The organism is Micromonospora sp. NPDC049107, from assembly GCF_040648595.1.
In the GTDB taxonomy this organism is placed as follows: domain Bacteria; phylum Actinomycetota; class Actinomycetes; order Mycobacteriales; family Micromonosporaceae; genus Micromonospora.
In genome coordinates this window covers 400,322-514,882 of record NZ_JBEZEC010000001.1, presented here as the reverse complement: position 1 = coordinate 514,882, position 114,561 = coordinate 400,322, and the positions used below count along the sequence as shown (strand labels likewise).

General features: G+C 71.6%; 103 protein-coding genes and 2 pseudogenes (2 of these 105 only partly in view). 38 read left to right on the top strand and 67 right to left on the bottom strand.

Annotated features, from left to right (window positions below; all coding sequences use genetic code 11):
* Together AB0B55_RS02155 and AB0B55_RS02150 are read left to right on the top strand one after the other, a co-directional pair.
* Window positions 1–695: the 3' portion of a methyltransferase domain-containing protein gene (locus AB0B55_RS02155; protein ID WP_357117764.1), read on the top strand. The gene continues 67 nt to the left of window position 1, outside the view; 695 of the gene's 762 nt are visible here — the last part of the coding sequence; its start codon lies off the left edge, out of view; its stop codon occupies window positions 693–695.
* A gap of 162 nt (window positions 696–857) precedes the next feature.
* Window positions 858–2,252 carry an FAD-dependent oxidoreductase gene (locus AB0B55_RS02150; protein ID WP_357169578.1) on the top strand — a complete coding sequence of 465 codons (1,395 nt, stop codon included), beginning with the start codon at window positions 858–860 and terminating at the stop codon, window positions 2,250–2,252.
* 7 nt (window positions 2,253–2,259) lie between these two features.
* On the opposite strand, the gene AB0B55_RS02145 is transcribed toward AB0B55_RS02150, so the two are convergent.
* The 3 genes from AB0B55_RS02145 to AB0B55_RS02135 form a co-directional block, all read right to left on the bottom strand.
* A complete protein-coding gene (locus tag AB0B55_RS02145; protein WP_357117756.1) occupies window positions 2,260–3,027 on the bottom strand; it encodes a nucleotidyltransferase domain-containing protein in 768 nt (255 codons plus the stop codon).
* Between the two features lie 339 nt (window positions 3,028–3,366).
* Window positions 3,367–4,722 carry a hypothetical protein gene (locus AB0B55_RS02140; RefSeq protein ID WP_357117753.1) on the bottom strand — a complete coding sequence of 452 codons (1,356 nt, stop codon included), beginning with the start codon at window positions 4,720–4,722 and terminating at the stop codon, window positions 3,367–3,369.
* A 6-nt stretch (window positions 4,723–4,728) separates the two neighbouring features.
* Complete coding sequence (locus AB0B55_RS02135; RefSeq protein WP_357117750.1) at window positions 4,729–5,223, bottom strand: hypothetical protein; 495 nt, start codon at window positions 5,221–5,223, stop codon at window positions 4,729–4,731.
* Between the two features lie 103 nt (window positions 5,224–5,326).
* Here AB0B55_RS02135 and AB0B55_RS02130 point away from each other — a divergent pair, with 103 nt between their 5' ends.
* Window positions 5,327–6,163, top strand: coding sequence for a copper resistance protein CopC (locus AB0B55_RS02130; RefSeq protein WP_357169575.1), 837 nt, complete (start codon window positions 5,327–5,329; stop codon window positions 6,161–6,163).
* 51 nt (window positions 6,164–6,214) lie between these two features.
* On the opposite strand, the gene AB0B55_RS02125 is transcribed toward AB0B55_RS02130, so the two are convergent.
* Both AB0B55_RS02125 and AB0B55_RS02120 read right to left on the bottom strand, forming a co-directional pair.
* The gene (locus tag AB0B55_RS02125) at window positions 6,215–7,177 is read right to left on the bottom strand and encodes a hypothetical protein (protein ID WP_357119380.1); all 963 of its coding nucleotides are present in this window, start codon (window positions 7,175–7,177) and stop codon (window positions 6,215–6,217) included.
* 161 nt (window positions 7,178–7,338) lie between these two features.
* Window positions 7,339–7,725 carry a DUF2267 domain-containing protein gene (locus AB0B55_RS02120; RefSeq protein WP_357117743.1) on the bottom strand — a complete coding sequence of 129 codons (387 nt, stop codon included), beginning with the start codon at window positions 7,723–7,725 and terminating at the stop codon, window positions 7,339–7,341.
* Between the two features lie 185 nt (window positions 7,726–7,910).
* Between AB0B55_RS02120 and AB0B55_RS02115 the strand changes: the two genes are divergently transcribed.
* From AB0B55_RS02115 to AB0B55_RS02105, 3 genes are all read left to right on the top strand, one after another.
* On the top strand, window positions 7,911–8,243 hold the full coding sequence (locus AB0B55_RS02115; protein ID WP_357117740.1) for a nuclear transport factor 2 family protein: 333 nt from the start codon (window positions 7,911–7,913) through the stop codon (window positions 8,241–8,243).
* Between the two features lie 186 nt (window positions 8,244–8,429).
* A complete protein-coding gene (locus AB0B55_RS02110; protein WP_357117736.1) occupies window positions 8,430–8,762 on the top strand; it encodes an STAS domain-containing protein in 333 nt (110 codons plus the stop codon).
* Window positions 8,762–9,187 carry an ATP-binding protein gene (locus AB0B55_RS02105; RefSeq protein WP_357117733.1) on the top strand — a complete coding sequence of 142 codons (426 nt, stop codon included), beginning with the start codon at window positions 8,762–8,764 and terminating at the stop codon, window positions 9,185–9,187. Before AB0B55_RS02110 ends, AB0B55_RS02105 begins: the two co-directional genes overlap by 1 nt.
* A gap of 12 nt (window positions 9,188–9,199) precedes the next feature.
* Here AB0B55_RS02105 and AB0B55_RS02100 read toward each other — a convergent pair whose 3' ends face one another.
* Both AB0B55_RS02100 and AB0B55_RS02095 read right to left on the bottom strand, forming a co-directional pair.
* Complete coding sequence (locus tag AB0B55_RS02100) at window positions 9,200–10,744, bottom strand: SpoIIE family protein phosphatase (RefSeq protein ID WP_357169572.1); 1,545 nt, start codon at window positions 10,742–10,744, stop codon at window positions 9,200–9,202.
* 32 nt (window positions 10,745–10,776) lie between these two features.
* On the bottom strand, window positions 10,777–11,523 hold the full coding sequence (locus AB0B55_RS02095) for an alpha/beta hydrolase (protein ID WP_357169569.1): 747 nt from the start codon (window positions 11,521–11,523) through the stop codon (window positions 10,777–10,779).
* Window positions 11,524–11,704: 181 nt separating this feature from the next.
* Here AB0B55_RS02095 and AB0B55_RS02090 point away from each other — a divergent pair, with 181 nt between their 5' ends.
* Window positions 11,705–12,082, top strand: coding sequence for a nuclear transport factor 2 family protein (locus AB0B55_RS02090; RefSeq protein ID WP_357117724.1), 378 nt, complete (start codon window positions 11,705–11,707; stop codon window positions 12,080–12,082).
* Window positions 12,083–12,089: 7 nt separating this feature from the next.
* Here AB0B55_RS02090 and AB0B55_RS02085 read toward each other — a convergent pair whose 3' ends face one another.
* From AB0B55_RS02085 to AB0B55_RS02055, 7 genes are all read right to left on the bottom strand, one after another.
* Window positions 12,090–12,560, bottom strand: coding sequence for a molybdenum cofactor biosysynthesis protein (locus tag AB0B55_RS02085; protein ID WP_357169566.1), 471 nt, complete (start codon window positions 12,558–12,560; stop codon window positions 12,090–12,092).
* A gap of 57 nt (window positions 12,561–12,617) precedes the next feature.
* Complete coding sequence (urtE, locus tag AB0B55_RS02080) at window positions 12,618–13,310, bottom strand: urea ABC transporter ATP-binding subunit UrtE (protein WP_357117718.1); 693 nt, start codon at window positions 13,308–13,310, stop codon at window positions 12,618–12,620.
* A complete protein-coding gene (gene urtD / locus AB0B55_RS02075) occupies window positions 13,310–14,086 on the bottom strand; it encodes an urea ABC transporter ATP-binding protein UrtD (RefSeq protein ID WP_357169563.1) in 777 nt (258 codons plus the stop codon). The genes urtE and urtD overlap by 1 nt, the downstream gene beginning before the upstream one ends.
* A complete protein-coding gene (gene urtC, locus AB0B55_RS02070; RefSeq protein WP_357117712.1) occupies window positions 14,083–15,270 on the bottom strand; it encodes an urea ABC transporter permease subunit UrtC in 1,188 nt (395 codons plus the stop codon). The genes urtD and urtC overlap by 4 nt, the downstream gene beginning before the upstream one ends.
* Window positions 15,267–16,154, bottom strand: a complete 888-nt coding sequence (gene urtB, locus AB0B55_RS02065) for an urea ABC transporter permease subunit UrtB (RefSeq protein ID WP_357117709.1) — start codon at window positions 16,152–16,154, stop codon at window positions 15,267–15,269. Before urtB ends, urtC begins: the two co-directional genes overlap by 4 nt.
* Window positions 16,155–16,230: 76 nt before the next feature.
* A complete protein-coding gene (urtA, locus tag AB0B55_RS02060) occupies window positions 16,231–17,475 on the bottom strand; it encodes an urea ABC transporter substrate-binding protein (RefSeq protein ID WP_357117706.1) in 1,245 nt (414 codons plus the stop codon).
* 407 nt (window positions 17,476–17,882) lie between these two features.
* On the bottom strand, window positions 17,883–18,965 hold the full coding sequence (locus AB0B55_RS02055; RefSeq protein ID WP_357169560.1) for a substrate-binding domain-containing protein: 1,083 nt from the start codon (window positions 18,963–18,965) through the stop codon (window positions 17,883–17,885).
* Window positions 18,966–19,062: 97 nt separating this feature from the next.
* Here AB0B55_RS02055 and AB0B55_RS02050 point away from each other — a divergent pair, with 97 nt between their 5' ends.
* Window positions 19,063–19,527 carry a MarR family transcriptional regulator gene (locus AB0B55_RS02050; RefSeq protein ID WP_357117702.1) on the top strand — a complete coding sequence of 155 codons (465 nt, stop codon included), beginning with the start codon at window positions 19,063–19,065 and terminating at the stop codon, window positions 19,525–19,527.
* An 8-nt stretch (window positions 19,528–19,535) separates the two neighbouring features.
* On the opposite strand, the gene AB0B55_RS02045 is transcribed toward AB0B55_RS02050, so the two are convergent.
* The 8 genes from AB0B55_RS02045 to AB0B55_RS02010 form a co-directional block, all read right to left on the bottom strand.
* The gene (locus AB0B55_RS02045) at window positions 19,536–19,910 is read right to left on the bottom strand and encodes a cupin domain-containing protein (protein WP_357117699.1); all 375 of its coding nucleotides are present in this window, start codon (window positions 19,908–19,910) and stop codon (window positions 19,536–19,538) included.
* A 180-nt stretch (window positions 19,911–20,090) separates the two neighbouring features.
* Complete coding sequence (locus AB0B55_RS02040) at window positions 20,091–20,831, bottom strand: urease accessory protein UreD (protein ID WP_357169557.1); 741 nt, start codon at window positions 20,829–20,831, stop codon at window positions 20,091–20,093.
* Entirely contained in the window at window positions 20,831–21,589 is a 759-nt protein-coding gene (gene ureG / locus AB0B55_RS02035; RefSeq protein WP_357117692.1) for an urease accessory protein UreG, read from the bottom strand. Before ureG ends, AB0B55_RS02040 begins: the two co-directional genes overlap by 1 nt.
* Complete coding sequence (locus AB0B55_RS02030) at window positions 21,579–22,400, bottom strand: urease accessory UreF family protein (RefSeq protein ID WP_357169554.1); 822 nt, start codon at window positions 22,398–22,400, stop codon at window positions 21,579–21,581. The genes ureG and AB0B55_RS02030 overlap by 11 nt, the downstream gene beginning before the upstream one ends.
* A complete protein-coding gene (locus AB0B55_RS02025) occupies window positions 22,400–24,103 on the bottom strand; it encodes an urease subunit alpha (RefSeq protein WP_357117686.1) in 1,704 nt (567 codons plus the stop codon). The genes AB0B55_RS02030 and AB0B55_RS02025 overlap by 1 nt, the downstream gene beginning before the upstream one ends.
* The gene (locus tag AB0B55_RS02020) at window positions 24,100–24,450 is read right to left on the bottom strand and encodes an urease subunit beta (protein ID WP_357117677.1); all 351 of its coding nucleotides are present in this window, start codon (window positions 24,448–24,450) and stop codon (window positions 24,100–24,102) included. Before AB0B55_RS02020 ends, AB0B55_RS02025 begins: the two co-directional genes overlap by 4 nt.
* The gene (locus AB0B55_RS02015) at window positions 24,447–24,749 is read right to left on the bottom strand and encodes an urease subunit gamma (RefSeq protein WP_222957358.1); all 303 of its coding nucleotides are present in this window, start codon (window positions 24,747–24,749) and stop codon (window positions 24,447–24,449) included. The genes AB0B55_RS02020 and AB0B55_RS02015 overlap by 4 nt, the downstream gene beginning before the upstream one ends.
* 92 nt (window positions 24,750–24,841) lie before the next feature.
* Complete coding sequence (locus AB0B55_RS02010) at window positions 24,842–24,979, bottom strand: hypothetical protein (RefSeq protein WP_357117672.1); 138 nt, start codon at window positions 24,977–24,979, stop codon at window positions 24,842–24,844.
* Between the two features lie 162 nt (window positions 24,980–25,141).
* Here AB0B55_RS02010 and AB0B55_RS02005 point away from each other — a divergent pair, with 162 nt between their 5' ends.
* From AB0B55_RS02005 to AB0B55_RS01995, 3 genes are all read left to right on the top strand, one after another.
* Window positions 25,142–25,963 carry a hypothetical protein gene (locus AB0B55_RS02005; RefSeq protein WP_357117669.1) on the top strand — a complete coding sequence of 274 codons (822 nt, stop codon included), beginning with the start codon at window positions 25,142–25,144 and terminating at the stop codon, window positions 25,961–25,963.
* Between the two features lie 129 nt (window positions 25,964–26,092).
* Window positions 26,093–27,370 (top strand): barstar family protein, encoded by a 1,278-nt coding sequence (locus tag AB0B55_RS02000; RefSeq protein WP_357117666.1) that lies wholly within the window; start codon window positions 26,093–26,095, stop codon window positions 27,368–27,370.
* A 121-nt stretch (window positions 27,371–27,491) separates the two neighbouring features.
* The gene (locus AB0B55_RS01995) at window positions 27,492–27,869 is read left to right on the top strand and encodes a hypothetical protein (protein ID WP_357117664.1); all 378 of its coding nucleotides are present in this window, start codon (window positions 27,492–27,494) and stop codon (window positions 27,867–27,869) included.
* 17 nt (window positions 27,870–27,886) lie between these two features.
* On the opposite strand, the gene AB0B55_RS01990 is transcribed toward AB0B55_RS01995, so the two are convergent.
* Entirely contained in the window at window positions 27,887–28,534 is a 648-nt protein-coding gene (locus AB0B55_RS01990; protein WP_357117661.1) for a hypothetical protein, read from the bottom strand.
* Between the two features lie 74 nt (window positions 28,535–28,608).
* The gene (locus tag AB0B55_RS01985) at window positions 28,609–29,799 is read right to left on the bottom strand and encodes an LLM class flavin-dependent oxidoreductase (RefSeq protein ID WP_357117658.1); all 1,191 of its coding nucleotides are present in this window, start codon (window positions 29,797–29,799) and stop codon (window positions 28,609–28,611) included.
* Between the two features lie 147 nt (window positions 29,800–29,946).
* On the opposite strand from AB0B55_RS01985, the gene AB0B55_RS01980 reads away from it, so the two are divergent.
* From AB0B55_RS01980 to AB0B55_RS01960, 5 genes are read left to right on the top strand one after another with little or no spacing between them, the layout of a single operon-like run.
* Window positions 29,947–30,912, top strand: a complete 966-nt coding sequence (locus AB0B55_RS01980) for an aliphatic sulfonate ABC transporter substrate-binding protein (protein ID WP_357169551.1) — start codon at window positions 29,947–29,949, stop codon at window positions 30,910–30,912.
* Window positions 30,909–31,739: an ABC transporter permease gene (locus AB0B55_RS01975; RefSeq protein ID WP_357117652.1), complete on the top strand. Its 831-nt coding sequence runs from the start codon at window positions 30,909–30,911 to the stop codon at window positions 31,737–31,739. Before AB0B55_RS01980 ends, AB0B55_RS01975 begins: the two co-directional genes overlap by 4 nt.
* Window positions 31,712–32,443, top strand: coding sequence for an ABC transporter ATP-binding protein (locus AB0B55_RS01970; protein ID WP_357117649.1), 732 nt, complete (start codon window positions 31,712–31,714; stop codon window positions 32,441–32,443). The genes AB0B55_RS01975 and AB0B55_RS01970 overlap by 28 nt, the downstream gene beginning before the upstream one ends.
* A 29-nt stretch (window positions 32,444–32,472) precedes the next feature.
* Window positions 32,473–33,879 carry a selenium-binding family protein gene (locus AB0B55_RS01965; RefSeq protein ID WP_357169548.1) on the top strand — a complete coding sequence of 469 codons (1,407 nt, stop codon included), beginning with the start codon at window positions 32,473–32,475 and terminating at the stop codon, window positions 33,877–33,879.
* Entirely contained in the window at window positions 33,876–34,505 is a 630-nt protein-coding gene (locus AB0B55_RS01960; protein WP_357117643.1) for a hypothetical protein, read from the top strand. Before AB0B55_RS01965 ends, AB0B55_RS01960 begins: the two co-directional genes overlap by 4 nt.
* Window positions 34,506–34,597: 92 nt before the next feature.
* On the opposite strand, the gene AB0B55_RS01955 is transcribed toward AB0B55_RS01960, so the two are convergent.
* Window positions 34,598–35,449, bottom strand: a complete 852-nt coding sequence (locus tag AB0B55_RS01955) for an alpha/beta hydrolase (protein WP_357117639.1) — start codon at window positions 35,447–35,449, stop codon at window positions 34,598–34,600.
* A 168-nt stretch (window positions 35,450–35,617) separates the two neighbouring features.
* Between AB0B55_RS01955 and AB0B55_RS01950 the strand changes: the two genes are divergently transcribed.
* Window positions 35,618–36,484, top strand: a complete 867-nt coding sequence (locus AB0B55_RS01950; RefSeq protein WP_357169545.1) for a metallophosphoesterase — start codon at window positions 35,618–35,620, stop codon at window positions 36,482–36,484.
* A gap of 147 nt (window positions 36,485–36,631) precedes the next feature.
* On the opposite strand, the gene AB0B55_RS01945 is transcribed toward AB0B55_RS01950, so the two are convergent.
* Complete coding sequence (locus tag AB0B55_RS01945; RefSeq protein WP_357169542.1) at window positions 36,632–37,090, bottom strand: MarR family transcriptional regulator; 459 nt, start codon at window positions 37,088–37,090, stop codon at window positions 36,632–36,634.
* 93 nt (window positions 37,091–37,183) lie between these two features.
* Between AB0B55_RS01945 and AB0B55_RS01940 the strand changes: the two genes are divergently transcribed.
* Complete coding sequence (locus AB0B55_RS01940) at window positions 37,184–37,570, top strand: MerR family transcriptional regulator (protein WP_357169539.1); 387 nt, start codon at window positions 37,184–37,186, stop codon at window positions 37,568–37,570.
* A 118-nt stretch (window positions 37,571–37,688) separates the two neighbouring features.
* Window positions 37,689–37,862 (top strand): annotated as a pseudogene (locus AB0B55_RS01935) (metallophosphoesterase); the annotation flags it as partial.
* A gap of 239 nt (window positions 37,863–38,101) precedes the next feature.
* Here AB0B55_RS01935 and AB0B55_RS01930 read toward each other — a convergent pair.
* From AB0B55_RS01930 to AB0B55_RS01915, 4 genes are all read right to left on the bottom strand, one after another.
* Complete coding sequence (locus AB0B55_RS01930) at window positions 38,102–39,313, bottom strand: DUF262 domain-containing protein (protein ID WP_357169536.1); 1,212 nt, start codon at window positions 39,311–39,313, stop codon at window positions 38,102–38,104.
* 92 nt (window positions 39,314–39,405) lie between these two features.
* Window positions 39,406–40,050 (bottom strand): hypothetical protein, encoded by a 645-nt coding sequence (locus tag AB0B55_RS01925; protein WP_357117625.1) that lies wholly within the window; start codon window positions 40,048–40,050, stop codon window positions 39,406–39,408.
* On the bottom strand, window positions 40,047–41,246 hold the full coding sequence (locus AB0B55_RS01920) for an AAA family ATPase (RefSeq protein ID WP_357117621.1): 1,200 nt from the start codon (window positions 41,244–41,246) through the stop codon (window positions 40,047–40,049). The genes AB0B55_RS01925 and AB0B55_RS01920 overlap by 4 nt, the downstream gene beginning before the upstream one ends.
* Before the next feature lie 9 nt (window positions 41,247–41,255).
* Complete coding sequence (locus AB0B55_RS01915) at window positions 41,256–41,861, bottom strand: hypothetical protein (protein ID WP_357117618.1); 606 nt, start codon at window positions 41,859–41,861, stop codon at window positions 41,256–41,258.
* A 674-nt stretch (window positions 41,862–42,535) separates the two neighbouring features.
* Between AB0B55_RS01915 and AB0B55_RS01910 the strand changes: the two genes are divergently transcribed.
* Window positions 42,536–43,684: a hypothetical protein gene (locus AB0B55_RS01910; protein ID WP_357169533.1), complete on the top strand. Its 1,149-nt coding sequence runs from the start codon at window positions 42,536–42,538 to the stop codon at window positions 43,682–43,684.
* A 221-nt stretch (window positions 43,685–43,905) separates the two neighbouring features.
* The gene (locus tag AB0B55_RS01905; RefSeq protein WP_357169530.1) at window positions 43,906–44,748 is read left to right on the top strand and encodes a hypothetical protein; all 843 of its coding nucleotides are present in this window, start codon (window positions 43,906–43,908) and stop codon (window positions 44,746–44,748) included.
* Window positions 44,749–44,937: 189 nt separating this feature from the next.
* Here AB0B55_RS01905 and AB0B55_RS01900 read toward each other — a convergent pair whose 3' ends face one another.
* The 6 genes from AB0B55_RS01900 to AB0B55_RS01875 form a co-directional block, all read right to left on the bottom strand.
* On the bottom strand, window positions 44,938–46,224 hold the full coding sequence (locus AB0B55_RS01900; RefSeq protein WP_357169527.1) for a helix-turn-helix domain-containing protein: 1,287 nt from the start codon (window positions 46,222–46,224) through the stop codon (window positions 44,938–44,940).
* A complete protein-coding gene (locus AB0B55_RS01895) occupies window positions 46,211–46,390 on the bottom strand; it encodes a hypothetical protein (protein ID WP_357169524.1) in 180 nt (59 codons plus the stop codon). The genes AB0B55_RS01900 and AB0B55_RS01895 overlap by 14 nt, the downstream gene beginning before the upstream one ends.
* A gap of 149 nt (window positions 46,391–46,539) precedes the next feature.
* Window positions 46,540–47,859: a helix-turn-helix transcriptional regulator gene (locus AB0B55_RS01890; protein WP_357169521.1), complete on the bottom strand. Its 1,320-nt coding sequence runs from the start codon at window positions 47,857–47,859 to the stop codon at window positions 46,540–46,542.
* A 156-nt stretch (window positions 47,860–48,015) separates the two neighbouring features.
* Entirely contained in the window at window positions 48,016–48,570 is a 555-nt protein-coding gene (locus tag AB0B55_RS01885; RefSeq protein ID WP_357117600.1) for an HDIG domain-containing metalloprotein, read from the bottom strand.
* Between the two features lie 1,477 nt (window positions 48,571–50,047).
* Complete coding sequence (locus AB0B55_RS01880) at window positions 50,048–52,426, bottom strand: discoidin domain-containing protein (protein ID WP_357169518.1); 2,379 nt, start codon at window positions 52,424–52,426, stop codon at window positions 50,048–50,050.
* Window positions 52,427–52,577: 151 nt separating this feature from the next.
* The gene (locus AB0B55_RS01875; protein WP_357169515.1) at window positions 52,578–53,165 is read right to left on the bottom strand and encodes a TetR/AcrR family transcriptional regulator; all 588 of its coding nucleotides are present in this window, start codon (window positions 53,163–53,165) and stop codon (window positions 52,578–52,580) included.
* Window positions 53,166–53,282: 117 nt separating this feature from the next.
* Between AB0B55_RS01875 and AB0B55_RS01870 the strand changes: the two genes are divergently transcribed.
* Window positions 53,283–54,482 (top strand): FAD-dependent monooxygenase, encoded by a 1,200-nt coding sequence (locus AB0B55_RS01870; RefSeq protein WP_357169512.1) that lies wholly within the window; start codon window positions 53,283–53,285, stop codon window positions 54,480–54,482.
* Window positions 54,483–54,554: 72 nt separating this feature from the next.
* On the opposite strand, the gene AB0B55_RS01865 is transcribed toward AB0B55_RS01870, so the two are convergent.
* From AB0B55_RS01865 to AB0B55_RS01855, 3 genes are all read right to left on the bottom strand, one after another.
* On the bottom strand, window positions 54,555–56,408 hold the full coding sequence (locus AB0B55_RS01865) for an adenylyl cyclase (RefSeq protein ID WP_357169509.1): 1,854 nt from the start codon (window positions 56,406–56,408) through the stop codon (window positions 54,555–54,557).
* 232 nt (window positions 56,409–56,640) lie between these two features.
* Entirely contained in the window at window positions 56,641–57,315 is a 675-nt protein-coding gene (locus tag AB0B55_RS01860) for a maleylpyruvate isomerase N-terminal domain-containing protein (RefSeq protein WP_357169506.1), read from the bottom strand.
* Entirely contained in the window at window positions 57,308–57,904 is a 597-nt protein-coding gene (locus AB0B55_RS01855) for a DJ-1/PfpI family protein (RefSeq protein ID WP_357169503.1), read from the bottom strand. Before AB0B55_RS01855 ends, AB0B55_RS01860 begins: the two co-directional genes overlap by 8 nt.
* Before the next feature lie 53 nt (window positions 57,905–57,957).
* On the opposite strand from AB0B55_RS01855, the gene AB0B55_RS01850 reads away from it, so the two are divergent.
* Window positions 57,958–58,899 (top strand): helix-turn-helix domain-containing protein, encoded by a 942-nt coding sequence (locus AB0B55_RS01850; RefSeq protein WP_357169500.1) that lies wholly within the window; start codon window positions 57,958–57,960, stop codon window positions 58,897–58,899.
* A gap of 140 nt (window positions 58,900–59,039) precedes the next feature.
* Here the strand turns inward: AB0B55_RS01850 and AB0B55_RS01845 are convergent, their stop codons facing one another.
* Window positions 59,040–59,807, bottom strand: a complete 768-nt coding sequence (locus AB0B55_RS01845; protein ID WP_357169497.1) for an alpha/beta fold hydrolase — start codon at window positions 59,805–59,807, stop codon at window positions 59,040–59,042.
* A gap of 110 nt (window positions 59,808–59,917) precedes the next feature.
* Here AB0B55_RS01845 and AB0B55_RS01840 point away from each other — a divergent pair, with 110 nt between their 5' ends.
* On the top strand, window positions 59,918–62,959 hold the full coding sequence (locus AB0B55_RS01840; RefSeq protein WP_357169494.1) for a BTAD domain-containing putative transcriptional regulator: 3,042 nt from the start codon (window positions 59,918–59,920) through the stop codon (window positions 62,957–62,959).
* Window positions 62,960–62,968: 9 nt separating this feature from the next.
* Here AB0B55_RS01840 and AB0B55_RS01835 read toward each other — a convergent pair whose 3' ends face one another.
* The 10 genes and pseudogenes from AB0B55_RS01835 to AB0B55_RS01790 all read right to left on the bottom strand — a co-directional run.
* A complete protein-coding gene (locus AB0B55_RS01835; RefSeq protein ID WP_357169491.1) occupies window positions 62,969–63,523 on the bottom strand; it encodes a dihydrofolate reductase family protein in 555 nt (184 codons plus the stop codon).
* 73 nt (window positions 63,524–63,596) lie between these two features.
* Window positions 63,597–64,163 (bottom strand): hypothetical protein, encoded by a 567-nt coding sequence (locus tag AB0B55_RS01830; RefSeq protein ID WP_357169488.1) that lies wholly within the window; start codon window positions 64,161–64,163, stop codon window positions 63,597–63,599.
* 17 nt (window positions 64,164–64,180) lie between these two features.
* On the bottom strand, window positions 64,181–66,016 hold the full coding sequence (locus AB0B55_RS01825; protein ID WP_357169485.1) for a prolyl oligopeptidase family serine peptidase: 1,836 nt from the start codon (window positions 66,014–66,016) through the stop codon (window positions 64,181–64,183).
* Window positions 66,017–67,795 carry an N-acetylglutaminylglutamine amidotransferase gene (locus tag AB0B55_RS01820; protein WP_357169482.1) on the bottom strand — a complete coding sequence of 593 codons (1,779 nt, stop codon included), beginning with the start codon at window positions 67,793–67,795 and terminating at the stop codon, window positions 66,017–66,019.
* Between the two features lie 98 nt (window positions 67,796–67,893).
* Entirely contained in the window at window positions 67,894–70,560 is a 2,667-nt protein-coding gene (locus AB0B55_RS01815) for a carboxylate--amine ligase/circularly permuted type 2 ATP-grasp protein (protein ID WP_357170550.1), read from the bottom strand.
* A gap of 276 nt (window positions 70,561–70,836) precedes the next feature.
* Complete coding sequence (locus AB0B55_RS01810) at window positions 70,837–72,237, bottom strand: cellulase family glycosylhydrolase (RefSeq protein ID WP_357169479.1); 1,401 nt, start codon at window positions 72,235–72,237, stop codon at window positions 70,837–70,839.
* 101 nt (window positions 72,238–72,338) lie between these two features.
* On the bottom strand, window positions 72,339–73,106 hold the full coding sequence (locus AB0B55_RS01805; RefSeq protein WP_357169476.1) for a hypothetical protein: 768 nt from the start codon (window positions 73,104–73,106) through the stop codon (window positions 72,339–72,341).
* A complete protein-coding gene (locus AB0B55_RS01800; RefSeq protein ID WP_357169473.1) occupies window positions 73,103–73,996 on the bottom strand; it encodes a dihydrofolate reductase family protein in 894 nt (297 codons plus the stop codon). Before AB0B55_RS01800 ends, AB0B55_RS01805 begins: the two co-directional genes overlap by 4 nt.
* A gap of 172 nt (window positions 73,997–74,168) precedes the next feature.
* Window positions 74,169–74,330 (bottom strand): hypothetical protein, encoded by a 162-nt coding sequence (locus AB0B55_RS01795; protein ID WP_357117547.1) that lies wholly within the window; start codon window positions 74,328–74,330, stop codon window positions 74,169–74,171.
* A gap of 85 nt (window positions 74,331–74,415) precedes the next feature.
* Window positions 74,416–74,514: pseudogene (locus AB0B55_RS01790) on the bottom strand (GNAT family N-acetyltransferase); the annotation flags it as partial.
* Between the two features lie 136 nt (window positions 74,515–74,650).
* Between AB0B55_RS01790 and AB0B55_RS01785 the strand changes: the two are divergent.
* Window positions 74,651–75,628 carry an aldo/keto reductase gene (locus AB0B55_RS01785; protein ID WP_357117544.1) on the top strand — a complete coding sequence of 326 codons (978 nt, stop codon included), beginning with the start codon at window positions 74,651–74,653 and terminating at the stop codon, window positions 75,626–75,628.
* A gap of 22 nt (window positions 75,629–75,650) precedes the next feature.
* Here AB0B55_RS01785 and AB0B55_RS01780 read toward each other — a convergent pair whose 3' ends face one another.
* A complete protein-coding gene (locus AB0B55_RS01780) occupies window positions 75,651–76,394 on the bottom strand; it encodes a DUF2071 domain-containing protein (protein ID WP_357169470.1) in 744 nt (247 codons plus the stop codon).
* A gap of 177 nt (window positions 76,395–76,571) precedes the next feature.
* On the opposite strand from AB0B55_RS01780, the gene AB0B55_RS01775 reads away from it, so the two are divergent.
* From AB0B55_RS01775 to AB0B55_RS01765, 3 genes are all read left to right on the top strand, one after another.
* On the top strand, window positions 76,572–77,495 hold the full coding sequence (locus tag AB0B55_RS01775) for a sigma-70 family RNA polymerase sigma factor (protein ID WP_357169467.1): 924 nt from the start codon (window positions 76,572–76,574) through the stop codon (window positions 77,493–77,495).
* A gap of 114 nt (window positions 77,496–77,609) precedes the next feature.
* A complete protein-coding gene (locus AB0B55_RS01770) occupies window positions 77,610–78,494 on the top strand; it encodes an alpha/beta hydrolase (protein ID WP_357117535.1) in 885 nt (294 codons plus the stop codon).
* Between the two features lie 112 nt (window positions 78,495–78,606).
* Window positions 78,607–79,059, top strand: coding sequence for a DUF5709 domain-containing protein (locus tag AB0B55_RS01765; RefSeq protein WP_355049857.1), 453 nt, complete (start codon window positions 78,607–78,609; stop codon window positions 79,057–79,059).
* A 62-nt stretch (window positions 79,060–79,121) separates the two neighbouring features.
* On the opposite strand, the gene AB0B55_RS01760 is transcribed toward AB0B55_RS01765, so the two are convergent.
* Window positions 79,122–80,720, bottom strand: a complete 1,599-nt coding sequence (locus AB0B55_RS01760; protein WP_357117531.1) for a DHA2 family efflux MFS transporter permease subunit — start codon at window positions 80,718–80,720, stop codon at window positions 79,122–79,124.
* A gap of 314 nt (window positions 80,721–81,034) precedes the next feature.
* Here AB0B55_RS01760 and AB0B55_RS01755 point away from each other — a divergent pair, with 314 nt between their 5' ends.
* A complete protein-coding gene (locus AB0B55_RS01755) occupies window positions 81,035–81,868 on the top strand; it encodes a helix-turn-helix transcriptional regulator (protein WP_357169464.1) in 834 nt (277 codons plus the stop codon).
* 114 nt (window positions 81,869–81,982) lie between these two features.
* Window positions 81,983–83,587: a ricin-type beta-trefoil lectin domain protein gene (locus tag AB0B55_RS01750; protein WP_357169461.1), complete on the top strand. Its 1,605-nt coding sequence runs from the start codon at window positions 81,983–81,985 to the stop codon at window positions 83,585–83,587.
* Window positions 83,588–83,635: 48 nt separating this feature from the next.
* Here AB0B55_RS01750 and AB0B55_RS01745 read toward each other — a convergent pair whose 3' ends face one another.
* Window positions 83,636–86,167, bottom strand: a complete 2,532-nt coding sequence (locus AB0B55_RS01745) for an FtsX-like permease family protein (RefSeq protein WP_357169458.1) — start codon at window positions 86,165–86,167, stop codon at window positions 83,636–83,638.
* Complete coding sequence (locus tag AB0B55_RS01740; protein WP_357169455.1) at window positions 86,164–86,922, bottom strand: ABC transporter ATP-binding protein; 759 nt, start codon at window positions 86,920–86,922, stop codon at window positions 86,164–86,166. The genes AB0B55_RS01745 and AB0B55_RS01740 overlap by 4 nt, the downstream gene beginning before the upstream one ends.
* A gap of 148 nt (window positions 86,923–87,070) precedes the next feature.
* On the opposite strand from AB0B55_RS01740, the gene AB0B55_RS01735 reads away from it, so the two are divergent.
* The 4 genes from AB0B55_RS01735 (at window position 87,071) to sthA (ending at window position 91,477) form a co-directional block, all read left to right on the top strand.
* A complete protein-coding gene (locus AB0B55_RS01735) occupies window positions 87,071–88,273 on the top strand; it encodes a histidine kinase (RefSeq protein ID WP_357117515.1) in 1,203 nt (400 codons plus the stop codon).
* Window positions 88,270–88,908 (top strand): response regulator transcription factor, encoded by a 639-nt coding sequence (locus AB0B55_RS01730; protein ID WP_357169451.1) that lies wholly within the window; start codon window positions 88,270–88,272, stop codon window positions 88,906–88,908. Before AB0B55_RS01735 ends, AB0B55_RS01730 begins: the two co-directional genes overlap by 4 nt.
* 89 nt (window positions 88,909–88,997) lie before the next feature.
* A complete protein-coding gene (locus AB0B55_RS01725; RefSeq protein WP_357117508.1) occupies window positions 88,998–90,020 on the top strand; it encodes a fibronectin type III domain-containing protein in 1,023 nt (340 codons plus the stop codon).
* A 53-nt stretch (window positions 90,021–90,073) separates the two neighbouring features.
* On the top strand, window positions 90,074–91,477 hold the full coding sequence (sthA, locus tag AB0B55_RS01720) for a Si-specific NAD(P)(+) transhydrogenase (protein ID WP_357117505.1): 1,404 nt from the start codon (window positions 90,074–90,076) through the stop codon (window positions 91,475–91,477).
* A 161-nt stretch (window positions 91,478–91,638) separates the two neighbouring features.
* Here the strand turns inward: sthA and AB0B55_RS01715 are convergent, their stop codons facing one another.
* Both AB0B55_RS01715 and AB0B55_RS01710 read right to left on the bottom strand, forming a co-directional pair.
* Entirely contained in the window at window positions 91,639–93,018 is a 1,380-nt protein-coding gene (locus AB0B55_RS01715; RefSeq protein WP_357170547.1) for an endo-1,4-beta-xylanase, read from the bottom strand.
* A 103-nt stretch (window positions 93,019–93,121) separates the two neighbouring features.
* Window positions 93,122–94,492, bottom strand: coding sequence for a PHB depolymerase family esterase (locus AB0B55_RS01710; protein WP_357169448.1), 1,371 nt, complete (start codon window positions 94,490–94,492; stop codon window positions 93,122–93,124).
* 308 nt (window positions 94,493–94,800) lie between these two features.
* Here AB0B55_RS01710 and manD point away from each other — a divergent pair, with 308 nt between their 5' ends.
* Window positions 94,801–96,009 carry a D-mannonate dehydratase ManD gene (manD, locus tag AB0B55_RS01705; protein ID WP_357134640.1) on the top strand — a complete coding sequence of 403 codons (1,209 nt, stop codon included), beginning with the start codon at window positions 94,801–94,803 and terminating at the stop codon, window positions 96,007–96,009.
* A gap of 46 nt (window positions 96,010–96,055) precedes the next feature.
* On the opposite strand, the gene AB0B55_RS01700 is transcribed toward manD, so the two are convergent.
* The 6 genes from AB0B55_RS01700 to AB0B55_RS01675 all read right to left on the bottom strand — a co-directional run bounded on the left by AB0B55_RS01700 (window position 96,056) and on the right by AB0B55_RS01675 (window position 105,003).
* The gene (locus AB0B55_RS01700) at window positions 96,056–98,176 is read right to left on the bottom strand and encodes an alpha-glucuronidase (protein ID WP_357169445.1); all 2,121 of its coding nucleotides are present in this window, start codon (window positions 98,174–98,176) and stop codon (window positions 96,056–96,058) included.
* Window positions 98,177–98,219: 43 nt separating this feature from the next.
* Window positions 98,220–98,909, bottom strand: a complete 690-nt coding sequence (locus tag AB0B55_RS01695) for a hypothetical protein (protein WP_357169443.1) — start codon at window positions 98,907–98,909, stop codon at window positions 98,220–98,222.
* Window positions 98,910–98,999: 90 nt separating this feature from the next.
* Window positions 99,000–100,640: an extracellular solute-binding protein gene (locus AB0B55_RS01690; protein ID WP_357134645.1), complete on the bottom strand. Its 1,641-nt coding sequence runs from the start codon at window positions 100,638–100,640 to the stop codon at window positions 99,000–99,002.
* Between the two features lie 44 nt (window positions 100,641–100,684).
* Complete coding sequence (locus AB0B55_RS01685) at window positions 100,685–101,623, bottom strand: carbohydrate ABC transporter permease (protein ID WP_357134647.1); 939 nt, start codon at window positions 101,621–101,623, stop codon at window positions 100,685–100,687.
* Window positions 101,620–102,612: an ABC transporter permease subunit gene (locus AB0B55_RS01680; RefSeq protein ID WP_357134649.1), complete on the bottom strand. Its 993-nt coding sequence runs from the start codon at window positions 102,610–102,612 to the stop codon at window positions 101,620–101,622. Before AB0B55_RS01680 ends, AB0B55_RS01685 begins: the two co-directional genes overlap by 4 nt.
* A gap of 9 nt (window positions 102,613–102,621) precedes the next feature.
* Entirely contained in the window at window positions 102,622–105,003 is a 2,382-nt protein-coding gene (locus AB0B55_RS01675) for a glycoside hydrolase family 3 N-terminal domain-containing protein (protein ID WP_357169440.1), read from the bottom strand.
* A 248-nt stretch (window positions 105,004–105,251) separates the two neighbouring features.
* Here AB0B55_RS01675 and AB0B55_RS01670 point away from each other — a divergent pair, with 248 nt between their 5' ends.
* The 3 genes from AB0B55_RS01670 (at window position 105,252) to AB0B55_RS01660 (ending at window position 108,624) form a co-directional block, all read left to right on the top strand.
* On the top strand, window positions 105,252–106,292 hold the full coding sequence (locus tag AB0B55_RS01670) for a LacI family DNA-binding transcriptional regulator (RefSeq protein ID WP_357169436.1): 1,041 nt from the start codon (window positions 105,252–105,254) through the stop codon (window positions 106,290–106,292).
* 14 nt (window positions 106,293–106,306) lie between these two features.
* Window positions 106,307–107,296 (top strand): acetylxylan esterase, encoded by a 990-nt coding sequence (locus AB0B55_RS01665; RefSeq protein ID WP_357134654.1) that lies wholly within the window; start codon window positions 106,307–106,309, stop codon window positions 107,294–107,296.
* A 245-nt stretch (window positions 107,297–107,541) separates the two neighbouring features.
* The gene (locus tag AB0B55_RS01660; RefSeq protein ID WP_357134684.1) at window positions 107,542–108,624 is read left to right on the top strand and encodes a cellulose binding domain-containing protein; all 1,083 of its coding nucleotides are present in this window, start codon (window positions 107,542–107,544) and stop codon (window positions 108,622–108,624) included.
* Between the two features lie 235 nt (window positions 108,625–108,859).
* On the opposite strand, the gene AB0B55_RS01655 is transcribed toward AB0B55_RS01660, so the two are convergent.
* The 5 genes from AB0B55_RS01655 to AB0B55_RS01635 form a co-directional block, all read right to left on the bottom strand.
* Window positions 108,860–109,426 (bottom strand): hypothetical protein, encoded by a 567-nt coding sequence (locus AB0B55_RS01655; RefSeq protein WP_357169433.1) that lies wholly within the window; start codon window positions 109,424–109,426, stop codon window positions 108,860–108,862.
* 612 nt (window positions 109,427–110,038) lie between these two features.
* A complete protein-coding gene (locus tag AB0B55_RS01650) occupies window positions 110,039–110,503 on the bottom strand; it encodes a MaoC family dehydratase (RefSeq protein ID WP_357134656.1) in 465 nt (154 codons plus the stop codon).
* Window positions 110,504–110,592: 89 nt separating this feature from the next.
* Window positions 110,593–113,361 carry an AAA family ATPase gene (locus tag AB0B55_RS01645; protein WP_357169430.1) on the bottom strand — a complete coding sequence of 923 codons (2,769 nt, stop codon included), beginning with the start codon at window positions 113,359–113,361 and terminating at the stop codon, window positions 110,593–110,595.
* 69 nt (window positions 113,362–113,430) lie between these two features.
* Entirely contained in the window at window positions 113,431–114,042 is a 612-nt protein-coding gene (locus AB0B55_RS01640) for a TetR/AcrR family transcriptional regulator (protein WP_357134659.1), read from the bottom strand.
* Between the two features lie 250 nt (window positions 114,043–114,292).
* On the bottom strand, window positions 114,293–114,561 hold the 3' end of the coding sequence (locus tag AB0B55_RS01635; RefSeq protein WP_357134660.1) for an ABC transporter substrate-binding protein. The gene runs 1,018 nt beyond the window's last position; the window shows 269 of its 1,287 coding nt (coding positions 1,019–1,287); its start codon lies beyond the right edge, outside the window; its stop codon occupies window positions 114,293–114,295.

Sequence of the window (114,561 nt, the reverse complement as noted above, 5' to 3'; positions counted from 1 at the left end):
GCGACTACAAGAGGCGTGCCGTCGACGCTCTCGACCTGCGGCCGGGGCACTGCGTGGTGGACGTCGGCTGCGGGCCAGGCACCGACCTGGGGCGGTTGGCCGATGCGGTCCGGGCCGACGGCCTGGTGGTCGGCGTCGACCGTGACCCGAGGATGCTCGCGGAGGCGGGTCGGCGGCTGGCCGACCGGCCGCGGATCGACCTGCGCGTGGGCGACGCCCACGCGCTTCCGTTGGACGACATCAGCATGGACAGGGCCCGGATCGATCGCGTCCTGATGCACGTGGAGGATCCCGCGGCGGCGTTGGCCGAGGTCCGCCGGGTGCTGCGCCCGGCGGGTGTGCTCGTGGTGACCGAGCCGGACTGGGACACCCTGGCCGTCGCCGACGAGGACGTGGCCACGAGCCGCCGCTTCGCCCGGTTCGTGGCGGGGCGGGTGCGGAATCCGACCGTCGGTCGGGAGCTGGTCCGGTTGTCGGCGCGAGTTGGCCTGCGGGTGCGATCGGTCGAGGCGATCGCCGTCGTCTTCGAGGACTTCGGCACGGCCGATCAGATCCTGGGGCTGCGGCGCAACTCCGCCCGTGCGGTGGCGGCTGGCGAGATGGTCGACCGGGAGGTCCGGCCGTGGCTTCGCCGTCTTGCCGCCGGTCCGCTGCTGGCGAGCTTCACCCTCTACCTGGTCACGGCCGAGGCCTGACGACCAACGGCCACCCCTCGCCGCCCTGGTACGCCACCTGCATTCGCCGGGAACCGCCCCGGACGTCCCGTCGGAGCTGGCAGGCTGGGCTGGCCGACACGCACCGACGACCGCCGGCCCGGGTGGCGACGACGAGCACCCCGTGGCCGCGAAGGAGCGCCCGTGACCGACCAACCGGAGGACTTCGACCTGCTCGTCGTGGGCGGCGGCAAGGCCGGCAAGACGCTGAGCATGGACGTGGCCCGCTCCGGACGCCGGGTGGCGATGGTGGAGCGCGGCATGATCGGCGGGAGCTGCATCAACGTCGCGTGCATCCCCACCAAGGCGCTGGTGACGAGCGCGCGGGCGGCCCACCAGCTACGGCACGCCGCCGCGCTCGGCCTCGCCGTCGAGGGTGGGCGGGTCAACATCGACCTGCTGCGGGCGCACAAGCAGGACGTCGTCGAGGGGATGGTCGCCGCCAACCGGCAGCAGTTCCTCGACTCGGGTCTGCACCTGGTGATCGGTGCGGCCCGGTTCGTCGCCGATCGGACCGTTCGGGTGCAGCTGGCCGACGGGGGTGAACGACTGCTGCGGGGCGCCGACGTGGTCATCAACACGGGCACCCGCCCGCATCTGCCGTCCGTGCCCGGGATGGCCGAGGCCGGAGTGCTGACCAGCAACGACCTTCTCCGGCTGGATCGGCTGCCGGCACGGCTGGTGGTGCTCGGCGGCGGGACCGTCGGGGTCGAGTTCGCGCAGATGTTCGCCTCGTTCGGCAGCGCGGTGACGGTGATCGAGGGCGGCCCGCAACTACTCAGCCGCGAGGACCCCGATGTCGCCGACGCGCTGATGCGGGTCTTCCTCGCGGACGACATCGACGTCCGCGTCGGCGTGGCCGTCGCCCGGGTCGACCGCGACCCCGACGGGACGCTCCGGGTCACCCTCGACGACGGCAGCGTGGTGACCGGTGACGAGGTGCTGGTGGCGGCCGGCCGGGCGCCGGTCACCGACGGGCTGGGGCTGGACGCGGCCGGTGTCCGGCTCGATGAGCGTGGCTTCGTGCTGGTCGACGAGTATCTGCGCACCAGCGCCGAGCGGACGTGGGCGGCCGGGGACGTCGCGGGCAGCCCGCAGTTCACGCACGTGTCGCTCGACGACTACCGGATCATCCGGGCGAACCTGGCCGGCGAGCGGCGCAGTACGTCCGGGCGGCTCGTTCCGTACACCGTCTTCACCACCCCGGAGCTGGCGCGGGTCGGTCTCAGCGAGAGCGACGCGCGCCTTGCCGGATACGACGTCGAGGTGGCCCACCTGCCGGTCGCCGCGATCCCCCGCGCCCGCACTCTGCGCGAGACCCGGGGCATGTGGAAGGCGGTGATCGACACCCGCACCGACCTGATCCTGGGCGCGGCGCTGCTCGGCCCGGAGTCGGGTGAGGTGATCACCTCGGTGCAGTTGGCCATGCTCGCGCGGATGCCATGGGCCGCGCTGCGGGACGCGATCATCACGCATCCGACCATGGCCGAGGGCCTCAACCTGCTCTTCGCGTCATTGCAGAGCCGACCGGTGCGCTGAGCACAGGTCAGCCGGCGATCTCGGCGCGTACCCGTTGCTGGAAGGCGCGGGCCTCGGCGCCGGTGGGCGGTGGACCGCCGTGCCGGGCGGCGATCGCCCGACGGATGACCTCCGCGGGATAGCCGGTGTCGACGAGCCGCCGACCGGCGTCCACCTTGGACAGCCACACGCCGTCGCGGTGCCGCACCAGCGAGCGGCAGGCGCCGAGCACGGCGTCCTCGGTGCCGGGCGCGGGCCGGTCGTCCGGCGGCGTTGGCAGGGCCAGCCACCAGGTCAGCGCCTCGATCAACAGGCGACGCAGGTCGGCCGGGGCGAGGTCGGCGAAGACCTCGGCCGCCGGCGGACCGAGCAACGCCAGTCCGCTCTGGCGCAGGATGCTGCGGTCCAGCCCGTACCAGAAGCGGCCGTCGGCGCTCGGCCGATCGGCCGGGTCGAGGGTGCGGCGGAACGGCATGGCGCGTCCAGTGTTCAGCTCGACCTCGAAGCCGGGTTCGGGGCTGCCGGCCGCCGCCACCGCCCGCCGGTAAACGACCAGTTCCAGCCCGCGCGCCGGACAGGGCAGGGACTCGTGACGAAGCCGCGCCACCAGCGTCCGCTTGACGGTGTCGGTGAGCGGGCCGGCGCAGACCAGCGCCACGTCCACGTCGCTGCGGCCGGGCTCGTACGCGCCGAGCCCCACCGAACCGGCCGCGTACGCGCCGACGAGATCGTCGCCGAGGACCTCCCGGGCGGTGGCCACGAGATCGTCGAGGTAGCGCGTCAGAGCGGAGTCCACGCGCCCATCCTCGTCTGCGGGCGCGGACGCGCCCAGGCCGGGTGGTCAAGGTCCTCCGTCGAGCCGAGGCGGAGTCCAGGCGGTGGGCCGGCGGTGGGCCGCGCCCCTGCGGGTCGACGGCGGACGGCGCCGACGGCGCGGCCGACGGCCGACGGCGGACACCACATTGAGCGTGATGCCTGTGAGTCATCAAGATGACTCACCGGCATCACGCTCATTGGAGCGGGTGGCTCCGATCCGGCCGGACCACGGGCCCGCGAGCGACGCGCCACCAGCGGCCGAAGCGGCCGGTCGCCGTCCGGACCCTCGGCAGGCCGGCCAGGGGCTTTGACCCTCGGCCTAACCGGCGTAGAGCAGCAGCAGGCCGGCGACGGTGTAGGCGACCATCAGCGCGAGCAGCGGAAGCTGACCGGCGACCGCCCGCGCCCGGGGGAACAGGTACAGGGCGCGGTCGTGGGCGAGCAGCGTGCCGAGCAGGTGCCCGACGACGATGACGGTGATCTGAAGATTGGCCACCCCGGACGGGGTCACCAACGCAGTGTGCGGTTCCCAGCCGGCGGTGCCGAAGACGTCCGCGCCGGTGTGGCGGGGGTCGGAGAGCAGGGCGAGGGTGCGCTGACCCTCCAGGATCAACAGCGAGTAGTAGTGCGCCACCACGTAACCCACCGCGATGGGGACGATCGAGTGCGCGATCTCGCCCGGTACGCGCCGCGCCCCGACCGCGCCGGCGTCCGCCGGCTCGGTGCGGCCGACGCGGGCCGCGACGCCCGTGGCGGCGAGGTACGCCACGGCGACCGCCCCGATCACCAGGACCAGTCCCGCGCTGCCGGTGACCACCGGAGGCAGCCCGTTCTCCTGGGCGAAGCGCAGCCAGACCGGCGCGTTGGAGAGGCTGTCGAACATCGTCGAGCCGAGCAGCACGATCACCACGGCGACCAGCCCGGGGCGGGGCCGCAGCCCGGCGATCCCGTCGAGCGGGTTGCGCCACACCAGCACACCGTCGGCGGCCCGGCCGATCGGAGCGAGCTGGCCGACGAGCGCGCTGTAGACCTCGAACGGGTCGGCCCGGTCGAACCACGCCGCGCCGAACACCACGGCGCCGGCCAGCATCACCACGGCGTACCCGGCCAGCCACGCGGTGATGACCGGCAGCGTGGCCCGGTCCGGCGCGACCAGTTCGAGCCAGACGAACCCGAAGAGGGTGAGCGCGGCGGGCCAGAGGCCCAGACCGGCCGGCAGTTCACGGACGCCGCGCGCCGGGTCGCGCCGGGCCGCCAGCGCGCCGAGCAGATGCACGGTACGCAGCGGGTTAACCGCCCGCCACACCGGACCGAACAGCAGCGAGACGGGCACCAGACCGACCCAGAGGAGCACGTAGAGCACTCCGGCCGTCGGGTTCTCCGGGGTGTCCGGCCCGGCGAGCAGGCCGACACCGAACCAGCCGGCGCCGAGCAGGCCCAGTACGCGCAGCGCCCACCGGAACGTGGGGGCGTCGACGAGGCGGGCCAGCCGGTCCGGCACCGGCCGACCACCTGAGGCATCACGGTCCAGGCGTGGCTCCCGCCAGAGCACGCCCAGCGCGACGAACGTGACGACCAGGGTCAGAGCGGCGGCAACGACGAGCTCGGGCAGCGTGATCGGGAGGTCCTGACGGCCGCCGACGCCGTGCGCCAGCAGCGTGGGTGCGGCGGACATCGGAGATCAGCGGACGACGAGCTGGAACAGCACCAGCTCGGTCTCGTGCGTCTCGACCTCGAACAACCCGGTCTTGTCGGCCCGGAACTCCACCGAGCCCGGTGTGCCGGCCGGGAGGCGGGCGCCCAGGTCGTAGCCGTGCACGTGCAGCTCGTCGGCGACGTCCGAGGTGACCGTGATCCGGACCGACTGGCCCTTGTTCACGGTCACCCGGCCCGTCGGCGGGGTGATCCGTCGCTTGGCGATGGTCACGGTGATCTCCCGGTCGACGGCGGCGGGGGTACTGGCCGCGGGGGTGGGAGTGGGGCTGCCCGCCATGGTCGGCGCGACGGAGGGGGTCGGCGCGACGGCGGTTGTCGGGGCCGTCGAGGGGGCGGCCACGGACGGGTCGCCGTTCTGGCCACAGCCCGCGGCGAGCACGGCGGTGAGCAGACCGGTGACCAGCAGGGCGGCGGGGCGGGCGGTGAGGCGGGCGGTGGGGCGCGAACCGGGGACGGACACGGGTGAACTCCGAACGACGCGAGGGGGACGGGGTGTCGAGGTGATCGTCGGAGGGTGAACTCTACGTCTTGTTCGGCGGCGGGGAAATGACCATGATGAACGAATGCGATCGAGGCTGGTCACTGTCGGTAATGTCGTACGTCGCGCCGTGGCGGTGCTGGCCGTGCTCGTGGTCGCGTCGCTGGCGCTGCCCGCCGCCCCGGCGTCCGCGCACGGCCAGTTGGCGACCTCCACTCCGCTGACCGGCACCGTGGTGCGCCAGCCCCTCGAGAGGGTGGAGCTGTACTTCACGGAGAAGCCGGCCGCCAACGCGCACTTCACCCTCACCGGCCCGAACGGGTCACGGGTGGACAGCGGCTGGTCGTACGGCGAGCCGAAGCGGTTGGACAAGCCGGTCCAGGAGTACTTCATGGTCAACGGCACCTTCGAGCCCCGGCTGTACCACACCGGCTTTCCCGCGATGGTGACCGTCGCGCACTGGCCGGCGAAGGGCCGCTACACCGCCAGTTACCTCACGGTCGCGTCCGACGGTGAGGCCGTGAAGGGCACCGTCACCTTCGACTACCAGGGGCCGAGCACGGCGGCCCCGGCCGGTTGGGCGGCGCCGACGAACGGCCCCGATCCCGCCCTGTTGGCCCAGGCCGAGGGCACCGCGTCGGCGTCCGCCGTGCCGGCCGCGACCCTCGACCCGGCCGTGACGCCCGCCGCCGCGCCGCCGTCGTCCTCGAAGGAGCGCGGGCTCCCGTCCTGGGTGATCCCCGTCGTCATCGTCGCCGTGGTGGGCACGCTCATCGTCGTGGCGGCCCGCCGTCGCCCGGCGGCACGGCCGACCGGCGGAGCGGCCCGCCCGCGCGGCGGCGCCGCACGTCCACACGGCGGCGGCGCCCCGCGGCAACGCGGCGGAGCCAACCGCCGGCCGGCTCGTCGCGGCCGCCGCTGACGCCCGGGTAGTCAGGCCACGCCCACACGTCCACAGCGCGAAGATCTCCGCTCAGCGGAACAGCACCGGCCGGTTCCCCCGGGCGCCGACGAGCTGGCCCCGGATGTTGATGTCCTCGATCCAGTCGGTCTCCCCCACGCCCCGGGTGGTCAGGTCGGTCATCAACCCGTTGCGCCAGAGGAACGGGTGCCACGCGGCGGTGGTGGTGGCGCTCTGGCCCACCACCTCACCGCGGTCGTTTATCGCGGTGGCGCGGCTCCAGTCGCCACCGAGCGTGCCGAGGTCGGTGAGTGTCCCGTTCTGCCAGCGGAACGCCCGCCCGTTCGCCGCCCCCACCACCTGACCCCGGTTGTTGACCCCGAGCGCCTCGCTGCCGATCTGGGTGAAGACGCCGTCGCGCAGCCGGCCACCGACGCAGGTGCACGGGTAGTCCTGCGGCGGCACGTTGAACCCGCCCACCACGTCGCCCGCGTTGTTGAAGTCGGCGGTGAACTCGTAGAAGTACTCCCGACCCAGGTCGGTGAAGACGCCGTCGCGCCACAGGAAACGGTGCGGCATGTCGCCGGCCGGTTCGCTGGTGCCGAGCACCTGCCGCCGGTCGTTGACGCCGATCGCCACGCTGTTCTCCCCGCCCAGGGTGCCCAGGTCACGGAGGTGGCCGTCGCGCCAGAGCACCGCGCGGGTCAGGTAGTCCGAGCCGAACGAGGTGATCGCCACGTCACCGAACTCGTTGACGTCCACGGCGCTGGAATCGGTGTCACCGGGCAGCACGCCCAGGTCGGTGATGACGCCGTGTCGCCACAGCACGGCGTGCCGGGCGCCGCCGGCGACGGTGCTCCAGCCGACGATGTCGCCGCGATCGTTCATCGCCGTCGCAGCGCCGTCACCCCCGCTCAGGGTGCCGAGGTCGACGACCCGATAGCTGTGCGGGGACGCCACGGCGGGAGCGGGAGCGAGGGTGATCAGCGCGACGACTGTCGTCACTGCGGTCAGCAGGGGACGCGGGGACACCATGGACGCCAAGGGGACGCTCCTCGGATCGGAGCGGCGACGACCCGGCGGACGGGCGCGGGGACAACCGCCACTGCGCGTTCGATCGGTTACGCACAGTAGATCCGGTGTCGTGGCGACACGCCAGGGACCGAACGGTCACCGACGCATCAGGCGCGCGTCGGTCAGGGGCCGTGCGGCAGCGGCTGCGCCAGTGCCCGCAGTTCCGCCGGGAGCTGGGACAGGGCATCGGAGAACTCCCGGTGCCCGACCACCCGGTGCATCGTCTCGAAGACCGCCCGTACGCCCCGCTCGGCCCCGGCCCGGTCCGTGCCGGCGCGATCGGCGACGCGGCGCAGGAACTCGTCGTACCCGAATGTCTCGGGCGGTTCGGCGGCCTTGACCAGCAGCGGACTCAGCTCGTCGGCCACGTGCGGGGCGAGCGCGGTGGCCTCGCCCCCGCTGAGACGCTCGGTGAGCGTGCGCAGCACGGCCTCGGTCAGCGGGCGTGCCTCGGCCGGCGGAATACCCGCCCGTGCCGCCACCTTGTCGACGAACGCCAGTTCGGCCATGGACCCGCCCCTTCCGTCGCCGGAACGCGTGGCTACCCGGGCCGGACGGCGACAAACCCCGGGAGGCGCTGGCCCGGCGGTTCTGCCGGTTGCGCCGCGCCCCACCCGCCGTGTCTCGTACCGTGAGGTCGGACCGGGACCACGGCGGCCGCCCCGACGGGCGGCCCGGGCCGCAGGAGGAGCAGATGGCGGTCGACCTGCCCGACGTGATCGACAGGTACTTCCGGGCCGTCGGCGACGGGGACGTGGACGCCTTCGTCGCCTGCTTCGCGGACACGGCGAGCGTGGCCGACGAGGACCGGCTGTACGACGGCCGTCCGTCCATCCGCTCCTGGCGGGAGCGCTCGATGGCGCAGTACTCGTACACCGCCGAACCGGTGCGGGTCACGCCCCAGGCGGGCGACTCCTACCTGGTTCTCACACGGCTGTCGGGCGACTTCCCGGGCAGCCCGGTCGAGCTGCGGTACCGGTTCACCCTGCGCGACGACCTGATCGGCGCACTGGACATCCGCCCGTAGCGGGACGCGCGGTGACGCGAGCTGAGCGGGTCCGTCGCGGACGACTCGGGGTCCTGACCCGTCCGCCGTCGCACAGTGGCCGCACCTTCTTGATCAACCGCCGAACGGAGGACACGGCCGACCGGCCATCGGATGACATGATGTCCCGACAACGGCCGACGCGACGAGAAAGGGTGCTGCTGTCCGATGGCGCACTTCGAGGCCCGCACGTCCACGGCAGCCGGGCGAATCGTGGTCACGCTGACCGGTGAGTGCGACCTGGCGGCCCAGCCCGAGCTGACGACCGTGCTGTCCGCGGCGGTACGCGCCGCCGCGGTGGTGGTGGTCGACGTCGGCGGGCTGCGGTTCCTCGACTCCACCGGCCTGCACGGCCTGGTGACCGCCCACCAGGCGGCGCGCGCCGACGGCCGGCACCTGTACGCGGTCAACGCCTCCGGTCCGGTCGCGGCGGTCCTCGACATCACCGGCGTGGGCAACCTGCTGCGTCCGCCCGCCGACGACCCGCGGCTGGCGGGCTGATGGCGGCCGACCGACCCAACGCGCACGCGGTGGCCGAGGAGCCGCCGTCGGCCCCGCGCACCGACACGATGGCGTACGAGGTGGCGGCCGACCTGCGGGCGCTGCGCACGTTCGTCTGCCAGGGCGCCACGGCGCGGGGCCTGTCGGCCGAGCGGGTGGAGTTGCTGGCGCTCGCGGTCAGCGAGCTGGCGACCAACACGTTGCAGCACACCACCGGTGGCGGCCGGGTCCGGCTCTGGGCCGAGGGCGACCAGGTGTTCTGCGACGTCGTCGACCAGGGCCCGGCGCGGACGCTCGGCCGGGAGATGCCCGCCGCCAACGCGGTACGCGGTCGCGGGCTGGCCATCGTCGAGCGGATCTGCGACGAGGTACGGGTGTTCACCGCCGGTGCGGGCACCGTGGTCCGGATCCGGCTGTCGCGGTGAGCCGGGCGCGGATCAGGGCAGCACGCGGACGGCCAGGGTGCACGTGTCGTCGTCCGGGCTGGGGTGGTGCAGCAGATTCCGCAGCCGGGCGAGGGTCTGCTCCCCCGGCGTCGCGCTGAGCGCGGACAGGGTGGCGCTCACCTGCCGCAACCGGTCCTGCCCGGGCTCCCGGCGCTCGACCAGGCCGTCGGTGTAGAACAGCACGAGGTCGTCGGGGCGCAGTCGCGCGGTGAGCACCGGGTACGTCGAGTCGACCATGGCGCCCAGCAGCAGACCCGGCGGGCTTTCGAGCGGGTCGGTCCGACCGGCTCGGGACAGCAGCGGCGCCATGTGCCCGGCCCGGCCCCAGCAGAGCGCCCGGGTGGCCGGGTCGTACACGGCGACCACCGCGGTGGCGGTGATCGAGAGCTGACCGCAGAGCCGGTTGAGGTGCCCGAGCAGCACCGACGGGTCCCCGATGCCGATCGACAGCCAGGAAACCAGGGCGAAGCGCAGGTGCGCCATTCCGCTCGCCGCGTCCAGGCCGTGACCGGCGACGTCGCCGACGGCGAGCACGACCGTGCCGTCCGGCTGGGCCTGCGCGTGGTACCAGTCACCGCCGACCTGCGCGGTGCTCTCGGCCGGCAGGTAGTTGACCACCGCCTCGATGCCGGGCAGGGCGAACGTCTCGCGGGGCACCGGCTGGATGAGGTTCTGCAACTGCCCGGCGAGCCGGTGCTCGGCCAGCGCGGTCAGCTCCCGCGTCCGCAACTGGTCGTTGAGCCGTTCGATGGCGGTACGCGAGTTCACCCGGGCGGTCACGTCCTGCACCACGGCGTGAATCTTCAGCGGTACGCCGTCCGCGTCCCGGGACACGTCGGAGAGGATCCGCAGGTGCCGCACCCCGCCGGTCGTCTGGAACCGGACCGTCACGTCGGAGGACTCCCCGCCGTCCAACGTCTGCCACGCCGCCTCGCGCAGCAGGTAGTCGTCGGGTAACAGGGCGGCTGCCTGCTCGGCGCGCGACAGCGGCCCGAGCGCGGGATCCCGGTCGAAGACGCGGTACATGCCGGGTGACCATTGACTGATCCCGCTGGCCAGGTCGTACTCGGCCCAGCCGAGGCTGCCCAGCAGCTCGGTGCGGTCCAGGCGACGACGGTCCTCGTCGAGCCGCTGCCAGGACACCAGCAGGCCGCCGAGGACCCGGTGCACCTCGACGTCGAACAGCGAGTCGGCGACGACCCCGGTACGACTCTGGACGTACCGGAAGTCGGCCAGGCGGCCCGACGGCCCGGTGCTGAACACCCGTTCGTAGAGCTGCCAGAGCGGCCCGCCGACCATGGTGGGGTACAACTCGCTGAGGCAGGCGCCGACGCGGTCGACGCCCCGACCGTAGATGTCCTGGCTCTGCCCACTGGTGGCCGCGATCCGCCAGTCGGCGACGGCTCGGTGGGCGTCGGGCACCGGCACCAGCCAGGTGCACCCGGCCGGGACCACCGCGAGGATCTCCCGGACGACCGTCTCGACCGGTCGCGTCGCTCCGGTGGCGTGCGCGCCCGGACCGTCCTGGTCCGCCATGGCACGAAGCCTAGTACGCACCGCCGTCCGAGCTAGCCCATGGTGGCGCGGGCGGCGGTGTCGATGAAGTCGGCGACCGGGCCTGGTTGCGAGACCGCCACGGCGTGCGACCCGTCGACCTCGACCACGGTGGACCCGGCCCGCTGGGCCAGGAAGCGTTGCAGGTCCGGCGGGATGCCCTGGTCCTGCGTGCTGATCAGGGTCCACGACGGGATGGTCTTCCAGGCCGCCTTTTTCACGGACCCGGTCTGGGCCATCGCGGAGGCCGGCCGCTGGGTGACCGCCATCAGCTCGGCGAGCTCGGGGTCGACGTCGGCGGCGAACACCTCCGGGAACACGTCCTGCTTGATGTACTGGTCCATGGCCGTCCCACCGTCGGGCAGGGGGTAGGGCACCATCTCGATGGACGTGACGAGCTGACTGCCGGGGTACTTCATGACCAGGTCGACCACGCTCTCGCCGACGTCCGGGCTGATGCTGGCGACGTACACCAGGGCTTTCACGTTGGCCGCGCCGTCCGCGGCCTCGGTGATCACCAGTCCGCCGTACGAGTGCGCGACCATCACGACCGGACCGTCGACGTTGTCCACGACGGAGCGGGCGTACGCCGCGTCCCCCTGCACATCGCGCAGCGGGTTGGCGACGGCGATGGCCGGATAGCCCCGGCGCTTGAGGTTGGCGATCACCCCGTTCCAGCTCGACGAGTCGGCGAAGGCCCCGTGCACGAGCACGATGGTGGGCAGCCCCGCCTGCTGGCCGGACGTGTCAGAGGCAGTCATGCGGCATCACCTTCCGTGGCATAAAGCCAGTATTCGGGATGAATCAGGCTGCTGTCGGCGATTCCCCGACACGGGCGGGCGCGCCGCCGCGCCGATGCCCCACGTCCCGACGGGTCGGCCTGCCACAATGCGGTCAGTCCGGACGGTGACGCCGGGAGTGGGAGACCGGGAGGACGGCGCCATGCCGGACAGCGCACGCGAGGCGGAGCTACTCGACGCTGAACGCACCCTGCAGGCCGCGCAGCGGGCCGGTGACGCCGCCGCCCTCGACCAGTTGCTGGTCGACCAACTGATCGCGATCGGCCCCGACGGCCGGAAGCACACCAAGGCCGAAGATCTCGCCGCGTACCGGGACCGGACCTCGGTCGTCGAGGAGCTGACCGAGGAGGAGTTGGACCTGCTCGTCGTCGGGTCGACCGGGGTGACGTTCTGCCTGGCCCGGGTCGCCGGGATGTTCGACGGCGCGCCGTTCAGCGCGCGCCTGCGCTACACCCGCACCTGGGTGCACGACGACCCGCACGGATGGCGGGTGCTCGCCGCGCACATCAGCCAGGTCTGAGCGTCGGTCAGCTCACGGTGGCGGTGACCGGGCCGATCCGCAGCACGCCGTCGTGCAGGGGGGTGCAGCGGACGCCGCCCGTGGTGCGCAGCGCCTTCCAGGTGCCCGGGCCGACCGTGACGTCCATCCAGGCGCAGGGGCGCGCGGCCCGGTTCACCCGCAGGCCGACCGGGCCGTCGCCGGAGTCGAGGACCAGCACCCGGCCGATCAGCTCGTCCACGGCGAGGCCGGCGGTGAGGATGTTGCGGCGGACCTGCGCCAGCCCGATGCCGGCCGGCAGCGACTCCTGGGCGATCACCGTGACGCTGGCGTCGCGGTGTGCCGCTTTGCCGAAGTAGCGGTCGCCGACGATGCCGAGGCCGGCCCGGATCTGGACGGCGTCGACCAGCTCGCCGGGGGGCGCGGGTGCCGGACCGTCGCTGGGCCGGCCCAGGAAGCGGTGCACGGGCGAGGCCAGTAACTCGACGATCTGCGCCATGGCAGGGATTCTACGAACCGGAGGGTGCCGCCGGGGCACGCTCCGGCCCGAGCCGGCTCAGACCGCCAGGGCCGCGCGTACCTCCCGCTCCGCCGTGACTCCCCCGTCGCCGTGCGAGGTGACCCGGCCGGATTCGAGGACGTGGTAGCGGTTCGCCACCCGCAGCGCGAAGCCGAGGTGCTGCTCGACGAGCAGCACACTGAAGCCGGTCTGCCGGGTCAGCTCGACGATCCGCTCCTGGATCTCGGCGACCACCGACGGCTGGATGCCCTCGGTCGGCTCGTCGAGCATGAGCAGCCGCGGCCGGGTGATCAACGCGCGGGCGATGGCGAGCTGCTGACGCTGTCCGCCGGAGAGCAGCCCCGCCCGCCGCCGCAGCAACGGGCGCAGCGCCGGGAAGAGGTCCAGCACCTCCGCCGTGGCCACCGCGCCGTCGCGCCGGCCGTCGGCGACCAGGCGCAGGTTCTCCGCCGCCGTGAGGTGCGGGAAGCACTGCTGGCCCTGCGGCACGTACGCCATCCCGCGCGCCACCCGCTCGTGCGGCGCGAGCCGGGTGACGTCCTCGCCGTCCAGCTCGACCACCCCGGCGGTCGGGCGCAGCAGGCCCGCCGCGACCCGCAGCAGGGTGCTCTTGCCGGCGCCGTTGTGCCCGAGCACCGCGGCCACCCCGTCCGGCGGGACGGCGAGGTCCACCCCGTGCAGCACCCGGGAACGTCCGTAACCGGCGTGCACCCCACGCAGGGTCAGCATCATGCCTCCGAAGGACTGGGGACCGACCCGGCGTCGACCGAGTGGCCAAGGTAGACCTCCTGCACGCGCGGGTCCGCCTGGACCTGCGCCACCGTGCCCTCACTGAGCACCTTGCCCGCGTGCAGCACGGTCACGCTGCGCGCGAAGCGCCGCAGGAAGTCCATGTCGTGCTCGATCACCACGACCGTGCGGTCGCGGCTCACCGTCTCCAACAGGGCGCCGGTGGCGTCGCGCTCCTCGTGGCTCATCCCGGCGACCGGCTCGTCGAGCAGCAGCAGCCGGGCGTCCTGCACCAGCAGCATGCCGATCTCCAACCACTGCTTCTGGCCGTGCGCGAGCGTGCCGGCGAGCTGGTCGGCCCGGCCGGTCAGCCCGATGGTGTCCAGCGCGGCGGCCACCTCGTCGGGGATGCCCCGCCGTCGCCGGGCCAGGGTGGCCCAGCTCCGGCGCGCGCCGGCCGCGATGTCGAGGTTCTGCGCGACCGACAGCTCCTCGAAGATCGTCGACGTCTGGAACGTCCGTCCGACACCGAGGCGGCTGATCCGGTGCACGGGCCGACCCAGCAGCTCCTGATCCCCGAAGCACACCGATCCGGTGGCCCGCACCAGGCCGGTGATCGCGTCCACGAGGGTGGTCTTGCCCGCGCCGTTCGGCCCGATCAGGAACCGGATGTCCCCGGCGGGCACCTCCAGCGAGACGCCGTCGACCGCGGTGAAACCGTCGAAGCTGACCCGCACGTCACGGACGGACAACCCGTCCAGTCGGTCGTCGCTCATGCCACTTCCACCTCCGCCCGGTCGGCGCGTCGCCGGGCCAGCGGGAACCACCCGCGCCGGCTCGACGCGGGGTCCGCGTCGCGGCGACGGGCCAGCGCCCACAGCGACGCCAGGCCGCCGGGAAGGAACGCCACCACCACCACGAAGAGCAGACCCTGAAGGTACGTCCAGGTGCCCGGGAACCGTTCGGAGAGGGCGGTACGCGCCCAGGCCACCGCGACCGCGCCGAGCACCGGCCCGAGCAGCGTGGCGCGACCGCCCACCGCGACCCCGATGACGAACTCGATCGACGGGACGATGCCGATCAGGGCGGGCGAGATGATGCCCACCGCCGGCACGAACAGCGCGCCGGCGAGGCCTGCCATGCCGGCCGCCACCACGTAGGCGACGAGTTTGACCGACGCCGGGTCGTAGCCGAGGAAGCGGACCCGCTCCTCGCCGTCGCGCACCGCCACCAGCAGTTCGCCGTAGCGGCTGTGCATGAGCTGGCGGGCCAGGGCGAGCAGCGCCAACAGAATGCCGGCGATGATGAAGTAGACCATCCGCTGGTTGACCGGGTCGTCGAGGTCGTAACCGAAGAAGCCCTGGATGTCGGTGAGCCCGTTGGTGCCGCCCGTGGTCCCCTGCTGACCGATCAGCAGGATCACCATGGCGGCGGCGAGGGCCTGGCTGAGGATGGCGAAGTACGCGCCCCGCACGCGGCGACGGAACACCAGCGAGCCGAGCCCGAAGGCGACGGCCATCGGCAGCAGCACCGTGGCGGGCAACGCGAACCAGGGGCTGGCGAACGGCCGCCACCACACGGGCAGTTCGTCGAGCTGCCCGTACAGCTGCATGAAGTCGGGCATCCCACCGGGACCCGCGTCGGCGAGCTTGAGGTGCATGGCCATCGCGTAGCCGCCGAGGCCGAAGAAGACGCCCTGGCCGAGGGTGAGCATGCCGCCCCGACCCCAGGCGATGCCGATGCCGACGGCCACCATGGCGACGCAGAGGTACTTGGCGAGCAGGGCCAGCCGGAAGTCCGACAGCGCCAGCGGCGCGACGGCGAACAGCAGCGCCGCGCCGAACGCGAACCCGGCCAGCGTGCGCAGCCGCGAGCGGCCACCGGGCCGTCTCGGTGGCACGGCGTCGGCCGGGGCCGGTGTGCCGACGGTGCTCGGCGGCGCGGGTGTCACGGCGGTCATGCGAGGCTCCTGGTCCGCAGGGTGAACAGGCCCTGTGGCCGCCACTGGAGGAACGCGACGATCGCCACGAAGACGATCACCTTGGCGACGCTGAGGGTGGTGAGGTACTCCCCGGTGGCCTGGAGCACGCCGAGGGCGAAGGCGACGATCACGCTGCCCTTGAGCTGGCCGATCCCGCCGACCACGACGACCAGGAAGGCGTCGATGATCAGGTTGGTGCCCATGGTCGGGCCGATCGGGCCGAGGAGGGTGAGCGCCACCCCGGCGAGCCCGGCCAGGCCGGAGCCGACGAAGAACGTCGTCCGGTCGACCCGGGCGGTGGGGATACCGGACACCGCGGCGAGGTCGCGGTTCTGCACCACCGCGCGGATCCGACGCCCCAACGGGGTGAGCCGCAGCGCCAGGGTGAGCGCGGCGACGGCGGCCAGCGCCAGGGCCAGGATGAACAGCCGGTTGTTGGCGACGGTCAGCCCGCCGGGCAACGCCACGTTGCCGGTGAGCAGGTCCGGCGCGCGGGTCTGCACGTTCGGGCTGCCGAAGACGTCCCGCGCGAGTTGCTGCAGCATCAGGGACACGCCCCAGGTGACCAGCAGGGTGTCCAGCGGGCGGGCGTAGAGCCGACGGATCAGCAGGATCTCCAGCAGCACACCCATCGTGCCGGCGACCACGAACGCCACCGGCAACGCCACCAGCAGGGAGACACCGGCCCCGCTGATGCTCTGTTGCAACACGTACGTGGTGTAGGCGCCGGCCATGATGAACTCGCCGTGGGCCATGTTGATCACGTTCATCTGGCCGAAGGTCAGCGCCAGCCCGAGCGCGATGAGCAGCAGCACCGCGCCGATGCTGATGCCGGTGAAGAGTTGACCGAAGAGGACTGTCACGGTGGGTACTCCGTACTGCTGGTCGGGGGGCCCGGGCGGGGGCGCGTCGTCGCGCCACCCGCCCGGGCCGGCGTCGTCAGCTCAGGCCGCTCGCCCACGGGTAGGTCTTGAGGTACGGGTCCGGCGCGACCGGCTTGCCGGAGTTCCACACCTCGGTGATCAGGCCGTCCGCGCCGATCTTGCCGATGCGGGCGGTCTTGGCGATGTGCTGGGTCTTGCCGTCGACGGTGACCAGGCCCTCCGGCGCGTCGAAGGTGATCCCGTCGGACGCGCCGCGGACCTTCTCGACGTCGAACGCGCCGGCCTTCTCGACCATCGCCTTCCACAGGTAGACGCTGACGTAGGCGGCTTCCATCGGGTCGCTCGTCGGCTTGTCCGCGCCGTACTTCGCCTTGTACGCGGCCACGAACTTGCTGTTCGCCGCGCCGGGCGTGGTCTGGTAGTAGTTCCAGGCGGTCAGCTGACCCTCCAGGTACTGGGTGCCGATGCCCTTGACCTCCTCCTCGGCGATGGACACCGACACCACCGGCATGGCGGCGGCGGTCAGCCCGGCCGACTTGTACTCCTTGAAGAAGGCCACGTTGCTGTCACCGTTGAGGGTGTTGAAGACCGCCTTCGCGCCGGACGACTTGACCTTGTTGACGATCGTGCCGAATTCGGTGGACCCGAGCGGCGCGTAATCCTCGCCGACCACGGTCATCCCGTTCGCCGCCGCGTACGCCTTGATGATTTTGTTGGCCGTTCGCGGGAACACGTAGTCGCTGCCGACCAAGTAGACCGACTTCGTTCCCTGGGACTTGAGGTAGTCGAGCCCGGGGACGATCTGCTGGTTGGTCGTCGCGCCCGTGTAGAAGATGTAGGGCGACTGTTCCAGGCCCTCGTACTGCACCGGATAGAACAGCAGCGCCTTGTTCTTCTCGAACACCGGCTTGACCGCCTTGCGGCTGGCCGACGTCCAGCAGCCGAAGACGGCGGCGACCCGGTCCTCGGAGATGAGCTTCTCGGCCTTCTCGGCGAAGGTGGGCCAGTCCGACGCGCCGTCCTCGCCGACCGGCTGGATCTTCTTGCCGAGTACCCCACCGGCCGCGTTGATCTCCTCGACGGCGAGCATGATCGAGTCGCGGACGGTGACCTCGCTGATCGCCATGGTGCCGGAGAGCGAGTTGAGCAGGCCCACCTTGACGGTGTCGCCGGAGACGTCGGCGGTGACGCCGGCCGTGCCGCCCTCGTCATTGGTCTTGCTGCCGCACGCGGTCATGGCGGCCGCGGCGACGAGGGTCATGGCACCCGCCAGGATGCGGCGGCCCCAAAGAAGTGACATCTAATCTCCCTGCGGTGCACTCAAGTGGCGAAAGGACGGTCGGTGCGGTCCGGTGGAGCTGAACTTGGCGATGCCGAGGTCGACGGGTGGACGTCGCCGGTGGTCATCGCATCGGGTACGGGCACGCAAAGCGTCGACCGGCATGATTGCGTGAGTGTTTCCCAGTCCTTAATTGACTGTTTCCCCGGCACCTGGAGAGGGCGCACGCCACAATGGCCGACATCGCCTTCACACGACGATGCCGGCACTGATTAATTCGGCTGAGGAAAGGGCCACCACAATGGTCGGCGGACAGATTTCCGCCGACGGTGGACACAATCGCGGTATCCGGCCCCGAGCCAGATACTTCACGCAGGAAGTATCTTAGGGTCGGGCCGGGTGGACCTGTCAAGGGTCCGGACGGTCGGTCAGAGCTGGGCGAGCACGGTGAAGTCGAGACCGTCGGCCTCGGCGAGGTAGATCCGCTGGCGCACGTGCCGCCGACGCAGCCGCAGCCGACCACGCGGCCCGTGGTACGCCACCGAGTCGGCAGCCGTCTCGATCGCCCGTACGTCGAGGGTGCGGGCCTGCGCGATCAGGGCGGCGAGCAGCATCACACCCTCGTAGCAGGACTCCCCCAGACTGCCCAGCGGCGGCGCCTCCACCCCGAACCGGCGGGCGAACTCGCCGTGGAAGTCCAGGTTCTCCTGCGTCACGAGACCGGCGAAGAAGCCCGCCGTGCTGTAGAGCCGCCGCGTCGCGCCCACGCCACTGGCCAGCAGCATGTTCTCGTCCATCAACGTGCTCAGGCGCAGGCAACGCTGGTCCATCCCGGCCCGCCCGAACGCCCGGTTGAACCGCACCGCGTCCGCGCCGACGAGCAGCATCACCACCGCGTCGGCCTCGCTGCGCTCGATCTGGCGCAGCACCTCGTCGAAGTCGTGCGTCTCCAACGGCAGGAACGCCTGCCCCACCACCCGACCGCCGCCGCGCACCGCGTACCGCTGGGCCGCCCGCGCGGTACGCCGGGGCCACACGTAGTCGTTGCCGACCACGAACCAACGGCGCACACCCTGCTCGCCCGCGAGCAGCCGCATGGCGGGCCACAACTGGGCGTCCGGCGTCTCGCTGGTCAGATAGACCCCCTCGGTACGCTCACCGCCCTCGTACAGCGCGGTGTAGACGTACGGCACGCGGTGGGCGACCCGGGGCGCGAGCGCCTGCCGTACCGAGGAGATGTGCCAACCGGTCACGCCCTGCACGGCCCCCACCGACACCAGCGCCTCGACCTCGGCGGCCACCTCGGCGGGCGGGGCGCCACCGTCGACCGGCACCAGCCGTACCTCCCGGCCCAGCACCCCGCCGCAGGCGTTGATCTCCTCGACCGCGAGCTGGGCGCAGAGTTCGCAGGTCGGGCCGAACATTCCCGCCGGCCCGCGCATCGGGTACACCAGCGCGATGCTGACCACGGCCCGATCGACGGTGAGCCACGGCGGTGCCGGCGCGGACATGAGCACATGATTGCCCGGCCCAGGTCGGAAGACCAGAGTTCACCACGGACCGGGACGACTCGCTACCATGACAGGGCCCACCGGCCCAGGGAGTTCCATGTCAGACGTGCCCGGGGCGCCAGCCGACCTGCTGCGCTCGCTCACCCGCGCCGAACGGCTGCTCTCCCGCCGGTTGGCCGCCGTCCTGGCCGACGACGAGCTGACCACCGAGGCGTGGCGGGTGCTCTGCCTGCTCGCCGACGGTCAGGGCCACCCGATGAGCGAGGTGTCCGCCGAAGCCTCGCTGCCGCCGGGCACGCTCACCAAGCTTGTCGACCAACTCGTCGACCGTAACCTCGTGTTCCGGCGGATCGACGTGCTGGACCGCCGACGGATCCGGGCCTACCTGACTGCCCGCGGCCGCCGCGAGCACGCCCGCCTCGACGAGCGGGTCCGGGCCAGCCTCGCCGAGGTGGGCGTACCGGCCGACAGCGCCCTGCTCGACGACCTCGCCGAGCTGATCGCCCGCCTCGACCCGGCCGGTCGCCGCGACCACGCCGAGGCGGCCGGGCCGCGCCGCTGACGTCGGGCTCACTCCACCTTGGTGAGCAGCGGCTTGCCCTTCTCGACGACGTACGTGGCCAACTCGACGGCCACCCCGTCGCCGACGTTGCGGGCCTGGTGGTGGACCCCGTACGGCACGGTCAGGGCGTCACCGACGTTGCACACCACCGGCGGCTGACCGTCGAGGGTGTACTCCAGCGACCCCTGGAGCACACAGATGATCTCCTCGCCGGGGTGGAAGTGCTTGAACGGCGGCGAGTCCGGCGTGAACTCCACCCGGCTCTGCACGACCTCCCGGCCCTCGATGCTGAGATCGTGCCGCTGAAGGTCGACGCGCCACAGCCCGGGAGCGCCCTCCACGGCTGTCGGACTGATGCCCTCGGGTCGAGCATTTCCACTCATCACGGCCTCCTGTGAGCCCTCCGGCGACCGACGATCGCACCTTCGGAGACTAGGAGCATTCCGATCCGGCGGGGCCGAGATGCCGCATAACGGCGTCGGGGTTCAGGCCATGACCAGAGGGTTCAAGGAAGGGCCCCCTCCTAACGCCTGGTGTATAAGAAGGGGCCCTTCCTAACGGGATCAGCCCTGGACGCTCGCGCCCACCCCCGCGTCGAGGTGGGCGCGCAGGGTGTGTGCGTCGGGCGCGGTGGCGCTCCACAGCGTCGCCGGACCACCGGCCAGGGGCAGCCGCGCGAGCGTGCCCTCGACCATCGCGGGCTCGGCGGGGCGCGACGGGTCCACCACCAGCAGCGACCCGGTGGCCGACGCGCCGCCGAGCACCGCCGGGCCGGCCCAGCCGGGCGCACCCGGCCCCACCGCCAGCGACTGGCGCAGCAGCGGCCGGCCGTCGTAGTCGACCCGGGTGTGCACGACGGCGGCGCCCGGCGTCTCGCCGTACCGGCCGCAGATCACCTCGTCCCGCCAGGTCAGCCGCGCGTCTGCGGCCAGCTCGATGCGGGACTCGGCGAGGTGCGCGCAGCCGGCCGCCGCGACCAGTTGCTCGGGCAGCCAGTGCAGTGCGCCGCCGTCGTGCACCACGGCGCGTACCGCCATCCGCGACACGGCGCCGGGCCGGCCGGGCAGGGCCACCGAGGCGGCGACGCTGTGCACCCGCACCGCCGCGCCCGGCCCCACGTCGATCTCCAGCCGCAGGTCGTCGCCGGCGAGCGGGCCGGCCGCCCCGCCCACCACGTACACGGTCACGACGCGACCGTCCCCGGGCGTCTGGCGCAGCAGCAGCGGCGTCTCGCCGCGCAGCTCCGTCAGGGTCGTGCCGCCCCGGCCGTCGGCGCGGGCCACCACCCGGGCGAACGCGCGCATCAGACCGGGCCGGCCTGCGCGGCGATCGGGTGCAGGGCCGCGTGGTGGGCCAGCTCGTGGCGGATCCAGTCGGCGACCCGACCGGCCGTCGGGTCCCCGACGATCGACAGGAACACGGTCGGCAGGTCGCCGCGCCGGGCCCGCGCGTCCCGGTCCATGACGGCCAGGTCCGCGCCGACCATGGGCGCCAGGTCGGTCTTGTTGATCACGAGCAGGTCGGCGGAGGTGACCCCGGGGCCGCCCTTGCGGGGCACCTTGTCCCCGCCGGCCACGTCGACCACGAAGATCTGCCGGTCCACCAGGCCCCGGCTGAACGTGGCGGTCAGGTTGTCCCCGCCGCTCTCGACCAGCACCAGGTCCAACGGGCCAACCGCCTCGGCCAGCTCGTCCACGGCGTCGAGGTTGGCCCCGATGTCGTCGCGGATGGCGGTGTGCGGGCAGCACCCGGTCTCCACCGCGCGGATCCTGCTCGGGTCCAGCACGCCGGCCCGCTTGAGGAAGTCCGCGTCCTCGGTCGTGTAGATGTCGTTGGTGACCACACCGAGGCGCAGCTCGTCGGCGAACGCCCGGCACAGCGCCGCCACCAGGGCGGTCTTGCCGGACCCGACCGGCCCGCCGATGCCGACGCGCAGCGCCCGGCCGGCCCGCGCGAGCGGCGGATGCGGGTCCACCCCCGGCTCGGGGTGGGTGTGCGGAACAGTCTCGTCGTGCGGGTCGGCAGTGGGCGCAGCGATCGGCGAAACGGTGTCAGGACGCAAAGAGACGCACCTCCCAGGTGGCATGAGCTTCGGCGTAGATGTCGGCAAGGGGCGCGGCCGCCGCGGGCAGCCGCTCGGGTGGATCGTGGGCGGCCCGCGCCGCGTCGGCGGCGGTGCCGTCGCAGAGGTCGGTGAGACCGACCAGCAGGGCCTGCACCTGGTACGGATCGAGACCGAGCAGGCGTACGCCGGCACTGGCCGCGCCGGTCACCGTCCCGTAGGCGGCGACCGTCGCGGTCTCGGCGCGGTTCAGGCCGGCGGCGGCGCAGAGCAGCCCGAGCACCAACGGCTGGTGCGCTCCCTGCGGTGTCGCGGGCAGATCGTCGAACGGGCCAGCCGACCAGATGGCCCGTCCGGCACGCAGCAGGGCCCGGCCCTGGCGGCGGGACACCCCCCGCAGCGCCGGTGACGCGGTACGGGCGTCCAACTCCGCGTCGAGCCGCGCCAGCGCGTTCCGGCACGGGCTGGCGTCGGCCGGCGCCTCCCCGCGTACGGCCGAATCAGCCGCCACCGCCGGGCGGACGCCGGGATCGGTCGGCGTGTTCGCCCGCCGCGCGGGATGGCCGAGGCCGGCCGGGCGCGCGCCGGGGCCGACGCTGGCCGGCGTGACCGCCGCCCGGTGCGCCGCCGCCGCGAACGCCGCGCCGACCAGACCGGCGGTGGCCAGCCGGCCGACGAGGAACGCCTCCAACGAGGCCAGGTCGGTGACCCGGCCGGCGGCGACGGCGGCCTCCAGACCACCGGAGTGCGCGTGCGCGCCGGCCGGGAAGCGACCGTCGGCGAGCAACAGGAGCAGGCTCGACGTCGGCATCAGAACAGGAAGTACCGCTGGGTCATCGGCAGGCGGGGCACCGGGTCCGGTTCCACCACCTCCCCGTCGATCCGCACGGTGAAGGTGTCCGGGTCCACCTCGATTCGGGGCATCGCGTTGTTCTCCGGCAGGTCGGCCTTGCCCCGCGAGCGCACATCGGCGACCGGCACCACCCGTCGCCGCACGTCCAGGCGCAGCCCGGCGTCGAGGGCGGCCGGCGCGACGAACGCCAGGCTGGTGGCCGCCGCCGCGACGCCGTACGCCCCGAACATCGGTCGCGGCAGCATCGGCTGCGGCGTCGGGATGGACGCGTTGGCGTCACCCATCTGGGCGTACGCGATCATGCCGCCCTTGATCACCAGGTGTGGTCGTACGCCGAAGAACGCCGGGTCCCACAGCACCAGGTCGGCCAGCTTGCCCGGCTCGACCGAGCCGACCTCGCCGTCCAGCCCGTTCGCCATCGCCGCGCAGATGGTGTACTTCGCCACGTACCGCCGGGCCCGGTGGTTGTCGGCGGCCCCGTCGCCGGGCAGCGCGCCCACCCGCTCCTTCATGACGTGCGCGCTCTGCCAGGTCCGCAGGATCACCTCGCCCACCCGGCCCATCGCCTGCGCGTCGGAGCCGATGATGGAGATCGCGCCGAGGTCGTGCAGCAGGTCCTCGGCGGCCATCGTGGACGGTCGGATGCGGCTTTCGGCGAAGGCCAGGTCCTCGGGCACGGACGGGTTGAGATGGTGGCAGACCATCAGCATGTCCAGGTGCTCGGCGAGGGTGTTGGCGGTGTACGGCCGGGTCGGGTTGGTCGACGACGGCAGCACGTTGGGCTCGCTGGCCACCGTGATGATGTCCGGCGCGTGCCCGCCGCCCGCGCCCTCGGTGTGGTACGAGTGGATGGCCCGGCCGCCGATCGCCCGCAGCGTGTCGGCCACGAACCCGGCCTCGTTGAGGGTGTCGGTGTGGATCGACACCTGCACGCCGGAGGCGTCCGCCACCCGCAGGCAGGCGTCGATCGCCGCCGGGGTGGTGCCCCAGTCCTCGTGCAGCTTGAACCCGCCCGCGCCGGCGCGCAACTGCTCCCACAGCGCCTCTGGCGAGACGGTGTTGCCCTTGCCGAGCAGCAGGACGTTGACCGGCAGCGTGTCCAGCGCCTCGTGCATGCGGGCCAGGTGCCAGGCGTTCGGGGTGACGGTGGTGGCCCGGGTGCCCTCGGCGGGGCCGGTGCCGCCGCCGACGAGCGTGGTGACGCCGCTGGCGAGCGCCTCGGTGACGATCTCCGGGCAGATGAAGTGCACGTGGGTGTCGACGGCGCCGGCGGTGAGGATCCGGCCGTTGCCGGCGATCACCTCGGTGGCCGGGCCGATGACCAGGTCGGGGTGGACGCCGGGCATGGTGTCCGGGTTGCCGGCCCGGCCGAGGGCGACGATCCGCCCGTCCCGCAGGCCCACATCGGCCTTGACGATCCCCCAGTGGTCGAGCACCACCGCGCCGGTGATGACGGTGTCGAGGGCGCCCTCGGCACGGGTGGCCCGTGACTGGCCCATCGACTCGCGGATCACCTTGCCACCGCCGAAGACCGCCTCGTCGCCGCCCACGCAGTGGTCGGTCTCGACCTCGATCAACAGGCTCGTGTCGGCCAGCCGGATGCGGTCGCCGGTGGTGGGCCCGTACAAATCGATGTAGCGGTCCCGCCGCACGGCGCTCACCGCGCCGGCCCGTCGGTCGTCGGTCTGGCTGGTGACGCGGTGTCCAGGGGCCCGGCGCACTCGCCGCGCAGGCCCGGCACGACGCGCGCGCCGCCGAGCGGCACCAGGTCGACGCTGCGGCTCACGCCCGGTTCGAACCGGACCGAGGTACCCGCCGGGACGGCGAGACGCTGCCCCCAGGCGACGTCCCGGTCGAACGCCAGGGCCGGGTTGGCCTCGGCGAAGTGGTAGTGCGAACCGACCTGCACCGGACGGTCGGCGGTGTTGACCACGACCAGCGTGGTGACCGGCCGACCCACGTTGATCTCCACCGGGCCGTCCGCCGGCAGGATCTCCCCGGGGATCACGGGATCGGGTGGTGCACCGTCACGAGCTTGGTGCCGTCCGGGAACGTGGCCTCCACCTGCACCTCCCTCAGCAGCTCGGGGATGCCGTCCTGGACGTCGTCGCGGCCGAGCACGGTCCGGCCGGCCGACATGAGGTCGACCACCGAACGCCCGTCCCGGGCCCCTTCGAGCAGGAAGGCGGTGATGATCGCGACGGCTTCGGGATAGTTGAGTCGCAGGCCGCGCTCGCGGCGGCGGCGGGCGACATCGGCCGCGACGTGGACGAGCAGGCGGTCCTGCTCGTGCGGGCTGAGGAACACGAGATTCTCCGGTGGGGTTCGGCGTGGTCGGCTCGCCGTCGGCTCCGCGCTGAGCCACGCCCGGACAGCACCACCCGGGGTACGAGCTGGGATCACACGACCGCCGTGACGACCGTCGACGGGGTGGCCCGGGACTCCACCATCCCGGCCCGCACGACGGGCACCCGGCGGTGTCGGTCGGATGCGGACCGCACCGCCCACCGCTTCAGCAGACCGTAGAGGATCGTCACCGGCGGCGGCAACAGTGTGCCCGGGATGAGAGATCACGCTGGGACGTCGGACAGTTGACTCGATCCGCGCCGCAAGGCGGTCCGCCGACGAGCGCGCTGATGGGATCATGACGGGGGCGGTAGTGTCCGCTCCGGCACGGCTATCCACAGTGGAGGTAACCGTTGGGTGAGTCCCCGCCCCCCGCACCGGCCGGCGGCAACAGCGACGACCGCCGGATCAGGACCCTCGCCGTGATCGGCGTGGCGGCGAACGTCCTCGGCGTGGTGACCGCGGTGGAGAGCTGGCTCAAACAGGACGTGCTGTTGTTCGCCCTCACCCTGACGGCGGTCCTGGTGCTCGGGGCGTTCTGGCTCTGGCGGCGGCGGACCCGCGTCGCGATCGCGTTGCTGGCACTGGGTTGCCTGCTGCTCGGCGGTGTCCTGGCGAGCCAGCTCCGCGATTCGTCGACGCCGCCACCCACCGCCGGCTCCTCGTCGACGTCACCGCCCGCCGCCGGAGGGCCGACGGCGGCCGCGACGCCGAGCGCCAGCACGGCCGCGCCGCCCGCCGGCCAGACCACCCCGACCCCCGGGGGTACGACGGACCCCGACGCGCCCCGCACCCTCGTCGAGCAGACCGTGGTGCTGCCCCGGGAGGCCGCCGTCGACGTCGACAAGCGGGATCAGCCGGTCGTGCCGCACCACTCCGACGGGGCCACGGACGGGCTCGACCTCTACCACGATTGGGGCGATCTGCGTTCGGACAACATCCAGGTCGCCAACGCCCCGAGCGTGTACCAGTACTCCGGCGGCAACCCCGGCCAGGCGTACGCGGGGTGCGTCGCATCCGCCACCGGCTCGGCGCGGGCCTTGTTCACGCCCGGCGCCGACTGGTGCTTCCGCACCTCGGAGGGACGCCTCGGGTTCGCCACCATCACCAACGACAGCCGCGCGGACAAGGCGTTCGTCGTGCGCGTCGTGGTCTGGGACGCAACGGGCGGCTGACGCTGCGCCGCATCGCGTCGCGGAGCCCGCTGCTGCCGAGGAGCGGACGCATTGAGGTTACGGATGCCGTGCTTCGTCGTCCGCGAACGCGCTCTCCGCCGCGGCGTTTCCAGTTGGTAGGGTCGCGGCGTGACGACGAGCGCGGGCCTTGAGGCTGGCGTTCCGCCGGAGCTGCGGCGGTGGAAGTGGGAGCATCCGGTCAGCCCGCGCTGGCTGCTCCTCGGCGACGTCGGCTTCGAGTGCTCCTACGAGATCGACATCCCGCTGGCGCTGTGCGCGGAGATCGAAGGAGTGTTCGTCGACCTGCCGCCACGGCCACGGGAGCGGTTCACGCTCGTCGGTTGCGCCCCGGCCGGCGCCCTCGCCGACCTGCTCGACCGGCTGCCCGCCGAGGCACTCGGAACCGAAAGTGCCTGGCTGGGGAACGTCTCCGTAACGGCGCCTCCCCCACTACCAGGCACGCCGCCGTCCTGGTGGGGCGAGGACCTCGCCGACGTCGTCGTCCTCGCGCAACGGCCAAACGCGACGATGCCGGAGACCGTGGACATCGACCTCGACGGGTTCGTCCACGTCTACGACCGCACGGACGCTGTCGAACGTCCTAGCGACGACGTCACCGAATTCGTACTCCTGAGCCCGGACGAGGCACCCTACGGCACCTGTCGGGACGTCATCGGCGTGTTCCGCGAGCAAGCCGAACCGCCGGTGCCGCAGGTCCGGCTGCTCGGCTGCCGACCGGAACCACTGTTGCTGGATGCGCTGGACGCGGTCGGGCAGTCGACCAAGGGCTGCCTGCGCCGCCGCCGGATCCGCTCCGAGGTCTACCTGGTCGCCGCCGACGGTTCGATCAGCCCGGTCATCGCCGCCGTGGTGTCCGGAACCGTCCAGGCCGGCGAGCCATCGCGCCTCGGTCCCGGACTCCTCGACGTGACCGTCGACAGCGACCCGCAGGAACCGATGCCGACCGGCGTCCTGGGCATCCTCAGGCACTGGTGGGCCGGACGGCCCGTCGAGAAGAACCTGTGGGCCGGCTACGACCGGGAGCTGCGCCACCGCTGGGCAGGAGCAGCACTCGCCCACCAATCCGGCGTGCCGGACCGGCCGGCCGGCAGCACGTACGAACTCGACGGCCGGTTCGTCACCGACGTTGAAGGGTTCTACTGCGCGATCGGCGAGGCGATCAACGGGCCGGGCGGATACTTCGGTTGGAATCTCGACGCCCTCGACGACTGCCTCGCCGGAGGGTTCGGCGCGCATACACCATTTCGGCTGGTGTGGCACAACTCTGCCATCGCCCGCGAACACCTCGTCGCCGGCTACGACCGGCGTTTGCTGCGTCCGGCGACGACGTTGGAGTATCTGCTGGGCATGCTCACCGAGCACCAGGTTGAGATCGACTTGCGCTGAGCCGTGAGCCGACGGGATCGCCGATCGCGCCACGGGTTGGCGGTCTGCCGGATGAACGACAAGACCCTCGGCGATCAGAGCTGAAAGTTGCTGGATAGACGCGGGAGCCTAGGGTTGCGGGGTGAACCTTGACTACTACTCAGCGGCCGAAGGTGTCGACATCGCGGGTGCCCGTGCTGAGCTTTGTCACCTCGCTGAACTGGTAGCAAGCGGAGGCGAGTTGAGCCTTGCGCCGTCGGCTCACTCTCGGCACCTACGGGGTGTTCTCATCGAAGCGACACAGGGGCCCGTCGTCATTGGTGTCGACGATCGCCACTATCTCAGCATCCACGGTGGCGCGGAAAGCCGGTCGCTCCTCGCCGACCTGCTACGCCAGGTAGCCAGCATGGACGACGGCGGCCACGTTCACCTCGAGTACTTCGAGGACCACTATTTTCTGGCACCAGACAGCGTGCCGCTCATAGTCAACAGTCCTCATGGCGGGATGCCTCGGCACTAATCAAGCCCCCGCTCGTCTCAGGACGGCCCGGCGGTCCAGGGCGCGTCCGGCCCGGTTCGGTAGGCGCTCTCGCCGGGGCCGAGGTCGAGGACGTCGAGCAGCGTGAGGTCGTGTTCCACGGCGTGGTGAAGGTGGCTGAGCTTGCCCGTCGCGGGGTCGGCGTCGCTCGCGCCGATGAGTTGCCAGAGTCCGTCGTCGGCGTCGTGGCTGACGTACAGGATCGGCTCTTTCTGGTCGAAAACCTCGCTGGTCTGGATGCTGTTGGTCCCCAGCAGCCAGTGCTTCATCCACCGCGCGCGTCGGTCACGCTCCATGACGAGGTCCACCACCCACCAGATGAACGGCAGATCCTCGTGTGCGCGGGCCTCGGTCGCGGTGAGGTCCGGGCCGCCCTCGGGGACTCGCTCGAACGGCTCGTCGACGAGCGAGCAGGCGTAGCTGTTCTCGCTGTCGAAGATGATCGCGTGGAAGCTGGCGCCGCCGGGGTTTCCGGCCCCGATCCCTACCGTGAGCCGGGCGACGTGCTGCTCGGAGTTGGTCGTCCAGCCGAACGCGTACGAGGCGAGTTCGCCGTGGGGCCCGACGAACTCACCGAAAGCGCGCCGTTCCACACCCGAGCCGGCCTGCGTCTCGGTCAACCGGCCCTCGATCACCTTCGGATTCACGCGGCGAGACTACCGGCACGGACGGAACGGGAGGTAGGCGGCGGGGCGTCGCTGGGCGCTGGCGCGCCGCCTACTCAACGACCAACGATCGCGGGCTCCGGCGTCGGGCGGGGTGTCGTCGTGCCGGCGAAGGGGATGTCCGGGAGGTCCGCCGCCGAGGGCTGGGCGTCGGGGTGTTGCCACAGGCCGCGCTGGCGCAGGATCGGTAGCACCCCCTCGCCGAACCAGTACGCCTCCTCGAGGTGGGGGTAGCCGGAGAGGATGAACTCGTCGATGCCGAGCGCGTGGTACTCGGCGATCCGGTCGGCGATCTCGCGGTGGCTGCCCACCAGGGCGGTGCCGGCCCCACCGCGTACCAGGCCGACGCCGGCCCACAGGTTGGGTGCGACCTCGAGGCTGTCGCGAGAGCCGCCGTGCAGGTCGAGCATCCGGCGCTGCCCCTCCGACTCGCTGCGACGCAGCCCTTCCTGCACCGCCTTGATGTCGGCCTCGGCGATGCCGTTGAGCAGCCGGCGGGCCTGTGCCCACGCCTCGTCGGCGGTGTCGCGGGCGATGACGTGCAGCCGGATGCCGAAGCGCAGCTCCCGACCGGCCTGGGCGGCCAGGGCCCGTACCCGGTCGATTTTGTCGGCGACCTGGGCCGGCGGCTCGCCCCAGGTGAGGTAGACGTCGCTGTTCCGCACGGCCACGGGCAGGGCGGCGGCGGACGAGCCACCGAAGTAGACCGGCGGCGTGGGGTCGGGCAGCCGGTGCAGTCGCGCCTGCTCGACACGCAGGTGGTCGCCCGCGTGGTCGACGGTCTCCCCCCGCCACAGCGCGCGGACGACGTGCAGGAACTCGTCCGTGCGCGCGTACCGGGCGTCCTTGTCCAGGAAGTCGCCGTACGCCCGCTGCTCGGTCGACTCGCCGCCGGTGACCACGTTGAGCAGCAGTCGGCCCCGGGACAGCCGCTGGAAGGTGGAGGCCATCTGCGCGGCCAGGGTGGGTGAGGTCAGGCCGGGCCGGAACGCCACCAGGAACTTGAGGCGTTCGGTGACCTCGGTGAGCATCGCGGTGCTGAGCCAGGCGTCCTCGCACCACGCGCCGGTCGGGGTGAGCGCGCCGACGAAGCCGAGTTGCTCGGCGGTGCGGGCGATCTGACCCAGGTAGGCCACGCTCGGCGGGCGGGCGCCCCCGGCCGTGCCGGTGGGTACGCCGTGTCCACCGCCGACGACGTCCCGGCTGTCGCCGTTGGTGGGCAGGAACCAGTGGAAGGTGAGGGTCATCGGGACTCTTTCCGTGTGTGCGCGCGGCGCTCCTGAGGGGTGGGACGAACCCGCCGACAGCCTACCCATAAAACCTATCGGGTTAGTAGGCTACCGCCCACGCCGGTCGACGCGGCCCGGCTCATCCGCTCATGTCAAGGAGCCGCCATGCGTACCCCCTCACCTGTTCGTCCCCTGCTCACAGCGGCGTTCACCGCCCTCGTCCTGCTCGCTGCGGGCGGCGTGAGCGCCTGCGGCGGGTCCGCCGATGCCGGTGACGACGGGGGCAAGCTGCGGATCGGCTACCAGCGCTTCGGCGGGCTCAGCCTGGTCAAGGCGCGCGGCGCGGCCGCCGACGTCGAGTGGTCGCTGTTCGAGAGCGGGCCGGCGCTCACCGAGGCGCTCAAGGCCGGGTCGATCGACATCGGACAGGTGGGCGAGGCCCCGCCGGTCTTCGCCGCCGCCGGCAAGATCCCGTTCTCCATCATCGGCACCTCCGCGCCGATCCCGCAGGGTGAGGCCGTGCTGGTCAAGGCCGACAGCGGCTACCGCAGCTTCGCCGACCTCAAGGGCCGGACGGTCGCCCTCAACAAGGGCTCCAACGTGCACTGGCTGCTGGTCCGGCTGCTGGAGGCCAACAGGATGACGCTGCGCGACATCAACGTGAAGTACCTCAAGCCGGCCGAGGGACGGCCCGCCTTCGACAGCGGGCAGGTCGACGCGTGGGTGATCTGGGACCCGTACTTCGCCCTGGCCGAGCAGCCGGGCGTACGGGTGCTCGCCGACGCGACCGGCCTGGCCAGCAACCGCGAGTACGTGCTGGCCGCCCCCGACGCGGTCACCAGGCGCACGGACGACGTCCGGGCGTTCCTGCAGAAGTACCGCGAGGTGACCGACTGGGGCATCGCCAACCCGCAGGAGCGGGCCCGCACCCTCGCGCCGGAGTTGAAGATTCCGGAGGACGTGACCAGCCGCGCCCTGGCCCGCAGCGCCAGGCCGCTCGCCCCGGTCAGCCCGGCCATCGGCGACGAACTCCAGGCGATCACCGACAGCTTCATCGCGCTGGACCTCATCCCGGGACCGGTCGACATCAGGAGCCAGGTGGACGACCGGTTCAGCGCGGTGTTCCAGTGAGTCGTACCCCTCTGCTGGAGACGCCGCCGGAGGTGGCGGCCGAGGCGACGCCCGAAGCGCGCCCCCGGCGGACCCGGCGGTGGCGGCGGCTGCTCAGCCCGGTCGCGCTGGTGCTGGGCTGGGAGCTGGCGGCCCGGACCGGCGTGCTGGCGCCGGAGAAGCTGCCCGCTCCCAGCGACATCCTCGCGACCGGCTGGCGACTGTCCCGCGACGGCACGCTCGCCGTGCACCTGGTGGACTCCCTCACCCGGGCCGGCGCGGGGCTGCTCATCGGCGGCGTGCTGGCACTCCTCCTGGGCACGGTGGCCGGGTTGTTGCGCCTCGGCGACGATCTCGTCGACCCGCCGGTGCAGATGGCCCGCATGTTGCCGCACCTGGGCCTGGTGCCCCTGCTGATCATCTGGGTCGGCATCGGCGAGTCGCTGAAGATCAGCCTGGTGGCGCTCGGCGCGTTCTTCCCCGTCTACTTCAACACGTACGCCGGCATTCGGGACATCGACGAGCGGCTGGTGGAGGCCGCCCGGGCCTGCGGGCTCGGGCCGGCCGCCCGGCTGCGTCACGTGGTGCTGCCCGGGGCGCTGCCGTCGCTCTTTCTCGGCCTGCGCCTCGCGATCGGCGCGGCCTGGCTCAGCCTCGTGGTCGGCGAACAGGTCAACGCCCAGACCGGCATCGGCTTCCTGATGATGGAGGCCCGCGAGTTCAGCCAGACCGACGTGGTGCTCCTCGGCCTGCTCGTCTACGCGCTGCTCGGGCTGATATCCGACCTTGCCCTACGCGTGGCGGAGAGGAGGATGTTGACATGGCGACGCGGACTGCGAGCCACCTGATCGGCGCGACCCCGGTGCTGACCGCGACTGCGATCCGCCGGTCCTTCGGGCCGACGGTCGTGCTGGCCGGGGTCGACCTGCGCATCGCCCGGGGCGAAGTCGTGGCCCTGCTCGGCGGCAGCGGTTCGGGCAAGAGCACTCTCCTGCGCATCCTCGCCGGCCTGGACGGTGAGGCGACAGGTGAGACCGCCGTGCACGGCACCGCCGCCGTGGTCTTCCAGGAGCACCGGCTCCTGCCCTGGAAGCGGGTGGCGGCCAACGTCGGGCTCGGCCTGACCGGCCCGGACACCGCCGGCCGCATCGAGCGGGCGTTGACCGAGGTCGGGTTGGCCGAGCGGCACCGGGCCTGGCCGGCCGAGCTGTCCGGCGGGCAGGCACAGCGGGTCGCCGTCGCCCGGGCGCTGGTCCGCGAACCGGACCTGCTGCTGCTCGACGAGCCGTTCGGCGCTCTCGACGCGCTCACCCGGCTGCGGATGCAGGTGCTGCTGCGCCGGCTGCGCGCCGAACACGGCTTCGCCGCCCTGCTGGTCACCCACGACGTGGAGGAGGCGCTGCTGCTCGCCGATCGGATCCTACTCCTCGACGAGGGACGCATCGCCGCGGACCTGCCCGTCGACCTGGCCCCCACCCGCACGCCGGACGACCCGGGCTTCGGCGCGCTGCGCCGTCTCCTGCTCGACCGGCTCGGCGTTCCCACCACCTGAGGCCCACCACCTGACGAAGCGGAGATGCGATGACCCGCTGGACGCCCGACCCCACCTTCTACCCGTCACCCCGCGAGGCGGCCACCGCGCCGGCCGAGAAGCTCGCCTACGTGGCGGCCTTTGACCGTACGGCGAGCCGCCCGGACGCCATCGTGGTGCTCGACACGGACCCGGACTCCCCCGACTACGGCCGGGTGGTCGGCTGGACCGACCTGCCGCACCTCGGCGACGAGCTGCACCACTTCGGCTGGAACGCGTGCAGCAGCGCGCTCTGCCCGACCGCCCCGCACCCGCACGTGGAGCGGCGCTACCTGATCGTGCCGGGCCTGCGCTCCTCGCGTATCCACGTGATCGACACCCAACCCGATCCCCGCCAGCCGCAGGTGGTCAAGGTGATCGGCCCGGAGGAGCTGGCGAAACGGGCCGGCTACTCCCGGCCGCACACGGTGCACTGTGGCCCGGACGGCATCTACCTGTCCGCGCTCGGCGGCGCGGACGGCGAGGAGGGTCCGGGTGGCGTCGCGATCCTCGACCACACCACCTTCGAGGTACGCGGGGCGTGGGAGGCCGACCGGGGGCCGCAGTTCCTCGCGTACGACGTGTGGTGGCACCTCAACCAGGACGTGCTGGTCACCAGCGAGTGGGGCACCCCGTCGATGATCGAGGACGGCATCATCGGGGAGTTGCTGCTGGGCCGCCGCTACGGTCACGCCATCCACTTCTGGGATCTGGCGAAGCGCCGGCACGTGCAGCGGGTCGACCTGGGCGATCAGTACCAGATGCCGCTGGAGCTGCGCCCGGCGCACGATCCGACGAAGTCGTACGGGTTCGTGGGGGTGGTGATCAGCGTCGAGGACCTGTCCGCCTCGGTGTGGCTGTGGCACCGCGAGGGGGACGCCTGGGCGGTCACCAAGGTGATCGACATCCCGGCCGAGCCGGCCGAGCCGGCGGACCTGCCCGACCTGCTCAAGCCGTTCGGCGCGGTGCCGCCACTGGTGACCGACATCGACCTGTCCGTCGACGACCGGTTCCTCTACGTGTCGTGCTGGGGCACCGGCGAGCTACGCCAGTACGACGTCAGCGACCCGCTGCACCCGGTGCAGACCGGCTCGGTGCACCTGGGCGGCATCGTCCGTCGTACCGCCCACCCGTCCGCCCCGGACGAGGCCCTCGCGGGCGGCCCGCAGATGGTGGAGGTCAGCCGGGACGGCCGGCGGGTCTACGTCAGCAACTCCCTCTACGGCGCGTGGGACGACCAGTTCTATCCCGACGGGGTGGGCGCGTGGCTCGCCAAGCTCGACGTGGACGTCGAAGCCGGCGGGCTCACCCCCGACGAGCGGTTCTTTCCGCACGGCGACGAGTTCCGGGGGCTGCGCGTGCACCAGACGCGCCTACAGGGCGGGGACGCGTCCTCCGACTCGTACTGCTTCCCGTGACCGTCGGGACCCTGGTGACGCTCGCCGCGCTCGGCGCGTTCCACGGACTGAACCCGGCGATGGGCTGGCTGTTCGCGGTGGCGCGGGGCCTTCAGGAGCGCAGCCGTTCGGCGCTGCTGGGGGCCCTGCCACCGATCGCGGCCGGGCACCTGGCCTCGGTGGGGATCGTCGCCGCCCTGGTCACGGCGACCCGCTCGGTGACGGCGAGCACCGTCCTGACGGTGGTCGGCGGGGTGCTGCTGGTCGGCTTCGGACTGTGGCGGCTGCTCTCCGAGCGGCACTTCCGCTGGGCGGGCATGCGCCTGTCGGCGGCACAGCTCGCCGGGTGGTCGTTCCTCATGTCGTCGGCGCACGGCGCGGGGCTGATGCTGCTGCCGGTGCTGGTGGCCGAGCCGGTGTCCGGGGGCCATTCCGGGCACCTGGCCGCCGCGCCGATGGGCGCGCTGCCGGGGTTGGCCGCCGCGGGCGTGCACACCGTGGCGATGTTCGGCACCGCCCTGGTCGTGGCGGTGCTGGTCTACGAGGTGCTCGGGGTGGGGGTGCTCCGCAAGGCGTGGTTCAACGTCGACCGACTCTGGGCCGGCGTGCTGGTGGCGGCGGGGCTGGTGACGCTGATCCGGGCGTGACCGACGCCGACACCCGGCCCCGGTGCGAAACCCTGGGGCCGGGTGCCACAGCGCCGTTACGGCGCTGGCGTCCGATCGGCTACCGATTCGGTTCAGGCGCGCGCCTTGGCGGGCTGCTTCATGAAGTCCATGATCGCCTTGTTGACCTCGTCGGCGTGCGTCCACGGGATACCGTGCGGCGCGCCCTTGAGCGTGACGAGCGTGCCGGTCGGCATCATCGGGCCGAGCCGCTGGCCGGTCACCGGGTACGGCAGCACCCGGTCCTGGTCACCCTGCACGATCAACACCGGAATGTCGATCTTCGGCAGGTCCTGGCGGAAGTCCTCCTGCCAGGAGTCCACACTGTCGTGGGTGGCCTTGCCGGAGGCCATCGCACCGATCTGCCAGTGCGCCCGGTACGCCTCTTCGCTGACCCGCTTGCCCATGTTCTGGTCCGGGTTGAAGAACGCGTCGCAGAAGGACGTCAGGTAGGCGAAGCGGTCCTTGATGATGGCGTCCTGGAAGCCCTTGAAGAGCTTGCGGTCGACGCCCTCGGGGTTGTCGTCCGCCTTCGCCAGCATCGGTTGCAGCGGGCTGAGCACCACGGCCCGGCTCACCCGCTGGGAACCGTAGTTGCCCAGGTAGCGAATCACCTCGCCGGTGCCCATCGAGTGCCCCACGAGGGTGACGTCGCTGAGGTCCAGCTCGGTCATCAGCACGTCGAGATCCGCCGCGAACGTGTTGTAGTCGTACCCGAACGCCGGCTGCGCCGAGTTTCCGTAACCGCGACGGTCGTAGGTGATCGTCCGGTATCCGGCGTTCAGCAGCGCCCTGGTCTCCTTCTCCCACGTTGCCCCGTTGAACGGGAAGCCGTGGATCAGCACCACCGGCTTACCGGAACCGTGGTCCTCGTAGTACAGGTCGATGGGTGCGGAGTTTTCCGTCCCCACGGTGATGAAAGGCATGTTTCGTCTCCTGCTCCGGTTTCGGGCTCTCGGACGCCCCGCGCTTTCCCGCCGGGTCACCGGATATGCCGGCCAGCCGGCACGTCCCGTGGTAGCCCACGGCGAGCGGAGGAGAACACGAGCGGATCGGAGTGTGCCGATCGGGTCACCGCCGCCTAGCCTCAAGGCGTGAGCGCTTCCCCCCGGCTGCGGGCCGTCAGCGACCTGCACATCAGCTACGCGGAGAACCGCGCCTTCGTCGAAGAGCTGCGCCCGGACCACCCCGGCGACTGGCTGCTCGTGGCCGGCGACGTGGCCGACCGGTTCGCCGACATCGAGTGGGCGCTCGAGCTGCTGAGCAGCCGATTCGCGAAGGTCGTCTGGGCACCGGGCAACCACGAGCTGTGGACGCCGCCCGGCGACCCCCAGCATCTGCGCGGCGAGACCCGCTACCGCGAACTGGTGGCGATGTGCCGCCGCCTGGGCGTCGTCACGCCCGAGGACCCGTACCCGGTCTGGGACGGCGAGGGCGGCCCCGCCACCATCGCCCCGCTCTTCGTGCTCTACGACTACACGTTCCGGGTGCCCCAGGCGAGCACCAAACAGGAGTCCCTCGACATCGCGTACGCGGCCGGCGTGGTCTGCACGGACGAGGCGCTACTGCACCCCGACCCGTACCCGAGCCGCGAGGCCTGGTGCGACGCCCGCGTCACCGAGACCGAACGCCGCCTCGCCGAGCGCGACCCGGACCTGCCGACCGTGCTGGTCAACCACTACCCGCTGGTGCGCGAACCCACCGACATCCTGTGGTTCCCGGAGTTCGCCCAGTGGTGCGGCACCGTCCGCACCCGCGACTGGCACCTGCGCTTCGGCGCGTCCACGATGGTCTACGGGCACCTGCACATCCCCCGCACGACCTTCTACGACGGCGTGCGCTTCGAGGAGGTCTCGCTCGGCTACCCCCGCGAGTGGCGACGACGCGGCCCAACGCCGAACCCGGTCCGCACCATCAACCCCGCCGACGACGTGCGGCGCCGCGCGTCCGTCGCCGAATAAGCCCCACCAGCGTCGCCAGCCGCGCCACGCCGGCCGGCGCCGGCTTGGCACGGGCGACATCGGCGATGAGGGTACGCGCCAGAGGCCGCCCCCGAACCTCAGCCGGCGCGATGGCCAGGGCAGGCCCGAGTACTTCTCACGCAAGTCTCAGGCTTCCGCCTCTGGCACCGGGGTGGTGTTGGCGATGAGTTTCTGCAGCACCGTCAGCGCCGCGACGTAGTCCGCGTCATCGATACCTCGATGGATCAGCGACCGAATCTCGGGAGCTGACTGCCCCATCTGGAGACGAGCCGCCTCGCCGGCGTCGGTGAGTCGTAGGTGTCCGTCCTGATCTGCGTGGATCCATCCGCGGCTGAGGAGCACCTCGGCTTCGCTCGCGAGGTCGTCGTCGGGGCGGATGTACTCGGTCATGGCTTGCTGAAGTTGGGAAATGGTCCTGGCTGCGCCGTCATGAGGCGCGAGGTCGTGTGGAGACAGGTGGCGCAGGATCCAGAACTGCGGCTGCGTGAAGCCGCGCTTGGCCTGCTCGTCGCGCGTGAACCGGACGATGGATTCGTACGCCAACCGCGTCCAGTACGCGGCCACCTGGTTGGCGTCGGCCTGCATCGGGGCACCGCTGCTTCCTGGGATCTGCATACGGCTGATGCTGGGCGTTCAAGGAAGGTTGAAGTCAAGAGCGTGTTGCAGCATGTTGGGGACATGACCGTCAGCCCGCAGACCCCGACATCTTTCGTGTTCACCGTCAAAGACGTTGCACACGCGAGCCACGTCGCTCCGTCGGCGGTGCGCTTCTACGAAGAACAAGGTCTGATCGAAGCGCACCGAACCACTGGGAACCAGCGTCGGTTCGACGAGAACGCGGCCTGTCGCATCCGGTTCGCCCGACTCGCTCAGCGGGTCGGGCTGACAGTTCGGGAGATCGCCACCATTTTCCAGGCTCTACCCGAGAAGCCGTCCGCGCCGGACTGGGCGCGGGTCTCCGACTCGCTGGTTGCCGAGGCCGAAGCCCGCGTGGCGCACCTGCGCCACGACCTCGACGCCCTCCAGACCGTCACCACCAGGTGCACTGCCGGAGTCCTACGGTGAGGAACGGTGCGGTCCTCCTGCTACCGGCAGCGGCACGCCGATCGATCAACAACAATCAAGCACACCCTTGGACACGATGCCACGCTCGCCTGGTCGCGCGAGCGTCGGCGCGTTCACGATGACCTACGGGCACCTGCGTATCCCCCGCACGACCTTCTACGACGGCGTCCGCTTCGAGGAGGTGTCGCTCGGCTACCCCCGCGAGTGGCGGCGACGCGGCCCAACGCCGAACCCGGTCCGCACCATCAACCCCACCGACGACGTGCGCCGCCGCGCGTCCGTCGCCGAATAAGCCCCGCCAGCGTCGCCAGCCGCGCCACGCCGGCCGGCGCCGGCATGGCACGGGCAACCTCGGCGATGAGAGTATGCGCCAGAGGCCGCCCCCGAACCTCACCCGGCGCGACACCCGAACCAACTGCGCGCCTAGCGCGCGTGCTGATTGGTTAACCGACCAGGGTGAGCCCTTCGACCATAAACCCCACGGACGACCCGCGTAGGCGTGCGTCCGTCATCGGGTAACGCCCTACTCGACTACGCGCCGGCTGTCCGGAACATCTCATCAATAGCGGAGAATCTGCGCCGAACTTTCGCCGGATCACCCGTGCCCTGCGAGATAGCCGACATGAAGTCGACGTCCGACATGAGGCTGAGGAATTGCTTTTCGACCCGCCGGTAGCGCTTGACAAGGACGGCGATCTCCGGATCACCAAGGGTGGCGAGGTTGACCGCGATGGCCTCGAACAACGCCTTATTGATGGGGAATCGCCGGCTACCGCCCTTGCGATCGACCTTGCGGAAGGCCCAGCCACCGAAGATATCATACGCAGCATTCAAGGCCTTATCGAACTCTTCCCTCAGCACCTGAACCTCTGTCGGGCCCAGCCGATCGAGCGTGCGCATGGCCTTACGCAGGAAAGCGTCGAAATCGTCCTCGCCGTAGGTGAATGGATCCGTTAGCCGGAACGCGAGGAACCGTAGGATCATCTCCCGATCAGCCATCCGGTCGCTGCGCACGCCGTAGCCGGTCGCCTCCTTGAACAACTCGGAGTCCGCCCACTGTCGGAGGATGTCGCGCCCAGCACCCGGCATCAGGGCGTGTCGCAGTTCCTGACGCGTCAGCGGTAGTCCACCGGTATTGAGCCGAGCGAAGATGTTGAACTTGACTTCCTCGGGAGTGTCCCGGCGAATGACATGAACGATCAGCTCGGTCTCCCGCAGCCGCTCCTGGAGCCGGTCGGGCAGGTCGGCGAACGTCGCCTGGTCGTAGTCGTGGCCGAGGTATTCCAGGTCACGCAGGCGCAGAGGTTCGGCACCGATCGCCTCGGGCTCGATGAACTCGGCGATCGTCGTAAGCCGCTGAATGCCGTCGACCATTGCCCAGACCTCGTCATCATTCTCCGCCGCGTAGAAGGTCGGCAGGGGAATCCGCAGCAACAGCGATTCGATGAGGCGGCTCTTCTGTTTGCTTCGCCAGATTCCAGCTTGGCGCTGGAAGTCGGGTTGCAGGTCGACCCGGTGAGTGCGGATGCGGGACAGCAGGAGGTCCACCGTTGTGTTCTTGGTTATTACGTCGATCAGCTCGGGATCGAACGGAGCCCGGATGAAGTGGTCGGAGTCGTGGTCCTCGCCGTCGACGATGTTTTCTTCCTCGACGCCGCTTGAGTGGCCCGAAGAGTCCGGCTCCTCCGTCGCGATCTCGTGGTCAGCCAACTCCTCATCAACCATCTCGGTCGACTCCGTCATCCGTCACCTCTACTCATCGCGTGGCCCCAGTCCCACGGCACACTAGGGGCGTCCTTGAATGAGCGCGACGCTATGTCGGATAACAGACTCGCCTACAGGGAGTCAACAACGTCGAGGAAGGCGAGCCAGCTCTTGCTGCGGGCGAACCAGGGTGGTGCGAGCTGTCCGAGAGCAACGATCCGATCGGCGATCTGCACGCTATCTGCCTCGCAGTAGGTACGGAATGTCGACTTCCTCGCGCCCGCCGGGGTGAGCGCACGTGTCAACTCCTGCTTGGCGTCGCGGATCTGGCCGACGTCCCTGCCCTCGTACGACGAGAGTGGCCGCCACCCTGCGCAGACCTGACGGACCGCTTCGGGGAAGAGGAACCACCAGGTCTCGATCTCCCACGCTGGCACGACCGGATACACCGGCCAGGGCAGCGAGCGAAAAGTTTGCTCGATCTTTCGGCCGACCGCCTCATGGGCCGGCTCGACCTCGTCGGCGTCCTCGTGCATGAGGACAGCGCGGATGGGCGTCGAGACCGCGAAGGCCTTGAGCACGCCCCGGACCTTTTCAGCATGTCTTGGTAGCCGGTCCGGCGGTACATTGCGCACCAGCGCAGGAGGAACTCGCAGCGGCTTCAGACCACCCCGCCCGATGTCGCGACGGAGTGCGGCCACGAGGATGCGGATCGCCTGCCGGTCGTTGTCATCCTCACCGAGTACGACGACAACCGGACGCGGTCGCTGCTTCATTCCAGGCCCCCACCGAGCGCGCCGGAGAACCATAGCTCGCCCAAACCAATCTCACCCCGCAGTTCCCGCTCCATCGCTCGAACGGTGTCGGGGTCGATGGCCGGGATGTGGGACGAGGAGTCCTCGCCCCGCTCGCAGACGATGAGCTCATCTGGCTTGAGCCGGTTGACCAGCGCCGGTGAGTGCGTGGCGATTAGAAACTGCGTCTGGTCAGAGGCTTGTCGCAGCAACTCCACTATGCGGTCCAGGATGTGCGGGTGCAGTCCGTGGTCGATTTCCTCAATGCAAGTGAGCTGCGGTGGCGCCGGGTCATACAGCAGCGCCAGGAGTGCCAGAGCACGAATCGAGCCGAAGGACGCCTCCCGCAACCGGGTGGACCCACGTAGCCCCGCCTCAACCAAATTGAGCACGACTCCGCTACCGGCCCCGCCAATGGGTGTGAACTCCAGGCTCTCCACGCCGGGGATGAAGGCGCGCACGTCACGGTGTAGCTCGGCAAAGCGGTCGGGGTGGTTCCGGGCGAGGTAGAACAAGAACGCGGCGAGATTGCTCGCATCGTCGGACAGCCGGTCGCTGATTTCCTCCTGCGCTGGTTGACGCGCGGCTGCGACATCTACATCGAAAACGCGGAAACTGGCAAATAGGTCGGCGAGAGCTTCCACCCGCTCGCCGCCACGCTCGGGGCTGAGCCGAGGCAGCAGGGACAGGCCTAGCGACTCCTCCCGAACGTTCACGCTGTCCGCGTCGGCACCATGGAACTGGATACGTCCTCCGGTAATACTGATGTGCCGAGCCTCCCCCGTTCCCTCGGTCAGCCAGAAGTCTTCCTTCCGTCGGATGGTCGAGCGACGGGGGTCAACGGGTGACCGGACGGAGGTGAAGGAGAGCGCGTAGGCGTTGGCCCCTTCACCCGTGGGTCCGCTGGTCGTCTCCACCTCGATTCGGACCGGGCTGTTGGCGTCGGGGTCCCCGCGGAAATGAAGCCGTGCGAAACCCCCACGCTTCGCGAGAGCAGGTTCCAGATCGCCCCGAGTAGCGTCGCCGAGGAACGCGATCACGTCGAGCAAGTTCGACTTGCCCGCTCCGTTGGGTCCGACTAGGACGTTCAGCGGAGCGAGGTGAACCTCGACCGCCCGCAGGCTGCGAAAATTCTCCACCGCGAGCCTGCGGAGAAACAGCGAGTGCCGGTCAGTCACGGACGCAGCCTACCGCGTAGATGGAACGCCACACTCCGCCACACCAATCGCGGCTGGCGGGCAAACTTCAGATTGTCCTTCCCGGCTGGACCCGCTGCCTCGTCGGCAGAGTTGATCTTCACCAACCTCGGCTCCATCGTTAGCGAGTGAGGCCGAGGAGCGTCGCCAGTCGTGCCAGGCCGGGCGGTGCCGGCTTCGTACGGGCAAGATCAGCGATGCGAGTACACACCAGAACCGCCCCCGAACCTCAGCCGGCGCGACACTGTCCGCGTCGACCAACGCCAGCGCCGCCCCGCGCAGGTAGGCGCCCTGATACTCGGCCGGCAGCCGCCGCCACACCTCCCGTCGAACGACCGTCACATGCCGGGCCAGTGCGCCGTCGGTGTCACCCCGCTGCGCCGCGAGGAGCACCCGCGCCATCTCCACGGTGACCGGCCCGAAGCTGGTGCCATGCAGGTCGTCGTACCCCCTGAGGTCGGCGGCAACGCCGACGGCCCGGTCGATCAGCTCGGCGGCGCGGCGGTGCTCGCCGCAGCCCGCGGCAGCGAGGGCGGCCTGGACCACCAACGTTCCACCCACCGCCCACGCTCGACGCTGCTCCCGGCGAGGCTGCACGGGCAAGGCCGACCTTGGGAACTGCCACTTTGGACAGTAACGCCGCCATCGTCGCCCGATTCATAGGAAACATACGCCGGACTTCGCGGCAGGATTCCCAACAGTTCTTGATCACGGCATGGAGATGACCGTGGAACTTCAGCAGATCTCCGACCGCGTCAACACACGAACTACCGATGGCGCGATCAGCGCCCTGCCGCTCAGTCACTCCCCGTACACACTGATGGCATCGGCGATGGACGCTCATGGCCGCAGGTAGTCGTCGAGGCGACGTGTTCGGGACTGTTCCGGACAGCTCAGACCCTTCCCCGCATCACCCGTCGCCGGCCAGGCTTACCGCCAGAACACTTACGCGGCGTGGTGCTCGGGAGCACCACGCGCGCGGTTCTACCGCGACTCAGGACGTGTTTTCGGAGGTTGGCACCGGAGGGCAGTTGGCTGCACACACTGACTGACCACGCGGCCGGATTACCGCACCTGCCAACCGCCGTAGCCGGTCCATCCGCCCTTGATGACCCCACCGCCTGAGCATCGACCGTCACCGAAGAAAACGGCACGCTACGGGCCGGATCAGAGCATGACCAACCCGCAGTCCTTACCGCTGTTCCTGGTCTGGAAACTGCGGGGCTCCGATCGCGTTGGGCAGGCCAGCGCGAGTGATGTAGGGAGGCTTTGTGCTGAAGGAGAAATGGGGCCGGCTCCGCCGGTCAGCGGTGGCGATTGGGTTGATCGCCGCACTTGCGACACCGGTCGTGGTTCTGCCAGCCAATCCGGCAAACGCCGCGTCCACAGTGGTGTGTGTCGGCGATGGTGTCAGCGGGCGCCGGGTCCAACTCGTGTACGTCCGCCCGACCGGCGGCACCAACCGCTATCCCGAGATGGATCCGAAAATCCAGGATTGGGCGACGAAGATCGACGCGGCATATCTGGAGGCCGCACAGCGCGGCGGCGGTGTGCGCCACGTCATTTTCGTCCATTCTGTTGCCTGCAACCCGATTGTCGCGTATGTCGAGGTGCCGGCCAGCGAGATCAACAACCCCGAGAAGGTGGCCGCCGCGATGAAGGCTCGCGGCTACAACCGGACTGACCGGATCTACCTCACGTTCTACCAGGGCACCCACGAGTGCGGGTTGGGCTGGAACGACGCCGGTGGCAGCGACAGCCCGAGCTCGGGCAGTCCCTACAACTCCGGGCCCGGCTGGGCGATGATCGACGAGGGCTGCTGGGCCTGGAACAACGCCGGGCACGAACTGCTGCACGCGATGGGCGCGGTCCAGGCGAGCGCACCGCATGCCACCGCGTTCGGTCACTGCTGGGACGACCAGGACATCCTCTGCTACGACGACGGCGGGCTGCCGTCGGGAGGCCTGAAGAACGAGTGCCCGTGCGCGGTCGGCGACATCATCGACTGCAACAATGACGACTACTTCAACTACGCCCCGGCGGCCGGCACCTACTTGGCCAGCCACTGGAACGTCGCCAACAGCTACTACCTGACCGGCTTCGGACCGGGCGCCCCCGTCTACACGGGGACCAAGACGGTCGCCACCGCACGGGCCGGCGCTAATGCCTACGTGACGAAGTACCAGCTTCCGGACGGCCGGTGGACCCTCAAGGCCAAGGTAGTCACCAACACGAGCAGTCCGTTCTACTCCGCCGTCCTCGCCGTACGCACACCCTCCGGGGTGCGCTACATCCCGCCGTCGGGCGTTCCCCGGGGGAGCGCAGAGTACGTGACGGTAGAGGCGAACACCTCCGTTGAGGTCAAGCTGTGCGAGGGCAACGCCGCAGCAAAGGGCGGCTGCACCGCAACCTGGTGGTGACAGTGCCGCCGCCTCGGCGGCCGCAGTCCGGATCCGTCGTCTGGGCGTAAGCCAGGCGGCGACGACACCAGAGAGCACGCCCGTGGCCCGGGTCGACAACGTTCCGGGCCACTGGCGTGCCGCCCGTTCCTGCCACACGCCAGCGTGCCGGCATTCCGGAAAATCGACTCGGTTCCAGCCGCGGGCGCCACGTCTGGGATCCGCCTGTATAACCTGTGCGGATGCCTTCAGCGAAGCAGCTTCTGCTGCTCGTCGGGGCCGCGCTGCTCGCCGTCGTGGGCGCGCTGTTCGGATCCCCCTGGGCGACCGGGGCCGGCGTCGTCGTCGTGCTGAGCGTTCTTGCCGTCCACCCCGCGGTGACCGGTCCCGCGGTGCCTCGGTCGACACGTCTGCTGCTGCAGGGTGGCCTGCTTCTCCTCACCCTCGCGGGCGTCGTGCAGATGTGGGGATGGGCGGCCTCGTCATTCGCCGACGCTCCGCCGAGCGCGAGCGAGCTGATCGCGCTGGTGACCGACCCGGTACGGCAGCGGACGCAGTTCCTGCGACAGCTGGCCGTGGCAAGTTGTCTGATCCTGGCCTGCGCCTGCTTCGGCATCGCTGTCGGGCGGCTGCCGCGGGATCGGCTACGCCGGATCGGCCGGGCCGCGCCGGCCGTGGGCGTGCTCACGCTGGTCACCCTGGCATTCGTCGCCCTCCTCCCGTCGGGGCTGACCGCCCTGCTCGGCTCGTTCACCAATGTGGCCGTGGCGGTGTTGCTCGTGCTCGGGGGGTATGCCTGGGTCGTGAGCCGCGCGGTCCGGCGCCATGGCACCGGCCCGATCGCCGTAATAGGTGCCACGCTGCTGGCCGCGGTGGCCTGGCTCGCGGTGGACGATGCCTTGCGGAGTCGGCCGGAGCCGCGCGGCAGCGACGCCTTCCACCAGCCGGGCGTCAGTGTGTCCGTGGCGGTCGAGACCGGGCCCGACGTTGAGACCGCCGTCGCCGTCGCGGCGCTGCTGCTCGGAGCCGCCCTGACCGTGCTGGCCTGCGCGAGGCTCAGCACGACCCACAGCGAGACGCGCTGAGCCGGATCGGGTGACTGTGCCATCCGCGTTGGCATCGTTGATGACGAGGATGTGGAGCACGTCGAAGAGGCAGTCTCAGCAGAGTGCGCACCGCTGAAGGTCTTTGGGCTTGGCGTTGTCTCACCGCCGCGTGACGGGCGGCCGCTCCACAGTGAGGCATCCGTATCGGTGACCAGCACAAGCGTCGGCCTACGAGAGCGCGGTGGGTGGCGGCCGCCGGTCGGCGTCCGGCGGCCGAATAAGCCCAACCAGCGTCGCCAGCCGCGCCACGCCCGCCGGCGCCGGCTTGGCACGCGCAACCTCAGCGATGAGAGTACGCGCCAGAGGCCGCCCCCGAACCTCGGCCGGCGCGACACTGTCCGCGTCGACCAGGGCCCGCGCCGCCCCACGCAGGTCACCGGCATGCAGGTACACCCGCGCGGCGTCGAGCAGGTAGGCACCCCGACACTCGGCCGGCAACCGCCGCCACCCCTCCCGCCGAACGACGCTCACATGCCGTGTCAGTGCGCCGTCGACGTCACCCCGCTGCGCCGCGACGAGCACCCGCGCCATCTCCACGGCGACCGTCCCGAAGTTGGTGCCGTGCGGTTCGTCGTACCCCCGGAGGTTGGCGGCAGTGCCCGCAGCCCGGTCGATCAGCTCGGTGGCCCGGCGGTGCTCGCCGCAGCCGGCGGCCGCGAGGGCGGCCTGGACCAGCAGGGTCCCACCCACCGCCCACCCACGACGGTCGCCCGGCCCCGCGTGCTCGCCCGGTCCGCGGTGATCAAGAGGTTTGCGTCGACTTTGATCTCCAAACGTGCCGCAAACCTCTTGATCACCGGGGCGGAGTGTCGGTGGCAGAGTTCGGTTGGCCGCTGCGAGGGTCGCCGACAGGGCGAGTCGGTCGCGGCCCGACGCGCGTAGGGCCTGGGCGACCGCGACTGCCGCTGTTGCCGCCAGGACTGGGTCGTCTTGGGCAGCGCCCATGGCCCGGTCGGCGGCGAGCCAGGCGAGGTCAGCCTCGCCGAGTTTGATCAGCAGCAGCGCGGTGATCCGGTACGCCTGTACCAGCACCTCCGGCGACCGCGCGCCCTGGGCGGCGTCGAGCAGGCTCGGCACCGCCCGCACCAACTGCGGGTAGTGCGCGTGCTGGTACGTCAACCAGGCATGCCCGACCTGCCGCCTCAGCTCGTGCAGGTGTGGTGAGGTCGGCGGGGTGTCATAGCGGGCGAGCGCGGCCCGGATGTCGTCCACGCCGTCCGGGGTGCTCGCCGGGGTGCTGGACGGTTGGCCGAGCAGCACCTCCGGGTCGACCCGCAGGACGCGGGAGAGTTCCTGGATGACCGAGTACCGGTCCAGGGGGCGGACGCCGCGTTCGATCTTGTCGACCCAGCTCTTCGACCTGCGCAGGCGGTCGGCCAGCATCTGCTGGGTCATCGAGCGCCGCACCCGCCAGCCGGCCACGCGTCGGCCGATGGGGAGGTCATCGCTGCTCACGCCGCCACCGCCGGTCGGGGACCGCACGGGTCGTGTCGTCCACGGGTACGCGTTCCGCCTCGGCCTGGGCCAGGATGCGCTGCTTGGCAGCCTCCCGCTCGGCCGCCTCAGCCTGTTCACCCTTGCTCGCCGTCTCGTCGTCGAGCCCATGGTGCGTGCCGCTCATTCCCCCACCTCACGGGTCGGGGCGCGACGTGCACATGACGGAGTTGGCCGCCGCGCCCGGCTCGCCGCGCCCGATCGGGCGACCACTCAGCGATGCCTAGGTGACAGCCTGTGACGATCATTGATTGCGATCCAGACGGATCGCGTCCGCTACTGTCCTTCGAGGTGTCCGCCTGGATCGGCGGACAGGCCAGCGGACAGCTCTAGGAACTCGTCAGCAGCGCTCGTTCTGACCTCGACAGCGGCGATCATGTGACGCAGCTCGGCCACACGGTCGACGGCACGTTGCGACCGCGCCGACCGCGCCAGAGCCACGGAACGTCCGGCCACGGCGATGGCCTGCTCAACCTCTCCGGCCTGCAGCAGCGCCTGGGTGAGCCAACCGAGATACAAGGAGGTCTCGCGGGGCGAATCGTCGCCGTAGCGACGGACGGCGTCTTCCAAGATGGGTACCGCTCTGAGCGGTCGGCGCAATTCAGTCCACACACGCCCCGCCATTACCTGAACCTCATCCTGGGTCAGCCAGTACGCCCAGGGAGGCGCATCGCCCAGGTCGACGTGCTGATAGATCTCAGCGACATTGCCCAGGGCCCGCTCGGCGAGACTCGCCTCGCCCACGCGTGCGTGGGCCCAGGCAACGCGCTCAAGCAGCAGAGCTTGGCCGGTGGCCTCGGCCGCGTGCTTGCCACCCACGTAGGCCGATCGAGCCAACGTGGCCGCCTCGCGTCGGTCGCCAAGATTCGCCTCAAGGTAGGAGAGGCTACTGAGACAGTTGGCCGCACTCGCAGCGTCGCCGCCAGTGTGTGCTGCGCGCATCCCGGTCAGGTAATAATGGCGAGCCTCAGCGACCCGGCCAGAATCCTCGGCGACGAATCCCGCCAACTGACACAGATCGGCGATGACGACGAGCAGCCGCCGACTCACGGCTTCTCGATAGCTACCCTCGCGAAGCAGGTCGGCGGTGGCGGCCAACTCGGCAGAAACCATCGCGTAGGTCTCGGCACCACCCACGTGGTCGTCCAGCCGTCGGAGCTGACGAACCCGGTCCTCGATCCGAGCCACCGTCTCGTCCCCGACCCGGCGGCCCGCGCTCAGCTCATACCGCTGAGGTGGCTCAGTGATCAACCACTGATGGGCCAGCGCGGCAGCGTTCTCGGTCGTGGGCGTCTGCGTTACGAGCAGTCCGGCGAGCCGTTCCGCGTCGCACCGCAAAGATTGCGCCCCACCGCTGGCCGTGCGCTCCTCGTCGACACCAGGGACCGGAGCGAGCGCGACCAGCGTCCCGCCCGCCGCCAAGGCAGTGTCCAGGCGCTGAGCAGTGTTCAGGGCCGGCATCTTCCGACCGCAAGCCAGGTCATGCAGGTAGCTCTTGCTGTAGAAGGTCTGGCGCGCCAACGCGCGATAGCTGATCCCACGATTCGTGATCAAAGCGCGGAGCCGTTCGGCGAAAGACGAGGCGGACTCCGGCATCATTGCTCCCTACGGATTACAGGCTGGGCCGACCTTGGTAACTGCCACTTCGGACAGTACCGCCGCCATCGTCGCCCGAGCTATAGCCAAACGCACACGGCCTTCCCAGCAGGATTGACATCAGTTTGATCACGCCTTCAGTCAGCGCCGCGACCGTCACATCGGATGAGCGGAAATGCGATGCTGAGTCCTGCGTATGGCGCCTAGGAGCATAGGCTCAGCCTTCTGCCAGAACCGAGTCACCACGTCATCCGGCCCATAGCGCTGCCGGATCTCTGCCAGCCTCTCATCGACGCTGAGATCCTGGCCGTCCGGCCCAGTCGTCATGTCCGCGTACCAGAGAGCATCCGAAGTGGCTGACTCCTCACGCGGGAACTCGCTAACCAGAGCCTGCCGCAGACCACGCTCCTCTGCTTCGTAAACAGCGCAGGAGTGATGGGCGACCAGAGCAGCGACGCGACCTGCGAAGCCGTGACGCTGAAGCCACCGCCCGCCGTCCAATGCGTGGAAGCCCGTGTCGGCGACGTCAGGGGCGTACCCGATGTCATGCAGCCACGCCGCCGCCGACAGCAACTCCGCATCGTCCCCGACCAGGTGCGCAAGCTGCTTGGCTTTGGCCGCCACCGCCTGCACGTGCAGCCAGCGTCGGGGTATCGCGTTTCTCAGATGACGTTGTGAGGTTGCCGCGGCCAGTTGGGAGGGAGGACCCACGCGCGAATTCTAAAGCCCGAGCCCAGCTAGAACCGGCCGCCAGCGCCACCGAGGCGACTTGGAGGGAGCCCCCCACCTGGTACCCAAACCTGCCTTCCTTTCACGACGCCGCAGCGGCGTTCATCACCAACCCGGAGGTCGACGTGCTGCGCGCCGAACCGAACTACCGCGACCACTGGGCCTTCTCCGGTGGTTAGGGCTACGTCGATGAGGGCGAATACCCGCACGACGCCTGCGCCCGCGAATTCCGAGAAAGGATTCCGGCGAGGCGCTCGCCTACGGCTCGGTAGACAGCTCGCCAGCCCTCTGCTGGCTGGCCCGAACATCGAGCGGTCGGGTCGGTGGCTGCACTTCAGCGCTGTGCGACGAGGACGACTGCAACGGCGATTGCGGAACTAGACCTACACCTGTTGGCTGCGGCGATGCGTATGCCGGAAAGCTGACGGGCGGCAGCGAGAGCTCTAACCGCGCGGCGGCCAAGAAGGCGTGTTCAGCTGTCCATACCTTCTTGATGCGCTCCTGCGCGATGTCGCCCACGCCAGTTGACGCGCTTGCTGGACTGCTTGAGCGAGCGCGTCCAAGGTCTCCTGAGACTGAGCGACGAGGCGCACCTTGGTCTTGGCGGCTTCCATTCGTTCTTTATAATCGGTGCCTTCGTTATCAAATATCGGCATTAAGTGCCCCGGCGAGTACGCGTCCGGCACGGCGTCTATCTTGGCACTCGGGTTCAAGGCAAAGGCAATGTAGGAGCGAAAGGCTGACAGGAAGTCGTCGAAGGCGCTAAGCCGGATATCACGCCAATGGCGAAGGTGATCTCGATCCCAGTGTCTGCGTTGAGCCCGGTGGAGAGGTAGCCGCCAAGGGCTACGGATAGCAGGGCCACAAGAGCGGTCAAGCCGTTCGCTAGAAGATCCACCATGCGTCACCTTCCGCCTACCTTGCGCTCAAAGCTATTCGCGGCGTCAAGCGCTGCGGGGCTCGTGCGGTGACCACCTGGCTGGAAAGATGGGCGGATGGGGTCGAGGCTGCGCATGCTCCACATCGACGGTCGGAGTTCACCTGGCACGCCGACATGCGGTCCGCATATGGCCCGGACGGTCGTCTTTACCGCTGCATAAGGCTTCGCGTGTGGGGTGCTGGAGAGACCGGGCGCGCCCTACAGGTCGACTTGGCCGAGCGGCCCACCGTTGCCTCTAACGGTAGGTACGTCCAGACGGACGTGCACGACAGCGGGGAGACGTATCCCTACCCGACAGCCGAGGATGTACGCGATCTTGTCCACTTCGCCCTCGGCGCTGGATGGACGCCGCAGGCGTTGGGGGGTGGGACGTTCAGAATCGCGCCACCGGCCGAACTTGAGCTACCGCGATTTGTCATCACCGAGCTTGTGTCAAACATCGACCAGCACCGTTAGATCCTGGGTGCTCGACGGGAGGGGCGGCCGCCGGTCGGCGTCCGGCGGCCGCCCCACGTCCGGTCAGCTCGCGTACACCTCCAGTGCCGCCAGCTGCCCGGCCGGCCAGCCGGTGTTACCGGTAACGGTGATCCGCACATAACGAGCCTGCGCGGCACTGAACGTCAGCGACACCGAGTTGCCCGTCGAAGGATCGAACGTCCGCCCCGCCGCCCCAACGAGCGTCCCGAAGCTCGAACCGTCCGTGCTGCCGGCAACGGCGACCGTCTGCGTCCGAGCACCCCAGGCCGACGACGGCGGCAGCTTCAGCACCACCCGGCCGACCGTGCGCGCAGCGCCCAGGTCGACCTGCACCCACTGCGGGAAGGCGTTGTTGGCGCTCTCCCAGTAGCTGTTCGCGTCGCCGTCGACCACGTTGCCCGAGCTGTAGCTCTGCACGTGGCTGCTCTCCGAGGTGGACCGGCCGCGGGCCAGGTCGGAGTTGGCGGCGGCGTCGGTGGTCACGGTGACGGCGTTCGACGCGGCAGAGGTGTTGCCGCCGGCATCGCGCGCCACGACCGTGAAGGTGTACGAGGTGGACGCTGCCAGGCCGCTCACGGTCGCCGTGGTGCCCGTGACCGTGGCGACGACCGTGCCGCCCTGGCGTACCTGGTAACCGGTCACCCCCTTGTCGTCGGTCGACGCCGTCCAGGCCAGGGACACGCTGCTCGACGTCTTGGCGGTCACCGCAAGATTGCTCGGGGCGGTCGGTGGGTTGTCCGTGGTGCTGCTGGCGCCGTACACCTCGACCTTGGCGAGCTGGCCCGCCGGCCAGCCGGTGTTGCCGGCGATGCTCAGCCGGACGTAGCGGGCCGTGGTGGTCGTCAGCGTGCGGCTGACGGTGTTGCCGGTCGCCGGGTCGAAGGCGAACGCCGAGGCCCCGGCGATGGTCGAGAAGGAGCTGCCGTCGACGCTGCCCTGCACGGTGATGGTCTGGGTACGTGCGCCCCAGCCGGCGGGGAGCCGCACCACGAGGCGGCTGACCTGCTGGCTGGCGCCCAGGTCGACCTGCCACCAGTGCGGGAAGGAGCCGCCGCCGCTCTCCCAGTAGCTGCCGGCGTCCGAGTCCACCGCGTTCGCGGCCACGAAGGAGCCGTTCTGGCTGCTGGCCGAGGTGGATCGGCCGGCCGCAAGGTCGCCGCTGGTCGGGGGCGGGGTGCCGACCATGGGCGGGGTGGGTCGGGTCGCGGTGAGGGCGAGCTGTCCCTTGAGCATCCGGCCGCCGTCGGCGGTGATCCGCAGGTAGTAGTCGGCGGAGCAGGCGACGCCATCTTCGTCCAGGGCGCGGATGTTCGCGCCGGCCGGGGTGGTCGCCTGTGTCTCGGACGTCTTGGCGATCTGGTTGCCCTCGTTGTACTCGTCGAACATGGACACGTAGAGGCCCTGGGAGCCGAGCCGGACCATGTTGTAGATGTGCCGCCAGTAGAAGTCGCCGTGGCGGCGGTGCCCACCGGCCAGGTCGCCGGGCATCACGCAGGGCAGGTAGTCGATGCCGCGCGCCGCGCAGTCGGCCATGTCGCCGATGTTGACGTTGTTGTAGTACGAGTCGAGGCCTTCGAGGGTGTCCGTCCGGTAGACCATCCACGGCGAGATCGCGTTGAAGGCGTGGTAGACGTCGAGGAAGCCGGCGCGGGAGTCCTCGACTCCCTGCCGCCACCAGGTGGGCACGCCGCCGATGACGTAGCAGCCCTGCGCCTTGAACCAGTTGATGACCTCCAGGCACGGCCCGGGGGTGAAGGGTCGGCTGGGCTCGCTGAAGCCGAAACCCCAGATGCAGACGACCGGCTTGCCGTTCTGGCGGGCGTACGCGCTGGACGCGGTGTGCGTCGACATCTTGTTCAGCCAGTCGGTCTTGATGTCCGTCTGCATGGTGAGCCAGTCGGTGACGTCGTACATGATGTAGAACTTGCGGTTGTAGCGCTCGGCCGCCGAGCGGACCCTGAGCGTCATGGCGTCGCGGGTCGGCCCCTCGTCGCCCGTCGGGTTGAAGCGTTGCAGGGCGGCGGTGTCGCAGCCGTACTCCTGCATCCAGCGGAAGTGGGTATCCACGGTCTGCTGGTCGTAGGAGGAGAAGAGGGTGGCCGGCGAGCCGTTGCCCAGGTTCGGGTACGCGGTGGGATAGCTGCGCGTGTACTCGCGCATGTCCGGCCAGGACACGATTGTGGTGTTGCTGGGCGACGGCGGCTGGAACCGGTCGCGGCTCCAGTGCCACCAGCCGCCGATCGGCGCGGAGTCGCCGGGTGCGCTGAACCAGCCCTGGTAGCCGACGGTGACCTTGCCGACCACGTCGCCGGGAGGGCTGGCGGCCTGGGCGGGGCTGGCGAGGAGCTTCGTGGTGGAGGCGGCGGCGAGGGCGGAGCCCGCCAACACGGACGTGACGAACCTGCGGCGGGTTACCGCCATGACGACCACTCCTTCGGGACGGAAGGCATTGACGGCCATCGTGGCAGCATCGAATGCCACCCCGCAAGAGTACGACTGATCGATGAAATTTTGAGCCAGCCCGGCGGAAGGGTCGGAGGGCGCGCGACGGCGCGGCCACCCGGAGCCGGGTTCAGGGCTGCTCCGGCTGCGGTCGGAGCCCGTCCAGGATCACCGCGAGATAGGCCTCGGAGAGACTTTGTGAGGCGGACGCCGACCGCGCGATCGCGTAGGTCAACTCGTTGATCAGCACGGCGACGACAGCCACGTCGAGGTCGGTACGGATCACCCCCTCGTCGCGGGCCCTGGTGATCAGATCGAGTCCGACCCCGTCGAGGGCCGCCCGCTGCGCGGCGGTGGCGGGCAACTCCATCACCCCGAGCCGCTCGCCCATGACCCAGTGAGCGGACTGGAACGCCATCGCCTCGACCAGGAACCCGCGAAGAGCCTGCTCGGCGTCCGGCTCGGACAGCGCGGCCCGACCTCGTCGGATGAGCGGTTCGAGCAGGTCGGCCACGGCGGCGTCGACGAGCGCCTCCTTGCTGCCGAAGGTGCGAACGACGGTGGCGGCACCGACGCCCGCCCGCCGCGAGATCACGGTGACGGTGATGGCGTTGCCCCCCTCGGCGAGGAGCGCCTTGGTCGCCTCCAGCACGAGGTGGCGGTTGCGGACGGCGTCCGTCCTACGTCGAGGCACACCGCTCTCGGAAGGGGTTGACATCTGAAACGTCCATTCCATATCGTCAAGTGGAACGAGCATTTCACTTAGCCTACGAGACCCGCCCGGACGGCGCAAACCCGTCCGCGTACCCCTCCACAGCCCAGAGAGCAGGAGCCGATGAACCGGCGGATTCTCATCTCCGGCGCCAGTATCGCCGGGCCGGCCCTCGCGTTCTGGTTGGCCCGGATCGGGTTCTCTCCCACCGTGGTCGAGCGTGCGCCCCGGCTGCGCGAGGGCGGCAACGGCGTCGACGTACGCGGGCAGGCCGTACACGTCGCCGAGCGGATGGGCATCCTGCCGCTGGTCCGCGCGGCGGCGGCGGACGTCGTCGGCCTGTCGTTCGTGGACGGGGCCAACCGGAGTGTGGCGCGCCTCGACCTGCGGGCCATCCAACGTCGAGCCGGCGACGCCGATGTCGAGATCATGCGGGGCGACCTTGCCGCGATCCTGCACGAGGCGACGAGGAACGACGTCGAGTACGTCTTCGACGACTCCATCCGGCGGATGGACCAGGACGACGACGGAGTCACGGTCACCTTCGAGCGCGGGCCGACCCGGCGCTTCGACCTGGTGGTGGGCGCCGACGGCACCCACTCCACCGTGCGGCGTCTGGCCTTCGGCCCGGAGTCGGGATTCCTCACCTACCTGGGCCACCACTTCGCATTCGCCGAGGCCGACCCCGGGCTGGGCGAGAAGCGGTGGGTGACGCTCTACAACCTGCCGGGCCGGGCCGTCTCGATCTACCGCTCCGGCAACCATCCCGGCGCGAAGGTCCACTTCATGTTCCGCAGCAGGCCCCTGACGTACGACCACCGGGACGTCGAGCGGCAGAAGCGGCTGCTGCACGAGGCGTTCGCGGATGCGCTCTGGCTCGTACCGGAGTTGCTGGCGGGGGCACTCGCCGATCCCGACTTCTACTTCGATTCGCTGAGCCAGGTGCGGATGCCGTCGTGGTCGTCGGGGCGGGTGGTGCTCGCCGGGGACGCCGCCCACTGCGCGTCACCGGCGGCGGGTGCCGGGGCGACGCTGTCGCTCGTCGGCGCCTACCGCCTCGCCGGAGAACTCTCGTCGGCCGCCGGGGATCATCGGGTCGCGTTTCACCGGTACGAGCAGGGCTATCGCAAGACGGTGGAGCGGCATCAGTCGAACCTGTTTCTCGGCCTGCTCGCCCCGAAAAGCCGCCCCGGCATCTGGGCGCGCAACACGATGGCCCGACTGCCGATCCTTGGCGCCCTGGCGGGGGTGGAAGGTCGCCTACAGCCCCGGACCCCGGCGCTGCCGGACTACGGGCCGGCTGCGGGCTCGCCCCGGACCTGACAACGACCCTCGGCCTGCCGCGACGCACCGACGGGGGCCGGAAGCGCCTCGGCTCCGGCCCCCGTCGGGACGCTACGAAGCCGGGTACTGCGCGAGGTAGACCGGCACGCCGACCTTCGTCATGTCGGCCGCATCGCCGACGCCGTTGACGACGTGGTCGATCGTGCCGGCGCTCAGGTTGACGGTCATGATGTGGTGCAGCCGCACACCCGGCCGGTTCGGCACCTCGAACCCGTTCTCGGTGTGGATCGACGGGTTGTTCTGGTTGAACACGTACACCCCGCCGCCGTAGAGGTCGTGGTGGCGTACCCGGTCGCCGACCTTGTAGCCGGCGTAGCCCTCGACCGGGCCGTTCATCCAGTCGGCCTGCGTCGGCGGGTCGTACGGCAGCTCGTTCTGGTAGAGGACCGTGGTGCCGTGCTCGCCGTTCCAGACGGTGTTGTAGCGCTGGAAGTGCTCGACGAACAGCCCGGTGGCGGTCACGTGGTCGCCGTTGATGACCGCGCCGTACCGACCGGTGTTGGTGCGCCACCGGTCGGTGTCACCGTTGACGCCCTCGGTGAAGCCCTCGACGCCGTGGTCGCCGCGCCACACCCAGGTGTGGTCGATGAGCACGTTGTCGCTGTTGACCTCCAGCGCGGTGTTCGTCCGGCCGATGTGCGGGCCGCCGACCCGGAAGTACACGTCGGACAACGTGGTGGGGTTGGCCGCGCTGCTGGCGTCGTGGCCGTGCTGCCGGCCCACCCGCAGCAGCACCGGCGACTCGACCGTGCCGGCGTCGATCGTGACGCCCGCGACGATGACACCGGGCACTCCGGCGACGTCCAGCGGGACCGCGCCGTTCACGGCCGTGAGGGTGGCGTGGCCGATGCCGAGCACCACCGTGTTGGCCCGCCGGATCTCGATGCTGCGGGCGATGTCGTAGACGCCGGGGGTGAGCAGCAGGTGCTTGCCGCGCGCGAGCTGCGCGTTGATCAATCGGACCGGGTCGGACGGCTTCGCGATGAAGAAGTCGTCGATGCCGATGGTCCGTCCGGGGGTCATGCCGTTCGCCCACGAGATGCCCCGGCTGTCGCGCTGCGCCGCCGGCACCCGCACGTTGTAGTGGCCTTTGGCGTCCACGAACAGGTACGGCTTCTCCCGGCTTACCGGGGTCGTGTCGAGGGTGGTGTACGGCGGGTCGGGGAAGGTCGCGTCGTCCGGGGCGCCCTCGACGCCCGCGAACACCTGGTTCCACACCGCGTTGGACCACCCGGCGACCTCGCTGTTGCGGGTGAGCCACTGCTGCTGCGAGCCGTTGGTGGTGGCCGGTAGCCGGGAGTCGGCGATGAAGCCGCCGCTGGCGTACTGCGGGCCGGCCGTGCAGTAGTCCATCAGGGACAATCCGCCGCCGGTGATGTTGAGCCGGCGCATCGAGACCGCCTGGGACACCGCCCAGAAGTTCGCCGTCGAGCGGCAGCCGTCCTGGCCGGCGGCGTTGACGGTGAGCGACAGGTTCGACAGGGTGCGCCAGAAGTTGACAAGCGCGAGGCAGTTGCCGGTGCCGCCGTCGGCGAGGCAACGGTTGTAGACCTCGATCTTGCCGTTGACGGCGACGTCGGTCGGGGACGCGCCGAGGCCGGCGACCTCGGTGTAGTAGCCGACCTTCGTCTGCAACGGCTGCTCGGCCGTGCCGTAGCTGCCCGGCGTGAAGAGGTACGCGTGCCGCTCGGTGCCCATCTCGTTGTCGACCTGGCGGGCGTGCGCGGCGTCGAGGGTCTGCTGGATCTCCCCGACCGGCATGGACGGGTCGAAGATGGTCACGTTCGGCCCGAAATCGGGTGCGCTGTGCGTCGGGCGGCCGGCGCTGGCCGCGGTGCCGCTCACGGTGACGGCGGCGGTCACCAGCAGGGCAAGGGTGAAGGTACGTCGGGACGGGCTCGTCATGTGGTTCGTCCTATCGACTGGGCGGACCATGGGCGCGCTCGACAGTGAGAGCGCTCTCTGACCCCGTTTCTACCCGCTCGACGCCCCGTACGCCATCGCCCCGGCCACCTCGCCCGCGATCTTGCACTTTGTGTCGACGATTCGCGCCCTTGGATGGGTTATGTCGCCACCGAAAGTGCAAGATCGCGGAGCGGAGCGGGGGTGGGCCTGCGGGGCGGAGGCCCGGTGGGGGTCAGCCCAGGGTCAGGGGGCGCAGGCCCAGGTGGTCCAGGGCGCGGCGGTCGTTGGCGGTGGCGGGGGCGCGTCCGGTCGCCTTGCGGAGGAGGGTGATCGGGTCTCCGGTGGCGTCGACCGCGACCCGCCACTGTGGGCCGAAGAGCAGGCGCAGCAGGTGTTCGGTGGCGGCCGGGGTGAGCCACGGCTCGCGGGGTAGCGCGTCGGCGACGTCGAGGCCGTGCAGGACCACCTCGACCAGGCGGGTGGTCAGGAAGTCCGACAGCAGCATGGCGTCGCCGTGCCGGGTCCGGACCACCCGGCCGGCGGGCTCGTCGCGGCACACCTCGACCACGGCCCGCCCGGTGTCCGCGAGATCCCGCACGAGTGTCGCCGCGTCCGGGTCGGCCGCGCGGCGCTGCGCCGTCCGTACCCGCTCGTCGTTCGTGTCGTCGCTGAACCGCCCGTCCGCGCGGTAGTACTGCGCCGCCGTGGTCCCGGCCCGCCCGGGAGCGGGCGCCGCCACCATGTCCGGCACCCGCGAGAGTACGACGATGACGTGCCCCACCACGTCGCGTACCCGCCACGGATCGCAGCGCGAAGGCCGCTCCCACTCCGGCGGCGGCACCTCGACCAGGGCACCGGTGAACGCGTCGATCTCGCGGCCCAGAACGGACAGGACATGGTCAGTCATCGTCCACCATTCTGCCACCGACGGGTCCGGCCGCCCGCCGGTACTCGATCGTCGCGGCGACCCGGTCGGCAGTGGTGACGTCCACCTCGCGTTCCGTGATCCACAGGGCCAGGTCCAGCCCGGCGGAGAGCGCGCCCGCGGTGATGCGGTCCCCGTCGTCGACCACCCGCTCGTCGAGGACGGTGACCCCGTACGCCCGCAACTCCTCGTACGCGTTGCGGTTGGTGGTCGCTCGCCGTCCGGTGAGCAGCCCGGCGGCGGCGAGCAGGAGGCTGCCCGTGCACACCGACGCCAGCCAGCGCGTCGCGGGTGCCAGCGCGGCCAGTCGGGCAGGCAGCACCCCGTGCTGCGCCTGCGCCCACGACCCCGCGGCGGCCCGGTTCAGCCAACCCCCACCCGGTACGACGATGCCGTCGGCCGGCCCGAGCACCGTCGGCACGTGCAGGGTCACCCCCCGCATGCTGCGTACCGGCCCTGGCCGCTCGACCGCGACCATCTCGACGGCGAATCCCGCCATCGCCAGCACCTCGAAGGGACCGAACACGTCAAGTTCGTCGAAGCCGTCGAAGACCACGATCTGTATCCGCACCCGGCCAGGATCTCGTCCGGCCGCCGGCTCTGACGAGTGGCATTCTTGCCACTGTGCACAAGCAATCCGCCACGCACCGGGTCGCCGTCCTCGCCCTGCCGCCCGTCGTCGCCTTCGACCTGACCATCGCGACACACGTCTTCGGACACGAGGGCCAGGGCCGGTACGCGACCACCATCTGCGCCCCGGATATCGGCGGGCTGCCGACCACCACGGCCGGCCTCGGCATGAGCGTCGAGGCCGACCTTGAGGCCCTGCGCGACGCGGACACCGTCATCGTGCCCGGCTTCCGGCGCGGACCCGCGCCGGCCCGAGCGCTCGACGCCCTGGTCGCCGCCTACGACCGGGGTGCCCGGGTGGCGTCGATCTGCACCGGCGCGTTCGCGCTGGCCCAGGCCGGGCTGCTCGACGGCCGGCGGGCCACCACCCACTGGGTCCACGCCGAGGCGCTGGCCCGGGAGCACCCCACGGTCACCGTCGACGCGAACGCGCTGTACGTCGACGAGGGACAGGTGCTGACCAGCGCAGGGCTGGCCGCCGGCCTCGACCTGTGCCTCTACCTGGTCGGCCGGGACCACGGCCAGGCGGCGGCCATCGAGCGCGCCCGGGTCATGGTCACTCCGCTGCACCGGGCCGGCGGGCAGGCGCAGTTCATTCCGCTGCAACCCACCGACGACACCGCCCTGGCCGTGGTCACCGAATGGGCGACCGCCCACCTGCACCTGCCGCTGACCGTCGCGGACCTGGCCCGACGCGGCCACCAGTCCACCCGTACGCTGCACCGCGCCTTCCGGCACCGCTTCGGCATGAGCCCGCAGGCGTGGCTCACGCAGCAGCGCCTACGCGCCGCGTGTGGCCTGCTCGAAGACGGCACGGTCACCGTCGACGAGGTCGCCCGCCGAACCGGCCTGGGCACCGCCACCAACCTGCGGGCCCACTTCCGCCGCGCCTTCGCCGCCACCCCCACCGCCTACCGCCGAGCCTTCAACCCCTGACCCCACCCACCCCTCCCGCCCCCGCCCCCGCCCCGCCGATCATGTAGTTGTGGTGGTGTGCAAAAGGGACTTTGATGGCTAAGGTGGCCACCACAAGTCCATGATCGACGCCGCAGAGCCCGGGCTGCGGGGCGGGTGGGTCACCGGGCCGGCACCGGGTCGTCGAGGAACTCGTCGATCATGGGGGCCAGCCAGTCGGCGCGGTGCGGGATCGTGGTGTGGGTGGTGCCGGGGAGGATGGCCAGGCGGCAGGACGGTAGGCCGGTCAGGTCGCCGGGCACCGCGCCGCCGAGCAGGCGGAACATCCGTACCGCGTGTTCGGGCTGGACGATGTCCGCGTCGGCCAGCACGAGCATGGTCGGTACGGCCAGGGCCGCGATCTGCTCGGGCGTCCACCGGGGCAGGTTCGCGTCCAGCACCTTCATCTTGGTGACCAGGTTGGCCCAGCCGGCCGGGTCCGGGGCGGTCCGCAGGTATTCGTCGTGGAACTCCGAACCGTGCAGGTGCTCCGGTCGCAGGTCCTGGATGCCGTCGAGCAGCCCGGGGTGCAGGCCCGCGTCGTCGAAGCTCACCGAGGCGAGCACCAGCCGCCCCACCCGGTCGGCGTGGTGGGTGCCGAGGCGCAGCGCCACCGCCGCGCCCATGCTCCACCCGTACACGTCGGCCTGGTCGACGCCGAGGCGGTCGAGCAGCTCGACCACGTCGGCGGCGAAGTGCTCGACGGTCAGTGGACGGTCGACGTCCGGGGTGTGGCCGTGCGCCTGCAACTCCACGGCGATCACCCGCCGGGACCGGGCGAGCAGCGGCAGGATCGTGCCGAACGAGGTGCCGATGCCGGAGAGCGCGCCGTGGATGAGCAGCAGTGGCCGGCCCTCGCCGGTGCCGTGAGTCTCGTGGTAGATGTCCATGCCCACACGGTGCGCCGGCCCGCTTACGGTCCGCTTCAGGTCGGCTTACCGGCGTTCGGAACTGTGCCGAACCCTTCGGTCCGACCGGGGACGTCGATACAGGCCATAAGATGACCGCCGTGCAGTTCGGGGTGCTCGGGCCGCTCGCCGTCACCACGGACGCCGGCGAGCCGGTGGTGGTGCCCGGCGCCAAGGTCCGCGTCCTCCTGGCCGACCTGCTCACCAACCGCAACCAGGTCGTCTCCGCCGACCGGCTCATCGACGACCTGTGGGGTGACGACTCCCCCGCCAACCCCACCGGGGCGCTCCAGGTGCGGGTGTCGCAGCTACGAAAGGCGCTCAACGACGCCGAGCCGGGTGCCCGCGACCTGGTCGAGTCCCGCGCCCCCGGCTACCTGTTGCGGGCCGGGACGGTCGACGCTGACCGGTTCGCCGAACTGGCCCGGCACACCGACGTCGGCCGGCTGACCGAGGCGCTGGCGCTGTGGCGGGGCGAGGCGTACGCCGACGTGGCCGACGCTGAGTTCGTCCGCGCCGAGGCGACCCGACTCGCCGAGCAGCGTCTCGCCGTGCACGAGCGGTTGGCCGAGGCGCGGGTGGCCCGGGGCGAGCACGACCTGGCCGCCGCCGACCTGGCCGAGCTGGTGGCCCGCAATCCCCTGCACGAGGGGCTGCGGGCGGTGCAGCTCCGCGCGCTGTACGCGGCCGGTCGCCAGTCCGAGGCGCTGGACAGCTACGCCGAGCTGCGGGACCGGCTCGCCGACGAGCTGGGCCTCGACCCGAGCCCCGAACTGGTCGCCCTGCACCGCCGCATCCTCGAACAGGACGCCGGTCTGAGCGCGCCGCCGAAGGCCGCGATCATCCGCAACAGCCTGCCGGCGCAGCTCGACGAGCTGGTCGGCCGGGCCGAGGCGTTGACCGAGCTGCGTGCCCTGTTGCCCGGGCAGCGCCTGGTCACGCTGGTCGGGCCGGGTGGTGTCGGCAAGACCCGGCTGGCCACCGAGGCCGCCCGTACCCAGTCTCCGCCGGACGGCGTGCTGCTGGTCGAGCTGGCGCCGCTGCCGGCGGGCGACCCGGGCGTCGCCGAGCAGGTGCTCGGCGCGCTGGACGTTCGCGAGGCCGCCGGCGCCAGCCTGTCCCCCACCGACCGGCTCGTCACGGCGCTGCGCCAACGGCACCTGCTGCTGGTGCTGGACAACTGCGAACACGTCGTCGAGCCGGTCGCCGCGCTGGTCGCCCGGCTGCTGCGTGACGCGCCCGGCGTGCACGTGCTCGCCACCAGCCGGGAGCCCCTCGGTCTGACCGGCGAACTGCTCTGGGACGTACCCCCGTTGTCGTTGCCGCCGTCGGACGGTGACCCGGACGCGGTCCGGCGCTCGCCGGCGGCCCGGTTGTTCGCCGCCCGCGCCGCCGCCCAGCAGCGCGGTTTCCGCCTCGACGAGCGCACCGCGCCGGCCGTCGCCCAGCTCTGCCGTCGTCTGGACGGTCTGCCGCTGGCCCTGGAACTGGCCGCGACCCGGGTGCGCGCCCTTGGCGTGCAGGGCGTGGTGGAACGCCTCGACGACCGGTTCCGGCTGCTCAGCACCCCGCAACGCGACGTGCCGCCGCGCCAGCGGACGCTGACCGCGGTGATCGGTTGGAGTTGGGACCTGCTCGACGAGACCGACCGGCAGGTGCTCGCCCGGCTCGCGGTGTTCCGCGACGGCTGCACGCCGGAGGCCGCCGAGCTGGTCTGCCGCACCGACCTGGACGCCCTCGCCCGGCTGGTGGACCGGTCGCTGGTGGTGTTGGACGACGCACCGGACGGGCCGCGGTACCGGCTGCTCGAATCGGTCGCCGCGTTCTGCCTGGAGCGTTTGGACGACGCCGACGAGGTCCGGACGCGGCACGCCGGCTACTACACCGAGCTGGCCGAGCGGGCCGACCCGGAGTTGCGCGGGCCCGAGCAGCGGCGATGGCTGGCGCTGCTGGACGCCGAGACGGCGAACCTGCGCGCCGCGCTGACCCACGGGGGCGGGTTGCGACTGGCGGTCGCGCTGAGCTGGTACTGGTATCTGCGCGGCCGGCTCACCGAGGCGTGTCGGGCCCTGGCCGTCAGCGGCGACCCGGAACAGGAGCGCAGAGCGGCCCCCTGGCGGGTCGGGTTCGCGCTGCTGCGGGGCGCGGCGGTCGCGCCGGCCGACGTCCGGGCGGCGGTTACCGGCGACCCCGGCGGCCGGGGCGCGTGGTTCGCGGCGAACGCGCTGATCGAGCACAGTGACCTGGCACTGGCCGTGGAGCTGATGCCGGCAGACGTCGACACGTGGACCGAGGCGGCCGTGCTCGCCTCGCAAGCCAAGATCGCGCACGTCGCGGGCGACCAGGCGACCCTGGAACGGACGGCGACCCGCAGCGCGACGCTCTTCGCCGAGACCGGCGACCGGTGGGGCCGGCTCCAGGCTACCGAGTGGGTGGGCGGGCTCGCCGAGATGCGCGGCGAGCACGAACGCGCCGCCGCGCTGCACACCGAGGGGCTGCGCTGGGCCGAGGAGTTACGGCTGTGGCCGCAGGTGTGCACCGAGCTGTCCTGGCTGGCCTGGTTGGCCGTGCAGACCCGGGACTATTCGCAGGCCCGGGAGCTGGCCGAACGAGCGTACCACCTGGCGGTGCAGCAGGACGCCCCGGGCGCGCTGGTCTTCGCGGAGCTGAGCCTCGGGTTGGCCGCCCGCCGCGACGGCAAGCTCGACCTGGCCGTCACCCACCTCGGCAACCTCGCCGAGCGGGGGCGCGCGGAGGCGCAGACCGCGCTGTACCTGCCACCGGTCCTGGTCGAGCTGGGGCACGCGATCGAGCAGGGTGGCGACCCGGACGCCGCGCTGGCCCTGCACGTCGAGGCGTTCGAGGCCGCCGAGGCGATGGCCGCGCCCCGGGACGCGATCTTCGCGCTGGAGGGGATGGCGTCGGCGGTACGCGTGCCGGAGGTCGCGGCCCGGCTGCTCGGCGCGGCGACGGCCGCCCGCCTGGCCACCCGGTCGCCGTGCGCGCCGGCCGAACGCGACGAGGTCGACCGGGTGACCGCGCGGGTCCGGGCCGCCCTCGGGCCGGACCGCTTCGACGCGCTCGTCGACGAGGGCACGAAGCTGAGCCCGGACGAGGCCCGGGCCCAGCTCTGAAGGCGACGGTCAGGCGGCGCTCTTCGGCCGGTACGTCGCGACGATCACGCCGCTCTTGTGCACCCGGGTGTCGACCAGGTCGAACGACGCCGTGAAGTCGTTCAGCGGCGTCGTCACGCTGGACGCGCCCTGCAACACGGGGTGGATCCAGAAGCGGACCTCGTCCACCAGGCCCGCGTCGACGAGCTGGGCGGTGACCGAGCCGAAGCCGTACTGGATGATGTTCCTGCCGTCCTGGGCCTTGAGCGTGCGGACCGCCTCGACCAGGTCGCCCTGGAGCACCTCCGTGTTGTTCCAGGTGGGGTCGGTGAGGGTGGTCGAGGCGACGTACTTCTTGACGTTGTTGAAGTAGGCCGCGCCGGTGGTCGGGTCGCTCTCGTCCTGCTGCGGCCAGGCGACGGACATGCCGTCGTAGGTGGCCCGGCCCATCAGCATCGCGTCGGCGGCGTCGGTCAGCTCGCCGGCGAGGCCCCTGGCCTCCTCGTCGAAGTACGGCGCGGTCCACATCGGGTTCTCGATGACGCCGTCGAGGGTGATGTAGGTCGAGTTGACGAGCTTGCGCATCGGTATCTCCTGGGTGTCGGTCGTGTTCTCCGGTGACACCCAGGACACTGCCCGGCCCCGCTTACGATTCGCTTCAGGTGCCCTTGCCAGGGTCCGAAAGCGGGTCGACCAGCGGCTCGACCAGCGGGATCGGCAGCGCCTGCGTGGCTGCCGTGCCGCCGCCGGCAGAATGCTCCGGCGCGGGCCGGTCGTCGACGCGGCTGTGCAGGCGTCCACGCCCGGCCGGCCCGGGGCGTCGGGTGACCTCGACGGTCACCATCGCCACCGGTGGTGGCGGGACGGTGAACCGGCCGACGCCCCAGCGCACCCAGATGGGGATGCGCCCGGCGTCCGCCTCCGCGGTCAGCTTCTGGACCGTCCGGGCCCGGTCGGTGTGGTCGACCTCCACCACCACCGGCGGCCCGTCCGGGCGGGCGCACGCCACGTCGAGGACCGAGTGCCGCTGCTGCATCGGCGGCGGCAACGGCAGCACGCTGGGCGCCCGCCGGTAGACCCGCCAGCCCTGCGCGCTGGCCCACCGCACCACCGCGTCGATCACCCGCGCCGTGACCTCGTCCGTGTCCAGGTCGACGAAGGTCAGCTCGGCGAGGGACCGGCCCAGGTCGGCGGCCAGCCGCTCACCCTGCGCCGTGACGTCCACCGGCGCAGGATAACGCCTCAGCCGAGGGTGATCACCGTCGTGGCGAGGTGCCGGTTCAGCCAGGAGGTGGTGGCCGTACGCGCCGCCTCGGCGTTGTCGCGGGCCAGGAAGTCGTGCCCCTCACCCGCGAGCACGAGGTGCCCGTGCGGCACGTCCCGGGCGGCGAGCGCCCGCGCCACCTGCGCCGACTCCCCGGCCGGCACGTTGGTGTCGTTCGCGCCGTGGATGAGCAGCACCGGCACGTCGAGCTGGTCGATACGGGTCATCGGCGACAGGTCGCGCAGCAGCTCCGCGTCGCGCGCCGGATCGCCGTACTTGCTGACGGCGGCGGCGGCGATCCACGGCTCGGTGCCGGCGTAGAAGGTGCGGAAGTCGGAGATGCCGCACTCGGCCACACCCGCGGCGAACAGGCCGGGGAAGTTCACCAGCACCGCGAGTACCAGGTAGCCGCCGTAGGAGCGGCCCAGGCAGCCCAGGTGGCCCGGGATCGCGACACCGCTGTCGACGAGGTGCTCGGCGCACGCCGCCACGTCGGCGATGGCGCCGTACCGGCCGGCGAGGTTGTCGGCGGTGACGAAGGAACGGCCGAAGCCGGACGAGCCGCGCACGTTCGGCGCGAACACCGCGACGCCCTGCGCCACCAGGGCCTGGAACAGCGGGTTGTAGCCGGGACGCTCCTGCGCCTCCGGGCCGCCGTGCAGGCTGATCGCCGTCGGCCAGGGGCCCGGACCGGCCGGGCGGTAGAGCCAACCGGACAGCGGCAACCCGTCGTGGGCACGCAGGTCGACCAACTGCGGCGCGACACCCGGGCCACCCGTACGCGCGGCGTCGGTGTCCGGCCGCAGCGCGCGCGGATCGCCCGTCGCCGGGTCGACCAGCCACACCTCACGGGGCTGCACCGGTCCCTGCGCGGTGAGGCAGAGCAGGTCACCGCCGGCCGCGAAGACCGCGTCGCCGAGCACCTCGCCGGGGGCGGTCACCGCCCGTTGGACGCCGCTGGTCAGGTCGAACAGGCTCAGCTCGCTGCGCCCGCCGTAGGTGTTCCACAGCAGCGCGGCCCGCTCCCGCCGGGTGTCGAGCGCGACGTGCTCCAGCTCCGCGTCCGGCCGCGCCGCGACGCGCGTCGGGGCCGACGTCGGTCGCGCGAGGTCGACGCGCACCAGCGCCGCCAGCTCCGAGAACGCGTCGGTACGCGCCAGCACGCTCGTCCCGTCGGGGCCGAACCAGCCCTGGTCGGTGCTGCCCCGGCCGGTGTCCGGCAGCAGGCGTACCCGGTCGCCGGTGGTCACGTTGAGCAGTTCCAGCCAGCGGGCGTTACGGGGGCCACGCCGCAGCAGGGCGGACCCGCCGTCGTCGGTGACGTCCAGGAGGGTGAGCAGGTCGTCCTCGGCGAGCACCCGCCGGTGCCCGGTCTCGGCGTCGACGAGTACGGCGGCGCTCCGCTCGGCGCTCTCGGTGACCGCCATCAGCGCGCCGCCGGGCAGCCACCGGGACAGGCTCGCGCTGCGGCGGCCGAAGCCGGCGACCTGGCGGAGTCCCGTACCGTCCGGGCGCAGCACCCACAGCTCGGTGCGGGGCGCGCCGCCGGGCGCGACGACGCAGGCCAGCCACTGCCCGTCCGAGGACCAGCTCACCGAGAGGACCGGCTCGTCGCCACCGGGCAGCGCGACGGCCTCGACGGCGTCCACGTCCCGGACCCAGACGGCCGGGGTGCCCGCCCGGTCGGACACGTACGCCACCCGCCGGCCGTCCGGCGACGGCGCGGGCGCGAAATCCTCGCCGGGAGGCGGGGTCACCGCCGGCCGGTGCCGCGCGGGGCGGGTCCGGTGCGGCGCCTCGGTCCGTACGCTCATCTAAACCCCGATCCGCTGCAACCAGAGCTCAAGCAGCCCGAGCTGCCAGAGCGCGTTGGAACCCAACGTGGTCCGCTGGGCGTTCGGCGTGTCCAGCAATTCCTCCAGGTAGTCCTTGCGGAACAGGGCACGCTCGCGCGCCGGGCGCGCGGTCAGCGCGTCCCGGACGTCGTCCAGCAGCGGGCCGGAGAGGTGCCGGATCGCCGGCACCGGGAAGTAGCCCTTGGGCCGGTCGATCACCTCGTCGGGGACGATGCCCCGGCTCGCGGCCTTCAGCACGCCCTTGCCGCCCAGGGCCAGCTTGAGCGCCGGTGGGCAGGCGGCGGCCAGCTCGACGACCTCGTGGTCGAGGAACGGCACGCGGGCCTCCAGCCCCCACGCCATCGTCATGTTGTCGACCCGCTTGACCGGGTCGTCGACAAGCATCACCAGGCTGTCCTGGCGCAGCGCCGCGTCGAGCGCGGTGTCCGCGCCCGGCGCGCCGAAGTGGGCGGTGACGAACTCCAGGCTCGCGTCGTGGTCGAGCATCCACTCGGGCGCCAGGTGGCCGGCCAGCGCGTCGTGGCGACGATCGAAGAACACCCGGGCGTACGCCTCGACGGCGTCCTCGCGGGAGACGTTGGCCATCGGCGGATACCAGTCGTAACCGGCGAAGATCTCGTCCGCGCCCTGGCCCGACTGGACCACGGTGATCCGCTTCGAGACCTCCTCGGAGAGCAGGTGGAACGCCACGCAGTCGTGGCTGACCATCGGCTCGCTCATCGCGGCGATGGCGTCGTGCACGGCCGGCACGAAGCGGGCGGCGTCGATGCGGATCTGCTGGTGGTCGGTGTCGAAGTGGCGGGCGATCAGGTCGGAGTAGTGGAACTCGTCGCCGGTCTCCCCCGCCGCCGCCTCGAAGCCGATGCTGAAGGTGGCCAGCCCGGTCTGGCCCTGTTCGGCGAGCAGGGCGACGATCAGGCTGGAGTCGAGCCCCCCGGAGAGCAGCACGCCGACCGGCACGTCGGCGACCATCCGCCGCCGTACGGCGGTCCGCAGCGCCGCCATGATCCGTTCCTGCCACTCCTCGGCGGACATGGCTGGCGCGGCGGCGCGGTTGAACTCGGGCTGCCAGTAGACGGTGTCGGTGCTGCGGCCGTCGGCGGTGACCACCCGTACGGTGGCGGGCGGGAGTTTGCGGACGCCGGCCAGGATGGTGCGCGGCGGCGGCACCACCGAGTGGAAGCTCATGTAGTGGTGCAGCGCCACCGGGTCCAGGTCGGTGTCCACGTCACCGGCGGCGAGCAGCGCCGGCAGCGTCGACGCGAAGCGGATGCGGCCCGGCGTCTCGGCCAGGTAGAGGGGTTTGATGCCGAGCCGGTCGCGGGCCAGCACGAGGGTGTGCGTGGCCAGCTCGACCAGGGCGAACGCGAACATCCCGAACAGCCGCTCGACGCACGCGGTCCCCCACCGGTGGTACGCCTTGAGGATCACCTCGGTGTCCGAGGTGGACCGGAAGGAGTAGCCGGCGGCGGTCAGCTCGTCGCGCAGCTCCCGGTAGTTGTAGATGCAGCCGTTGAAGACCAGGGCGAGGCCCAGCTCCGCGTCGACCATCGGCTGGGCGCCGGTGTCGGACAGGTCGATGATGCGCAGCCGGCGGTGCACCAGCGCCGCCGGACCGTGCTGCCACCGCCCCTCACCGTCCGGGCCGCGGGACGACAGGACGGGGAGCATCCGCTCCAGGGCCGCCAGGTCCGGTGACGCCCCGTCGAGGCGGAACTCGCCTCCGATACCGCACATGGCACACACCTCTCATCGGCTCGGTCCGCTCGGGCCGCTGACCGGTCCAGGCTTGGTGGGCCCGGTTGCGTCCCGATGACATCCGCATCAAGCGTGGGTTACACCGAGGGCTCTCCGGCTCCGCCGAGCAGCCAGGTGTCCTTCGACCCACCTCCCCGCGACGAGTTGACGATCATGCTGCCGGCCGGCGCGACCCGGGTCAGGGCCACCGGCGCCACCTCCGCAGTCTCGCCGAGGAACACGAAGGCCCGCAGGTCAACGTGGCGAGGCGCGAGCGCCGTACCGTCGAAGACCGGGTGGGTGGTGAGCGTGACCATCTCCTGGGCGATCCACCGGTGTGGGGCGGCGAGGATCTGCTCCCGGACAGCGTCCAGCTCCTCGGCCTCGGCGCGCGGGCCGATCACCACCCGGTCGCCGCCGTACCCGTCGACCGGCTTGAGCACCAGCTCGCCGAGCCGGCCCAGCACCTCGGCGCGCTGCTCGGGCACCCCGCACAGGTACGTCGGCACGTCGCCGAGCAGCGCCTTCTCCCCGAGGTAGTACTCGATCAGCCGGGGCACGTACGCGTACAGCGCCTTGTCGTCCCCGACGCCGTTGCCGAGCGCGTTGGCCAGCGTGAGCCGCCCGGCGTGCACCGCCGCGAGCAGCGGCCAGCCCAGCGGCACCCCGTCCGCGCCCGGGGCGTGCAGCAGGGCCTCCTCGTCCATCCGCAGGTAGATCACGTCCACCGGGCTGCGGTGGCCCTCGGTGACCATGTGCACCCGGCCGTCCTGGACCAGCAGGTCACCGCTCTCGGTCAGCGGCACGCCCATCTCGTCGGCGAGCAGCCGGTGCTCGAACCAGGCCGGGTCACCCGGGCCGCTGCTGAGCACCACCACGGCGGGGTCGTCGGCGGCGGCCGGCGCGGCGGCGACCAGCGCCCGGCGCAGCATCGCCGGCGTCTCGTCGGCGGGCAGCAGGTCGGCGGGCACCGGCAGCTCGGGCAGCACCGCCTGGGTGAGCCGGCGGTTCTGCACGGCGTAGCCGATGCCCGAGGGCACCCGCAGGTTGTCCTCCAGTACGTACCAGCCGCCGTCGGGGTCGCGCACGAGATCAGTTCCGGACACCTGGGCGCGCGTGCCGTGTCGGCCCATGAGCGCGCCGGTCGGGCGCAGCCCCGGCGAGGACTCCACCACCCAGGCCGGTACGACACCGTCGGCCACCACCGCCCGGTCGGCGTAGACGTCGCGCAGGAACGCGTCGAGCGCGCGGGCGCGCTGCACCAGGCCGGCGCGCAGCGTCCGCCAGTCGTCGGCGGGCACCACCCGGGGCACCAGGTCCACCGGGAAGAGGCGGGTGCTGGCCTCGCCGGCCACGCTGAAGGTCACGCCCCGGGCGCGTTGCTCCTCGTCCCGGTCGTGCTCGCGGTGGCGCAGGCCGACGGCCCCGAGGGCGCGCAGGGCGGTGAGCAGCGGACGGTACGCGGGTGTCGGCCCGGCCGGGCCGAAGACCTCGTCGCCGGCGTCCGCGTACGTGGACAGCGCGGGCGGGGGCGTCGCACCGGGCAGGGGGGCGCGCACCCGACCCCGGGTCTCGTCGAGCAGCAGGTCGACCACGTCGGCCAGCCGGCCCCGCCGCTCGTAGGCCCGTCGCTGTCGGGCGGCGGAACTGCCCCGGTCGAGGGCGTACCGGGTCAGCTCGCGGACCTGCTCCCAGTCGCCGGTCGCCTCCAACTGGGGGCGCAGGTCGGCCACGAGGCGGCGGACCGCCTCGGCGGCGGGCACCGGCCGCGCCGAGCGGGGCAGGTCGAGCAGGTCGCCTTCGAGGCCGGAGCGGGCGGCCCGCCACACGGCGGCGCGCAGCACCGGCGGCCGGACGGCGGTGCGCTCGACACCGGCGCGCAGGGCGGCCACCTCCCGCCGCACGAGCGCCCGGAACAGGCCGGTGAGCAGGACGATCGTCTCGACGTCGGCGTTGGCGTCGGTGATGCGCAGCTCGACGGTGGGCACGTGCGCCGACGGCCGGACGTCGAAGTAGATCATGGCGGGGTCGGTGATGGTCTCGGACGAGATCAGCTCGGCGACCAGGGCCTCGTGGTCGGCCGCGCTGGTCACCTCGCCCGGGTCGCCGGCCGTGGGCCAGCGCTGCCAGACCAGCGAGCGGACGCTGGCGTAGCCGCTGTCCTGGCCCATCCAGTACGGCGAGCTGGTAGAGAGGGCGAGCAGCACCGGCAGCCACGGCTGGACGCGACGGGTGACGGGCACCGCCAGGTCCCGGTCGGAGACGCCCACGTGCACCTGCGCGCCGCAGATCAACTGCTCGCGGGCGAGCAACTGGTACTCGTCGACCATCCGCCGGTACCGCGAGGTGGGGGTGACGCTCGGGTCGCCGTCGGCGCGCAGCGGCACCGTACCGGCCGCCACGATGCCCAGCCCGGCCCGGTCGGCGACCTGGATCGCCGACTGCCGCAGCCGGGTCAGCTCGGCGCGGATCTCGTCCAGGGTGCGGCAGACGGCGGTGTTGGTCTCCACCACGCTGCGGTGCAGTTCGGCGGTGAACGACGTGGCCGGCAGCCGGTCGAGCAGTTCGCCGGCCCGGGGCACCAGCTCCCGGGTGTGCAGGTCGACGACGTGGAACTCCTCCTCCACGCCGAGGGTGGCGAGGTCCGCCGGGTCGTCGTGACCCGGTGGGGCCGGAGCCGGACGGGACGCGGGCACGGCTCGTCCGTTGCCGGACCGGCCCACCGGCCCGTCGAACGTTGCCGCGTTCGTGGTGTTGTCGACCATGGTCACCCCGGTTCGCGTGTCGGTGGTCTCGACTGTCCGACGAGCGTTCCCAGGCTTGGTACCGAGGGTGTTTCCGGCACGTTAAGGTGACGCGCTGTTCCGCCTCGTGGTCACCGGTCCTCTGATCACCTTCGGACACCGAGCCGCAAGCCTCAGGTGCCGCCCCGGCGAAGGCCGCGGGTGGGTGATCGACACGTGATCGCCGATGTCGGGGCATCCCACTGGCTCGGATACCCCGACATCGGCGATCTGGAGTCGATCAAGCGCGCGGCGAGGTCACCTCATGTTGGCCACCACGAACGGCGCGTGACCGTGCAGGTAGTTGTTCCATCCGCCGGTCACCGGCGCGCCGGGGCTGAGCAGGTTGGTGGTGTCGGTGCCGACGTCGAGCTTCCAGGCGGTCCAGGAGATGCCGTTCGCCCTCATCCAGTCGATCCAGGACTGCGCCTCCGGCAGGCAGGCGCGACCGTCGAGGCCGCCGTCGGCGTTGCTGGCCCCCCACTCGGTGACGAACAGCGCCAGACCGGCCCGGATCGCCGCGTCGCCCTTGGCGCGCAGCGACGCGCCGTGGGTGCAGGAGTAGAAGTGCAATGTGTACATGAGGTTGGTGCCGGAGAGCGGGCTGGCCGCCGCGGCGTCCACGTCCTGCGACCACGTCGGCGTGCCGAGCACCACGATGTTGTCCGGGTCGGCGGCGCGGATCGCGGAGACGACCGCCTGGTGGTACGGCTTGATGACGCCGGTCCAGCTGAACTGCAACGGCTCGTTCCACGTCTCCCAGATGACGTTGGGCAGGTGGCCGTAGCGGCGTGCCAGGTCACCGAAGAACGCCACCGCCTGGGACTGGTTGTTCTGCGCCTCGTGGGCGTGCCAGTCGACGATCACGTAGACCCCGGCGCTGACGGCGTTGTTGATGATGGTCTCCACCTGCGCCCGCGCCCTGCCCGGATCGCTCAGGTACGCCCCGGCCGGCTCGACGCCCATCGCCGCGCGGATCACCTGGAGGTTCCAGTTGTCCCGCATCCAGCGCAGCGCGGACAGGTTCTCGGCGTAGGGAGCGGTCTCCCAGTTGAGCCACATGCTGCTGACGCCGCGCAGCTGCACCCGCGCGCCGGACCTGTCGCACATCGTCGTGCCGCAGACCCGGAGCTGCCCGTACCGCTCGACCGGCGTACCGGCGGTCGGCGGCGGGGTGGTGGGCGGCGGGGTGGTGGGCGGTGGGGTGGTGGGCGGTGGGGTCGTGGGTGGCGGAGTGGTCGGCGGTGGCGTGGTGGGCGGCGTTCCGCCGGAGCAGGAGACGCCGTTGCCGTTGATGGTGCAGTTCACCGGGGTGCCGGTGCCGTCGACGAGGAAGCCGAACGACGTCGACGCGCCAGCGCCCAGGGTGCCGTTCCACGACACGTTGCTGAAGGTGTAGTGGCTGCCGGCGGTCACCTGCTGGGCGTTCCACGACTGGCTGATGCGCGACCCGGCCGGTAGGTCGAACTCGACCCGCCAGCCGCTGATCGGCGCGGAGGTGTCGTTGGTGACCGTGACCTGGCCCTGATAGCCACTGCCCCAGCTGTTGGTCACGGAGAACGCGGCTGTCGCCGCGCTGGCCGGCGTGGCGATCGTCGCCACCGCGCCGGCGAGCAGGCCGGCGACGGCCAGCGACGTGACAAGTCTCAGTGTGCGCATGCGGAACCCGCTTCGGATCGACGGTGATGGTCTGCGGCGGGGCGGCGCCTTCGCGCACAATATCGATGGCCGACGATTCCATGCAAGCCGGGTCAGTCGGCTCAGCGCCGCCGGCCCCAGCGACGTGAACCGGCCCCGCCCCGCGACCCACCCTTCTCCCGGGCCAACATCTCGGCCGCGACCCGCAACTTCTGGGCCGGCTCGGCGGCGGCCGGGCCCAGCGTCTCGACGAACCGGTTGCCCATCGACAGCACGATGGCCGCCCGGTCCAGGTCACCGATCAGGACCAGACACTGGGCGTACACCCCGTAGGTGTTGGCCATCTCCCAGAACGACAGTGGACGCGCCATGTCCAGCAGACCCTGTCGCAGCTCACAGGCCCGCGACGCCGCCAGCGCCGCCTCCTGGGCGCCCTCGGTCGGCGACGGCCGGGTGAGGTGCCGATGCAGCAGCGCGACCGCCTGGTTGTGGTAGGCCGTCCCCATCGCCTCCCGGGTCCGCGGCCCGGCGGACGGGGGCGACCCGGCGGAGGTCAGACCCGTCGTCACGGCACGCTCCAACAGGTCCCGTCGGGTGGCGGGCTGACCAGCGGCGAACGAGACCTCGGCCAGATCGACGAGCGCGGTGATCAGTTCAGCCAGGGCCTCGTCCCGGGGCGTGGCGAGCACGCTCGCAAACTCGGCCGCCACGGCGTCGTACACCCGCTCGAAGACGACGACCGCCTCACCGCCGGGCGCCATCGCGTCGGCGGCCCGGCCCCGCGCGGACAGCAGCATGCTGTGTCGCCACAGCGCCCGGGCCAACTGCTGCTGGTCCTCCCGCGCGGCCCGGCCCGGCCCCCGCACGGCCTCCCGGTACGCCTCGATCACCCGGCTCCAGAGCCGGTCGGCTTCCGCCCACGTCTCCTGTCGCGTCGAGCGCTCCCGCGCCTGCTCGAACAACCGTCGTCGCTCGTCCGGCCCCATGCCACACACCGCCCTTCGTGGTAGCCCCAGCCCACGCCGCACGGAACAGTGAGCCCTGTCGATTCTAGGCCGGACCGATGACCACCACCCGCGCGGTCGCGTCGACCGCTGACCGCCCGGGATATCGCCGCCACCTCGAGCAGCGCGCTGCCGCGCCTCGGGGCCGGCCCGCGCGGGCCGGCCCCGACGCGGTCAGGCCGCCGGCCGTACGCGGTAGGCGAGGTGCGTGACGCCGTCGCCCTCGACGACGCGGAAGGGACCGTCGAGCTGAGTGGTGCGATCTTCAGGTCGGCGAAGAACGGGACGCCGGCACCGAGCACGACCGGGACCAGGTCGACGTGCACCTCGTCGAGCAGGCCAGCCCCGACGACCTGGGCCGCGATGGTGCCGCCGTTGACCCCTACCTCCTTGTCACCGGCGAGCGCCTTCGCGCGGTCGATGGCGCTGGCGACGCCGTCGGTGACGAAGACGAAGGAGTCGTTCTCCGGTGCCCAGCCCTCCGGCACGGTGTGCGTGACGACCACGACGGGCACGTCCATCGGGTGCCGGCCACCCCACCCGCCGGTCATGTCGAACAGCCTCCGGCCGACGACCAGCGCTCCGGTCCGCTGGTTGAGGTCCCGCAGGTGCTGGGCGCTCGCGGCGGACGTCCGGAACGTCATCTCGGGGTGGGCGGTCGGCGTCTCGACGTCACCGCTGCCGTACCACTGGAAGAGGTGCTCGAAGCCGCCGTGGGAGGCGTCCGCGATGTAGCCGTCCAACGACATCGTCGCCCCGGTCGTCACCTTCGTCATCGGTCCACTCCTTGGTCGCTGCGGTGTCAGCCCGCCGGTGGGACCGGTCGTGTCCGGCCCTCATCCTGTGGTCGAAGCAGGCGGTGCCGTTCTCGACACAGCCGCCGAATTCCGTGTCGAGGTGGGACCGCCCGCCGGTCAGCCACGGCGAGCGGTCAGCCGGCGGCGCGGCTCACCGGCTCGTGGCGGCGTCCAACGGTTTGGAGCAGAGCACGTCCGGCTGGGGCAGGTAGCCCAGCGCCTGCCAGAACCGCAGCGCCGCCGTGTCCTGCGGAAGGACCAGCAGGTTCACCCGTGGACACCCCAACGCCGCGAACCGCTCCTCCAGCTCCACGACCAGCGTGGTGGCGATACCCCGGGCGGCGACACGCCGGGTCCACGGCCAGTCGCAGGATCATGCCCCGTCGGCCGTCGTACGTGCCGAGCACGACTCCGGCGACGGCGCGGTCCACCTCGGCGACCAGGAACAGCTCCGGGTCCCGGGCCAGTTTGGCGGTCAGTTCGGCACGCGGCAGCACGTCCCGGCCCGCCGCTCTCCAGAGCGCCGCGACGCGGTCCTAGTCGGGCCAGTCGAACTCGCGGATGCGCACCACGCGACAGTAGTGAGCGCCGCCACCGTGCCGGGCGGCAGGCCGCGGTCGTAGCGTAGGGGTCATGCGAACCACCACGCTGGGCAGTGCGGGGCCCGAGGTCGGCGTCATCGGTCTCGGGTGCATGGGCATGAGCCACGGATACGACATCACCGGCCCTCGCGACGACGACACTTCGATCTCCGTGATCCGGCAGGCGCTGGATCTGGGCGCCACGCTGATCGACACGTCCGATGTGTACGGGCCGTACACCAACGAGGAGCTGGTCGGGCGGGCACTGGCGGACGGCCACCGGGAACGGGCCGTCCTGGCGACGAAGGTCGGACTGGTCGCGACGCCGCCGGCCGACGGTTCCAGCAAACTACCCACGATCGGCAGGAACGGCCGGCCGGAGCACATCCGCGCGGCGATCGACGACAGCCTGCGTCGCCTCGGCACCGACCACGTCGACCTCTACCAACTGCACCGCGTCGACCCCGAGGTGCCCATCGAGGAGTCCTGGGGCGCGATGGCGGAGGTCGTCGCGGCGGGCAAGGCGCGACAGATCGGCCTGTCGGAGGTGACGGCGACCGAGATCGCGCGGGCCCAGGCGGTGCATCCGGTGGCGTCGGTGCAGTCCGAGCTGTCGTTGTGGACGCGGGATCCGCTGGCCGAGGTGCTGCCGTACTGCGTCGAGCAGGGCATCGCCTTCCTGCCGTTCTCTCCGCTGGGCCGGGGTTTCCTCGCCGGACGGTTCGCCTCGTTCGACGACCTGCCGGCGGACGACTTCCGACGAGGCCTGCCGCGCTTCCAGCAGGAGGCGCTGCGCGCCAACCTCGCCATCGTCGCCCGGGTCCGGGAGGTCGCCGAACGGGCCGGCGTCAGCCCCGCGCAGGTCGCGCTCGCGTGGGTCGTCGCCCAGGGCGACCGGGTCATCCCGATCCCCGGCACCAAGACCCCGACCTACCTGGTGGACAACTGCGCGGCCGGCGACGTGCGGCTCGGCGCGGAGGAACTCGCCGACCTGGACGCCCTGCCCGCCCCCGAGGGCGGACGGTACTGACCAACCGGCGGCCCGGTGTCACTCAGCCGGGCCGCCGGAGCCCGACGGGCGGCCCGAATCGCACGCCGACGCCGGGCGAGTAGAGCACGCTGACCGGCGGCCCGACCGGCGCCGGCAGGCCCGCCGCGGCGACCAGCTCGTCATCCAGGCGCAGCAGCTCCGCCCGGTACAACGGCCAGCGGGGATGCCAGTTCGGCAGGTGCCGCGTGCGACCGTACGCCCGGGTGTGCAGCCCCCAGCGGGCGGTGAGGAAGTGTTCGACTCCGGTCGGATCGGCGATGCGCTCCCCCACCCGGACCTCCATCCGGCTCGCTGTGCCCGCCGGACCGGGCCAGCGTCGCCGGCACCGGTAGGTGAGTCGGTCGCCGTCGCGGTCCAGCCGCATCGAGGACCAGAGGTACGGCAGACGCAGCGTCGCCCGCGCGACGAGCACCGGCACCAGGCGGGACGCGTCGAGCGACCGGAACACGACGGCACGCCGGCCGGTGTCGTCCACCGAGTAGAGCCGGACGTTCGTCTCGGCGAAGGTGCCGAGGTACGGCACGCCCGGCCCACGACCGAAGCCCAGCCCGACCATCCGGAAGCCGATCAGCCCGACGTAGCTGACCCCGCCGATGGTGTCCGGCGCGGTGCCGGCGGGCAGCAGGGGCGCGACGACCTCCGGCGCGACGGCCCAGTGCAGGAAGGTGAGGTCCTCCCAGCGCTGACGCAGGAGCGCCCAGCGGAACGCCTGCCGGGGCGCGCCGTCGACCGGTTCGATGTCCACGCTCCCATCCTGGCCCAGGCGTGCGCACCGCCACACGGCGTGCCGGCCGCAGATCGGCGACCCCGGAACACCGGTGGCCGCCGGCCGCCGACAACGGCCGCACCGTCCTCGCGCCGGTCCGCCGTACGCTTGAAGAGCAGACGTGTTCAGAACAGGTGTTTCGGGGAGGAACCGGGCATGACGCTGGGTGACGCCGAACTGGTGACGCTCGCGCAGGCGGGCGACGCGGGCGCGCTCGGCGTGCTGCTGACCCGCCACGAGGCGGGCATGCGGGCGGTCGCGATGAGCCTGCTCGGCTACGGACCGGATGCCGAGGACGCCGTGCAGGACGCGATGGTGACGGCGCTGCGGCGCGTCGGCGAGATCCGTGACTCGGCAGCTGTCGGGCCGTGGCTGCGCACGGTCGTCCGCAACAACGCCCGGATGACACTGCGCGCGCCGCGTCCGACGCCGGTCGCCGATCCGGAGTGGTTCGCCCACCCCGCCACCGATCCCACCCCGGAGGAGTCCCTGGACTCCGGCGCGCTGCGCGACTGGGTGTGGCACGCCATCGGCGAGTTGTCCGAGCCCGACCGCCTGGTCACCATGCTGCGCTACTTCAGCGACGCCTCCTCGTACGACCAGATCGCGGCCGTGTGCGGCGTGCCGGTCGGCACCGTCCGCAGCCGCCTCAGCCACGCCCGGCGGGCCCTCGCCGGCGGCCTGCGCGCGGCGGCGACCTCGGCCCACGCCGACGTCCGCGCGGCCGGCGACGCGCGGTGGCGCGAGGGCGTCGACATGATCGCCACGGCGATGCGGGGCGACTTCGACCAGGTGGTCCACGACACCTGGTGGCCGGAGGCTCAGATGATCGTTCCCGGTGGGCCACGCGGCGGGCCCGAGCTGGCGCTGCGTGGCATGACCAGCGACCTGAACGCCGGGGTACGACAACGGCTGCGCAGCGTCGCGGCCAGCGGCGACGTGCTCATCTGGGAGACCGACCTGATCAGCCCGCCGGACAACCCGGACCACTGCCCGCCGGCGGCGCTGTGGTTGCAGGTGCTGCGCGAGGGGCGGGTGCGTCAGCTCACGCTGTTCCACCCCGTTCCGGCGCGGCTCTGAGAAAACTTTTCCCGCCGAGCGAACTTTCCCGACGACCCGCGCATCTGGTCGGTGTCCAGCCACCAGTTGCCGTCGCGGCACACGCCGCACGGGTCACGAATCGGGAGACAGTTCATGGGTTCCACCCACCACGACACCGGCGCGCTCGCGCCCGGCGCCCACTCGTTCACCGTCGACGGGGTGCGGCAGGTCTACCACGTCGCCGGCACCGGCCCGGTCTGTGTGGCGCACTCGGGCGGCCCCGGCATCGAGTGGTCCTACCTGCGGACGCCGAGCCTCGAAGAGCACTACACGATGGTGTACGTCGAGCCGGTCGGCACCGGCGCGTCGGGACGACTCGACAGTGCCGACGACTACCGGATGGACACCTATGTCCGTTTCCTGGACGCGGTCGTCGCGCACCTCGGGGAGCCCCGGGTGTACCTGCTCGGGCACTCGTACGGCGGTTTCGTCATCCAGCGCTACGCCCTGGAGCACCCGGACCGGGTGGCCGGGCTCATCCTGTACGACACCTCACCGCTCACCGGCGCCGACTTCTGGGCCGAGGCGATGACCAACCTCGCCGCCTACCCGCAGCGGCACCCGGACCGGCCGGAGGCGGCGGAGATCCCGGCCGCTCTCCAACGGGCCCTCAGCGCCACCGACGACGAGACGCTGAGCGCCGGTCTGGGCGCCGCGCTACCGGTCTACTTCGCGGACTTCTGGGCTCGGCAGGCCGAGTTCGCCCCGTTGCAGGCGGGTCTGCGGGCCTGGGCGGCGCCGGCCGGCGCGCAGGACCCGGTTCCCTTCGACGTACGCGACCGGCTCGGTGAGATCACCGCTCCGGCCGTGGTGGTCGTCGGGGCGCACGACTTCATCTGCGGCCCGCGCTACGCCGAGGAACTGCACGCCGGCCTGAAGGACTCGCGGCTGATCGTCCTGGAGCAAAGTGGGCATTTCGGTCACATCGAGCAGCCGGAGGAGTTCACCGCGGCCGTGGTGGAGCTGCTGAAGCGGTGATTGCCGCCGCCTCCCGAGGCCGGTTCGTCACAGCGGGCAGGCCTCGGGGGCCGGCCGTGTTGCACGGTCATAGGCTTGGCACTTCGCTGCGCCGTGACGAAGGAGAGATGCCGTGAGCCAGACGGATTCCGTCGACGAGTGGAACGTGGCCGAGGACGACGGGGTGCTGGACGCCTCCGACACCCTCGACGACGACCGGGTCGGCGACCCCCTCGACACCGGCATCGTCGCCGCGGACCACTGGACGGCGGCGAACCGGTTCGGCACCACCCCCGCCGAGGAGCGGGCGGGCGAGTCGTTGGATCAGTACCTCGCCCAGGAGGAGCCGGACGTCGACCCGTACGCCGAGGGTGGCGACGACGAGGACGAGCTGACCCGCCGGGGGTACGAGACCGAGGCGCGCGCGGGCCGTCTCGTCGAGTACGACGAGGGCGTCCGCGAGGACGACGAGGCCGACTCGGTGGCGTGGGACGCCGGGATCGACGCGGGTGGCGCGAGCGCCGAGGAGGCTGCGGTGCACGTGGTCGACGACCCGAACGGGCCGGGCGACGGTCCGCTGCGCTGACACCCCGCACACACCGCCGCGCTCGACACCGCAACGGGCGTCGAGCGCGGCGGGCGCGTCGGTCAGTGGATGACGACCGGCGTCTTCGGCAGGTCGGTCTGCTCGTCACCGAGCGGCTGCGCGGGCGTACGTCGGCGCGGCAGCAGGGCGGCCGGGATGAAGGTGGCCAGCACGAGCGCGAACCCCACCCAGAACGTGTGGGCGAACGACTTCGCGGCGAAGTCGAGACCGCGCTCGATGATCGAGGCGAGGGTCGAGGGGTCCACCGGCACCTGCGCGAGCACCTCCGGTCGTTGCTGGGAGGCGATGGCCAGCCCGGCCTCGGTGACCGGCTTGCCGCTGCTCTCGTCGACCAGGCCGGGGATCGGCCGGGAGCCGTTCAGCTCGTTGGTGAGGATCACCGACATCACGGCGGCGCCGACCGAGCCGCCGATCTGCTGCAGGATGTTGACGAGCGTCGAGCCGCGCGCGACCTCCTGCGCCTGCAACGTGCGCAGCGCCGACGTCATGATGGGCATCATCGTGCCGCCCATGCCCAGGCCCATCACGAACAGCGACCCACCGAGCAGCCAGTACGACGTCTGCGGGTCGACCTGGGTGAAGCCGAAGAACCCGACGACGATCAGGGCGAGCGCGAACGGGACGGTACGGCCGATGGGTACCCGGTCGGCGAGCGTTCCGGCGATCGGCATGGTGATCATCGCGCCGATGCCCTGCGGGGCCATCAGCAGGCCGGCGGCCAGCGTGGACTCACCGCGCACCTGCAGGAAGTAGCTCGGGAAGAGCAGGCCGGCGCCCATGAACGCGATGATGAACACGAACAGCGTGCCCGCCGCGATGGTGAGGTTGCGGTTGCGGAACAGCCGCAGGTCGAGCAGCGGGTGCCGGGGCTTGAAGGAGTAGAGCACGAAGGCCACCACCAGCGCGCCGCCGACCAGCATCGGGGCCCACACCTTGGTCGCGCTGAACGTGCCCGCCTCCGGCAGCGACGAGACGCCGTACAGGAAGAGCGCGAGACCCGGGGAGAGCATCAGCATGCCGAGGAAGTCGAAGGACTCCGACGGCTCGGGGGCGTCCTTCGGGAGCGCCATCTGCGCGTAGATCAGGGCGATGACACCGATCGGCAGGTTGATCAGGAAGATCCAGTGCCAGCTCGCCGTGTCGATCAGCCAGCCACCGAGGATCGGGCCACCGATCGGGCCGAGGAGCATCGGGATGCCGAGGACGGCCATCAACCGGCCGATCCGGTGCGGCCCGGCCGCCCGCGTCATGATCGTCATGCCGAGCGGCATGAGCATGCCGCCGCCGAGGCCCTGCAGGACGCGGAAGCCGATCAACTGGCCGATCGAGTCGGCGGTGGCGCAGAGCCCCGACCCGATCGTGAACAGGGCGAGCGCCACCATGTAGAGCCGCTTCGTACCGAACCGGTCGGCCGCCCACCCGCTGAGCGGGATCACCGTGGCCAGGGCCAGCGTGTAGCCCGTCATCGTCCAGGCCACCCGGGCGTAGGAGGCGTCGAACTCGGTCTGGAACGTGGGCAGCGCGACGCTGACCACCGTCACGTCGAGGATCGACATGATCGCGCCAAGGACGACGACACCCGCCACCTTGAGCACCGCGGCGTCGAGCTTGTCCGATGTCGCGACGGATTGCTGTGTCACTAACTCTCCTGAGGTCGGTTGATCCGGACCGATGGTGGGCGGTGGCGGCGATCGCCGCGCCGACCAGGCGCGGGACGCGACGTGCCGGGGCGACGACGCGCGGAGGCAGACTAACCGGGGACTGTGACGCTCTGCCGCCGGATTTCGTGACGGTCGTGTGGCGTAAACCGATCAGCCGTCCGATTGCAGCCAATCGGCGGAGTGGCCCGCAGCGTCGAGCAGCAAGCGCACGGCGCGGAACATCCCGCGCCGGCCCGTCTGTTGCACCCACCGTGCCGGTCCACCAGCCGGCGCCCACCCCGATCGGAGTCACCGTGAACCGCGCCCACCTCGCCAGCTTCCTGCGCAGCCGACGCGAGGCGCTGCGCCCCGAGGACGTGGGGTTGCCGCGCGGCCCGCGCCGACGCACCGGTGGGCTGCGGCGCGAGGAAGTCGCCGCGTTGAGCGGTATGTCCACTGACTACTACACGCGGTTGGAGCAGCAGCGCGGGCCGCACCCCTCCGAGCAGATGCTCGCCGCCCTGGCCCGCGGCCTACGCCTGTCCCTGGCCGAACGGGACCACCTGTTCCAGCTCGCCGGGCACGCCGTGCCCCACCGCGCGGTACGCGCCGACCACGTCAACCCCGGGATGACACGCATCCTCGACCGGCTGCACGACACCCCGGCCCTGGTGGTGAACCACCTCGGCGAGACCCTGGCGCAGACCGCACCGGCCGTCGCCCTACTCGGCGACGAGACCCGGCACACCGGTCTGGCGCGTAGCGCGCACCACCGCTGGTTCACCGACCCAACGGCGCGGGAGCGGCATCCGGCGCAGGATCACCCGGTGCTGAGCCGACTGTTCGTGGCGCACCTGCACGCGGCGTACACCCGGGATGGCGGTGGCTCTCGAGCCGCAGCGATCGTCGACGATCTGCTGGCCACGAGCGGGGAGTTCGCGCAGCTGTGGCGGGAGCATCCGGTGCCGGGCGGTCCCTGCCCACCGAAGCGCCTCCTGCACCCGGAGGTCGGCGCGTTGGAGTTGCACTGCCAGACGCTGGTGGATCCGGACCAGTCCCAGACCCTGCTGGTCCTCACGGCCGCGCCCGGCTCGGAGAGCGACGACAGGTTGCGCCTCCTCTCCGTCGTCGGCGGTCCGCTCGGCTGAGGGTCGACGCCGGTGGCGGCGGGCAATTGTGGTGAAGGCATTGATATCGATGCCTGCGACTGTAATGATTAACACACTTTACAGTTGTTTCCGCCGCCCCGGAAGGACCCCGCCATGGCGCGACGAACGGTTGGGCACCCGCCCCGCCGCACCAGGTTGGCCGCCGCGTTCGCCGCGGCCCTGCTCGCCGTACCGACCGGCCTGATCGTCGGCGTCTCCCCCGCGGCCGCCGCCGCCACGGGCGCCATCACCGGGTACGGCGGCAAATGCGTCGACGTGGCGGCCGCCAACCCGGCCAACTCCACCCCGGTGCAGCTCTACGCCTGCAACGGCTCGACGGCGCAGCAGTGGACCGTGGCCGACGACGGCACGATCAGAGCCCTGGGCAAGTGCCTCGACATCGCGGCCGCCAGCACCGCCAACGGTGCTCGCGTGCAGATCTACGACTGCAACGGCACCGGGGCGCAGCAGTGGTCGTCCAGCGCGGGGCAGCTGGTCAACCCGGCCTCGGGCAAGTGCCTCGACGCCACCGGCACCAGCTCCGCCGACGGCACGCCGCTACAGATCTGGAGCTGCACCGGCACCGCCAACCAACTCTGGACGCTGCCCACCGGCGGCACCACCCCACCGCCGTCGAGCGGCTTCACCCACCCCGGAGTGCTGGTCAGCAGGGGTCAGCTCGACTTCGTACGGGGGCGGGTGCAGGCGGGCGCACAGCCCTGGGCGGCGGCCTACAACCAGATGATGTCCAGCCGGTACGCCTCGCTGTCCCGCACCCCGGCGCCCCGCGCGGTCGTCGAGTGCGGCTCCTACTCCAACCCCAACAACGGCTGCACCGAAGAGCGCGAGGACGCGATCGCCGCGTACACCGACGCACTCGCCTGGTACCTCACCGGCGACTCCCGGTACGCCCAGAAGGCGATCCAGATCATGGACGCCTGGTCGGCGACGATCACCTCCCACACCGGCAGCAACGCGCCCCTGCAGACCGGTTGGGCGGCCTCGACCTGGCCCCGGGCCGCCGAGATCATCAAGTACACGTACAGCAGCTGGCCCAACGCCAACCGGTTCGCCACCATGCTGCGCACCGTCTACCTGCCGGTGGTCCGCAACGGCTCGAACAGCAACGGCAACTGGGAACTGACCATGATGGAGGCCGCCATCGGGATCGCCGTGCACCTGGACGACCGGACGGCCTACGACGCGGCGGTGACCCGCTTCCTCAACCGTGCCCGCGCGTTCATCTACCTGCCCAGTGACGGCGCGCTCCCGTACACCGTGCCCGGCAGCGGCCTGGACACCAGCGGCGAGATCATCGGCTACTGGCAGGGCCAGTCCACCTTCGTCGCCGGCCTCGCGCAGGAGACCTGCCGGGACTTCGTCCACACCGGATACGGCATCTCCGCCATCTCGCACGTCGCGGAGACCTCCCGCATCCAGCAGCGTGACCTGTATCCGCAGGTCGGTGAGCGGCTGCGGCAGGCCCTCGGCTTCCACTCGCGCTACCAACTCGGCGAGGCGGCGCCCTCCTGGCTGTGCGGCGGCACCCTCACCCGGGGCCTCGGCCCGATCACCGAGGTCGGTTTCAACGCGATGAGTAACCGGCTGGGCAACGTCATGACCAACACGCAGACCCTCACGCTGCAACAGCGTCCCGCCGGCAGCAACAACCTCTTCGTCGCCTGGGAGACGCTGACCCACGCCAGCAACCCCAACTGACCGCGCGGCGGGCCGGCGCCCACCCTGAACGCCGGCCCGCCCCCGCACCTATCCCTCGACGCCCAGCGCCGCCACCGGGCTGACCCGCGAGGCCCGCCGCGCCGGCAGCACCCCGGCCAACGCGGTCAGCGCGACGAGCGCCACGAAGAGCCCGACCAGGGGCAGCACCGGCAGCGTCAGCGGCGCGTTGAGCCCCAGCGCCCGCACCGCCAACCAGGCGTACGGGACGCCGAGCAGCAGACCGAAGGTCGCCCCGATCACCCCGTAGAGGCCGGACTCGACGGTCAGCATCGTGCGCAGCCCGGCCCGGGACAGGCCGACGGCGCGCAGCAGCCCGGACTCGCGTACCCGCTCCACGACCGACAGGGCGGTCGTCGACCCCACCCCGACCACGGCGATCAGCACGGTGAGACTGACCAGGCCGGCGGTGATCCAGACCAGCGCGGTCAGCACCGCGTCGTTGCGGTCCCGATCGTCGGCGAGCACGCTGATATACAGCCCGGGGGCGTCCCCGACCGCCTGCCGCAGCGCACGCGCCCCGGCGGTGCGGCCGTCCTCACCCGCGCGGGCGGCGTCGGCCAGCAGGCCGCTGTACGCCGTCGGCCCACCGATCCGGTCCAGGTCGGCACGGTCGGCGAGGATCCCCGCGTACAGGGGGCCACGGTCGGGCAGGACGGCCGCCACCCGCACGTCGACCGTCGACGCGGCGCGGCCGAGGGTGACCGTGTCGCCGGCCCGCAGCCCGGTGACGCTGGCGACCGCTTGACCGAGCACGATCCGGCCGGGTCCCCGGTCGGCGAGGCTGCCCTGCGCCACGGGCAGGTCGGCGAGGGTCGGCAGGGCCGACAGGTCCAGGTCGGTCGTCGAGTACCCGGCCTCGGTGTCGCCGAGGCGCGCACCGCCCCGCGACAGCGTGACGTCGTGGACCATCCGGTACGGCACGACCCGGGTCAGCGCTGCGCTGGCCGCCCGCGCCCGCCCCAGGACGGCGACCGGCAGGGCCGTACCCTCGGCGGAGGCCACCTCGAAGTCGGCCGGCGCGGAGAGGGCCATGTCGCGATCGGCGACCACCCGCATGGACGCGCCGCCGATGACCACGCCGGAGATCAGCGTCACGCCGAGCGCCACCACCACGGATACGGCCGCGGCGCGGCGCGGCGTTCCACCGATCCCGCCGACCGCCAACCGTCCGAGGGCGCCGAGCTGGCGCAGCGGCCAGCCCACGACCGCCAGCACCGGACGCACCAGCAGCGGCCCGAGGGCCACCAGGGCGAAGAACGCCAACGCGCCCGAGGCGACCAGCAGGAACAGACCGAGCGTCGGGTCGTACGACTCCGCGCCCGGCGTCGGCATGCGGCGCACCGCCGCGACGCCGGCCAGCAACGCGCCGAGGGCCAGCAGCGCCCCGGACACCAGGCGACCCGCTCCGATGCCCCGCCGGCCGGCGGTGACGCTGGCCGCGCGCAACGCCTCCAGCGGCGAGACCCGAGCGGCGGAGAACGCCGGGGCGAGGACCGCCAGCACGGTGATCACGACCGCCCCGACCACCACCGCGACCGCCGGTGTCAGCGGCAGCCCCGGCGACGACACCACCGTGCCGAAGGCGCGCAGGACCGGCGGAAGCGCCTGCCCGACGGCCAGCGCGGCGGCCACCCCGACGACACCGGCGACCAACCCGGTCAGGGCACCCTCGGCGGTGAGCGCGCCCACCAACGCTCCCCGGCCCGCGCCGACCGCCCGCAGCAGCGCGAGGTGCTGCATCCGCTGGGCGAAGACGATGCGGAACGTGGAGGTGACCACCAGCGCCGCGGCGGCCACCGCGATCCCGACGAACATCCCGACCAGCGCGAACAGCCTGCCGACCTGCTCGGCCGCCGCGTCGGCCTCGGCGTCGCGTACCTCGGCGCCCGAGCGGACCGGCTGCTCGGCGGAGACCGCCGCGGCCAGGCGCTGGTGGACCGCCTGCGTCGCGCCCGGGGCCGCCCGCAGGTCGATCCGCTCCACGAAGGTCAGGTGACCCCACGCGGCCACGACGTCGTCCGGCGCGTAGGCGTTGGCGCCGTCGTCGACGGGGGTGTCGACCACTCCCGTGACGGTGAGCGGCGACTCGGCCGTGCGGTCGCCGCCCGTCCCGGTGGTCACCGTGCCGACCGTCAGCCCCAGCCGCTCGACGGTACGCGGACTCACCGCGATCTCGCCGGGCTGGTCGGGATAGCTGCCCTGGACCAGGCGCACCGTGGCCAGCGGGCCCCGGCCCGGATCCGCCTGGAGGTTGACGTATCCCCCGCCGACCGAGACACCGATGGTCACCCGGCCCACCGCCTCGACGACGCCGGGCACGGCGCGGACGTCCCGCAACGCCGTCAGGGCGGGCGGCCGCTCGGGGTCACCGACCACCAGGTCGGTGGCCGCCGGGGTGCCGCTGAGGGTGTCCCGGGCGGTCCGTTCGGTGATGTCCCGCGCCAACACGGTGCCGAAGACCACGAACGACGCGACGAGGATCGCGAGGCCGGTGAGAATCAGCCGGCCCGGCCGGCGGGCCGCGGCGATCACCTGGGTACGCAGCACGGTCGCCCTCATGCGGCCACCGCCAGGGCGCGCAGCGCGTCGGTGATCGAGCCCTGGTCCGGCTCGTGGATCTCGCCGGCGATCCGACCGTCGGCGAGCAGCACCACCCGGTCGGCGTACGCGGCGGCGATCGGGTCGTGGGTGACCATGACCACCGTCTGGCCCAGGTCGCGTACCGAGTCGCGCAGGATGGCGAGCACCTCCGCCCCGGTGCGGGAGTCGAGGTTGCCCGTCGGCTCGTCGGCGAAGACGACCTCGGGCCGCGACACCAGCGCCCGGGCCAGCGCCACCCGCTGCTGCTGGCCGCCCGAGAGCTCGCTGGGCCGGTGCCCGAGCCGCTGGCCGAGACCCAGCACGTCGACGAGGTGCGCGAACAGGTCACGGTCGGCGTCCCGGCCGGCGAGGTCCAGCGGCAGGGTGATGTTCTGCGCGGCGGTGAGCTGCGGCAGCAGGTTGAACGACTGGAACACGAAGCCGATCCGGTCGCGGCGGGCCCGGGTCAGCGTACGGTCCGACCGACCGGTCAGCTCCGTGCCGCCCAGCAGGACCCGCCCGGACGTGGGGGTGTCCAGCCCGGCCAGGCAGTGCATCAGCGTCGACTTGCCGGACCCGGACGAGCCCATGATCGCGGTGAACCCGGCCCGGCCGAAGGCGACCGAGACGTTGTCCAGGGCGCGGACGGCGGTTTCGCCGCTGCCGTACACCTTGACGAGGTCGACGGCCGCGACGGCCGCCTGCCCGGTCTGCGGTGGGGCGTGGGTTGTCATGGGTTCCTCCAGTGGTTGCGATGTGACCGCCGGAAGCCTCGCCCGCGCCGGGCGGCGGCCGCATCGGTCCCCGGTCGGGGAACGCGGCCGGGGGGTCTGTCTTTCGGCCGATCTGGGCCGGCCCTCCGCGTGGCTACGCTGGGTCACGATGAACGCGCCGATCTCCTCCACCTGGTGGGTACGCCTGGGTCAGCTCGCCGGTCTGACGGCGCTGGCCCTGCTCTGTGCCTTCGACCTGCGGTACGGCCTCGCCAGCGGGATGGGGGTGGTCGAAGCGCTGCGGGCCCTGCTCCAGGTGGGGTTGGCGGCGGCGACGGCGGTGGTCTGGCTGCCCGTGCACCGAACGGAATCCCGGGCGCTGCCGATCGCGGCGCTCGCGCTCGGTGTCGTCTCACTCACCGTCACCGCGGGCCTTCTGCTGCTCGGCAGGAGCGGGGCCTATCTGCTGGGTGGCACCTGGGGGCTGGCCGAGTCCGCCGGGATGATCGCGGTGGTGTTCGTGGTGACCCGCTTTGGCGCGGCCCGGTTCGCCCCCTGGGCGGCGGTGGTCGCCGCGCTCGCCGCCGCCGCGCTTCCGCTGCGCGCCGGCGCCGACCTGGTCTACGTGATCTTCGGGCTGCTCCAGGCGCTCGGCGCGGTCGGCGCCGCCGCCGCCGGGATCTACCTGCGCGTCGTCGCCAGCGGCCGGGAGCGGGCCATCGCGCTGGTACGCGCCGAGCAGCGCGCCGAGTTCGCCCGCGACCTGCACGACTTCATCGCCCATCACGTGACCGGCATCGTGGTGCAGGCGCAGGGCGCCCGGTTCGTCGCGGAACAGGACCCGCAACGGGTGATCGTCGCCCTGGAGCAGATCGAGCGGGCCGGCGCCGAGACGATGGCCTCGATGCGGCGGATGGTCGGCGTGCTGCGCAATCCGCACGCCCCGCCGGACGCGCCGCTGGCCCCGCTGGCCGGTGTGGCCGATCTCGCGCCGCTGCTGGAGGGCCACAACGGCACGACCAACGCGCCGGCCCGACTGTACGTCGACGGTCCGCTCGACGGGCTGCCGGTGGAGGTCTCCACCTCGGCGTACCGGGTGGTGATGGAGGGGCTGACCAACGCCCGCCAACACGCGTCGGACGCCCGGTCGGTGGCGGTGTCCGTGCGCCGTACGCCGGACTGGCTGCTGGTCCGGGTCGCCAACGACGGCGCGGGCCCACGCACGACGCCGGCCCGGGGGCACGGCTTCGGCCTGGTCGGTCTCACCGAGCGGGTACGCGCCCTGGACGGCACGGTCACCGCCGGACCGGGCGTCTCCGGCGGCTGGGTGCTCGACGCCGCGTTTCCCCTGCGCGCGGCGGTGACCCGATGATCCGGGTGCTGATCGCCGACGACCAGGCGATGGTCCGCACCGGTTTCGGCATGATCATCGGGGCGCAGCCGGACATGGCGGTGGTCGGTGAGGCCGCCGACGGGATCGCGGCCGTCGAGATGACCCGTCGGCTCCGTCCGGACGTGGTGCTGCTGGACATCCGGATGCCCCGCCTCGACGGCCTGGAGGCGCTCCGGCTGCTCGCCGGGCCGGGCGTCAAGGACCCGGTGCGGGTGGTCGTGGTGACGACCTTCGACCTCGACGAGTACGTGCACACCGCGCTGTCCCACGGCGCGTGCGGCTTCCTGCTCAAGGACTCCGGGCCAACGCTGCTCGTCGAGGCGGTCCGCGCCGCCGTCTCCGGTGACGCGCTGATCAGCCCGTCCATCACCGTACGACTGCTGCAGCACCTCAGCTCGCCCACCGCGCCGCGCGACGACGGGGGCCTGTCCCCACGGGAACTCGACGTCGTGAAGCTCGTCGCCCGGGGCCTGACCAACGCCGAGATCGCCGGCCAACTCTTCATCGCCGTCGGGACGGTCAAGACACACCTGGCCAGCGTTCAGGCGAAGCTGCCGGCCCGCAACCGCGTCGAGATCGCCGCCTGGGCCTGGGAACGCCGCCTGGTCAGCTAGACGGGGCATCCTCGCGCCGCCCACTGCCCTAAAATCGACGGCAGTGAATCGCCGGCCCGCTGCGGACAACCGGAGGCGAGGGATTCATCGTGCACCCAATCCGAACACGGCCCCGATCACGGGCCACCACCCTGGCCGTCGCCGCGCTGGCGGCCGCAGCGGTCGCGCTGGGCCCGAGTCCGGCGTACGCCGCCGACGACACCGAGCGCCCTACCGCCCCCGGCCCGATCACGGTCACCGCCATCGACACCACCTCGGTGGAGCTGACCTGGACCGCGTCGACCGACAACGTGGGCGTGGTCGGCTACGCGGTCTCGGCGCTGTTCGAGGACACCGGCCGGGCGTACTCGACCGACACCACCACCATCCGCATCACCGACCTGCGCCCGTCCCGGACGTACACCCTCAGCGTCGCGGGGCTGGACGCGGCGGGCAACCGGTCGGTGTCCAACCCGACGCTGCGGTTGACCATGCCACCGGGTGACACCGAGCCGCCGAGCACGCCGGGCCAGCCGGTCGCGTACGACGTCGCGGCGACCCTGGTGTGGCTGCGGTGGACCCCGTCGACCGACAACGTCGTGCTCGACCGGTACGAGGTGTACCGGGTCGACGCCAGCGGTCAACTGACCCTGGTCAGGGAGTTGTACCAGTTCCCGCCGAGTCCCACCATGACCCAGGTCAGCGGGTTGACGCCGAACACGACGTACACCTTCGTGGTGCGCGCCCGCGACGAGGCGGGCAACTGGTCGGCGCTGTCGTCGCCGGTCACCGTGACCACCCTGCCGCCCCCGCCGAGCTGCGCGGTCCGCACGGTCGCCCGGCAGGGGCCGGACGGCTTCGTGGCGTACCTCGCCGTCGAGAACACCGGTACGACGGCGGTGAACGGCTGGACGATGACCTGGCGGTTCTGGGCCAGCCAGCAGGTACGGGCCCTCTGGGGCGCGCAGGTCGTCGACCGGCCGAACAACAGCTACCTGCGGGTCCGCAACACCAGCCACAACGCGGTGATCAGGCCGGGCGGCACGGTGTCGCTGGGCATCGTCGCCACCGGCACTCAACTGCCGGAGGAGGTCACGCTCAACGGTGGCGTCTGCGTGGTGGCAGACGAGTAACGCTCGCGTCCGGGGTCTGGTGTCGACGGCGACATCTTGCGACGCTAACGCTCGTGTATGACTACGACCTGTTGGTGCTGGGCTCCGGACCCAGCGGTCAGAAGGCCGCGATCGCCGCCGCCAAACTCGGCCGGCGGGTTGCCATCGTGGACCGCCGCGACATGCTCGGTGGGGTGTGCATCAACACCGGCACCGTCCCGTCCAAGACGCTGCGCGAGGCGGTGCTCTACCTGACCGGCCTGAGCCAGCGCGACCTGTACGGCAGCAGCTACCGGGTCAAGGAGGAGATCACGGTCAGCGACCTGGCCGCCCGCACCCAGCACGTCATCACCCGGCAGACCGACGTCATCCGCAACCAACTCGCCCGCAACCGGGTCGCGATGATCACCGGTACCGGCCGCTTCGCGGATGCCCACTCCATCTGGGTCGACGCGGGCTCCGGGCGCGAGTCGAAGGTGACCTTCGACAAGGCCGTCATCGCGGCCGGCACCCGCCCGGCCCGCCCGGACAGCGTCGACTTCGACGAACGGACCATCGTGGACTCCGATGGCGTCATCAACCTCCAGGCCGTACCGCGCAGCATGGTCGTGGTCGGCGCCGGCGTGATCGGCATGGAGTACGCGTCGATGTTCGCCGCCCTCGGCACCAAGGTGACAGTCGTCGAACGCCGCGAGCAGATGCTCGACTTCTGCGACGAGGAGATCGTCGAGTCGCTCAAGTACCACCTGCGGGACCTGTCGGTGGCGTTCCGCTTCGGCGAGGAGGTCGCCGCGGTGGAGAAGCACCAGACGGCGGCGCTGTGCATCCTCAAGAGCGGCAAGAAGATCGTCGCGGACACCGTCATGTACTCGGCGGGTCGGCAGGGCCAGACCGACGACCTGGCGTTGGAGGCGGCCGGGCTGACGGCCGACCGACGCGGCCGGATCGCCGTCGACGCCAACTACCGCACGTCGGTCGAGCACATCTACGCGGTGGGTGACGTGATCGGCTTCCCGGCGCTGGCCTCCACCTCGATGGAGCAGGGTCGGCTGGCCGCCCAGCACGCCTGCGGCGAACCGATCCGGGAGATGCACGGCCTGCAACCCATCGGCATCTACACCATCCCGGAGATCAGTTTCGTCGGCCAGACCGAGGCCGAGCTGACCGACGCGTCGACGCCGTTCGAGGTGGGCGTCGCCCGCTACCGGGAGCTGGCCCGGGGTCAGATCGTCGGCGACTCGTACGGGATGTTGAAGCTGCTCGTCTCCCCCGAGGATGGCCGCCTGCTCGGAGTGCACGTGTTCGGCACCGCCGCCACCGAGATCGTCCACATCGGTCAGGCGGTGATGGGCTGCGGCGGCACGATCGACTATCTGATCGACGCGGTGTTCAACTACCCGACCCTGGCCGAGGCGTACAAGGTGGCCGCGTTGGACGCGTCCAACAAAATCCGCAACATAACCCGAATAGACGGCTAACCCCACCCACCCCCACCACCCCCAGGCCCCCACCCCACGACCCCGGTGATCAAGAGGTTTGCGTCACGACACGCCGGGGCGGGTGACGCAAACCTCTTGATCACGAGGGTAGAGCGGGGGGTGGGACCGGGGGGGTGGGGTTTGGGGGGTGGGGGTTGGGGTTAGGTTGTTGCGCAGGTTGGGGTTGGGGTGCCGGCGGTGCCGGTGCCCTGGAAGCCGAACTCGGTGGACTGCCCCGCGCCGACCTGACCGTTGTAGGAGACGTTCCTCCAGGTCGTCGTACCGGTGCTACCGCTGTTGGTGGCGCTCCAGGCATTGGTGACGGTCGCGCCGGACGGCAGGTCGATCGTCACGGTCCACCCGTTGAGAGCCGACGAGCCGGCCGTCACCCGTACGTTCGCCACGAAGCCACCGTTCCACTGGTTCACCGTCACCGAGGCGGAGCAAACGCCCTCTCCCGGCGGCGGTGTCGTCGGCGGAGGCGTCGTGGGTGGCGGAGTCGTGGGTGGTGGAGTCGTGGGTGGTGGAGTCGTGGGTGGTGGAGTCGTGGGTGGTGGAGTCGTGGGTGGTGGCGTCGTCGGTGGTGGAGTCGTCGGGGTGGTGCCGTTGTTGAGCGCGGTGAGCACGGCGTCGTACGCGGGCTTCTTCTGCCCGCTGTTGTTGAACAGCAGCGGCGACTGGTAGGACCGCCACGAGTCGCTGTCCCGGATGCCCCACACGGTGATGCCGTTGCAGCGGGCCACCGCGAGGCAGTCCTCGACCACGCTGCGGTACGTGTTGGCCGGGGCGCCCTCGATGTCCAGCTCGGTGATCTGCACGTCCACACCCAGGGCCGCGAAGCTCGACAGTGTGGTGCGGTAGTTGCTGACGTACGGGGAGTCGCTGTTGAAGTGCGACTGGAAGCCGACGCAGTCGATCGGCACGCCACGGGACTTGAAGTCGCGGACCATGTTGTAGACGCCCTGGGTCTTGGCCCAGGTCCAGTTGTCGATGTTGTAGTCGTTGTAGCAGAGCTTCGCGCCCGGGTCCGCGGCCCGCGCGGCGCGGAACGCCGCCTCGATCCAGTCGTTGCCGGTGCGCTGGAGGTTCGAGTCGCGCCGACCGCCGGAGTTGCCGTCGGCGAACGCCTCGTTCACCACGTCCCAGGAGTAGAGCTGCCCCCGGAAGTGCGTGGCGACCTGCGTCACGTGGTTCAGGATCGCCTGCCGCAGGGCGCTTCCGCTCATGCCCTGCATCCAACTCGGCTGCTGGGCATGCCAGGCGAGGGTGTGACCGCGTACCTGCATGCCGCGGCTGCGGGCGTGGTTGACGATCTGCTCGGCCGAGCCGTAGCTGAACCGGTTCTGCTGCGGCTCGGTGGCGTCGATCTTCATCTCGTTCTCGGCTGTCACCATGTTGAACTCACGGTTCAGGATCGTGGTGTACGTGCTGTCCGAGAGCTTGAAACCGGCCACCGCCGTACCGAAGTAGCGGCCCTTCTCGGCGGCGGACGCGCCGAGCGTGGTCCCGGCGGCGGCGGGCGCCGTCAGGACCAGCGTCATGCCGGCGGCGAGCGCGCCCGCCCCGGCCAACGCGACGGCGGCTCTCGACGCCGCCCTCCATCTCGCGTTTCCCATTCGTGCAGCTCCTTCTACTGAAAGGGAGTCAGGCGATCGAGCAGGTGGCCCCGTTGAGGGCGAAGGCCGTGGGCTTGCCGGCGTCGCCGGTGTGGGTGGCCTGGAAGCCGATCTCGACCGACGTGTTCGGGGCGATGGTGCCGTTGTAGGAGACGTTGCGGGCCGTCACCGCGCCGCTGGTCGGCGAGTAGGCGGCGTTCCAGCCGCCGGTGATGGTCTGGCCGCCGGGCAGCGTGAAGGTCAGCGCCCACCCGTTCACGGCCGTCGCGCCGGTGTTGGTGATCCGCACGCTCGCGGTGAGCCCGTTGTTCCAGGCGTTGACCGTGTAGGTGACCCCGCAGGCGCCCGCGCTGGGCGGCGGCGTGGTCGGCGGAGGCGTCGTCGGGGGCGGCGTGGTCGGCGGCGGGGTCGTCGGGGGCGGCGTCGTCGGGGGCGGCGTCGTCGGCGGAGGCGTCGTCGGCGGAGGCGTCGTCGGCGGGGCGGTGCCGTCCAGGCCGAAGAAGCGGATCACCTGCGCGGCGTCGACGGGGATGTTGTGCGTGACGCCCTGCATGCTGATCGCCTCGACCGGGGCCATCGGGCCGCTGCTGCCGTACCGGGTGCGGGTGTAGCCCGACTGCGGGGAGTCGGTGTACGTCGGGGTCTGGCTCAGACCGTGCACGTTGGTCCACTGCTTGACCTGCTCACCGAAGTTCGGGTAGCGCAGGGTGTCGTCGCTCGTGCCGTGCCAGATCTGCATCCGCGGCCGCCGGCCGCTGTAGCCGGGGTACGCCCCGCGGACCAGGTCCCCCCACTGCTGGGCGGTCTTGATGGACTGCCCGTTCGCGCACTGGCTGTTCCACTCCGAGCTGCCCCCGGTGGCGAAACAGGCGAACGGCACCCCGGCGAAGGACGCGCCGGCCGCGAACACGTCCGGGTAGTCACCGAGCATGACGTTGGTCATCATCGCGCCCGACGAGGTGCCGGTGGCGAAGACGCGGTCCGGGTCGGCGGAGTACCGCTGCTTGACGTAGTCGATCATCGAGACGAGTCCGACCGGGTCGCTGCCCCCGCCTCGGCGCAACGCCTGCGGCGAGGCCACGTCCCAGCACTTGCTGCTGCGGGTCGCCGACGGGTAGATGACGATGAAGCCGTACCGGTCGGCGAGGGAGGCGTACTGCGTGCCGGAGTAGAAGGCGGGGCCGGTGCCGGTGCAGTAGTGCAGGGCGAGCAGGATCCCCGGGCGGGATGCCACCCGGTCCGGGACGTACAGGTGCATCTGGAGGTTTGTGGGGTTGTTGCCGAAGCCGGTCACCTGCGTGAGCGTCGCGGCCGACGCGGGCGTGGCGAACGCCAGCGCGGCGGCGGCGACCGTCGCGACCGCGGTGAGGACGCCGAGCAGCCTTGTCTTCAGTGTCATGGTTCGCGATTCCTCGGGAGAATGGCGCATGGAAGGGGGTTAGTCGAGGACTGCCCTTCGCCCGACCGTGACCGCGGCTCGCGTGACCGATGTCAGCTTCGATCGAGGTCGCTCGATTGTCAAGGATTCCGGAAACCTTTCGGCGCAAGGGATTGCGCGGTCACCTGCGCACGTGCCAGGGGTCGCGGGGCCGTTCGTCACCTGCCCACGGCGGGCTATTATCGGCAGGTTCCCGATAACCAGACCGTCCTCGCGTGCACCCCCTGCGAGCGTCCTCACCCGACTCCCGCGGGCACGAAGGAGATCGAGTGAAGATCGTCGACGCCCGGGTCATCGTGACCTGTCCGGGCCGCAACTTCGTCACCCTCAAGATCGTCACCGACGAGGGCGTCACCGGCGTCGGTGACGCCACCCTCAACGGTCGGGAGCTGGCCGTCGCGTCGTACCTGCGCGACCACGTGGCGCCGCTGCTGATCGGCCGGGACCCGGCCCGGATCGAGGACACCTGGCAGTACCTGTACCAGGGCGCGTACTGGCGGCGCGGCCCGGTCACCATGAGCGCGATCGCCGCGGTGGACACCGCCCTGTGGGACATCAAGGGCAAGGTGGCGGGCCTGCCGGTCTACCAGCTGCTCGGCGGCCGGTCCCGCGAGGGCGTCACCGTGTACGGCCACGCCAACGGCGAGACCGTCGAGGAGGTGCTGGTCGAGGTCGCCCGCTACGTCGACCTCGGCTACCGGGCGGTCCGGGTGCAGTGCGGTGTGCCGGGCCTGCCCAAGACGTACGGGGTCAGCGCCGACAAGCTCTTCTACGAACCGGCCGACGCGGCCCTGCCCAGCGAGGCGACCTGGTCGACGCAGCGCTACCTGTCACACGTGCCGGGCGTGTTCGCGCGGGTCCGTGACGAGTTCGGCCCCGACCTGCGGCTGCTGCACGACGTGCACCACCGGCTCACGCCGATCGAGGCGGCCCGGCTCGGCCGCAGCCTGGAGCCGTACGCGCTGACCTGGATGGAGGATCCGGTCCCCGCCGACCTGCAGGAGGGCTTCCGACTGATCCGGCAGCACACCACCACGCCGATCGCCGTGGGCGAGGTGTTCAACAGCGTCATCGACGCCGCTCAGCTCATCCGCGAGCAGCTCATCGACTACATCCGGGCCACGGTGGTGCACGCCGGAGGGATCACCCACCTGCGGCGCATCTTCGACCTCGCGGCGCTGCACCACGTCCGCAGCGGCTCGCACGGCGCCACCGACCTGTCGCCCGTCTGCATGGCCGCCGCGCTGCAGCTCGACATCTCGATCCCCAACTTCGGCCTGCAGGAGTACATGCGGCACACCGCGCAGACCGACGAGGTGTTCCCGCACGGGTACCACTTCGCCGACGGCTACCTGCACCCCGCCGAGACGCCCGGGTTGGGCGTCGACATCGACGAGGAGGCGGCGGCCCGCTACCCGTACGCGCCCGCGTACCTGCCGGTGAACCGGCTGGAGGACGGGACCGTGCACCCCTGGTGAGCACGCCGGCGCCGGCGCTCCGGCCGGCCCGATCGGGCCGGCCGGATCAGTGGATGCGCCGCCCCCGCGCGTCGGGCACCCCGGACTTGCGGAAGAAGTACGTGTTGATCTGATCCCGCCAATCGGTGGCGCTGCGGACCTGCTCGTCGAGGCGCTCGGCCACCCGCTCGTACACGGCCGGGTCGATCATCCCGTTCAGGGTCTGCCACCGGCGTCGCATCACCGCCACCTCCTCGACGCCCGCGAAGTGGGTGTCGTAGATGTGCTGGATGACCGTCGACCCGCTGTGCAGGACGTGGTCGTACGGCACGTGGTGGAAGAAGAGCAGCAGCTCGTCCGGGCAGGTCACCGGCGACTCGTACACGTCGGCCCAGTACGGCGGGTACTGGCCGGCGAAGCCGGTGCCCGAGGCGCGACTGCGGTCCACGCCCACGCCGTCGCGGTCGGCGAAGTGGTAGGTGCCCCACCGCGAGTACTCGTACCCGTCGACGTCGGGGCCGTAGTGGTCGCCGGGGTGGACCATGAAGCCGACCCCCAGCGGGGCGGTGTACCGCTCGTAGGTACGCCACGAGTCGTCCATGATTTCGTGCAGCGTCCGCCGGACCAACTCCGGGTCGGCGGTCGCCGACGGCGGGAACGTCAGCGTCATCCACTCGTCGAGGACCGCCGTCGGGTCGAGCCGCGGGTCCCAGGCGAGCCGGCCGACCGTGTAGAGGTTGGCCTGGGCCAGCGGATGCCCGGTCCAGAAGGCGTCGTCGCCGGTGTTGGCGACGGCGACCAGGCCGCCGCCCTTGCCCGCCTCGCCGGTGACCACGTCGGCGATGGTGCGCCCGCCGGGGCCCCACGGCGCGAAGCTCAGCACCTCCCCCCAGCACGGGCCGAGGTGGCAGACGTGTCGCTGCTGGCCCGTGTACTCCTGGGTGACCTGCACCTCCACCGCGACCCGGGTGGCCGGCATGGCGGCGAGCACCGGCGAGACCGGCTCGCGCGTCTGGAAGTCCACCGGACCGAACTTCACCTGCAGGACCACGTTGGTACGGAATCGTCCGTCGAGTGGGGCGAAGTGGTCGTACGCGGCGCGGGCGCGGTCGGTGGACCGGTCCCGCCAGTCCTGGTGGTGGTTGTAGACGAACGCCCGCCAGTGCACCACTCCCCCGTACGGGGCGAGGGCCTCGGCGAGCAGGTTCGCCCCATCGGCGTGGTCCCGCCCGTAGCTGAACGGGCCGGGTTGCCCCTCGGAGTCGGCCTTCACCAGGTAGCCGCCGAAATCGTCGATGCGCTCGTAGACGCGCCGGGTGGCGGCCGCCCACCAGGCGCGTACCTCCTCGTCGAACGGGTCGGCGGTGGGCAGTCCGCCGAGGACCAGGGGCGCGGCGAAGGTGACCGACAGGTGCACCCGGATGCCGTACGGGCGCAGCGCGTCCGCGATCTGGGCCACGTCACCGAGCCGGTCGGTGAGCAGCAGCGCCTCGGCCCGACCCACGTTGACGTTGTTCACCGAGATGGCGTTGATCCCGCTGGCCGCCAGCAGCCGCCCGTACTCCCGGATCCGGGCCAGGTCCCCGCGCGGACGGCCACCGGCCCAGAAGATCGAGCCGCCCGCGTACCCCCGTTCGACCTGGCCCATCACCGGGTGCACGGCCACGTTGTCCCAGTGGTTGAGCATGCGGCGGCGCAGCGCGGGCCGGTGCAGCTCGGGTGGGCGGGCCGGGTCGAAGGCCGCCGCACAGAGCCGTACGACGTGGAACAGCCCGTAGAGGAGGCCGGCGGGCGCGTCGGCCAGCACGACCGTCGTCTCACCGCTGCGGGCCAGCAGGAAACCCTCGTCGCCGAGCGTCTCGCCGAGGTCGGCGAGCGCCGCCTCCCCCGCCGCGCGGGCCGCCCGCACCGCCGTGCTGGGCAGCTCGGGCACCCCGCGCAGGGTGAGCACCACGTCGACGTCGACGTCCCAGGACGGGGAGTGCCAGACCCGTCCGCCGTAGCGCGTGCAGGCGCGCGTCACCTCGTCGAGAACGGTGTCGACGAGCAGCCCGTCGCCGTGCACGAGGACGCGCCGCGCCCCGAGGGCCCGGAACGCCTCCGGTGGCAGCCAGGCGGGGTGTACGCGGGGATCCTCGACGTCGTGCGGCTCCGCCACGAACACCGGATCCTCCAGGTCGGCGTTCACGCGACCCCCCGCGTGACGATCACCTCGGCGGTCGTGGAGCGGCTCATGCGGTGAACTCCTTCCGGATCAGGTGGACCATCGGGTCGGCGACACGGAGAATTCCGAGGGCCAGGACCGAGGCGAGCAGCGCCGGCACCGCCTCGGAGAAGACCGCGGTGATCCCGGCCGCCGCCGCGAGCAGCAGGGCGTTGCCGGCGGTGACACCGGGGGTACGGACGAGGAAGTGCACGGCCAGGCGTAGGACGTCACGGGTGCGGAACTCGAACAGCGAGGTGATCACCAGCGCGTTGAGCGCGCAGAGGGTGACCCCGACCGCGACCGCGATCAGCGGGGCCACCCACCAGCTCGGTAGGCCGATCGCGTCACGGTAGGCGAGGTTCAGCGCGAGCACCGTCAACCACAGCAGCGTCGGCGTCCAGACCCGCAGCGCGCCCCCGGCGTTGCCGCGGTAGCCCCGCCAGAACAGCGCGGCGGGCCGCAGGTCGGTCAGGTCGGGTCGCTGGTGGCGCAGCGCGTACAGGGCGGCGCAGGCCGCCGGTCCGACCGGCGTCAGCAGCAGCGCGACCAGCGGCAGGTTGCTGGGGTCACGGTCGAGCAGCAGCAGCGGGAGCAGGGCGGGCACCGTGGTGAGAAGGAGCAGCGCCTCGACCACGAGCAGGATGTAGACGCGGGACGCGATCCGGGACAGGGGTCCGTCGCCGATCTGCCGCCCGGCCTGCGCCGCGTCGTTCACTGTCCGTCTCCTCCCAGGTCCGGCGGTCGGTCGCACGCGGGGGCGCCGAGGTCGGCCGGTCCGGTGCGCGTCACCGGACCGGCCGACGCCTCAGCGATGGTCCTTCTGGTAGCGGTCGTACGCCTTGTTGACCATGTCCAGGTAGGCGTCCATGTTCTTGCCCTTCAGCTCGGCCAGGTAGGCGTCCCACTGGGCGAGGTCCCGCTGGCCCAGCGCGAACTGCAGGGTCGCCTGGTAGACGGCGTCCTTCAGCGGCGTCTCCCACAGGGACGCCTGCTCCCGCTCCTCGTCGTTCAACGGGTGCGGCGGGGGCACGACGACCGGCGTCCGGGCGTTCATGACCTTCTGGAACTCCTGCTCCTCCGGGGCGAAGAAGCCCTGCACCAGTTCCGGCTTGCCGCCGTACGCGAAGACGCCGTTGTAGAAGCCGAAGTCCTTCTGGAGGTGCTTGGGGGCCGTGGGGTTGAGCCCGATGACGTTGACGTCGGGCGCGAGCTTGGGCATGCCGGCGCCGTCCCGGACGAAGGTCTTGCCCTCGACGCCCCACTTGGCGAACTCCTGGCCGGCGTCGGAGTACCAGAGCCAGTCGATGAACTGCATCATCGCCACGAAGTTCTTGCTCTCGCGGGCCTTCGAGGAGATCATCACGCCGTTCTCCAGCCGGTTGGCCGGGTTGACCTCACCGGCCGGCCCGATCGGCAGCGGAATCTTGGCGATCCTGGCCTTCGGGTTGGTCTTGGCCAGGTCCGGCCGGTAGTCGTTCACCACGGCCTGGGCGTTGGCGCTGATCACGAAGGACTTGCCGTTGGCGAGCTTCTGCCGGGCCTGGTCGTCAGTCTGGGTGAAGCTCTCCGGGTCGAGCAGCTTCTCCTTCACCAGCTTGTTGAGGTACTGGAGCATCTGCTTGTACTTGTCGCTCGCGCCGGTGTAGACGAACTTCTTGGTGTCGGCGTCCCAGCTCGTGTGCTGGAAGTTCCAGCCCGCGCCCTGGAGTCCGTACGACACGGCCAGGATGTTGAGCAGGTTGCCGGCCGGGTTGGGCTTGCTCCACCGATCCGAGAACGGGTAGACGTCCGGGTACTTCGCCTTCATCGCCTTGAGCACCGTGTACAGCTCGTCCCAGGTCTTCGGGGGGCTGAGCTTCAGCTCGTCGAGGATGTCGGTGCGGATCGCCACCGAGTAGTCCTGCCAGGGCTTCTCGTGCAGGCCGGGCAGCAGGTAGAACTTGCCGTCCTCCTGACGCCGGGTGTCGATCTCGGGCTTCAGGTTCCACTTCGAGATCTTGTCCTGGAGGTTCGGCATCAGGTCCAGGTAGTCGCTGACCGGCAGGACCGCGCCCGAGGACACGTAGGCGTCCTCCTGCCCCGGGTACGTCTTCGGGATGATCATCGGGGCGTCACCGGCGCCGATCAGCAGGCTGCGCTTCTGCTCGTAGTCGCTCAGCGGAACGGCGACCGGGGTGAGGGTGACGTTGGCCCGGGACTTCAGCTCCGACCAGAAGAGCCAGTCCTCGCGCAGCGGGTAGTTCGGGTGGTTGTTGTACAGGATGGAGAAGGAGACCGGCTCGCTCGCCTTGAACTGCTTGCCGATGCCGTAGTCGGACATCGCACCGGCTTTGTTCTCCGACAGGTCCTTGGCGTCGGACGGGTCATCACTGCAGGCGGCGATGCTGGTCGCCGTGAGCAGCACGGCTACCGCTGTCGCGACGCGGCGCCACGATCGGTGGAGCATGGCGGTCCTTTCGGGTTCGGTGGAGGAAAGGGTGGACGTGCTGGCTAGCCCTTCACGGCGCCGAGCATCACGCCGCGGACGAAGTACCGCTGGACGAAGGGGTAGACCAGGAGGATGGGCAGGGTCGTGAGCACGATCGTCACGGACTTGAGCGTCGCCTCGGCCTGCACCTCGTCGGCCTCGGCGATCGCACCGACGTTCTCCGCGCCGGTGGCCCCGGCGATCAGGTTGCGCAGATAGACGGTCACCGGCCACAACTCCTGCTGGTCCATGTACAGGAAGGCGGCGAACCAGGAGTTCCAGAAGGCCACGGCGTAGAACAGCACCATCGTGGCGACGATCGCCTTCGACAGGGGCAGCACGATGCGCAGCAGGATGCCGTACGTGTTGAGCCCGTCGACGGCGGCGGCCTCCTCCAGGTCGGTGGGTAGCGACTCGAAGAACGCCTTCATCACCAGCAGGTTGAACACGTTGATCGCGTTGGGCACCGCGATGGCCCACACGGTGTTCTTCATGCCCAGGCTGGTGACGAGCACGTAGTTGGGGATCAGGCCGCCGGTGAAGAACATGGTGAAGACCGCGATGCCGATCAGCGCCGTTCGTCCCCGGAGGTGTTTCTTGGACAGCACGTAGGCGTAGCAGGTGGTCAGCACGATCGAGATGGTCGTGGCGACGACGGTGTAGAAGACGGTGTTGCGGTAGTTGGTCCAGAACAGCGAGTCGTTCAGCACGAGCCGGTAGGTGTCCAGGTTGAACCCGCGCGGCACGAGGTTGACCTGCCCGGCGATGATGTACCCCTCGTCGCTGAGCGAGCGGGCCAGGACGTTGATGAACGGAAACAGGGTCACCACCACCACGATGGTGAGCACGACCGCGTTGCACGCCTGGAACACGCGGTAGCCCCGGGTGGGCCGGATACCGCGGGGTCCGACGCGGGCGGGCAGGTCGCTCACCTGGGCCGGGTCGGTGGCGTCGACGGTCACCACAGGCTCGTCCCCACCGTACGCCGGGCGATCAGGTTCGCCGTCAGGACCAGCGTGAGCCCGATGACCGCCTCGAACAGCCCGATGGCGGCGGCGTAGCTGAAGTTGCTGGACCCGAAGCCCATCCGGAACAGGTACGTGGAGAGCACGTCGGCGGTCGGGTAGGTCAGCGGGTTGTACAGCAGCAGGATCTTCTCGAAACCGACCGCCATGAAGGTGCCGATGTTGAGGATCAGCAATGTGACCATGGTGGGTCGGATGCCCGGGAGCGTGACGTGCCAGGTCTGCCGCCAGCGGTTGGCCCCGTCGATCCGGGCCGCCTCGTACAGGTCGTCGTCGACGGTGGTGAGCGCGGCGAGGTAGAGGATGGTGCCCCAGCCGACCGTCTGCCAGACCTCGGACGACACGTAGATCGTCCGGAACCATTCGGCGCGTTGCAGGAACGGCACCGCGTCGCCGCCGGTGGCCTGCACGATCTGGTTGACGGTCCCGTCGACGGAGGTCAGCTGCATGACCATCGCCGCGACGATCACGATCGACAGGAAGTGCGGCAGGTAGGACACGGACTGCACGAACCGCCGCAGCCGTCGGGCGCGTACCTCGTTGAGCAGCAGCGCGAGGATGATCGGCAGTGGGAAGCAGAACAGCAGCGTCAGCGTCCCGAGCACCAGCGTGTTGGTGAAGACGTCCCAGAACGTCGGGTCGGCCAGGAACATCCGGAAGTAGCGCAGCCCGACCCAGTACTCACCGAAGATGCTCCCGCCCGGCTTGAACCGGCGGAACGCGATGATGTTCCCGATCATCGGGAGGTAGCGGAAAACCAGGAAGAAGAGCAGCGGCAGGACGGCCAGCGAGTAGAGCTGCCAGTCCCGGCGCAGCGCCTGTCGCCAGGTGCGACGCCGACGGGGTGCGCGCGGGGCGGGGACGGTGGCCTCCACCGCGTCGCCGGGTGGCGCCGGCGGCGGGGGTCGTAACGTCTCGGATGTCATCCTCGCCTCCTATGCGGAGTGCGGAACGGCCACGAGCGGCTCGATCCGCACCGACGTGAGTAGGTCCCGCTCGTGCCCGACCTCGCGCTCGGCACCGGTGAGCCGCAGCGGCAGGGCGTCCTCGATCTCCGCGCTGGAGCGCCCGAACCGCAGCTCGACCGCGCCGGGCTCGACCACCCGCCGGCCGGACCGACCGGTGAACGACGTGACGTCGGCGGGTACGCCGAAGGTGACGTGCGCCCGCGCTCCGGGCTCCAGCGGCACCCGGGCGAAGCCGACCAGCCGGTGCACCGGCCGGGTGGTCTGCGCCACCGGGTCGTGCAGGTAGAGCTGCACCACCTCGGTGCCGGCCCGGTCACCGGTGTTCCCGACGGTGACGCGCACCTGGACCTCGCCGTCCACCGCCCAGGGGGTTGGTTCGTCCCGCGTCGCACCCACGACGGTCGCGTCGGACCACTCGAAGGTGGTGTAGCTCAGGCCGTGACCGAACGGGTACGCCGGGGTCGGGTCGATCGAGGACACCTTGTTGCGACGCCCGAGCGGCGGCGACAGGTAGGTGCCCGGCAGCCCACCCGCGTCACGGGGCACGCTGACCGGCAGCCGCCCGGACGGGTTCACCGCGCCGGTGAGCACCTCCGCGAGCGCCTGCCCGCCGAGTTGGCCGGGGAAGAACGCCTGCACCACGGCCGCCGCCGGGTCGAACTCCGGGCCGAGCGCGTACGGGCGACCGGTCAGCAGCACCAGCACCACCGGGGTACCGGTGGCGAGAACGGCCCGGACCAGGTCCGCCTGCACGCCGGGCAGCCGCAGGTCGGCGGCGTCGCAGCCCTCGCCGGAGGTGCCCCGGCCGAACATCCCCGCCCGGTCCCCGACGGCGAGCACGCACACGTCCGCGTTGGTCGCCGCGGTGACCGCCGCCGGGATGCCGGACGCGTCCTCGCCGGTGACGGCGCAGCCCGGCTCGTGGACCAGCAGCGGGACGCGGCGGGCCAGCTCGTCGCGCAACGTGCGGATCTCCACCCCGAGGCCGTGGTCGGGGTGGTTGACGCCGACGTGGTTGGGGAAGGTGTAGCAGCCGAGCATCGCCATCGGGTCGTCGGCGAGCGGACCCACCAGGGCGACCCGGGTCGCGACGGGCAGCGGCAGCACGCCGGTGTTGCGCAGCAGCACGACGGACTCGCGGGCCAGGCGTACGGCGACGTCCCGGCCGGCCTCGTCGTCGAGGCGCAGGGCCGCGACGTCGTCGGGCAGGGCCCGCCAGTCCTCGTCGAGCAGGCCGATGTCGATCTTCTGGATGAGCACCCGGCGCACCGCCCGGTCGATCAGCGCCGCGTCGACCTCGCCGGCGTGCACCGCCTGGACCAGCGCGTCACCGAAAGCGTCCACGGTGGGCAGTTCCACGTCGATGCCGGCGCGCAGGGCGAGGCGGGCGGCGTCGACGGCGTTCCCGGCGACACCGTGCAGGGTCTCGAGGAACCGTACGGCGAAGTAGTCGGCGACCACGATGCCGGTGAAGCCCCACTCGTCGCGCAGCAGCCCGGTCAGCAGGTGTTCGTCGGCGGCGGCGGGCATGCCGTCGATCTCGGCGTAGGAGTTCATCACCGAGCGGGCGCCACCGAGTCGTAGCGCCATCTCGAACGGCGGCAGGATGTGGTCGGCCAGTTCGCGGCGGCCCATCGACACCGGGGCGAGGTTGCGTCCGCCCCGGGAGGCCGAGTAGCCGGCGAAGTGCTTCAGGGTGGCGACGAGGCCGGCGTTCTCCAGGCCCCGCACGTACGCCGCGCCGGTCGTTCCGACCAGGTACGGGTCCTCCCCGATCGTCTCCTCGGTGCGGCCCCAGCGGTAGTCGCGGGTGACGTCGAGGACGGGCGCGAGCCCCTGGTGTACGCCGGCGGCGCGCATCGACGCGCCGATCCGACCGGCCATCTCCTCGACCAGCTCGGGGTGGAACGAGGCGCCCCAGCCCAGTGGGGTCGGGTAGACGGTGGCCTTGAAGGCCGCGAACCCGGTCAGGCACTCCTCGTGCACCTGGGCCGGGATGCCGAACCGGCTGGCGGCCACGATCTGTTCCTGGGAGGCGGCGAGCGAACGGGCGCCGAGCACCGGGTCGACCGGCGCGGTGCCGAACGGGCGGGTGAGCTGACCCAGGCCGTACCGGATGATCGTGTCCCACGACGGGGTGTTGGCGACCATGTCGGACTGGTGCGGCGCGACGCCCTGGCCGGACGCGTCGGCGCCGACCCAGACCCCGAAGAGCTGGGCGACCTTCTCCTCGACGGACATCACCGCGAGCAGCGCCTCGGCCCGGTCGGCCGGCGACAGCCGGGTGTCGCGCCACGGTGCGGCGTCGCGCGACGCCGATTCGCTGTCGACGGGCTGCTGACTTCTCATGCCGAGACCCCTTAGCTCCGGCCACGAACCGCGCCGTCGTGGGACCGGTTGGTGGCGCGCGGTTCCACAATCCGAAACTTTCCGGAAACCAGAGCAACCTTTTCGGCAACCTAAGTCCGCCGCCTGGACCTGTCAAGAGTTTCGATGTGTCGTGGGATGCCTACCAGCGCGCTCAGCTGCATCGACGGGAATCGTCGGCTGATCGTGTTAGTGTCCTCCGAAACTTTCGGATGCGGTATGAGGCTGCGATGACAGAGCACCACCCGCTCGGCCCACCCGGCTCCACCACCACCATCGCGACGATCGCCCACGACGTCGGAGTGTCGGTCGCGACGGTCTCCAAGGTCCTCAATGGCCGCGAGGACGTCTCCCCCGGCACCAGAGCCCGGGTCGAGGCGAGTCTCGACCGCCACCAGTACCAGCGCCGCAGCCGGCGTTCATCCTCCGCCACCCGTCGGATCGACCTCGTCTTCCACGAGTTCGACACCGGTTGGGCGATGGAGGTGATGCGCGGGGTCGAGGCGGTGACGAGCGTCGCCGGGATCAGTCTCGCCGTATCCCAGCTCGGTGGCGCGCACCGCCCGGCGTCGCGATGGCTCGACACCCTGCTGGGTCAGCGTCCGCTGGGCGTGCTGTTCGTCCTCTGTCACCTCAGCGACGCGCAACAGCAGCTCCTGCGGCGTCAGGGCGTACCGTTCGTCGTGATCGACACCGACAGCGCGACCTCGGCGTCCGTGCCCACGGTCGGCTCGAACAACTTCAACGGCGGCCTGCTCGCCGCCCGGCACCTGATCGAGCTGGGACACCAGCGGATCGCGGTCATCTCCGGGCCGCCCGACATGCTCTGCAGCCGGGCCCGGGCGGCCGGCTTCCAGTCCGCGCACGACGAGGCCGGGTTGACCCTCGACCGCGAGCTGGTCCGCTTCGGCAGCTTCTCCGCCGGCACCGGGCACACCCACAGCCTCCAACTGCTGCAACGACCGGACCGACCCACCGCGATCTTCGCCGGTTCGGACATCCAGGCGATGGGGGTGCTCCGGGCCGCACGCCGGTGCGGCCTGCGCGTCCCCGAGGACCTTTCGGTGATCGGGTACGACAACCTGCCGCTCGCCACCTGGACGGACCCGCCCCTCACGACGATCAACCAGCCGCTGCGCGACATGGCCGGCATCGCCACCCAGATGCTGCTCGACCTGTCCGCCGGCACCGAGCCGGCGACCAGCCGGATCGACCTGGTGACCGAACTGGTCGTCCGGGAGAGCACCGCGCCCCCCGCCCCACCCCGCTGACCCTGCGAGGACCCGTGCCCGACGCCGCTGTGCGCCTCGACGAGCTCGAGCGATACTCCCCCACCGTCACCGAGCCGGAGGACTTCGACCGGTTCTGGGGTGACACCCTCGCCGCTGCCGCCGCCCGGCCGGTACTCGTCGACGTCCGTCCCGAGCCCACCGACCTGCGCGTGCTCGACACCTGGGACGTCACGTTCGCCGGCTTCGACGGCGACGAGGTACGGGCCTGGTTCACCCGCCCGGCGGGCGTACCCGGACCGCTGCCCGCCGTGGTGGAGTACGCCGGCTACGGGCGCGGCCGTGGTCTGCCACACGAGCGGCTGGTCTGGCCGGCGGCCGGGTACGCGCACCTGTTGATGGACAACCGAGGCCAGTCCGGGCTGTACGCCGCCGGGGACACCGCCGACCGGCACGGCGCGCCCGGCGGGCCCTGGCCGGCGACCTGGGGAATCCTCGACCCGTACGACTACCACTACCGCCGTCTGATCACGGACGCCGTCCGGGCCGTCGAGGCGGTGCGCGCCCTGCCCGGAGTGGACGCGGGCCAGGTCGCCCTGCTCGGCAACAGCCAGGGCGGGGGCGTGGCGCTGGCCGTCGCCGGCCTGGTCGACGATCTCGCGGCGGCGCTGATCACCGCGCCGTTCCTCTGCGACGTCCAGCACGCCATCGAGCTCAGCGACGCCTCGCCGTACGGTGAGATCGCCCGGTACCTGGCGGTGCACCGGGAGGCCGAGGCCGCGGTCCGGCGCACGCTGTCCTACGTCGACGGGGTGACCTTCGCCCGGCGGGCCACCGCGCCGGCGCACTTCGGCATCGGTTTGCGCGACACCGTGTGCCCGCCGAGCACCGGCTTCGCGGCCTACAACCAGTACGGCGCCGCGACCGGCCGACCCGACGCGCCACGGCGGGAGATGCACGTGTACCCGTTCAACGGTCACGAGAGTGGCGAGGCCCTGCACGTCCGGCGGCAACTGCGCTGGCTCGCCGCGACGCTCGCGAGTTGACCGTACCCATGGTCGGCGGTCGATGCGTTGCCGGTGTTAGCGATAACAAGCTATGGTGCGTCCGGGCGGGGTGAAGGGCACATCCCGACGTCCGGGTTCCTGGTCGTCGTCCCATCACCCGAGGAAGCCCCATGAGCCCTGTGACCCTTGGTAAACCCGTACCCCCGACACCCGACAGGCCCGCGACGACCCCGAGGCCCCGCCGGGCCCGGTTGTGGTGGGCGGCGCTGGCCGCCGTCGCGGCCATGACCGCCGCCGTACCGGTGGCGACCGCGCCCGCGAGCGCCGAATCCAACGGCGGGGTACGCGTCATGCCCCTCGGCGACTCGATCACCGACGGCTTCAACGTCGCGGGTGGCTACCGGATCGAACTCTGGCAACGGTTCGCGTCCGGCGGCTACCGGATCGACTTCGTCGGCTCGATGTTCAACGGCCCGTCCAGCCTCGGTGACCACGACCACGAGGGCCACTCCGGTTGGACCATCGCGCAGATCGACGCCAACATCGTCAACTGGCTGCGCGCCACCAACCCGCGCACCGTGCTGCTGCACATCGGCACCAACGACATGTACGGCGACACCTCCGGAGCGCCCGGCCGGCTGGCCACCCTGGTCGACCGCATCACCAACACCGCGCCGAACGCGGACGTGTTCGTGGCGACGATCATCCCGAAGTCCGGCGCGGACAACGTGGTCCGGGGCTACAACGCGGCGATCCCGGGGATCGTGCAGACCCGGGCCGCGGCCGGTAAGCGCGTCCACCTGGTCGACATGTACCGCGCGTTGACGCTCAGCGACCTGGCCGACGGCGTGCACCCGAACGCCACGGGCTACCGCAAGATGGCCGTCGCCTGGTACGACGCCCTGCGCGCGGTTCCCGGCAGCATCGGCGGGGACACGCCGACCACCCCGCCGCCCACGACTCCCCCACCGACCACGCCGCCGCCGACCACGCCCCCGCCGACGACCCCGCCGCCGACCACTCCCCCGCCCACCACGCCGCCGCCGGCGGCGGGCTGCCGGGTCACGTACACGGTCAACGCCTGGAACAACGGGCTCACCGCGGCCGTCTCGGTGACCAACACGAGCAGCAGCGCGATAACCGGCTGGGCCCTAGGGTTCACGCTGCCGAGTGGACAGACCATCACCGGGGGCTGGAACGCGGACTACTCCCCGACCAGCGGCGCGGTGACCGCCCGCAACGTCTCCTACAACGGCACGATCGCCGCGAACACATCGGTCGACATCGGCTTCCAGGCCACCCACACCGGCAACGCCGGCAAGCCGACCGCCTTCACGCTCAACGGCACCGCCTGCACGGTCGCCTGACACACGCCCCGGACAAGGAACGCGGGGGCGGCGAGAAGAGCTTCTCGCCGCCCTCGCAAGCACGGGTGGCTCAGGGGCGCGGCTGGAGTCGGGTGGTCGGACCATTGGACGCCACCCCAGCATGCATACGGAGGCATGTGGTCGACGCGCCAGCGTCCGGATCTGCCGATGAGCGTGCACGGTCCCGCCCGTATCTCGGATCTCCGGTGACGGCCGAAGGTGCGGTGTGTGCCTGTCAGCTGGGTTGTGTGTCCCACCAGCGCGGCAGGTCGACGTCCGGCGCTTCCGGGTTGGTGAAGTGGAACGGCACGCCGGCATGTCGCGCGACAGCCTGGCCCTGCTCGATCGCCTGTTGTGCCTCCGGCCACGGCGGTACCTGCCCGGTGAACAGGCGGATGTCTCCGCCGTGTCGTAGCACCGTCAACGGCACCTCATCGAAGCGGTCGTGGTGTCGGCCCGGTCGGCTCACGATCGCCACCAGGACGACGAACCAGCCCTGTGTGTCGCCGTCCCAAAAGGCTTCGACGGCGAGGATTGGTGCGGCGATGGCGTCCGCCTTCTCGATCAGCTGCGCGGTCGTCGGTGGCGGTGGCTCGGGCTCGAGGAGACCCTGCCGGTCCAGTTCGGCGCGTCGCTCGATCAGAAGATCCTGCGCCTCGTACAGGCCGGGCGGCGGTTGCAGTCCGCCTTCCTGGCGCAGGAGGACGACCGCCTGGATCAGTCGACGCGTGCACAGCAAGTCGTCTAACTGCTTCAGTAACTGCGGGTCGATCGCGTTCCACCAGGCGTTGGTCGCAAGCATCTCGCCATTATCGTCGGGCGGCGTCAACGCCGACGGACAAGCCCTGATCCGGCATCCGGATCTGCCGCCGACCGTGCGCGCTGGTGCGGAGCGTCCGTCACCCCTGGTAGCTGTCGGAGGTCGTGCCTATTTGCAGCATGTGGCGGCGGCATCGGGTGGCCGGGGCCGTGGCGGCCGACGATCTGTCCGAGGTCGCGGCAGCTCTTGCCGCGGTGGGTGAGCTGGGCGAGTGCCCGCAGGGACAGGCCAGCCTGCTCACTAAGTTGCCGGAGGGTGGCGCCGAAGCGTGGGTCGACGTGGGCCGTCATGGCGGTGCTCCCAATAGCGGACGGCAATGGCGGCACCGCCGGCTACTACACCGCCGGGCCACCATGTCGAGGCTAGCGCCCTTGTGCCTGGCTTGGCATGCTCCGACGCGCACTAGGGGCGCCCCGGGCGCTGATCGTCCGCTGTGGCTGACCGCCGTGTCGATGTGCTGTTGAGCGTGATGCCACAGGGGCATCAAGATGACTCTGTGGCATCACGCTCAAGGAGGCATCCGCCCCTACCGAGGTGACCGGGGGTCACCGCCGGCCGCCGGCTGCCTGTTCGATACGACCGACGGCCGACCGCTCAGCGGGTCGCCGCACGGTAGAGGCGGCTCACCGTCTCGGCGACGCAGACGGGCTTGTCGCCACCATCGCTGTTGACCGTCACCGCCGTGACCAGCTGCACCCCACCGCTGACCGGCGACACCTCGGCGATGACCGCGCTGGCGCGTACGGCCGCGCCGACCCGCAGCGGCGCGGGAAAGCGCACCCGGTTCAGCCCGTAGTTGACGCCCATCGCGACGCCCTCGACGCGGTAGAGCTGGCCGGCCAGGGCCGGCACCAACGACAGCGTGAGAAAGCCGTGCGCGATCGGGGCGCCGAAGGGTCCGGCCGCCGCGCGTTCCGGGTCGATGTGGATCCACTGGTGGTCGTCGGTCGCGTCGGCGAACAGGTTCACGCGGTCCTGCTCGATCCGCTGCCAGGGGCCGGGGCCGAGGGTCTCGCCGACCGCGGCGGTCAGCTCGTCGACGGAGGTGAAGACGCGCATGCGGGTGTCCTTAGTGCTGGAGGGTGCCTGACGCACAAACTAGCGGTGATAGTTAACGCCGTCCAGACCCGATGACGCCGTGGCGGCGCTCAGCGTTCGGAGGCGAGACCGGCGTGCTGTTCGGTGGCGAACGCGCGGGCCAGCTCGGTGCGGGAGCGGATCCCGAGCCGGTGGAAGACGTTGCGCAGGTGGTGGTCGACCGTCCGGGTGGACAGGAACATCCGGGCGGCGATCTCCCGGTTGGTGGCACCCTCGGCGACGAGTCGGGCGATCCGGAGCTGTTGACCGGTCAGCAGTCGGGCCGCCGGCAGATCCGGCGGCCCGACCGACTCCCCGGCGGCGCGCAGCTCGGCCGTGGCCAGCTCGGCCCAGCGACCGACCCCGAGCAGGGTGAACGCCTCCCGGGCGCGGTGCAGGTGCTCCCGGGCGTCCCGTGGTCGCCGGCTGCGCCGCAGGTCCTGGCCGAAGAGCAGCTCGGTCCGGGCCCGTTCGAACACGCCGGCCTCCGTCGGGTGCAACCGCAGCGCCGTCCGGAACTCGCGCTCGGACTCGACGCCGCCCCGGGTCGCCAACAGCGCGTGGCACCGGGCCGACAGCGCCCGGCGCAGCGGGCTCGCGGTGCTGCTCGCCCACCTGTCGAAGGCGGCGAGGGCGGCGGTCGCCGCCGGCCGGTGCGGCAGGTGCGCGGCGGCCTCCACCAGGTACGGGGTGGCCATCACCTGGACGAGCACCTGGCCCCGACCGGTACCGAGCCGGGCCAGGGACGCGAGGCGGGTCGCCGCCTCGGCGTGCCGACCGTCGACGAGGTCCAGCACGGCCAGCGCCCAGCCGGCGAGCGCGTGCGGTCGGCTGCCCGGTGTCGACGTCGTACCAATCTCCCGGATCCGCCGCAGGCTGCTCTCGCGGTCGGCGCGTACGGCGGCCAGCACGGCGAGCATCCCCAGGTGGACGTCGGCGCAGTTGAACTGCCCGGTGGCCCGCGCCACCCGCAGCCCTTCGCGGGAGGTCTCGGCGGCCGTCTCGTGCCGGCCCAGCCAGTACTCGGCGACCGCCCGCAGCTCCAACGCGCGGGACAGCATGGACAGCTCGCCGTGCTCGCGCGCCAACCCGACGGCGCGTTCGGCGAGGCGGTGCGCGGCGCCGTCCACGGCCACCACCAGTCCGGCCGCCGCCGCGCAGGCGAGCGCGGTCGGGGTCAGCTCCGGCCCGGCGAGGCGGCCACCCAGCACGACGGCCCGCCGCAGCGCGGGCCCGGCTCGCTCGTGATCGCCGCGCAGCGTGGCCGCCACCCCGGTGACGAGGCATCCGGTCAACTCCACGGCCGGCGGGTCGTCACGCCGGCGGAGCGCGTCGGCACGCCGGCCGACCTCCGCGTACCGGTACTGGTCGCCGGCGAAGCAGACGGCCTCACCGGCGCGCGCGAGCCCCTGCATGGCTCGGGCGCGGTCGGCGGCGGCCACCGTCCGCGCGGCGGACAGCAGGGTGGCCGCCGCGCCGGGCGCGTCGTCGCAGCGCAGGTCGATCTCGCCGCGCAACAGCCCGGCCTCGCCCTCGACGAGCGGGTCCGCGCAGGTCGCGCGGAGACGGTCGAGCAGCAGGCGGGCCTGGCCGGGTTGTCCGCCGGCCCAGGCGTAGCGGGCAGCCGCGAGCAGGCGGGCGGCGGCGTCGTCGGGGCGGTCGCTGAGCGCGGCGGCCCGGCACAGCGCCGCCGACGCAACGGCCCAGCCGTTGCGCCCACCGGCCGCCGCCCGCTCCAACTCGGCGGCGAGGGCCGGATCGGCGCCCGCGGTCGCGTCGGCGAGGTGCATCGCCCGGCGTAACCGCTGGCCGAGCGGATCGAGTACGCCCGCGAGCAGCCGGTGTGCGGCCCGGCGCTGCGCGAGCGGGGCGGCGGCCGCCACCATCGCGCGGGCCAGGGGCTGGGCGAAGGTGACGCCTGCCGAATCGACGCGGACCAGCCCGGCGGCCTCGGCCGGGGCGAGCGCCTCGATGACCATGCCGGCGGCGTCGGCCGCGCGGACCAGGGTCGCCGCGTCGTCCGACTCGTCGAGCGCGGCGAGCAGCAGCATCCGACGCGTGTCCGGCGGCAGCCGGTCGAGACGGGCCCGGTAGGAGCGCCCCAGCGCGCCGTCGGCCGGCGGCGCGACCGGAAGCGGTTCCTCCCCGCGCCACTGCGCCGGGGTGAGTACGTCGGCGAGGTCCACGAGCGCCTGCGGGTTGCCGCCGCCGACCTCGGCGAGCATGGCGGCGACCGGAGCGGCGGGCCGCTCGGACAGTCGGTCGGTGAGGACGGCGATGCAGTCCCGCTCGTTCAGCGGGGCCAGTCGGTGGGTCACGAGTCCGTCGACGGTGGCGGTGGCGTCCGCGGTGAGCAGGACGACGACCGGCAGCCGCCGCAGCCGGCGGGCAACGACCGCGAGCACCTGCGTGGTCTGCGGGTCGCCCCGGTCCACGTCGTCCATCGTGGCGAGCAGCGGACGCTCCCGGGCGGTCGCGGCGAGCAGCCCGAGGACGGCCACCGACAGGGCCAGCCGGCGCTCGGGTGGGCAGCCCTCCCCGTCCATGACCCGGTACAGCAGGCGGCGGCGCTCCTCGGGCAGGGCGGTCGCGCGGTCGCGCACCGGGTCGAGCAGGCGTTGCAGGCCGGCGTACGGCAGCATCGCCTCCTCGGGCAGCCCGGTCGCGGCCAGGACCGCGCAGTCCTTCGCGTACCGGTGCGCGTAGGAGATCAGCGCGGTCCGACCCGACCCCGGCTCGCCGTGCAGCAGCAGAGCGCCGCCACCGTCGGTGACGCCATCCAGCAGGCTCCGGACGGCCGCGCACTGGTCGTCCCGGCCGCGCAGCACAGTTATTTGCACTCGTGATGCAGCAACCATGCGTCTCAGTGTCACTCATCCGGAAGCGGATGGAAAGAGGACAGGCCGGGATCAGTCGGCCGCGACCTCGGCCAACAGCGCGCCCACCGTCCGGGTCATCACCGCGCGGGCCGCGTCCACCCCCAGACCGAGGCCGTAGCGCAACATCGACCAGGCCGGCCACATGCTCGCCGCCACCACCGCGTTGAGCAGTTGGCCGCGCTCGCGCCCGGCGCGCGCCAACTCGGCGGCGAAGAGCTGCTCGACCTCGTCGCGGACCCGGTCGACGTGCTTGACGCGGTTGCGGCGCAACTGCTCGGAGACCGGCTCGCGCATCTGCGCGGCCCGTGCCGACGGCGCGATGAGCTGGAGCAGTCGCGCCCGCTGCCGGCAGTACGCGTCGACCCGCTTGGCCAGCGGCAATGTCGTCGAGATCGGCCGGTAGGCGGCGTCCTGCTGCCGCAGCACCTCCGCGCCACTGGCCTCGAAGAGCGTCTCCATGTCCTTGAAGTTGGTCCAGAGCGTCCGCAGCGAGATGCCGGCCCGTTCGGCGATCCGCTCGCCGGTGGGCCGCAGGTCACCCTCGGTGATGAGCGCCAGGTGCGCCTCGACGATGGCCGCCCGGGTGCGTTCGGCACGGGCCGTCCGTCCGTCGACCCGCGCCGGCGTCTCGACCCTGTTCATCCGCCCCCGCCCTCTCACCGCCACGGTGTCGTCCGGCTCTGCGACGAGTCTAGACAGGCGATGATCGGGACACTGCGCGTACGCGTGGGCGGCGTCATCCGGGCCGGCCGGATTGCATTCACGGTGCAAATAGTATGAGAGCTGTTCGGTATCGGTCAACGCCCGCCAGCGGTGACCGCCGCGCACCCCCGCGCAGGGTCGTACGGCCCGGACGTGGTCACCCCCGGGCCGTACGACCAGATGCCGCGGGTCAGGAGGCGGTCGGCACCCCGTTCGCGGGCGGCGCGACCGGCGCGGCCGTGTACTCCTTGACCGGCCCGTCGCGCTCGTCGGTCTCGTAGGTGGGCCCGAAGTAGCTCTGGACTCCCCCGCTCACCCGGCTCAACCGCTGCCCGCCGTAGCCGGAGTGGTCGTCGGCGGCGAAGCGCAACGGCGCGAGACCGGGCCCCTGGAAGCCACCCTTCTCGACCGCGTCGACGACCTTCTCACGGGTGACGTCCTTGCCGGCGGCGAGCAGCA

Bases quoted from the DNA above. Each gene is read 5' to 3' on its own strand.
- AB0B55_RS02140 (WP_357117753.1), bottom strand. From the start codon at position 4,722: ATGTCCGCCGCACCCACGCTGCTGGCGCACGGCGTCGGCGGCCGTCAG.
- AB0B55_RS01895 (WP_357169524.1), bottom strand. From the start codon at position 46,390: ATGAGCGGCACGCACCATGGGCTCGACGACGAGACGGCGAGCAAGGGT.
- AB0B55_RS01860 (WP_357169506.1), bottom strand. From the start codon at position 57,315: ATGACTGACCATGTCCTGTCCGTTCTGGGCCGCGAGATCGACGCGTTC.
- AB0B55_RS02055 (WP_357169560.1), bottom strand. From the start codon at position 18,965: ATGTCCGCGCCGGCACCGCCGTGGCTCACCGTCGATCGGGCCGTGGTC.
- AB0B55_RS01715 (WP_357170547.1), bottom strand. From the start codon at position 93,018: ATGACGCTGGTCCTGACGGCGCCCGCCGCCGCCGGGACCACGCTCGGC.
- AB0B55_RS01730 (WP_357169451.1), top strand. From the start codon at position 88,270: ATGATCCGGGTGCTGATCGCCGACGACCAGGCGATGGTCCGCACCGGT.
- AB0B55_RS01970 (WP_357117649.1), top strand. From the start codon at position 31,712: ATGGCGACGCGGACTGCGAGCCACCTGATCGGCGCGACCCCGGTGCTG.
- AB0B55_RS01680 (WP_357134649.1), bottom strand. From the start codon at position 102,612: ATGACATCCGAGACGTTACGACCCCCGCCGCCGGCGCCACCCGGCGAC.
- AB0B55_RS01800 (WP_357169473.1), bottom strand. From the start codon at position 73,996: ATGACGAAGGTGACGACCGGGGCGACGATGTCGTTGGACGGCTACATC.
- AB0B55_RS01775 (WP_357169467.1), top strand. From the start codon at position 76,572: ATGACGCTGGGTGACGCCGAACTGGTGACGCTCGCGCAGGCGGGCGAC.
- AB0B55_RS02110 (WP_357117736.1), top strand. From the start codon at position 8,430: ATGGCGCACTTCGAGGCCCGCACGTCCACGGCAGCCGGGCGAATCGTG.
- AB0B55_RS01670 (WP_357169436.1), top strand. From the start codon at position 105,252: ATGACAGAGCACCACCCGCTCGGCCCACCCGGCTCCACCACCACCATC.
- AB0B55_RS01925 (WP_357117625.1), bottom strand. From the start codon at position 40,050: ATGAAGCAGCGACCGCGTCCGGTTGTCGTCGTACTCGGTGAGGATGAC.
- AB0B55_RS02100 (WP_357169572.1), bottom strand. From the start codon at position 10,744: ATGGCGGACCAGGACGGTCCGGGCGCGCACGCCACCGGAGCGACGCGA.
- AB0B55_RS01840 (WP_357169494.1), top strand. From the start codon at position 59,918: ATGACCGCCGTGCAGTTCGGGGTGCTCGGGCCGCTCGCCGTCACCACG.
- AB0B55_RS02125 (WP_357119380.1), bottom strand. From the start codon at position 7,177: ATGGTGTCCCCGCGTCCCCTGCTGACCGCAGTGACGACAGTCGTCGCG.
- AB0B55_RS01815 (WP_357170550.1), bottom strand. From the start codon at position 70,560: ATGGTCGACAACACCACGAACGCGGCAACGTTCGACGGGCCGGTGGGC.
- AB0B55_RS01810 (WP_357169479.1), bottom strand. From the start codon at position 72,237: ATGCGCACACTGAGACTTGTCACGTCGCTGGCCGTCGCCGGCCTGCTC.
- AB0B55_RS02115 (WP_357117740.1), top strand. From the start codon at position 7,911: ATGGCGGTCGACCTGCCCGACGTGATCGACAGGTACTTCCGGGCCGTC.
- AB0B55_RS01905 (WP_357169530.1), top strand. From the start codon at position 43,906: ATGCCTTCAGCGAAGCAGCTTCTGCTGCTCGTCGGGGCCGCGCTGCTC.
- AB0B55_RS01825 (WP_357169485.1), bottom strand. From the start codon at position 66,016: ATGAGCGTACGGACCGAGGCGCCGCACCGGACCCGCCCCGCGCGGCAC.
- urtD (WP_357169563.1), bottom strand. From the start codon at position 14,086: ATGAGCGACGACCGACTGGACGGGTTGTCCGTCCGTGACGTGCGGGTC.
- AB0B55_RS01750 (WP_357169461.1), top strand. From the start codon at position 81,983: ATGGCGCGACGAACGGTTGGGCACCCGCCCCGCCGCACCAGGTTGGCC.
- AB0B55_RS01735 (WP_357117515.1), top strand. From the start codon at position 87,071: ATGAACGCGCCGATCTCCTCCACCTGGTGGGTACGCCTGGGTCAGCTC.
- AB0B55_RS01650 (WP_357134656.1), bottom strand. From the start codon at position 110,503: ATGCGCGTCTTCACCTCCGTCGACGAGCTGACCGCCGCGGTCGGCGAG.
- AB0B55_RS02090 (WP_357117724.1), top strand. From the start codon at position 11,705: ATGCCGGACAGCGCACGCGAGGCGGAGCTACTCGACGCTGAACGCACC.
- urtC (WP_357117712.1), bottom strand. From the start codon at position 15,270: ATGACCGCCGTGACACCCGCGCCGCCGAGCACCGTCGGCACACCGGCC.
- AB0B55_RS01955 (WP_357117639.1), bottom strand. From the start codon at position 35,449: ATGCCTTTCATCACCGTGGGGACGGAAAACTCCGCACCCATCGACCTG.
- AB0B55_RS02095 (WP_357169569.1), bottom strand. From the start codon at position 11,523: ATGACTGCCTCTGACACGTCCGGCCAGCAGGCGGGGCTGCCCACCATC.
- AB0B55_RS02105 (WP_357117733.1), top strand. From the start codon at position 8,762: ATGGCGGCCGACCGACCCAACGCGCACGCGGTGGCCGAGGAGCCGCCG.
- AB0B55_RS01890 (WP_357169521.1), bottom strand. From the start codon at position 47,859: ATGCCGGAGTCCGCCTCGTCTTTCGCCGAACGGCTCCGCGCTTTGATC.
- AB0B55_RS01640 (WP_357134659.1), bottom strand. From the start codon at position 114,042: ATGAACAGGGTCGAGACGCCGGCGCGGGTCGACGGACGGACGGCCCGT.
- AB0B55_RS02030 (WP_357169554.1), bottom strand. From the start codon at position 22,400: ATGCCGACGTCGAGCCTGCTCCTGTTGCTCGCCGACGGTCGCTTCCCG.
- AB0B55_RS01710 (WP_357169448.1), bottom strand. From the start codon at position 94,492: ATGACACTGAAGACAAGGCTGCTCGGCGTCCTCACCGCGGTCGCGACG.
- AB0B55_RS01875 (WP_357169515.1), bottom strand. From the start codon at position 53,165: ATGTCAACCCCTTCCGAGAGCGGTGTGCCTCGACGTAGGACGGACGCC.
- AB0B55_RS01845 (WP_357169497.1), bottom strand. From the start codon at position 59,807: ATGGACATCTACCACGAGACTCACGGCACCGGCGAGGGCCGGCCACTG.
- AB0B55_RS01785 (WP_357117544.1), top strand. From the start codon at position 74,651: ATGCGAACCACCACGCTGGGCAGTGCGGGGCCCGAGGTCGGCGTCATC.
- urtA (WP_357117706.1), bottom strand. From the start codon at position 17,475: ATGTCACTTCTTTGGGGCCGCCGCATCCTGGCGGGTGCCATGACCCTC.
- AB0B55_RS02050 (WP_357117702.1), top strand. From the start codon at position 19,063: ATGTCAGACGTGCCCGGGGCGCCAGCCGACCTGCTGCGCTCGCTCACC.
- AB0B55_RS01660 (WP_357134684.1), top strand. From the start codon at position 107,542: ATGACCGCCGCCGTACCGGTGGCGACCGCGCCCGCGAGCGCCGAATCC.
- AB0B55_RS02120 (WP_357117743.1), bottom strand. From the start codon at position 7,725: ATGGCCGAACTGGCGTTCGTCGACAAGGTGGCGGCACGGGCGGGTATT.
- AB0B55_RS01690 (WP_357134645.1), bottom strand. From the start codon at position 100,640: ATGCTCCACCGATCGTGGCGCCGCGTCGCGACAGCGGTAGCCGTGCTG.
- AB0B55_RS01945 (WP_357169542.1), bottom strand. From the start codon at position 37,090: ATGCAGGCCGACGCCAACCAGGTGGCCGCGTACTGGACGCGGTTGGCG.
- AB0B55_RS01675 (WP_357169440.1), bottom strand. From the start codon at position 105,003: ATGAGAAGTCAGCAGCCCGTCGACAGCGAATCGGCGTCGCGCGACGCC.
- AB0B55_RS01985 (WP_357117658.1), bottom strand. From the start codon at position 29,799: ATGACCCTCACCTTCCACTGGTTCCTGCCCACCAACGGCGACAGCCGG.
- AB0B55_RS02085 (WP_357169566.1), bottom strand. From the start codon at position 12,560: ATGGCGCAGATCGTCGAGTTACTGGCCTCGCCCGTGCACCGCTTCCTG.
- AB0B55_RS01865 (WP_357169509.1), bottom strand. From the start codon at position 56,408: ATGACGAGCCCGTCCCGACGTACCTTCACCCTTGCCCTGCTGGTGACC.
- AB0B55_RS02045 (WP_357117699.1), bottom strand. From the start codon at position 19,910: ATGAGTGGAAATGCTCGACCCGAGGGCATCAGTCCGACAGCCGTGGAG.
- AB0B55_RS02130 (WP_357169575.1), top strand. From the start codon at position 5,327: ATGCGATCGAGGCTGGTCACTGTCGGTAATGTCGTACGTCGCGCCGTG.
- AB0B55_RS01980 (WP_357169551.1), top strand. From the start codon at position 29,947: ATGCGTACCCCCTCACCTGTTCGTCCCCTGCTCACAGCGGCGTTCACC.
- AB0B55_RS01820 (WP_357169482.1), bottom strand. From the start codon at position 67,795: ATGTGCGGTATCGGAGGCGAGTTCCGCCTCGACGGGGCGTCACCGGAC.
- AB0B55_RS01770 (WP_357117535.1), top strand. From the start codon at position 77,610: ATGGGTTCCACCCACCACGACACCGGCGCGCTCGCGCCCGGCGCCCAC.
- AB0B55_RS01740 (WP_357169455.1), bottom strand. From the start codon at position 86,922: ATGACAACCCACGCCCCACCGCAGACCGGGCAGGCGGCCGTCGCGGCC.
- AB0B55_RS02040 (WP_357169557.1), bottom strand. From the start codon at position 20,831: ATGCGCGCGTTCGCCCGGGTGGTGGCCCGCGCCGACGGCCGGGGCGGC.
- AB0B55_RS01880 (WP_357169518.1), bottom strand. From the start codon at position 52,426: ATGGCGGTAACCCGCCGCAGGTTCGTCACGTCCGTGTTGGCGGGCTCC.
- AB0B55_RS01940 (WP_357169539.1), top strand. From the start codon at position 37,184: ATGACCGTCAGCCCGCAGACCCCGACATCTTTCGTGTTCACCGTCAAA.
- AB0B55_RS01870 (WP_357169512.1), top strand. From the start codon at position 53,283: ATGAACCGGCGGATTCTCATCTCCGGCGCCAGTATCGCCGGGCCGGCC.
- urtE (WP_357117718.1), bottom strand. From the start codon at position 13,310: ATGCTGACCCTGCGTGGGGTGCACGCCGGTTACGGACGTTCCCGGGTG.
- AB0B55_RS01655 (WP_357169433.1), bottom strand. From the start codon at position 109,426: ATGCTTGCGACCAACGCCTGGTGGAACGCGATCGACCCGCAGTTACTG.
- AB0B55_RS01835 (WP_357169491.1), bottom strand. From the start codon at position 63,523: ATGCGCAAGCTCGTCAACTCGACCTACATCACCCTCGACGGCGTCATC.
- AB0B55_RS01930 (WP_357169536.1), bottom strand. From the start codon at position 39,313: ATGACGGAGTCGACCGAGATGGTTGATGAGGAGTTGGCTGACCACGAG.
- AB0B55_RS01745 (WP_357169458.1), bottom strand. From the start codon at position 86,167: ATGAGGGCGACCGTGCTGCGTACCCAGGTGATCGCCGCGGCCCGCCGG.
- AB0B55_RS01965 (WP_357169548.1), top strand. From the start codon at position 32,473: ATGACCCGCTGGACGCCCGACCCCACCTTCTACCCGTCACCCCGCGAG.